Origin of the sequence: Amycolatopsis iheyensis, from assembly GCF_024703995.1 — a bacterium.
GTDB lineage: Bacteria > Actinomycetota > Actinomycetes > Mycobacteriales > Pseudonocardiaceae > Amycolatopsis > Amycolatopsis iheyensis.
Genome location: NZ_JAMXQV010000016.1, coordinates 111,065 through 224,308 on the forward strand (window position 1 = coordinate 111,065; position 113,244 = coordinate 224,308).

Sequence of the window (113,244 nt, forward strand, 5' to 3'; positions counted from 1 at the left end):
GCAGGGCCTCGTTGCGCGTCACCCGGGTGGGCTCGACCTCGACCAGCCAGTGGCGCAGCTCCGCTTGGCCGGCTTCGGTGATCGCGTACTCCTTGCGGCCCCGCGGGCCTTCGGCGTGGACGCGGATCAGGCCCGCCGACTCCAGCTTGCCGAGCTCGCCGTAGAGCTGGCTCTGCGTGGCCGCCCAGACGTTGGACATCGCCTGCTCGAAGCGTTTCAGCAGGTCGTAGCCGCTCATCGGGCGTTCTTCCAGCAGGCCGAGGACGGCGTGGCGCAAGCTCATGCCCCCAGTCTGACATTCCACTCTTGACATGTCCATCCAGAAGCTTCTAGTTTCGACATGTCAAAGTTGGAATGTGGGGAGAACCGGCATGAACTACCTGAAGAGCTTCCTTCCGTGGATCGCGTTCGCCGTGGTCGCGACGCAGTTCGACTGGCGCTGGTCCGGCCTGACCGGGCTGGTCATCTCGGCCGCGCTCCTGGTCGTGGCCCGCCGGGAAGGCCGCAAGGCCGACGCGCTGATCATCGAGTGGAGCGCGCTCGCCTTCTTCCTGCTGCTCACGGCCACGGCGTTCGCCTTCCCCGCGTCGCCGCTCAAGACCTACACCGGCGCGCTGACCGACGCCTGGCTGGCGCTCACCGCCTGGGGTTCCCTCGCCATCGGCAAGCCGTTCACCCTCGGCATCGCCCGCACCATGACGCCGCCGGAGCTGTGGGCCAACCCGGTCTTCAAGCGCGTCAACGTCGTCATCACGCTCGTGTGGGCCGCGAGCTTCACCGTCACCGGCCTCGCCGGCATCGCGCTGCTGAACTTCGCCCCGCACGCGACGGCCGCGCTGATCACGCTCAAGGTCCTCGGCTTCGCCGTGCCCGTCGCCTTCACCATCCGCTACCCGCGCATCGTGCGCGCCCGAGCCGAAAAGGCCTCCTGACATGACCACCAGCGACTTCCACCTGACCGGCGCCTACGCCCCGGTCCACGACGAGCTGACCGCGTTCGACCTGCCCGTCACCGGCGCGCTGCCGCCCGAGCTGACCGGCTGGTACCTGCGCAACGGCCCGAACCCGCGCGAGGACAGCAAGCACTGGTTCACCGGCGACGGCATGGTCCACGGCGTCCGGCTCGAAAACGGCCGCGCCGCCTGGTACCGCAACCGCTGGGTGCGCACCGACAGCTTCGCCGACCCGGATCTCGAGCTGTACAACGAAGACGGCACGCGCAACCTCCACGCGAGCGTCGCCAACACGCACGTGGTCAACCACGCCGGGCGCACGCTCGCGCTCGTCGAGTCGTCGCTGCCGTACGAGATCACGACGGACCTCGAAACCGTCGGCGCCTACGACTTCGACGGCGAGCTCGCCGATTCGATGACCGCGCACCCGAAGATCTGCCCGGCGACCGGGGAGCTGCACTTCTTCGGCTACGGCAGCATCACCGCGCCGCACGTGAGCTACTACCGCGCCGACGCCGCCGGGAAGCTCGTCGTCAAGCAGCCGATCGACGTCCCGGGGCTGACGATGATGCACGACTTCGCGCTCACCGCCGAGCACGCCGTCTTCTACGACCTGCCGGTCGTGTTCGACCGGGAGTCGGTCGGCCGGGGCATGCCCTACGCCTGGGACGCGAGCTACGGCGCCCGGCTCGGCGTGCTGCGCCGCGACCGGCCCGAAGCCGGCGTGCGCTGGCTGGCGATCGAACCCTGCTACGTCTTCCACACGCTCAACGCGTTCGACACCCCGGACGGCCGGATCGTCGTGCACGTCCTGCGCTACGACCACCAGTGGTGGGCCGGCCACGAGGACCCGCCGGCGGCACTGTGGCGCTGGACGATCGACCTCGCGGCCGGCACGGTCACCGAGGACCGGCTCGACGACCGCCCGGGCGAGTTCCCCCGCATCGACGACCGGCTCGCCGGCTCCGACGCGCGCTTCGGGCACGTCACGGGTCACGGCGTCCTGCGCCGCTACGACCTGCACGCGGGCACCGCCACCGAGCACGTTTTCGGCGAGGGGCGCACCCCGGGTGAGGCGGTGTTCGTCCCGGCGGAGCACGGCGAAGGCTGGCTGCTCGCCTACGTCCACGACGCGGCGGAGGACCGCAGCGACCTGGTCGTGCTCGACGCCGGGAACGTCGGCGCCGCCCCGGTCGCCACGGTCCACCTCCCGCAGCGCGTCCCCGCGGGCTTCCACGGGAACTGGCTACCGGACGCGTGAGCGCTTCTTCGGCTCCGGCCGCTCCTGCCGGACGCCGTCGACGAAGACGTCGACCCGCTCGTCCAGGAACGCCACCAAGCCGGCGACGCGGGTGCCCTCCGGCAGCGGCACCGGGTAGCTCCAGGCGAGGTCCGGGTGCCCGGCCACGTCGAAGTGGTCGGCGGCGCCCTTGTACGGGCAGTGCGTCACGACGCCGATCTTCTCGAGCAGGTCCATCCGGACGTCGACGCGCGGCAGGTAGTAGCGGGTCGGCAGCCCGGTCTCGAACAGCAGGTGCGGGCGCACGGTGTCGGCGACGGTGACGCCGTCGACCTCGATCCGGATGTGCCGCGAGCTCGGCAGGATGTCGACGCGGACGCCGGGGTCGCGTGGATGCGTGTAGATCTGCTCGTCTTCTTCGAACCAGTCGAACGGGGCGAAGTCGAACCGGACGTGCCCCCGCAGCTCTTCGATCGGCGAATCCGGGTATTCCAGCGCGGCGTCCACCGCCTCCGCTCCACCACCCTTTATCGTCGACAGAACACCTTCTCCGCGGCTGGGCGAGTGCGACGTCCGGCCGGAGGGGGCGAGAACACCGCTCACGTCCGCGCGCGGGATGTAGTACGTGGGGTAGTAGGGAACTTCCCACACCAGAAGGGGGTGCACCGTGTCCGCGACGACCTGCCCGCCGAGGAACAGCCGCACCCGTTTCGCGCCTTGTGCCACGCGGACGCGGCCGCGTACCGGAGTGCTCATGCCCCGGTCAACGGGTCCCGGACACGGCGTATTCCGGCGGAACCGGCGTCCGGGCGGCTAGCGTGGCAGGGAGCATGAACACGACAGGAGGCGGGCACGGGTGGCCGGCGTAGCAGTTCCAACGGTCGGGACCCCCGCCGGGATGCGCAAGATCAACCAGCGGGCGGTGCTCGACCTGCTGCGCCGCAGCGGCGCGGCGACCCGGCCGCAGGTGGCGAAGGAGACCGGGCTGTCGAAGCCGACGGTCAGCCAGGCGCTGCTCGCGCTGGAAGCCGCGGGGCTCGCCCGGCCCACCGGGCAGACGTCCACCGGCACCGGCCGCTCGGCCGTGCTGTACGAGGCCGACCCGACCGCGGGCTACGTGCTGGGTGTCGACATCGGCCGCGAGCACATCCGCGTCGCGGTGGCGGACCTCGGCGCCGCGATCGTGGCGCGCCGCGACGAGCGCAACACGGCGCGCTCCGGCGCGGCGCTGGTCACCGCGGTCGGCAAGATCGCCGGTGACGCCGTCGCCGAGGCGGGCCTGACGGCTTCCGACATCGTTGTCCGCGTGGTCGGCTCCCCCGGCGTCGCCGACCCGGAGAAGCGCTGCTTCCGGCACGCGCCGAACCTGCCCGGCTGGGGCCGGGCCGGGCTGATCGACGACCTCGAGGCGGCGCTGGGCCCGGACCTGATGGTGGAGAACGACGCGAACCTCACCGCCGTCGGCGAAGGCGAAAGCGGCGCGGCGCGCGGTGCGGCGGTGTTCGGCTGCATCACGATCGGCACGGGCGTCGGCATGGGCATGATGGTCGACGGCCGGGTGTTCCGCGGCGCGACGGGCGCGGCGGGCGAGATCGGCTACCTCCCGTACGGCCGCACGCGCTCGTCGGCCGACGACGGCGCCCCACCCGCCCGCGGCCACCTGGAGGAGGCGACGGCGGCCCAGTCGGTGGTCCGCGGCGCCCGCGAACTGGGCCTGGGCACGGCGAAGTCGGCCCGCGAGGTGTTCCGCCTGGCCCGCGACGGCGACGAGCTGGCCCGCCGGGCGCTGGAAGCGGAAGCCGATCGCCTGGCGTACACGGTGGCCTCGGTGGCGGCGGTGATCGACCCGGAGCTGATCGTCCTGGGCGGCGGCATGGGCGCGGCGGCGGACCTGCTGCTGGAGCCGATCGACCGCGCGTTGCGGGGGTTCACGCCGTTGGTGCCGAAGGTGGTCCAAGGCGAGCTGGGCGAGGACGCGGTGCTGACCGGCGCGATCAGCGTCGGCCTGCGGGCGGCCGAAGGCCTGGTCTTCGACCGCCGGGTGGGTGCCGCCTAAGCCGGTGCTTCGCCGAGCAGCCGGGCGCCGAGCGGGGTCACGAAGTGGACGACGCGCTGCCGGTCGCGGTGGCTCACGATGAGGTGCCCGGCCCGCAGGACGGCGGTGTGCTTGGACACCGCGGGCGCGGAAAGACCGAGCCGGTCGCCGAGCCGGGTCGAGCTGGAGCCCGGGTGCCGGTCGATCGCCCGCAGCACGCTCGCCCGGGTGCGGCCGATCAGGTCGGCGAGCGCGCCCGGCGCGACCGGGAGGTCCTGCCACCCGAGGACCGCCTCGGCCGGGTAGGTGATCGTCGGCGACCCCACGCCGACCAGGAAGTCCGGCGTCCGCGCGAACACCGACGGGATCAGCCGGAGCCCGCGGCCGCCGAGCTCGACGTCGCCGTCCGGCGCGCCGGGCAGCGTGCACGACAGCGTCGGCGCCCGCCAGCGCAGGTCCGGGTGCAGGCCGGCGAGGAGCCGCTCGACCCCGCCCTCCGCCAGGGCCGCCGAGCGGCGCCGCACGTCGGCCCGCAGGTGCTCGGTGATCGTGGGCCACACCGGGGCGATCGCGGCGGCGTGGTAGCCGCGGTACTCCTCGACGATCCGGCCGAGGACGTCCTGGTCCCCGGCGGCGAAGGACCGGCCCCACGCCGGGAGCCGGCCCTGCCGTTCGAGGTACTGCGCGGGGCGCAGCAGGCGAGACCGCGGGGTGCTCCGCACGCGGTCCCAGGCGTCGTCGAGCCGCGGCTCGGTGCCGCACAGGAACGCCGGCCACAGCCCCGAGGGGCCGACGAGCTGCCGCAACATCGGCAGCGGCGTGCGCACCCGTGCCGTCGCCAGCGCCCGCCAGGGTTCGAACGACGGGCCGCCCCCGCGGCGCAGCAGCAGTTCCAGGCTGAACGCGGCTTCCAGGAGCGGCGCCGGTTCGACCACCAGCCGGGTCCTGGCCAGATCGGCCGCCGTGAAATGAACGCGCAGCATGAACTCCCCTCCCCCGGGCAAGTTTTCCCCAGGGAGAAAGGTTGTGGAAGAGCCGGCGGGCGGTATTCGAAGATTGTTTCGCGCGAATCTTTTGTTTCGGATCACCGTTCTTGGGAGGAGAACCATGTCGTTCACCGCGAAACGCCTGCTCGTCACCGCCGCGGCGGCCGTTCTGTCGTTCGCCGGGGTCGCCCTGGCGCCCGCGACCGCTTCGGCGGCGCCGCTCAACCCCTGCGCTCACCCGGGCTGGATCGAGGACTTCCCGACCGAGGGATACCTCACCGGCGAGCCCACCAACATCCGCTCCGGCCCCTACCTGGACTGCGCGGTCAACAAGGTCGGCCACGCGGGCGACTACGCGATCTACATGTGCTGGCGAGAAGGCAGCACCTACGGCGGCACGAACCGCTGGACGTTCGTCTACAGCAGCGGCTCACGGGGCTGGGTGACCAACAGCCTCCTGGCGTACGGCGGCAGTCCCTACCACTGCTAGGCGGGGAGCGGCGGGGCGCGGACACCCGCGCCCCGGTTCCCGGCTAAGCCGCGCGCCAGGCCTCGCCGCCCGTCGAGATCCGCCAGGGCGTCAGCTCCAGCACCGTGATCTTGGGGTCCCGGCAGTCCTCGCCGCCCAGGATCTTCGGGTCGTAGCCCAGTGGCTCCGAGGTCGAGGCGAACAAGTCCCAGAGGTTCTTCCGCGACTGTTCGTCGTCCCGCAGCTCCGCCCGGCACTCCGCCACCGCGACTTCGTGCGCGGGGTCCCAGTACGAGCACGACACGTACGGCGACGCCGCCAGGTGCGCCAGCTTCAGCGGTGTCGGCCGGGTGAACAGCCGGCCGGTCAGGCCTTCCGGGCCGTGCTCCCAGATCGGGTGCACCACCCGCGACCGCGGGCGGCCCCGGCGGTCGACGGTCACCAGCGTGCACCACACGACCCGGTGCGCCACACGCACGAACGCTTCGGCCAGCTCGCCCGGTACTCTGCTAGATTCCACAACCATGGTTGTGCATCCTACGCCGGACGGCCTGGACTTGTCACTCACCAGCCTCTTCGCGGGCTGGGCGATGACGGACGAAGTCCAGCGGCGGCTCACCGAACGCGGCTTCGGCGACCTGAGGTTCAACGATGGTGTCGTGATCCAGCACGTCCTCGCCGCGCCGCTGTCTATCACCGCGCTGGCCGAGCGGATGGGCGTGACCCAGCAGGCGGCGTCGAAGGCCGTCGCGGACCTCGAACGGCGGGGGTTGCTGCGCCGCGAGCCCGACCCCGCCGACGCGCGCACGAAACTGCTGCACCTCACCGGCCACGCGCGCGACGCCGTCGAAGCGACCCGGACGCTGCGAGCGGACCTTCAGGCGGAACTCGTGGCGGAGTACGGAAAAGCCCGCGTCGACGACGCCCGGGCCCTGCTGGCGTCGGTCATCGGCCGCCTCGGCGGCGGGGACGCGATCCGCGCACGGCGAGTCCGGCCGCCGCACTGAATTACCCGATTACCCGCGACGTAATCGACACCGCCGCGAGAATCGGGGGATGAGCGAAACGAACCGCGAGATCGTCGTCGGCTGCCTGGAGAACCTGTTCACGCACAAGGACTTCGACGCCGCCAAAGCCGCACTGCACCCGGACTTCGTCACCCACAGCCCCGGCCTCCCCAACGGCCGCGACGCCTTCGCCGCCGCCGTCGAAAACTCCCCGCTCGCCGGGGCGAGCGCCGAGATCCGGCACGTCGTCGCCGAGGACGACCTCGTCGTGGTGCACCTGCACGTCGCCGGCACCGCCGTCGTCGACATCCTGCGGGTCGAAGACGGCCTGCTCGTCGAACACTGGGACGTCAAGCAGCCCCTGGGCGCGTGATCACGCAGGTCCCCGACGCCGTGGCCAGCAGCTTGCCCTCGGCGTCGCGGATCTCCCCTTCGGCGAACGCGATGCGCGAACCCTCCTTCACCACGCGCCCGGTCGCGCGGATCTCACCGCGGCCGGCGTGGATCGCGCGCAGGTAGCTCACCTTCAGCTCCACCGACGAGTAGCCGACGCCGGCCGGCAGCGTCGTGTGCACCGCGCAGCCGACCACCGAGTCCAGCATCGTGGCCGCCACGCCGCCGTGGACCATCCCGATCGGGTTGTACAGCGACTCGTCCGGCTCGGCGACCGCGACGACCTCGCCGTGGCCGATGCGCTCCCAGCGCAGCCCGAAGTGCGCGGCGATCGGCGGGCCGGGAACGCGCCCTTCAGCGACGGCGGTCAGGTAGTCGAACCCCGACATGGTGGCGCCGAGCCGGGCCGTCGCCAGGGGGTCCTGCCACGTGATGGTCTTCGAACGGACCTGCGCTTCGACGTCGGTCATCCCGGCTCCTTGATTATGACAACTGTCTTAACCGCAGCCTCGCCCGCGGGCCCCGGCGCCGTCAAGCACGGCGTGACCGAGGCCACCGGTGGTCCGCCCGCGACGTGGATGGAATCATCCGGGGGTGGACATCGACCCCGGCCGCAAGCTGATCGACCCGGAACGCGTGGCCGCGGCGGTCGACGGGCTGGGCGACCGCGCCGTCATCGACGAGTGGGCCCAGCGCTTCTCGGTGGTCGCCGACCCGTCGCGGCTCGCGCTGCTCGTCTCGATCCACTACGCCCGCGAGATCAGCGTCACCGACCTCGCCGCGGTCACCGGCATGACCGACACCGCGGTTTCGCAGGCCCTGCGGCTGCTGCGGGCACACGGACTGGTGACCACGCAACGCACCGGCCGGGTGGTCCGGTACCGGCTCGCCGACGCCACGGTGCACGAACTCATCCATCGGGTGCGCCCGCACCCCCAACAGCCCGCGAACGAAGGCCAGGACAGGTAACCTCCGGCGCATGACGGGATTGCCCGAGACCATCACCGCCTGCCTGTTCGACCTCGACGGAGTGCTCACCGGCACGGCAGTTCTGCACCGCGAAGCCTGGAAACGGACTTTCGACGAGTTTCTTCGCGCCCGCGACGGCGCCGGCTTCCGCGAGTTCACCGACCAGGACTACGCGACCTATGTGGACGGCCGCCCGCGCGCCGACGGCGTGCGGGAGTTCCTGAAGTCGCGCGAGATCGAACTGCCCGAAGGCACGCCGGACGACCCCGCCGACGCCCCGACCGTCAACGGCGTCGGCAACCGCAAGAACGACCTCGTCCTGAAGATCATCGACGAACGCGGCGTGAGCCCCTACCCCGGCTCGATCCGCTACCTCGAGGCGGTCAAGGCCGCGGGGCTGCGGATCGCCGTCGTGACGTCGTCGGCCAACGGTGCCAAGGTCCTCGACGCCGGCGACCTCAGCAAGTACGTCGAAGCACGCGTCGACGGCCTCGTGATCCGCGAGCGGCACCTGAAGGGCAAGCCCGCGCCGGACTCGTTCCTGGCCGGCGCCGAAGCGCTCGGCGTCGAGCCCGCGCACGCGGCCGTCTTCGAGGATGCGCAATCCGGCGTCCAAGCCGGGAAAGCGGGTCATTTCGGTTACGTGGTGGGCGTCAACCGCGCCGACCAGGCCGCCGAGCTCACGGCCCACGGGGCCGACATCGTGGTCGACGACCTCGCCGACCTGCTGGAGGATCGATGACCGAAGAAGAACCCCACGGCTACGAGTGCTCGCCGTGGGAGCTGCGCTGGCGCGGCATGGACGTCGACGCCCTGCAGCGCACCGAATCGGCGTTCGCGGTGTCGAACGGCCACATCGGGCTGCGCGGCACGCTCGAAGAGGCCGAGCCGCGCGGGCTGCCCGGCACGTACCTCAACGGGTTCTACGAGCAGCACGAGCTCCCGTACGCCGAAGCGGGCTACGGCTACCCCGAAGAGGGCCAGACCGTCGTCAACGTGACCGACGGCAAGATCATCCGACTGCTGGTCGAGGACGAGCCGCTCGACATGCGCTACGGCGCGGCCACCAAGCACGACCGGGTGCTCGACTTCCGCAAGGGCACCCTGTGCCGCAGCACCGAATGGTCGTCGCCGACCGGCCGGCGCGTGCGCGTGCGCACCGAGCGGCTGGTGTCCTTCACCCAGCGCGCGATCGCCGCCATCCGGTACGAGGTCGAGCCGCTCGACGAGGACCTGCAGCTGGTCGTCCAGTCCGACCTGCTGGCCAACGAGCCGATCGAGTCCGACACCAGCGACCCGCGGGTGGCCGCGGCACTGGAGTCGCCGCTGGTCGGCGAGTTCCACCGCGCCACCGAGTACAACGCCGTGCTGGTGCACCAGACCCGCCGCTCCGGGCTGCGGATGGCCGCGGCGATGGACCACAAGATCGAGGTGGACGACGGGATCCGCGCCCGCATCCACTCCGAAGAAGACCTCGCCCGGCTCACCGTCGCCGTCGACGTGCCCAAGGGCGGGCGGCTGCGCATCACCAAGTTCCTCGCCTACGGCTGGTCCGCGCAGCGTTCGGTGCCCGCCCTGCGGTCGCAGGTCGAGGCCGCGCTCGCGGGCGCGCGCCAGACCGGCTGGAAGGGCCTGGTGACCGAGCAGCGCCAGTTCCTCGACGACTTCTGGGCCACCTCGGACATCGAGATCGAGGGCGATCCCGAGCTGCAGCAAGCGGTCCGCTTCGCGTTGTTCCACCTCCTGCAGGCCGGGGCCCGCGGTGAAAGCCGGGCGATCGCGGGCAAGGGGCTGACCGGCCCCGGCTACGATGGGCACGCCTTCTGGGACACCGAATCCTTCGTCCTGCCGGTGCTCACCTACACGATGCCGGACGCGGCACGCGACGCCCTGCGCTGGCGGCACTCCACAATGGACAAAGCGAAGGAACGCGCGCACCAGCTGGGCCTGCGGGGCGCGGCGTTCCCCTGGCGGTCGATCAACGGCGCCGAGTGCTCGGCGTACTGGCCGGCCGGCACGGCGGCGTTCCACGTCAGCGCCGACATCGCCGACGCCGTACTGCGCTACCTCAATGCCACCGGCGACGACGAGTTCGAGCGCGACTACGGCGCCGAGCTGCTGCTGGAGACCGCCCGGCTGTGGGCGTCATTGGGCCACCACGACCGGCACGGCGCGTTCCGCATCGACGGCGTCACCGGGCCGGACGAGTATTCGGCGGTGGCGGACAACAACGTCTACACCAACCTGATGGCGCGCCGGAACCTCCTGGCCGCGGCGCAGTCGTGCGAGCGGCACCCGGACGTGGCGGCGCGGTTCGGCGTCGACGCCGTCGAGCTGGACTCGTGGCGCGCGGCCGCCGCGGCGATGTTCCTGCCTTACGACACCGAGCTCGGCGTGCACCCGCAGTCCGAGGGCTTCCTCGACCACGACGAGTGGGACTACGAGCACACCGACCTCGCGCACTACCCGCTGCTGCTGCACTTCCCGTACTTCGACCTGTACCGCAAGCAGGTCGTGAAGCAGGCGGACCTGGTGCTGGCGCTGTACCTGTGCGGCGACTCCTTCAGCCCGGAGGAGAAGGCGCGCAACTTCGCCTACTACGAGGCGAGGACCGTGCGCGACTCCTCGCTTTCGGCGGGCACGCAGGCGGTCGTCGCGGCCGAGGTGGGCCACCTCGAGCTGGCCTACGACTACCTCGCCGAGGCGGCGCTGACCGACCTGCACGACGTGCACAACAACGTGCGCAACGGCCTGCACATGGCGTCGCTGGCCGGGGCCTGGCAGGGTGCCGTGGCCGGCTTCGGCGGCCTCCGCGACCACGGCGGCACGCTGTCGTTCGCGCCGCGGCTGCCACCGCAGCTGGACCGGATCACCTTCCGCCTGATGTTCCGCGGCACCCGGTTCCAGGTCGAGATCGACCGCGACCAGGCGACCTACCACGTGCTGGACGGCGAGCCGCTGGAGCTGCTGCACCACGGCGAGCGCGTCACGGTCACCGCCGAGCCCCAGCGGTTCGCGACGCCGAAGATCGACGCGGGCGACCCGCCGAAGCAGCCGCCGGGCCGGGCGCCCCTGCGGCGTGACTCGGAAATGGTGCGTCAGTACGCCGAACCGACCATCCCGATCACTGAGGAAGGTCGCTGACGGCGTCCCGTCCGGGTGGGGCCGGGACGTCCTCGGTCCCGCCCGGGCTCACGTCCGGGTCGGGGGCGGTGGGCACGTCGTGGGTCAGCTGACCGGGGGTCGGCAGCTTCGGGAGCTCTTCGTCTTCGTCGTCACCGAGGCCGTGGATGCGCTGCTGCTCGCTCATGTCTTCCGGGATACCCGGTTTTCCGGGCCGCGACCAGGGGGTCAGGCCGCCGCGGACCGGGCCGCGGCGGCTTTCGCCTTGTCCTGCAGGGTGAGCAGCAGGCCGTCGCGGGTCGACCACGGGCAGATCGACACCTTGCCGCCCGCCACCGTGAGCAGCGCTTCGGCCACGATCGCGCCGGCGAGGGCCTGGTGGGCGCGGCTGCGGGAGATCCCCGGCAGCTCCGCCCGCTTCGACGGCGGCAGCGCGGCGAGGCGCGGGATCCAGGCCCGCAGGTCCTCGAGCCGCAGCTCGCGGCACTTGCCCGGGCGGGCGCCCGACAGCCGCGCGAGCTGCTGAAGCACCTTCGAGCAGCCGACCAGCCGCGGGTCTTCGACGTCCGTGGCCCCGAGCGTGGTCGTGACGACTTCGAGCGCGTGCGTGCGCAACGCCTTGATCTGCTTCTTCGACACGCGTTCGGAGGGCAGCCAGTCCCGCGTCATCGAGCGGGCGCCCAGCGGCAGCGAGCGGGCGAACGTGGCCGTTTCGCCGCAGCCGGCGGCCAGTTCGAGGGTGCCGCCGCCGATGTCGAGCACGAGCAGCGGGCCAGCAGCCGCGCCGTACCAGCGCCGGGCGCCGACGTAGGTCAGCTCGGCCTCGCGCCGGCCGGACAGGAACTGCAGCTCGACACCGGTTTCGCCGGCCACGTGCGCGACGATCTGCGCCGCGTTGGCGGCGTCGCGAATGGAAGACGTCGCCAGCGGGTACACACCGTTCACGCCGTGGTGGTAGGCGGTCGACATGCCCGCGGCGACCGCGGCCGTGACGGCGGCGATTCCGCGGTCGGAGAGGCGGCCCTGGCCGTCGAGCTCGCGGTCGAGACGCAGGCGCGTCTGGTGGTTCAGCAGCGGCTCGCGGGGCGAGCCGCTCACCGGCACCACGACCAGGCGGGCGCTGAACGACCCGACGTCCAGCACGCCCACCGCGGGCTCTTCGATTTTTCGCACAGCTCGGCGCACCTCACTTCCGCCCGGTGAATATCCCCAGTTCGTCGGGTTGAAACCACCTATCTTGGCCCAGATCACGCCGGACCGCCGGTCTTTGACGCGGTCGAGGCACTCCGGACGTGCCGTTTGACGCGAAGGTCACAGTGGGATAACCCGTTCGAGTGAATAAGCTTAGCACTGGACACGATTCGGTAACGCTCGCGGGCGTTGCGCGATTAATCGGACATCGAAACCGGTGCGGAGCAGGGGAAAGTGCGCGAACGACCCGAGCGGAAAGCCGAGCTCGTGCGGCCGGCTTTCGTCGTGCTCGCGGTCGTCGCCGGGCTGGGGTGCGTGCTGCTCGGGGTGACGTCGGTGTTCGGCCCGGTCGCCCCGGCCGCCCCGGGCGCGGACCGGCCGGCCACGATCGGCGCCGGCACCCTCCCCGCGGCGCTGCTGATCCCCGCGCTGGACCTGACCGTGGACCACGTCGTCGACCTCGGCCACCTCGGCGGCCGCCGGGAGCAGCCCGGCACCGCCGGCGGCGTGGGCTGGTTCGCCGACGGCCCGGCGCCCGGCGCACCCGGGGTGGCCGTGCTGTCGGGGCACTCGGGGTTCGGCTGGGCCAACGGCGCGTTCGCCCACCTCGGCCGGCTGAAGCCGGGCGCGGCGGTCATCGTCCGCGACGAGTACGGCCACGAGTCCCGGTTCACGGTCCGCAAGACCGAGCAGTTCCCGGCGGACGAGCCCGACAGCACGCTCGTCGCCCCGGACGGCGCGGGTCCCGAGCTGCGCTTGATCACGAGCGACGGGACCCACGACACCGCGGGGATGAACGGCGTGCGGCTCGCGGTGTACGCGACGCCGGCCTGAGCCTCAGCCGATCAGCTCACGCAGCCGCGACACCGCCGCCACCCGCGCTTCGCGACCGGGCAGCAGGGGGTTGACCACCATCGTCGTCGCGCCCGCCTCCCGGAACGCCGCCAGGCGCTCCTTCACGTAGCCCGCCGGTCCGACCAGGGAGATCGCGCGCAGCAGCTCCACCGGGACCGCCGCCGCGGCCTCTTCCTTCTTGCCGTCCAGGTACAGGTCCTGGATCAGCTTCGCCTCGGCCTCGTAGCCGTAGCGGCGGGCGAGGTCGTTGTAGAAGTTCTTGCCGCGCGCGCCCATGCCGCCGATGTACAGCGCGAGGACCGGGCGCAGGTGATCCAGCAGCGGCTCGACGTCGTCGCCGATGGCCAGGGCCACCGTGACGTAGGTGTCCAGCTCACCCAGCGCCGGGTCGCGCTTGGCCTTGCCCGCGGCCAGGGACTCGCCCCAGACGTCGTTCGCCTTCTCCGGGTGGAAGAAGATCGGCTGCCAGCCCTCGGCGATTTCCGCGGTGAGCGCGACGTTCTTGGGCCCGAGCGAGGCCAGCAGCACCGGGATCCGCTCGCGCACCGGGTGGTTGATCAGCTTCAGCGGCTTGCCGAGGCCGGTGCCCTGCTCCGGCGGCAGCGGGATCGTGTAGTGCTTGCCCTCGTGCACCACGCGCTCGCGTCGCCACACCTGCCGGCAGACGTCGACGATCTCGCGGGTGCGGCCCAGCGGCGCGTCGTACTTCACGCCGTGGAAGCCCTCGATGACCTGCGGGCCGGACGCGCCGAGGCCGAGGATGAACCGCCCGTCGGAGACGAAGTCGAGCCCGGCCGCGGTCATCGCGGTCAGCGTCGGCGTGCGGGTGTAGATCTGGAAGATCCCGGACGCCAGTTCGACGCGCTCGGTCTTGGCCGCGAGGTAGCCGAGCTGGCTGACCGCGTCGAAGGAGTACGCCTCCGGCACGAAGGCGACGTCGAGGCCCACCTTCTCCAGCTCGACGATGTCCGCGACGCTGTCGGCGAAGCCTCCGGCGTAGTTGATCGCGGTCCCGATCCGCATGGCCACCTCCGTTGGTGCTGAGCAAGCGCTTAGTCGCGGATCCTAACGGCCCGCCGCTACCCCCGCCCGGGGATGTGTGAGCCGCCACTCACCGGCCGGTCAGGGTGCGGACCACCAGCTCCGCCGACGCGCCCGCACCCAGCGTCGTCCCGGCGTAGCGGACGTCGGCGCCGAGGGTGCCGGCCGGCGGATCGTCCCGGACGGTGATCCAGACCGTGACCATCAGCAGCCAGCGGACCACCAGGTAGACGAACAGCAGCACACCAACCAGCGTCCCGAAGGCGGCGACCGCGGGCGAGCGGCCCAGCAGGTGCAGGTAGAGCCCACCGGCCTGCTGGAGCGCGGCGAGGCCGACGGCGGCGGCCCCGGCCGGGCGCAGCGTCGAGCGAAGCGGCAGCGGCCGGCGCGGCAGCCGGGCCAGGCACCAGGCGATGACCAGCCAGTTCGCGGCGAGGCCGAGCAGCAGGGAGCCCGCGACGAGCACGAAGTGCGCGAACCCGCCGGTCAGCCCGGTCAGCTCGAGCAGCCACGTCCCGGCCGCGCCGGTGAGCGCCGCCAGGCCGAAGGACACGGCCATCGCGAGCCCGGCGCCGACGAGCACCAGCAGGTCGGCGAGGATCCCGCGGATCAGGGGCCGCGCGGTCCGCTCCTGGCCGAGCATCGCGCTCACGGCGTCGCGGACGTTGCTGATCCAGCTCCAGCCCGAGTACGCGGCGACGGCCAGGGCGAGCAGCCCGATCCGGCCGCGTTCGCCGACGACGGTGTGCACGATGTCCTCGACCCGCCCGGCGATCTCGGGCGGCAGCGCGCCGCCGATGACCTTGTCGAGCTCGGTCGCGAGCAACCGGTCACCGGCCAGCACGAACCCGGCCACCGAGACGGCGACCATCACCAGCGGGACGAGGGCGAGCAGGCTGAAGAAGGTGACCGCGGCCGCGTAGTGGTCGCCGTCGCGTTCGCGGTAGCGGGTCAGGGTCGCGCCGACCCGCTTCAGCCGCCGCCACGATCGTCGCTCCGCCCTCATCGCACCGACCCTCTCATCCACGTGTGTCCTGCGCAGTCCGGACACCGAGGACGGGGGATCGTCACGGCCTAGCCGGGCACCACCGCGGCGCGGACCTCGCCGAAGCCGATCCGCGTGCCGCCCGGGCCGGGAGCGCTCGCGCTGATCGCCACCTCGTCGCCGTCCTCCAGGAACGTGCGGGTCAGACCACCCGGCAGCGCAAACGGTTCCCGGCCGCCCCACGACAGTTCCAGCAGCGAGCCGCGCTGGTCGCGTTCCGGGCCGGTCACCGTGCCCGAGGCGAACAGGTCGCCGGTGCGCAGGCTCGCGCCGTTGACCGTCAGGTGCGCCAGCTGCTGCGGGGCCGTCCAGTACTGGGTCGCGAACGGCGGGCTCGACACCAGGTGGCCGTTGAGGCGGATCTCGAGGGTGAGGTCCAGCCCCCACTTTTCGCTGGTGCGCAGGTAGTCCAGCGGCACGGGATCCTGCCGCGGGCCCGCCACGCGGGCGTGTTCGAGCGCGGCGAGCGGGACGATCCACGGCGACACCGACGTCGCGAACGACTTGCCGAGGAACGGGCCCAGCGGCTGGGACTCCCACGCCTGGAGGTCCCGCGCCGACCAGTCGTTGACCAGGCAGACGCCGAAGACGTGCGCCGCGAAGTCCTCAGTGGACACTGCCGTGCCCGGTGTGGACGGCACGCCGACGACGAACCCGACCTCCGCCTCGATGTCCAGCCGCCGCGAGGGACCGAACGTGGGGGCGTCGGCACCTCGGGGCTTGCGCTGCCCGTGCGGGCGGACGACCGGTGTGCCGGACGCGACGACCGTGCCGGCGCGGCCGTGGTAGGCGATGGGCAGGTGCTTCCAGTTCGGCGGCAGCTCGGTCGCGTCGGGCCGGAAGATCGCGCCGGCGTTGAGGGCGTGCTGTTCGCTGGAGTAGAAGTCGACGTAGTCGGCGACGTCGAAGGCCAGGTGCGTGGTCACCTCGGCGAGCGGGACGAGGTGCGGGCGCAGCTGGTCGGCGTAGCGCGGTTCGGTCAGCCACTCGCGGACGGACTCGCGGACCTCGCGCCAGGTCGGCGGCCCGGCGGCCAGCAGCGGGTTGAGCACCCCGCCGGTGAGCAGCGGCGCGAACGCGGCGGCGGTCCCGGCCGCCGCCGCGGTCAGGTCGAGGACCTGGTCGCCGACCGGCACGCCCACCCGGCGTTCGGGCGCGCCGGCCACCGAGAACACGCCGTAGGGCAGGTTGTCCAGGCCGAACGGGGTGTTCTCGGGAAGGTCGAGCCAGGTCACGTGTGCTCCTCGTGGTGGTGGTGGTGGATCGGTCCGAGCCGGCTCGAACCGATCGTGTTCGCGGCCGGCCGGTCCACGGCACCGGCCGCCGCACTCGGCGACCGGGAACAGCTTCCGCCACGCCCGCCCACCTCGCCGCCGGACCCGGAGCCCGGCGCGCCTCGCGTGGGCAGGGCCCGGTCCGAGCCGGCTCGGACCGGGCCTTCCGTGATCAGCCGGTCGACACGCGTGATCGGGGAGCCGACACGATGTTCATTCGTTCGCCGTGCGGGTCGCCACCCAGTCCGCGACCACGTCGGCCAGGACCGGCAGGGGCAGGGTTCCGCTGCCCAGCACCGTGTCGTGGAACTCGCGGATGTCGAACCGCTCGCCCAGTGCCGCCTCGGCCTCGGCGCGCAGCCGCTCGATCTCCAGGCGGCCCACCATGTAGCTCAGGGCCTGGCCCGGGAGCGCGGCGTAGCGGTCGATCTCCGCCTCGATCTCGATCCGGGCCATCGGGGTGTGCTCGACGAAGTAGTCGACCGCCTGCTGCCGGCTCCAGCCCAGCGCGTGCAGGCCCGTGTCCACCACCAGCCGCGCCGCCCGCATCGAGTCCTGGGTCAGCAGGCCCAGGCGGGAGACGTCGTCCGAGTACAGGTCCATCTCGTCGGCGAGCCGCTCCGCGTACAGGCCCCAGCCCTCGGCGTAGGCGTTGAACATCGCGATCCGCCGCAGCAGCGGGACACCGGTCAGCGCCTGCGCGAGCGAAAGCTGGAAGTGGTGCCCCGGCACGGCTTCGTGGAACGCGACCGACTCGCTCAGCGTCCGCTGCCGCTGGTCGGCCTCGTTGGTGTTGGCGTAGTAGGTGCCCGGCCGCGAACCGTCGAGGGAGGCGTCGATGTAGTACGCGATCGACCCGCTTTCGGCCTCCGCCGGCGGCACCGGGGCGACCTGGCACCGCGCCTCGGGAACGCGGAGGAACCATTGCGGCGCCACGGCTTCCGCGCGGGCGATGGCCGCCCGGGCGGAGTCCAGCAGCTCGTCGCCGTCGCGCCAGCGCAGGGCCGGGTCGGTGCGGATCCGCTCGAAGATCTCCGGCAGCTCGTCGGTGCCGAACTCCCGCAGCCCGACCTTGCGGAACTCCCCCGCGAGCCGGTCGATGACCGCCAGCCCGGTCTCGTGCAGCTCCTGCGCGGACCGCTCGGTCGTCGTCTCGGCGCGGATCAGCGCCGCGTACCGCGCCGGCCCGTCGGGCAGGTCGCCGATGCCGGGCGACGTCTCCGGCCGCCCGACCGGCACGACCTCGTCGGCGAGGAAGTCCCGGTACCGCGCGTACGCCGGCCGCACGACCTCGGCCAGCAGCCGGTCGCGCTCGGCTTCCAGGCCGTGGACCGGCACCTTCAGCGGGTCGCCGTCCGGGTCGGCGAGGTAGCGCTCGACGTAGCCGACGCCGATGCGCGCCAGGAACTCCGGCGGCGTGCGGCCCTCGGCGAGCGCGCCCCGCTGCCGCTCGATCACCTGGTCCAGGTACGTGCCGATCGCCCCCAGCCGGCTCAGGTAGCCGCGGGCCTTGGCCTCGTCGTCGAGCACCGTCTGCGGCAGCTCCATCAGCAGCCGCAGGGCCGGCGCGTCCAGCCCGTCGCTGACCGCGATGTCGGACCGGCCCGAGTCGAGCAGGTCGATCAGCGTCTGCGCCTGCCAGATCACGACGTCGCGCGTGACGCGGCCGGCCGGCGCCGGCACGTCGAGCGCCCGCGCCCGCGCGATGAGCGCGGTGAACCCGGCCCGGTGCCGCGCGGCCGCCTCGGCGCTCTGGTCGCCGAGCCGGTCGTGCGTGCCCGGCAGGCCGTAGAGCGACGGCAGCAACGGCTCGGCCTCGAACATCAGCTCCAGGCACTCGTCGGCCAGCTTGTCCGGCGTGTCATTCCGCCCCGCCACCCAGTCGGCGACGACCTTCGCCAGCGCGGACAGCGGCAGCATGCCGTGCCCCAGCACGACTTCGTGGAACTCGCGGATGTCGAACGCCTCGCCCAGCGCCGCCTCGGCTTCGGCACGCAGGCGCTGGATTTCCAGCCGCCCCACCATGTAGCCGAGGGCCTGCCCGGGCCAGCCGGCGTACCGGTCGATCTCCGCCTCGATCTCCAGCCGCGCCATCGGCGTGTGCTCGACGAGGTAGTCGATCGCCCGCTGCCGGCTCCAGCCCAGCGCGTGCATCCCGGTGTCGACGACCAGCCGGCCCGCCCGCATGGAGTCCTGGGTCAGCATGCCCAGCCGCGAGACGTCGTCGGCGTACAGGCCCATCTCGTCGGCCAGCCGCTCGGCGTAGAGCCCCCAGCCCTCGGCGTAGGCGTTGAACATCCCGATCCGGCGCAGCAGCGGGAGGTCGCGCAGCTCCTGGGCCAGGCTGAGCTGGAAGTGGTGCCCCGGCACGGCTTCGTGGAACGCGATCGCCTCGCTGGTGAACTTCGGGCGCTTCTCGGCCTCGTGCGTGTTGGCGTAGTAGGTGCCAGGCCGGGAGCCGTCGAGCGACGGCTGGAGGTAGTAGGCGATCGTGCCGCTCGCCGCGTCGGCCTCCGGCACCGGCGCGACCTGGCACTTCTCCGCCGGGATGCGCGAGAACCACTGCGGCGCCACGGCTTCCGCGCGGGCGATGGCGTCCCTGGCCGCCGACAGCAGCTCCTCGCCATCGCGCCAGCGCAACGCCGGATCGGTGCGCAGGCGCTCGAAGATCTCCGCGAGGTCGCCGGTGCCGAACACCCGCTGCCCCAGCTCGCGGTACTCCCCCGCGAGCTTCTCGATCAGCGCCAGCCCGGTGTCGTGCAGGTCCTGGGCCGTGCGCTCGGTGGTCGTCTCCGCGCGGATCAGCGCGGCGTAGCGCTCGGCGCCGCCCGGCACGTGGCCGATGCCGGGTGCGGTGTCCGGCCGCCCGGCGGGTTCGACCTCCGCGCGCAGGAAGTCGCGATACCGGGCATACGCCGGGTGGACGACCTCGGCGAGCAGCCGGTCCCGCTCGGCTTCGAAGCCCTCGACCTCGACCTTCGTGCCCACCTTCAGCGGGTCGCTGTCCGGCGAGGCGAGGTAGCGCTCGACGTACTCGATGCCGACGCGGGCGAGGTACGCCGGCGGCACGAGCCCTTCGGCCAGGCTTTCGCGCTGCCGCTCGACCAGCGTGCCGAGGAAGGTCTCGATCGCCGCGAGGCGGGCGAGGTAGCCGCGGGCCTTCTTCTCGTCGTCCAGCTGGTAGTAGGGCAGGTACAGCAGCAGACCCAGCGCCGGGGCGGTCAGCCCGTCGCTGACCGCGATGTCGGCGCTGCGCGCGCCGAGCCGGTCGGCCTCCACCTCCGCGGAGGCGATCACCACCTCGCGCGTCACGGCCTCTTCCGGCGTCAGGTCCTCGGTGGCCAGCGCCCGCGCGCGGGCCGCGAGCGCGCGGTACGCGGCCAGGAAACGCTCCTGGGCCGCCCGGGTCTGGTCACCCAGCCGGTCGTGGTCGCCCGGCAGGCCGAGCACTGAGGGGTGCAGCGGCTCCTGCTCGAAGGTCAGCTCGACGAGCTCGGCCGCCAGGCCGTTCGCGGTGTCGCCGTGCCCGGCCACCCACTCGTCGACGACCGAGGCGAGCACCGACAGCGGCAGCGCACCCCCGGCCAGCACGACGTCGTGGAACGCGCGGACGTCGAACCGGGAGCCGAGCCGCTCTTCGGCGTGGGCGCGCAGCCGCTGGATCTCCAGCCGCCCCACCATGTACGCCAGCGCCTGGCCCGGCCACGCGATGTAGCGGTCGATCTCCGACTCGACCTCGACGCGCGCCTCCGGCGTGTGCTCGAGCAGGTAGTCGACCGCCTGCTGCCGGCTCCAGCCCAGCGCGTGCAGCCCCGTGTCGACGACGAGCCGGGCCGCCCGCATCGAGTCGCCGGTCAGCATGCCGAGCCGCGCGACGTCGTCGGAGTACAGCCCCATTTCGTCGGCGAGGCGCTCGCTGTAGAGCCCCCACCCTTCGATGTAGGCGGTGAAGCTGCCGATGCGGCGCACGAGCGGCAGCTCGGTGAGGAGCTGGGCGGTGCTGAGCTGGAAGTGGTGCCCGGGCACGGCTTCGTGGAACGCGGTGGACTCCGCGGTGTGCCGGAACCGCTCGCCGGCTTCGTGGGTGTTCGCGAAGTAGATGCCGGGCCGGGAGCCATCGGCGGCCGGGCGCAGGTAGTACGCAGCGGGCGAGCCGGGCGCGACCTCTTCGGGAACCGGCTCGACGCTGCACTGCTGCGCCGGGACGCTGCCGAACCAGCCCGGGGCCTCGGCGGCGGCCCGGGCGACGGCCGTGCGGGCGGTCTCCAGGAGCTCCTCACCGCTGCTCCAGCGCAGGGCCGGGTCGGTGCGCAGCCGCTCGAAGATCTCCGCCAGGTCGTCGGTGCCGAACACCTTCAGCCCGAGCTCGCGGTACTCGGCCGCGAGCCCGTCGATGACGTCGAGGCCGGTCTGGTGCAGCTGCGCCGGGGTGAGCTCGGTGGTCGTGTGGACGCGCGCGAGCCGCGCATACGTCTCCTCGCCACCCGGCAGCCACTTGAGGCCGGGCCGGTCGGCGGGCCGCCCGTGCGGTTTCACCTCGGTGGCCAGGAACTCGCGGTACTCGGCGAAGGCCGGGCGGACGACCTCGGCCAGCAGCTCGTCACGCCGGCGCTCGAACTCCTCGTCCGGGGCCGGCTGGCGGCGCAGCGGGTCGGTGGCCGGGTCGGCGAGGTAGCGGTCGAGGTGCGCCACCGCGGCGTCGACCAGGTGAGCCACCGGGATGAGCCCGGCGGCGATGCCTTCGGTGTGCCGCCCCGCGGCCTGGCGCAGGTACTCCGGGATCGCGGCGAGCCGCCCGAGCTGGGCTTCCGCGGCCTCGCCCGGCGTCACCGTGGTCATCGGCAGGGCCATCAGCAGCCCGGCCGCGGGCCCGATGGACAGGTCGGTGACGGTGAACTCGCCCGTGCGGGCGTCGATCACCGCGATGCGGTTCTCGGCCGTGGTGATCAGGACTTCGCGCGTGACCCGGTCCTCGGCCGAGAGCTCCTCGGCGGCCAGCCCGCGGGCGCGCTCGAGGAACGCCGCGAGCCGGGCGCGGAACGCCTGCTCGGCCGCACCGGACAGATCCGGCAGGCCGGGCTCGGCCGGCCGCACGCCCAGCAGCGCGGGCGTCAGCGGATCGGCGGCGAACAACGCTTCGACGAACTCGTCGGCGAGTTCGGTGACCGCGGTCATGGGCAGGACCCCCAGCTTCGGTGATGATGTACTGCTGCCGCCGACCCTAACCGAGAGCACCGACAAGATCGGTGCGCCGTTCGCCGGGGGCGGACGGCCTTCGGCGCGAGCGGATCGGCGAGGCGGTAGCGTTCACCGAGTGGCTGTGACCGATCCCGTGGACATCCGCCTGCTCGCCGCGCTCGCCGACCTCGGCAAGGCCGCGGTCCACGAGCTCGCGGCCAAGGTCGGCATGGACCCCCGCGAGGTCGCCTACCGGCTGGTCGCCCTCTCCGGCAGCGGTCTCCCGCTGCTCGTCGGCGTCGAAAGCGACCCCAACGGCCTGCGCGCGGCCATCGCCGGCGCGCCACCGTCGTGGGCGAACCGGCCACCGCAGGCCCCGCCGTCGCAGCCGGTGCCCCAGCAGCCCGGCCCGCCGATGCCGCCGCCGGTCCAGGGCCCGCCGTCCGGCCCGCACAACGTGCAGGGCGTGCCTTCGGGGCCGTACAACGTCCAGGGCGCGCCTTCGGGTCCCTACCACGTGCAAGGCGCGCCCTCGGGGCCGTACAACGTCCAGGGCACGCCGTCCGGCCGGTACGCGGGCCCGCCCCCGCGGACACCTCAGTCGCCTCAGCCGCCCCAGCCGCCGCGCGCGCCCCAGCCGTTCACGCCGCCGGTGCCGCTCGACCCGGCCGTGAGCACGTGGGGCCTGCCGCAGACGGCGTCGTGGGCGCGCGGCGACGAAACCGCCAAGCCCGCCGGGCCGCCCGGGGGCAAGCAGGGCAGGCTCGGCCAGGTCATGGAGACCCAGGGCCTGGAGGGCGAGCAGCTTTCGGTGCAGCTGCTGGAGGTCCAGGACCCGGCGGACTACCTGTTCAGCGCGGCCGGCTACCGCCTCGAAGAGGGCGAGCGCGCGGTGGTCGTGCACACCGAGATCACCAACCGCGGCGCCATCCCGTTCGCCTCGCTGCCGGACAACTACCTCGAGCTGCTCGCCACCGACGGCAAGGCCATCGGCAAGGCCCCGGTTTCGCTGACTTCGCGGCCGCCGCACAAGATCGGCGTCAACCCGGGCGAAACCCTGGGCGGCCACACGGTGTACGTCCTGCCGGACGCCACGCGCGTGGTCTCGGTCCGCTGGAGCCCGCGGCCGGAGCCCGACGAGCGCACGCTGACCTGGTCGATCGAGGACTAGTAGCTCTCGTCGCGCAGGATCTCGAGGGCCTTGGCCAAGTCGTCCGGGTACTCGGACTCGAACTCGACCCAGCGCCCGTCCGCGGGGTGCGCGAACGCGAGCGTCTTCGCGTGCAGCCACTGCCGGCTCAGCCCGAGGTGCCGGGCGAGGACCGGGTCCGCGCCGTAGGTCAGGTCGCCGACGCAGGGGTGCCGCAACGCGGAGAAGTGGACGCGGATCTGGTGCGTCCGCCCGGTTTCGAGCTTGATGTGCGCCAGCGACGCCGCCCGGAACGCCTCGACGACCTCGTAGTGCGTGACGCTCGGCCGGCCGCCCTGGACGACCGCGAACTTGTAGTCGTGGCGCGGGTGGCGGTCGATGGGCGCGTCGATGGTGCCGCGCGTCGGGTCCGGGTGGCCCTGGACGATCGCGTGGTAGCCCTTGTCGACCGTGCGTTCCTTGAACGCGCGCTTCAGGACCGTGTACGCGTGCTCGCTCTTGGCCACCACCATCACGCCGGTCGTGCCCGCGTCGAGCCGGTGCACCACGCCCTGGCGCTCGGCCGCGCCCGACGTCGCGATGCGCAGCCCGGCCGCGGCGAGGCCGCCGACCACCGTGGGCCCGGTCCAGCCCGGGCTCGGGTGCACGGCGACGCCGACCGGCTTCGAGATCACGACGATGTCGTCGTCGTCGTGGAGGATCTTCATGCCCTCGACCGGCTCGGCGACGACCTCGACCGGGTTCGCCGGCTCCGGCAGGGTGATCTCCAGGAGGCCACCGCCGGACAGCCGGTCGGACTTGCCGGCGGGCCGGCCGTCGAGCAGCACGTCGCCGGACTCGGCGAGCTCGGCGACGACCGTGCGCGACAGCCCCAGCAGCTTGGCGAGGCCGGCGTCGACCCGCATCCCGTCGAGCCCGTCGGGCACCGGGAGCATCCGCGAGCTCACGCCTGCTCCTCCGGCTTCTCGAGCGCTTCGGCCTTTTTCTTGTCCTTGGTCGACGTGCCGTCGTAGTCCTTGCCCAGCAGCGACAGCAGCACGATCAGGGCGCCACCGACACAGATCGCCGAGTCGGCGATGTTGAAGATCGCGAAGCCCTTGCCGTTCGGGGCGAACGCGGAGATGAAGTCGACGACGTGCCCCTGCAGCCCGCCGGGCGCGCGGAAGATCCGGTCGGTCAGGTTGCCGAGCGCGCCGGCCAGGACCAGGCCGAGGCCGATCGCCCAGCCGATCGAGCGCAGCCGCCGCGACAGCCAGATGATCGCGATGACGACGGCCAGCGCGACGAGCGCGAGCACCCACGTCATGCCGGTGGCCATCGAGAACGCGGCGCCCGGGTTGCGGATCACCTGCAGGTAGATGAGCCCGCCGAGGATCTTCTGCGGCTCCTTGCCCTCCAGGTTCGCGGCGACCAGGTTCTTCGTCACCAGGTCGATCGCCCAGAACACGGCGGCCACGGCGAACACCCAGGCCACCCGCCGTTTCGGCAGGGGCTTCGCCGGCTCCTCCGCCGGCGTCTCCTGCACGCTTTCGGGCGGCACCTCGGCGGCGGCGACCTCGGCTTCGGTGTCGGGTTCGGAGTGGCTGGGCTCGGTGCTCACCGGTCCATTGTCCACGGCGCTGGTCAGGGCGTGTCGGCCCCGTCCGGGCGAGGCCGCAGCAGCACGCCGAACGCGGCCGCGAACAGCAGCCCCGCCGCCACGAGCGCACCGGCCACGGGCGGCAGGAACACCACGGTGACCAGCGGGAACAGCACGGCGACGGCCGCCAGGAACCGGCTGCGCTCGTACCCGGCCAGCAGCAGGAGCCCGAGGGTCGCGATCAGCGGGCCGCGGACGTCGCCGTCGAGACGGAGCTGCAGGAGCCCGCCGAGGTCGAGCACCGGCACCGCGAGCAGCGCCCCGCAGGTGCCGAGCAGGAACCGGCCGGTGCGCGGGGGCGTGCCCGCGCGGCGCAGGCCGGACCAGTACCAGCCGGCCACGGCGAGGACGACGCACGCGAGCGCGACCGGCCAGCCGAGCGTCGCGGGCGCCACGGAGCCCGCGCCACCCACGCTGATCGCCACCGCGTGCAGTTCGCCGTCCGGCGGGTAGCCGGTGCCTTCGACCGGGGTGGTGCGCGGTGGCAGCTCGACCGCCACCATCACCAGGAGGGCGAACCCCAGCGCCGCCAACGGGAGCCAGGACCGCCGTGGGCCGCCCGTCACGACGGGGTCCCGGGCGCTCGGCGAAGCAGGACCCCGAACGCCGTGACGAGCAGGACGATCGCCGACAGCAGCACGCCCACCAGGTCGGCCGAGAGCACCACCGCGATGAGCGCGAACCCGGCCGCGACGGCCAAGACGAGCTTGCTGCGCTCGTACGCCGCGAGCACCAGCAGGCCGAGCGTGGCCAGCAGCGGGCCGCGCAACCCGTCGTCTAGGCGGAACTGCCACGACCCGACCAGGTCGAGCAGCGGCACCGCGATGAGCGCGCCGAGCGTCCCGAGGACGAACCGTCCGGGGTGGGCCGGCCGCAGCGCGAACGTGTACCAGATCGCCGTGCCGATCAGCACCACGCCGAGCGCGACCTGCCAGACCACTCCGGTGGGCAGGTCGTACCCCAGGGAGTAGAAGGTGTCCTGGCTGAGGAACTGCGCCTGGCTGTACACCTGCGCTCCGGGCGCCACCACCGGGCGGAGGAGGAGGTTCGCACTCTCGGCTTGGGCCTCGCTACGGCGGGCCAGCAGCTGCGCCGCCACGATGCCGACCTGCGCGAACCCCAGCAGCGCCAACGGAAACCAGAACCTCGGCCCTCTCCCCATCGGCCCAGGTTAGCGCTCAGCAGAAGGGCGGCAGCTCACGCGGGTCGCCGACCGGCGCCCAGCGGCCGTTCACCTTCGCGTACTCCCAGCGCGCGCCACACGCGACGATCCGGCGCAGCGCCAGCACCACGCGGTCGACGTGCTCTTCGGTGCTGCCCAGCCCGAGGCTGACGCGGACCGCCTGCTGCCCGGCGCCGCCGGTGCGGGCGATGAGGCGCTTGGCCGCGATGTGGGCGCAGAAGGCGCCGTCGCGCACGCCGATGCCGTACTCGGCCGAGAGCACCGCGGCGAGCCAGCCCGGGTCGAAACCGTCGACGACGAAGCTGACCGTGCCGACGCGGTCGACCGGGGCGTCGAACAGCCGCAGCTCGGCGCAGCCGGGGATGCCTTCGAGGCCCTTGCGCAGCCGGGTGAGCAGGGCCTGTTCGTGGTTTTCGATCGCGGCCCAGTTCCCGGCGAGGGTCTCGCACGCGACACCGAGCGCGTACACGCCGACGGTGTTGGGTGAGCCGGCTTCGTGCCGCTCGGGGCCGTCGTTCCAGACCACCGCGTCCTCGGTGACGAGCTTGGTCGCGCCGCCGCCCGCGAGGTAGGGCCGCGCGGCGCGCAGCCAGTCGGCGCGGCCGATCAGCGCGCCCGCGCCGAAGGGCGCGTACAGCTTGTGACCGGACACGGCGACGTAGTCGACGTCCAGCTCCCGGATCGAGATCCGGCGGTGCGGGGCGAGCTGGGCGGCGTCGAGGGCGACGCGGGCGCCGTGCCGGCGCGCCACGGCCGCGATCTCGGCCACCGGGAGGAGCTCACCGGTCACATTGGACGCTCCGGTGACGACGACCAACCGCGGTCCCGGCGGGGCGTCCGCGAGCGCTTCGTCCACAGCGGACACTGCTTCGAGGCGGGTGCGCGGGGTCGGGACGCGGCGGACGTTCGGCCCCTGCCAAGGCAGCAGCGCGGCGTGGTGCTCGGTGTCGAAGACGATCACCGTGGTGTGCCGCGGCAGGCTGCGGGCGAGCAGGTTGAAGGAGTCGGTGGTGTTGCGGGTGAACACGACCGTGTCGGTCCGCCGCGCGTCGACGAACCGGCGCAGGACGTCGCGGGTGCGTTCGTAGAGCTTGGTGGAGACCTGCGAGGCGAAGCCCGCGCCGCGGTGGACGCTGGCGTACCAGGGCAGGAACTCGTCGACCTTGGCGCGGACGGCGTCGAGGCAGGGGGCGCTCGCCGCGTGGTCGAGGTTGGCGTAGCCGACCGATTCGCCGGTGACGAGCGGGACGCGCAGCGAGGCGCCGGCGACGGCCGGGATGGCCTGCGGGGCAACGGTTTCGACCGGGACGGCGAACGCGGCCGGCGTGGTGGTCGTGCTGGTGCGGTCGATGGCGAGAGTCATCGGTGCCTCCTCGGCAGTCCGGGGGACCCCCGGCGAGGGGCCCGCGCTTGCCCGTCGCACGACGCGACCGGCCCGGTCTTCACCCGGGGCACCCCACCGCGGAAGGAGGGTTGCCGGCCAGCAAGCCGGGGCTACGCGCTGGCACTCATGACCTGAGCCAGAAGGTAACCGAGAACGCGCCCGGCAGCCAACCCCCGCCTCACATTCTGAGACGCCGCTCACACACCGTGACGCTCAGAGCTTCGCGCGGAAGCGCCCCGGCAGCTGCGTCACGGCGTTGTCCGCGAGGTGCGTCGCGGTGCCCGAGTACTGCTCGGCGCCCGCGGTGAAGCGCCAGCCCCCGATGGTCTTGCCGTCGACGGGCTCGCCGTGGGCGGCCGCGACGGTGGTGGAGACCTCGGCGAACGACTTGCCGTCCCAGTTCGCCGCCGGGGCGTCCGGCAGGGTCCAGAGCGTGAAGTGGACGTGGGCGCCGGTGCTGCTGCCCCCGCACGGCAGCGCGTTGCCGGTCGAGCCGAGCTCGGCCCCGGCCTCGACGTGCTCACCGTCGGTGACCTTGATGCCCTCCATGTGGTAGTACCCGGTCCGCCAGCCGCCGGCGTGGTCGATGGTCACCCAGTCGCCGCCGGCGCAGTGCTGCAGGTGGACGGTGCCGGCCAGCGGCGCGCGCACGGTGCGGTCGGCCGGGCTGAGGTCGATGGCGTTCTTGACGCCGGTGCTGCCGTCGTCGGAGTGGATGCCGGCCGAGTAGACCTGCTGCCCCGCCTTGAACGGCAGGGTCAGCGCCGGGAACGGGGCGAGTTCGGCGGTCGCGGCCGGGGCGGAGACCAGGCCGAGGACGGTCGCGACCGTGGCGGTCAGCACCGCCCCGCGAATACGAAGTTTCGTCACCGTGCGTACTCCTTTGGCCTAACACTCACCCATTCGAACTAACTGGATCGAGCGCACAGTAGGCCAAAGGTTGGATCATCGGGAAGATCTTGACGGGTAAAGCTCACCCTCGCGGAAAAAGATCACCAGGTCAGCGAGAAAACCGGACAACGACCGGACAAAGTCATCTGATCGGTCACGACCAGGTCGCGACCACGAACGGGTTAACGCCCGGACTCGCCCTTCCAGCGGGCCAGGCGGCCGGCGCGGTCGACCGCGCGGATCCGGCGCTCGACGGCGTCGCGGACGGCGCTGGTCGTGACCACCAGCAGCTGGTCGTGCTCCTGGAGCCGGCTGGTCTTCTGCGGGGTGAAGCCGGCGCCGTCGCGCACGACCAGGCTGACCGTCGCGCCGATCGGCAGCCGCAGCTCCGACAGGTACACGCCGTGCAGCTTCGAGCCGGGCTGGATCCGCACCTGCAGCAGCTCGGCGCCCAGCTCGTCCAGCGGCGCGGAGTCGACCTCGATCTCGTGGGCCTCGGACTTCTTGGCCAGCCCGAGCCAGCGCGCGAGCGGCCCGAGCGTCGCGCCCTGCAGCAGCGTCAGCACGATGACCAGCACGAACACCGCGTCGACCAGCCGTTGCGCGCCGGGCACGCCCTCCGACAACGGGATCATCGCGAGCACGATCGGCACCGCGCCGCGCAGCCCGGCCCACGACAGGAACGCCTGTTCCCGCCACGGCAGCCGGAAGGGCAGCATCGACAGCACGACCGAGATCGGCCGGGCCAGCAGGAGCACGACCGCGCCCGCGACCAGCCCCGGCACGAGCGTCTCGAGCAGGCGGCCCGGCGAGGCGAACAGGCCGAGCAGCACGAACAGCCCGATCTGCGCGAGCCAGCCGAGTCCCTCGGCGAACGACAGCGTGTCGGAGCGGTGCGGCAGCCGCGAGTTGCCCAGCACCAGCGCGGCGACGTAGGTGGCGAGCAGCCCGGACGCGTGCAGCAGCTGCCCGGACGAGTACGCGACGACGCAGACGGCGACGGTCGCGAGCGGGTACAGGCCGGTCGCCGGCAGTGCGGCCCGGCGCAGCGCGATCCCGCCGAGCCAGCCGAAGGCGAGGCCGACCGCCAGGCCCGCCGCGAGCTCGTAGACCACCAGCAGCGGCAGGGACCAGTCCACAGTGGTGCCTTCGGCCAGCACCACGACGGCGATGTAGGCCGGCGCGTCGTTGATCCCGGACTCGAGCTCGAGCGCGCCGACGAGCCGTTTGCCGACGCCGGCGCCGCGCAGCACCGAGAACACCGCCGCCGCGTCGGTCGAGGCGAGCACCGCGCCCCACAGGAGGGCGAACTGCCAGTCGAGGCCGAGCAGGAAGTGCAGCGCCGCGCCGGTGACCGCGATGCTGACCACGACGGCCACTGTGGACAGAGCGATTCCCCGGCCCAGCGCGGGTTTCACCGCCGACCACCGGGTCGTCAGCCCGCCTTCGGCGAGGATCATCACGAGTGCGGCGAGGCCGAGGGACTGGGTCAGCTGGGGGTTGTCGAAGCGGATGCCGAAGCCGGCTTCGCCCAGCAAGACGCCGATCCCGAGGTAGAGCAGCAGCGACGGGAGCCCGAGCCGGATCGACACGCGCACGGCGAGCACGGAGGCCAGCAGCACGACACCGCCGACGCCGAGCAGCACGGGAAGCTGGTCCATGCCGCCTCCCTCCCGAGTGCCGTGGGGCCCTCAGAATAGTGAAGCGGGTGGGTTAACTCGTTCGTGTACCGCTGCGTCGAACCGGACACGCGGTGTGTTAAGAGCCACTCAGCGCGTCGAGATCGACACCGAGCGCCGCGAAGGGCTTGGCGGCGGCCGGAAGCACCTTCACCGCGCGGTGGCCGTCGCGGCCGACCCAGCCGGCCTCGACCGCCCGGTCGAGCAGCGCCGCGGGCACCGCCCCGGCGAGGTGGTCGCGGCGCTCCGTCCAATCCAGACAGTCGCGCAGCAGCGGCCGCCGCCCGGCGGCGACCGGCACGCCGAGCTCGGCCAGCACCTCGCGGCCGCGGCCGGTGAGCGTCAGGCCGTCGGCGGTGGCGACCAGCCCGGTGGCGAGCATGCCGTCGCGGACGGCGACACCGAGCACGCCGGCGAGGTGGTCGTAACAGGTCCGCGCGAACCCGAGCCGCCGCACCCGCAGCGACGACGTCAGCCCGCTCGGCGGCCGGTGTTCGGCGTGCTGGGCCAGGTGCTCGATCAGCTCGGCCACGCGCGGGTCGGCGATCCGGACGTAGCTGGCCCGGCCCTGCTTGACCCGCGCGACGAACCCGGCGTCGACCAGGCGGGTGACGTGCTCACTGGCCGTGGAGAGCGCGATGCCCGCCGCCTTGGCGAGTTCGCCGACGGTCCAGGCCCGCCCGTCGAGCAGGGCGAGGCACATGGTGGCCCGGCTCGGGTCGGCGAGCACCGCGGCGACCTCGGCGAGCGCGATCGTCTCCATGCCCCCACGCTACGACGCCCACGCTTCGCCCACGACCGAACCCAAGCGGCACTTTCGTAGGGAAAGTGCCGCCTCGGGCGTCAGAGGGCCTTCAGGAACTTGGCTGCCAAGGTCACTGCGGGGCCCGAGTCGTTGGAGTTCTCCAGGACCACCGCGAACGCCACGGTGCCGCGGTAGCCGACGAACCAGCCGGTGGCGTTGGAGCCGTCGCCGAACTGGGCCGTGCCGGTCTTGCCGAACACCTGGCCCGCGCCCGCCGCGGCCCGGCCGGTGCCGCTCGTGACCACCGCGCGCATCATCGTGCGGAGCGGGCCCAGCACCGACGCCGGCGGCGGCGTGTAGCCCTTAACCACCTGCGTTTCGACGTCGTGCCACAGCCGCGGGGTGATCGCCTTGCCGGACGCCACCGTCGCGGCCATCAGCGCGCCGCCGAGGCAGCTGGCCTGGATGCGGCCCTGGCCGAAACCGTCCTCGACCTGCTCGTCCTTGCTCACCGCCGGCTCGACCTTGCCCAGCTCGGTGTCGAGCCCCGGGATCTCGTAGTCGGCGTTGAGGCCGAGCTCGTTCGCCGCCTTCACCAGCCCGTCGGCCGGCAGCGCCAGCGCGAGCTGCCCGAACGTCGTGTTGCACGAGCGCGCGAACGCCGTCTGCAGGTTCGTCGCGCCCAGCTCGAAGCCCTCGTTCTTGACCGTGCGCGTGCCGATCGTCGCGACGCCGGGGCAGTCGACCGGCGACGTCGCGGTGAGGCCGCTCTGCTGGATCGCGGCGACCGAAGTCGCGATCTTGAACGACGAACCCGGCTCGTACAGGCCGTTGAGCGCCTTCGGCGAGTCCCCGGCGGCCGCGTTCTGCGCGACGGCGAGGATGTCCCCCGACCCCGTGTCGAGGGCGACCATCATGGCCGACCCCTGGTAGCCGTTCACCGCGGCCTGCGCGGCGTTCTGCGCGGCCAGGCTCAGGCTCGACGTCAGCGGTTTCCCGTCGCCGCTGCCCGGCGCCCCGAACAACGTCTCCAGGTCGCCGCCGGTGGAGTTGCGCCGCACGACGGCGAACCCACTGCCCTTCGCGGCCGTGACCTGGCCGGCGAGCGCGGACCGCAGCAGCGGCGCGGGGTCCCCGCCCGCGGGGTGGACTCCGCCGGCGCCGTTGACCAGCAGCGGCTTGCCGTCCCGGTCCACGACGGCGGTGGTGTCCGCGACCGCGGTGCTGACCGCCAGCCGCTGGTCCGCTTCGAGCTTGGGGTGCACCAGCGCCGGCGTCCAGTGCACGAGCCACTTGCCGTCGGCCAGGGTCAGCTCGAACGGCACGTCGTAGGTCCAGTCCCCCGGCTTCAGCGCCCACGACAGGGTGAAGGTCCCGCTGGTCCGCTTGGCCCCGGCGGGGGTCGGCTGGAGCACGGTCAGCTTGGCCACGACCGACCGCGGGCTCAACGCGTTCCGCGCGTCCCGCAGTGCCACCGCGGCCGCCGGCGCGGCGTCGGTCAGCGTGGCCGCCGCGTCCGGGTTGTTCTCGGCCACGTCCTGCAGGTACTCGGTGATCGCCGAGCGCGGGTCGATCGCGCCGGGACTCTCGACTTCGGTGGCCCCGGCTTCCGCTTCGGGCGTCGAACCGCCGTTCAGCGCGAAGAACGCCATCACCACGACCACGACGACCAGCAGCGCGCCGCCGATCAGGATGCCCCGTCTCTTGGCCGGACTCATTCCCGCGTACCCCTCCCCCAAGGAACGCCACCGCCCGTGGGTGGCCAGGCGATCTTACTGGCCACCCACGTCAGACGGTCACGCTTTGGCGACCGAAACGGTCACCTTCGTGCCGTCGCCGACCGAACCGGCGAAGCCCTCGGGGGCCGGGCCGTAGGTCACCGACGTCGCGAGCGTCTCCGACGCCAGGAACTTCTCGTGCGTCCGAGCCGCTTCGACGACCTCGGCCGGCCCGTCGACGGTCAGCGCGATCCGGTCCGCGACGTCGAGCCCGGCGTCGCGGCGTGCCTGCTGCACGACCCGGATCAGGTCGCGGACCAGGCCCTCGGCCGCCAGCTCCGGGGTCACCTCGGTGTCGATGAGGACCAGCCCGGACCCGCCGGGCAGCTCACCCGCCGCGCCGCCGCCCTTGGCGACCAGCCGGCGCTCGAACTCGCCTTCCCGTAGCGCGATCCCGGCCGCGACCACGACGTCGCCCTGCAGCGACCAGTCGCCCGCCTTGACGGCCTTGATCACGGTCTGGACGTCCTTGCCCAGGCGCGGCCCGGCGGCGCGGGCGTTCACCGCGACCTCGAACCCGCCGTGCGCGGCGACGTCGGTGGTCAGCTCGACCGCCTTGACGTTCACCTCGTCGCGCAGGATGTCGGCGAAGGGCGTCAGCGACTCGGCGTCGCCGGCCGCCACGACCAGCGACGAGAGCGGCAGCCGCACGCGCAGCTTGTTGGCCTTGCGCAGCGAAAGCGCGGTCGACGCCACCTGCCGCACCCGGTCCATCGCGGTGACCAGGGCCGCGTCCGCGGGCAGGTCGTTCGCGTTCGGCCAGTCGCTCAGGTGCACCGAGCGACCGCCGGTGAGCCCGCGCCAGACGACCTCGGTGGTCAGCGGCAGCAACGGCGCCGTCACCCGCGACGTCACCTCCAGCACGGTGTGCAGCGTGTCGATCGCGTCCTGGTCGCCGGCCCAGAAGCGGTCGCGCGAACGGCGCACGTACCAGTTCGTCAGGACCTCCAGGAAGTCCCGCACGGTCTGGCACGCGCCCGCGACGTCGTAGCTGTCCATCGCGTACTCGACGTCGGTGACCAGCTCGTGCGTCTTCGCCAGCACGTACCGGTCGAGCACGTTCGGCGAATCCGTGCGCCACTGGCCTGCCACGCCTTCGGCGTTCGCGTACAGCGCGAGGAAGTAGTACGAGTTCCACAGCGGCAGCACGGCCTGGCGGACGGCGTCGCGGATGCCCTTGTCGGTGACGACCAGGTTGCCGCCGCGCAGGATCGGGCTCGCCATGAGGTACCAGCGCATGGCGTCGGAGCCGTCGCGCTCGAAGACCTCGTTGACGTCCGGGTAGTTGCGCAGCGACTTGGACATCTTCGCGCCGTCGGAGCCCAGCACGATGCCGTGCGCGACGCAGGCGCGGAACGCCGGCCGGTCGAACAACGCCGTCGCGAGCACGTGCAGCAGGTAGAACCAGCCGCGGGTCTGCCCGATGTACTCGACGATGAAGTCGCTCGGGTAGTGGTGCTCGAACCACTCGGCGTTCTCGAACGGGTAGTGCACCTGGGCATACGGCATCGAGCCCGAGTCGAACCAGACGTCGAGGACGTCCGGCACGCGGCGCATCGTCGACTGGCCCGTCGGGTCGTCCGGGTTCGGCCGGGTCAGCTCGTCGATGTAGGGCCGGTGCAGGTTGTCCAGCCGCACGCCGAAGTCCGCCTCCAGCTCGTCGAGCGAGCCGTAGACGTCGGTGCGCGGGTACTCCGGGTTGTCGGACTGCCACACCGGGATCGGCGTGCCGAAGTACCGGTTGCGGGAGATCGACCAGTCGATGGCGTTCTCGAGCCACTTCCCGAACTGGCCGTCCTTGACGTTGTCCGGGTACCAGGTGATCTGCTGGTTCAGCTCGACCATCCGGTCCTTGAACTGCGTCACCGCCACGAACCACGACGAGACCGCGCGGTAGATCAGCGGGTTCCGGCAGCGCCAGCAGTGCGGGTAGCTGTGGTCGTAGGTCTCGTGCCGCAGCAGCACAGCGCCCTGCTGCGCCGCGGAACCCGTGCCGTTCTTGAGGTCCCGCACGATGTTCGGGTTGGCGTCGAAGACCTGCTGGCCCTCGTAGTCCGGCACGGTCGCGTCGAACTTGCCGTGCGCGTCGACCGGCGTGACCGGCGGGATGCCGGCGGCGTCGGTGACCACCTTGTCGTCGGCGCCGTAGGCCGGGGCGATGTGCACGATCCCGGTGCCGTCGTCGGTGGTGACGTAGTCGGCGGCGAGCACCTGGTGCGCGTTCTCGGTGCCGGTGAAGTACGGGAACGGCGGCGCGTAACGGGTTCCGAGCAGCTGGGTGCCGGTGTAGCGCGCGACGACCGCCGGCTCTTCGCCGAGTTCACGCTCGTACGCGGCCACGCGCGCTTCGGCGAGCAGGAACCGCTTGCCATCGCTCTCGACGACGACGTAGTCCACCTCGGGGTGCACGGCGGTCGCGAGGTTCGACGGCAGCGTCCACGGCGTCGTCGTCCAGATCAGCAGATACGTGCCGTCGAGCTCGTTGTCGTTGCCCTGCAACCGGAAGCCGACCGTGACGGCCGGGTCCTGGCGGTTGCGGTAGACGTCGGCGTCCATGCCCAGCTCATGGTTGGACAGCGGCGTCGCGTCGCGCCAGCAGTAGGGCAGGACGCGGTAGCCCTCGTACACGAGTCCCTTGTCCCACAGGCGTTTGAACGCCCACAGCACCGACTCCATGTACGTGACGTCGAGCGTCTTGTAGTCGTTGTCGAAGTCGACCCAGCGCGCCTGGCGCGTGACGTACTCGCGCCACTCGTCGGTGTAGCGCAGCACGGACTCCTGCGAAGCCGCGTTGAACTTCGCGATGCCCATCTCTTCGATCTCGGACGTCTCGGTGATGCCGAGCTGGCGCATCGCCTCGAGCTCGGCGGGCAGGCCGTGGGTGTCCCAGCCGAAGCGGCGCTCGACCTTGCGGCCCTTCATCGTCTGGTAGCGCGGCACCAGGTCCTTCACGTACCCGGTGAGGAGGTGGCCGTAGTGCGGCAGGCCGTTGGCGAACGGCGGGCCGTCGTAGAAGACGTACTCGTTGTCGCCGTGCTCGCCGGCCGGGCGGGCGTCGATGGTCGCCTGGAACGTCCGGTCGCTCTCCCAGTAGGCGAGGACCTGCTTCTCCAGCGCGGGGAAGGACGGCTGCGAGGGAACTCCTGCGCCGTCGTCCAGATTGGCCTGGGGGTACATCCGGGTGCTCCTCGGTTCGTCGCTCTCGTACGGACGACCGGCTCCCGGTCACCCACACGGGGACGAAACGCCTTCCGGCGCACCGCGGTACCACCCCGCTTGCCCGCTCGCACGGGCCGCTTCGTTGACGGCTGTCACGGGCCGCACCCGTCCGGTTCTACTGCGAGCGGTGAAGCTCGGTTCTTCCGGAGGCTCCCCGGTGATGGCCGGATCGACGCCTTGCTGACTCCAGGTTAACCGGCCCGCGCAACCGGGTTGTCACGAGGGGCTCGTACCCCGGTGAGCGTCACGCCGATCGCGACCAGCCACAGCGCGCTCGCGATCAGACCGGTCTCGTGGAGGTCGCCGGCGCCGAGCACCGCCACCCCGAGCGCGCCGCCGGCCTGGCGGGCGGTGTTGTTGACGCCGCCGGCCACCCCCGCGCGCCCGGGCGGGACGCCGGCGACCGCGGCCGTCACCACCGCCGTCGTCAGCAGGCCCATCCCCACGCCGAGCCCCAGCAGCGTCGGCAGCAGCGCCGGGTAGCCGCTGTTTTCGCCGACCAGCAGCAGGTTCAGCATGCCGAGCGCGCCGATGGCCAGCCCGGCGACCATCAACGGCCGCGGCCCGAACCGGCCGGTCAGCCGGCCGGCGACCGGCGCCAGCGCCGCGAGCGGGACGAACAACGGCAGCACTTCGAGCCCCGCGCGCAGCGGCCCGTCGTGCCGCACACCCTGCAGGTACAGCGTGAGCACGAGGATCGTGCCGATGCCGACGAAGTTCATCGCCGCCGCGACGAAGTTCGCCGCCGCCGTCCGCCGGGCGATGGCCGGTGGCAGCATCGGGTGCGCCGAGCCGCGTTCGACGAAGACGAACGCGCCCAGCAGAACCACCGCCGCCACCCCGGCGACGACACTCCCGCCGATGACCGCGTAGACCCCGGCGCCGAGCGCGGGCGCGGCCGTCGCGATGCCGGCGACGTCGATCCGGCCCGGCCCGCGGTCGCCGCGCGGGAGGAGCCGCCGGGTCGCGACGGCCGCCGCCAGCACGATCGGGACGTTGAGCCAGAACACCGGCCGCCAGCCCGCCGCGGCGACGATCGCGCCGCCGAGGACCGGGCCCGCCGCCAGCGCCAGCGCCGACACCCCGGCCCAGATCCCGAGCGCCCGGGCGCGCTCGGCGCGTCCCGGGTAGGCGTTCGTGATCACCGCGAGGGTGCCCGGCAGCAGCAGCGCGGCACCCAGGCCCTGGCCGGCCCGCGCGGCGACGAGCCACGGTGCCGACCCGGCGAGCCCGCAGGCGGCCGATGCCGCGCCGAAGAGCGTGAAGCCCGCGACGACGACCCGGCGATGTCCGAAGCGGTCACCGAGCGCGCCGCCGGTGAGCAGGAACGCCGCCAGGACGACCGTGTAGCCGTCGACCACCCACTGCAGCGAGGCGAGGTCGGTGCCCATGCTGGGCAGGGCGACGTTGACGACCGTGACGTCCAGCTGCACCAGGAACATCCCGGCGCACATGGTGAACAGGAGCATGTCCCCAGTGGACCGCGGGAACGCTTCCGTCGCGGTGGAAGTGTGCCGGGGGCATCCTGGAGGCATGGAAGGCGACGCCGACATCGCGCGCACGGCCGCGCTGTTCGCCGACCCGGCGCGGGTCCGGGTGCTGCTGGCGCTGGCCGACGGCCGGGCGCTGGCGGCGTCCGTGCTGGCCGCCGAAGCCCGGTTGTCCGCCCAGGGCGTCAGCGCGCACCTGGCGAAGCTGCGGGCGGCGGGGCTGGTGGTGGCCGAGAAGTCCGGGCGGCACCGGTTCTACCGGCTGGCCGGGCCGGACCCCGCGGAGCTGCTGGAGACGCTGGCGCGGTTCTCCCCGGCCCAGCCGGTGACGTCGTTGAAGGAGGGCACGCGCGCGGAGGCGTTGCGCACGGCCCGGACGTGTTACGACCACCTCGCGGGCCGGCTCGGGGTGGCGGTGACGGCGGCGTTGCTTTCGCGGGGTGCGCTGGCCGGGGCGTCGGACACGCTGCGCCGGCCCGGCGACCGGATTTCGGCTCCGCTGCGCGAACACCCGTACACGCTGGGTCCTTCGGCGGCTTCGGTCTTCGACGCGCTGGGTGTGGACCTCGACGCGGTCGCCGCCGGCCGACGGCCGCTGCTGAAGTTCTGTTTGGACTGGAGTGAGCAACGCCACCACTTGGCGGGCGCCTTGGGCGCGGCGGTGGCGACACGGTTCGTGGACGCCGGCTGGGTGCGACGCCGGGGCGAGGCCCAGCGGGCGTTGCGCCTCACCCCGGAAGGCGCGCGGGCGCTGGCAGCCCGGCTCGGCCTGGCGGACCTCGCCGCTTAGCGGTGGGCGGCCACCAGCGTCGCGTCGGGGTTGCAGCGGTCGCACGGGGTGAAGCCGAGCTGGCGGGCTTCGCCGACGCCGATCGGGATGCGCTCGCGGCTGCCCAGCCAGACGCACGTCGTCAGGTGGTAGCGGGGGTGTTCGTCGACCACCACGACCTCGTCTTCGAGGTCGGCCAAGACCGCGATGTCGGCCTCGGACGTCTTTTCCTCGCCCGGGTCGGACTGCTCTTCCGCCGCCGGGGGCTCGGGGGTGTCAGCCGGGTCGCCGAGGTCACCCGCGGCCGGGATCAGCGTCGTCTGCTCTTCGTCGGGCTCGGGCGCGGCTGCGGCTGCGGCCGGGGCCTCGGTGGCGGCGGAAGCTGGTTCCTCGGCAGGCACGTCTTCGGCCGGAGCCGCCTCGGGCTCGGCCGCCGGTGCCGCGCTGCGGCGACGCCGGCGCAGCCAGTCGGCGACCAGGATCAGCCCGGCGAGCACCGAGAGGCCGATGGAAACCCACGCCCACAGCGAAGAAGCGGTGATGAGCGCGGTGACGAGCAACCCCAGAGCCGCCAGTACCAGTACCAGCACGATGTAGAGCACGCTGAATTACAGCACGAACGCCTCAAGATCGGCGGCCGACCCGCCCACGTGCGGTGCCGGATCGACTCCGAACCGTGGCCCACCCCACCGGCGGTGCCGGCGGGGTGGGCCCGGGGAAGGAAACTGGCCGGTCCGAAGAATCAGCCGGCCTCGGCGCGCGGGCCGAACGAGTAGCCCTGGCCGCCGCTCGTCGAACCGGACGACTGCCCGGAGTTCGAGGACGCCGACGCCGGGGCCGCGGAGCCGCGGTCGTCGAGCTCGCGCAGCTGGGACTCGAGGAACCCGCGCAGTCGCGTGCGGTACTCCCGCTCGATCGTGCGCAGCTCTTCGATCTTCTTGCCCAGCCCGCCCTTCTCGGCGTTGAGGCTGTTCATCGTCTCGGTGTACTTCCGCTGCGACTCGCGCTCCAGCGTCGTCGCCTTGTCGCGCGCCTGGCGCTCCAGCGTCTCGGCTCGCGTCCGCGCGTCGTTCAGCATCGTGTCGACGCGCGTGCGCGCCTCGTTGACCATCGAGTCGGACTTCGCCCGGGCGTCCGAGAGCAGCTGCTCGGACTTGGTGCGGGCCTCGGCCAGCATCCCGTCGGACTCGGTCTTCGCCTCGGCGGTCAGCCGGTCGGCCATCTCCTGGGCGAGGCCCAGGACCTTGGCGGCCTGCACGTTCGGCTCGGTGCTGTCGCCGACCATCGAGTGCGCCTGGGTCTGCTCCATGGCGGACTGCGGCGGCGGCACCGGCGCGAGGCGGCGCGACGGCTCTTCACGCATCGGGGGCGCGCCGACGTTCGCCTTGGCGTTCTCGAGCTCGCCACGAGTCGACTCGAGCTCGGCGTCGAGCTGCTCCATCTGCTGGCGCAGCTCGTTGTTGTCCTCGATCAAGCGGGCCAGCTCGGTCTCCACCAGGTCGAGGAACGCGTCCACCTCGTCCTCGTTGTAGCCCCTCTTGCCGATGGGCGGCTTGCTGAACGCGACGTTGTGCACGTCAGCGGGGGTCAACGACATCAGATCACCTCACGCACTCCATGGCCTGCAGGTCCCTCCAAGTTCTTCCCCGATCAACTTGGAGTCGCCAGCTGCATCGCGAAGAACACAACCAGCAGCAGAACCATAATCGACAAGTCCAGTCCCACGCCGCCGATTCGAACCATCGGAATGATTCGTCTGAACAGGCGAACCGGCGGGTCCGTCACTGTGTAGATGGTCTCGAGCGTCACCGCAACCCCCCCGGCCGGATGCCACTCACGAGCGAAGGTCCGGACGAGTTCGATCACGATCCGCGCCGTCAGCAGCAGCCAAAAGGCGAACAGCACGTACCAGACGACCAGCCACACAGCTTCCACGTACCTACTCTAACCATGCGCCTCCGTCGAAGACGCTGTTGAGGGGGTCGACGCGGCATCGGGTCGACAAAATCACGTCTGCTTGCGCTCAGCGGTAACCGCGACTTCAGCCGCGCAGGAACAATCCGCCCTCGGCAATCCGTCGGCGGTCTTCCGCGGTGACGTCCACATCGGGCGGTGAGAGAAGGAACACCTTGTTGGTGACCTTGTCCATCGACCCGCGCAGCGCGAACGCGAGCCCGGCGGCGAAGTCCACGAGCCGCTTGGCGTCCGCGTTCTCCATCTCGGTGAGGTTGATGATCACCGGGATGCCCTCGCGGTAGTGCTCCCCGATCGCCCGTGCCTCCACGTAGCTGGTCGGGTGCAGCGTGGTGATCCGGCTCAGCGGGTCCCGCACCGGCGGCCGGACCGGCTCGGTGACCGGACGCAGGCGCGCCACGGGCTCCGGCTGCCGGTCGACCGCGAGCGCGCCGTGGACGGCGGGCTCGGACGCGGCCACGGAGCGTGACCGGCTGCGGCTGACGGGCTCGTCGTACGTGTCGTCGACGTCGCGGTACCGTGAGCGGGACGAGCGCGGCGCCGGCTCCTCGTAAGAGTCGTAGTCGTCGTCGTAGCCACGGCGGTAGTCCTCCTCGACGTCGTAACCGTCCTCGTCCGCGGGCACCATCCCGAAGTAGGCCTTCAGCTTCTGCAGCGCGCTCATGCCTCTCCCTAGCCCTAGCCGCTCCCGCACCGACTCATGTTCCACGCCGTCAGTGCCCCGTACGGACGACCACTAAACGTGACCGCGCACGGGCTCCCTACGGCGAGGCTAAACCGCGTCCACCGAGCAACGCGGTTCCGACACGCACACAGGTGGAGCCGTGCGTGATCGCCTGCTCGAGATCATGGCTCATCCCGGCGGAGACGTCTGCGGCATTCGGGTGATCTTTGCGGAGGGCCTCACCCGCGCGAGCGAGGCGTTCGAAGGCGGCCGCGGGGTCGGCGCCGAGCGGCGCGACGGCCATCAGGCCACGAAGCCGCAGTTCACCCGTGTGAGTGACGTGCGCGGCGAGTGCGCCCAGCTCGTCGAGGGGGCAGCCGCCGCGTCCGGGGTCGTCGTCGAGGCTGGCCTGGATCAGCACGTCGAGGGGTTCGTCACGTATCTGCTCGTCGCGAGCCGCACGCACCGCCTTCGCGAGCGCGTCGGCGAGCCGGGCCGAATCGAGGGACTGGACTTCGTGTGCCCAGCCGACCACCGACCGTGCCTTGTTCCGCTGGAGCCGGCCGACCATGTGCCAGCGCAGCCCGGGAACTTCGGCGGCTTTCGGGCCGGCCTCCTGGTCGCGGTTCTCGCCGACGTCGGTGACGCCGAGCTCGGCGAGCAACGCGGCGTCGGACGCCGGGAAGGTCTTGGTGATCGCGATCAGCTTGACCTCGTCCCGGGCGCGCCCCGCGGCCCGGCAGGCGGCGTCGATCCGCGCTTCGACCTCGGCGAGGTTCGCGGCCAGCTCGGCCTTGCGATCGGTGCTCATGCCTCGATCCAGGTGATGCCCGCGATCCGCCCGGTGGTCCCGTCGCGGCGGTAGCTGAAGAGTGTCTTGTCCTCGTTGGTGCAGCGCGGGTCGACGCCGATCTTGCCGACGCCCAGGTCCGCCAGCTGCTGCCACAGCCCCGCGCGCAGGTCGAGGCCCGGCGTGCCCGTGCGGGTCTTGCAGGCACTCCCGGGCACGTGCTTCTCGACGTCGGCGGCCATGGCGGCCGGCACCTCGTAGCAGTCACCGCAGATGGCCGGGCCGAGCAGCGCTTCGATCCGCCCGACCTCGGCGCCCGCCTCTCGCATGGCCTCGACCGCGGCCGGCACGACGCCGACGCGCGTGCCGACCCGGCCGGCGTGCACCGCCGAGACCACCCCTGCCTCGGCGTCGGCCAGCAGGATCGGGACGCAGTCGGCGACCAGCACCACGAGCGCGACGCCCGGGGTCGCGGTCACCAGCGCGTCGGTCGCCTCGGCCGCGCGGGTCTCCGAGCCGTCGACGACGGTCGCCGTGCGGCCGTGGACCTGCTCCATCCAGGCCAGCTTGTCCTCGGCCAGGCCCAGTTCGGCGGCGAGGCGCTTGCGGTTGGCGAAGACGTTCCCCTCGTCGTCGCCGACGTGGTCACCCAGGTTGAACGTGTCGTACGGCGGCCGCGACGCGCCGCCCGCCCTGGTCGTGACCACTCGCCTGACTCGCATGCCTTCATCCTCCCAAACACCGGCGACGGCCCCGGACCCAAGCGCCCCAATGTGGCCTTGGTTGCGTCTCACGCACCGAAGGCCACATTGGGTGCGTCTGACGCACCGAAGGCCACATTGGGGCGCTGGCCACCCGTCAACAAGCCGGCCTCCCAAACGCAGTGAAGGCCACCGCCTGCCGACTCTGGTCAGCGGGCGATGGCCTCCAGTGTGGTGTCTCTAGCGCCGCATGAACGGCGGGACGTCGACCTCGTCGTCGGACGGGTCGTCGTGCACCGGCATCGCGCGGCCCGGCAGGCTGCCCTGCGTCGCGTTGGAGCCGATCGGCGAGTAGCCGCGTGAACCGCCGCCGGGCTGCGGGAGCCCGCCGGACGGCTGGCCGCCGGTCGCCGAGGGCAGCGGCGAGTGCGACCGCGGCGGCGCCACCGGGTAGCCGGAGCCGCTCGCCGACGGCACCGGGGTGGCGCCCGACGGCGGCGTCGGCGGGTTCGAGACCTGCCCGGCCGAAGCCGACGCGGTGGTGCCCGGCTGCCGTGAGCCGAACGACGGCGGGTCGAGCTTCTTGTGGGTCGGCGCGCCCGCGTCGAACCCGGCCGCGATCACCGTGACGCGGACCTCGTCGCCGAGGGAGTCGTCGATGATCGTGCCGAAGATGATGTTGGCGTCCGGGTGCGCGGACTCCTGCACCAGCGACGCGGCCTCGTTGATCTCGAACAGGCCCAGGTCGGAGCCGCCCGCGATGGACAGCAGCGCGCCGTGCGCCCCATCCATGGACGCCTCCAGCAGCGGCGAGTTGATCGCCTTCTCCGCGGCCTGGATGGCCCGGCCCTCTCCCCTGGCCGACCCGATGCCCATCAGCGCGGAGCCCGCGCCGGACATGACGCTCTTGACGTCGGCGAAGTCGAGGTTGATCAGGCCCGGCGTGGTGATCAGGTCGGTGATGCCCTGGACACCGGACAGCAGCACCTCGTCCGCGGAGCGGAACGCGTCCATCAGCGAGACGCCGATGTCGCCGAGCTGCAGCAGCCGGTCGTTCGGGATCACGATCAGCGTGTCGCACTCGTTGCGCAGCTGCTGGATGCCGTCCTCGGCCTGCTTGCCGCGGCGCTTGCCCTCGAAGGTGAACGGGCGGGTCACGACGCCGATGGTCAGCGCGCCCAGCTTGCGGGCGATCTGCGCCACGACCGGGGCGCCACCGGTGCCGGTGCCGCCGCCTTCGCCGGCCGTCACGAACACCATGTCGGCGCCCTTGATGACCTCTTCGATCTCTTCGCGGTGGTCTTCGGCGGCCTTCTGGCCGACCTCGGGGGCGGCGCCCGCGCCGAGGCCGCGGGTCAGTTCACGGCCGATGTCGAGCTTGACGTCGGCGTCGGACATGAGCAGTGCCTGGGCGTCGGTGTTCACCGCGATGAACTCGACACCCTTGAGGCCGACCTCGATCATGCGGTTCACGGCGTTCACGCCGCCACCGCCGATGCCGACCACCTTGATCACCGCAAGGTAGTTGTGCGGGGGCGTCATCGAAGTCCGCCTTCCTGATCGTTGTGCCCGTACAGCCCGCCGGCGGGTGATCGACTCTCAACCTCAACCCCAGATCGAGAGTTATGTCAACTGCCGACGTTAGGCAGGACGGTAGGCACCAGGCAGGCTCTAATCCAGTAGGCACGCCGTGTGTCGCAAAGGTGTTTTGCCACAACACGTTCGAGCGCGCAAGAGCGGGGAGCCGAGATCACCGGCCCGGCCCCGTCTGCTATGGCGCTCCACTCAGGCCGGCGCGGGCATGCTCATGAGCACGTTCGTGGGCGCCCCGCTGGGCGATCCCCCGGCCTGCTCGACGCTCACCGCGAGCTGGTCCACCGCCCCGACGCCGTCGGCGACGACCAGGCCACCGTCGGCCGTCGAAGCGATCACCCCGGCCGAGCGCGGCGCGGCGCGGCCGGTGATCAGCCAGGCCTCGTAGACCTTCCCACCCGGCTGCACCGGCAGCCCGGCGTCCATCACCATGACGCGGTTCAGCGACTTCGACGCGATGACCGTCACGCCGCCGCCGATCGGCGCGTCACCGTGCACGGTCTTGGCGTCGGGGGCCGCGAGCAGCGCCGCCACCGGGGCGTAGCGCTCCTTCGCCTGGTCGAGCTGGGACTGCGCGCTTTGGAGCTGCTGCTGCTGGGTCAGCGCGATGCCGCCGAACACGCCACCCGCGGCGAGCCCGACGACGGCCGCCGCGGCCGCCACGACGACCGCCCAGCGCGGGGCGCGCGCCGACCGGCGGGGCCGTTCGTGCGCGCCGGGCCGCGTCCGCGGCGGCAGCTGACGGGTGGCGTGCATGGCCGCCATGACGCGGTCCTTGAACTCCGGCGGTGGTTCCTCGGCCATCGCCGCGCCCAGCCGGGCCGCGGTCGCGCGCAGCTCGGCGACCTCCTGCGCGCAGGAGTCGCACTGCTCGAGGTGGCGGGCGAACTCCGCGCGCTCGATGTCGGAGACCGCGTCGAGGGCGAAGGCGCCGGCCAGGGTGTGCATCTCGGGCGTGCTCAAGCGGTCACCCCCAGGCAGTCCCGCAGGCGGATCAGCCCGTCCCGCAGCCGCGTCTTGATGGTTCCTTGCGGCGTCGACAGCACTTCGGCCACCTCGCGATACGTATAGCCCTGGTAGTAGGCGAGCAGCACGGACTCGCGCTGCAGATCGGTCAGGAAGGACAGGCACCGGCGCACCTGGGAGCGTTCCAGGCGCGCGGTGACGGATTCGGCGACCTCGTCGAACGGGCGGCCGCGGGCGGCTTCGAAGGTCGCTTTCTGCTCCCGCTCGGTGCTCGCGCGCGCCGAGCGGACGCGGTCGACGGCGCGGCGGTGCGCCAGCGTCATCGCCCAGTTCAAGGCCGAGCCGCGCTCGGGCGCGTACCGCGTCGCGGTGCGCCACAGCTCGACGAGCACCTCCTGGGCGACCTCTTCGGACTGCGCCGCGTCCCGCACGATCCGCCGCACCAGCCCGAAGATCGGCCCGGCGAGCTGGTCGTAGAGCAGTTCGAAAGCCCGCTCGTCACCCTTCGCGACGCGCACCATCAGCTCCTCCGCCGTCGGGCCGGCCGGGACTTCGGCGGGCACCGGCGCCAGGGGGCGCGGGCGGGCCTGATCATCCATGCAGCTGTCCTCCGGCGTTCTGCGGGGTGCGCGCGATGACCGGCGCCTTGCGCAGCCACAGAGCGACGCCGTGGCGGCGGATCAGCGCGGACACCCGCTGCGGGAGCAGCGGCCGGGCCAGGACGAGCCGGGCCAGCCACCGCGGGTCCACCGGGCGGCGAACACCCCGCAGCGTAGCGACCAACGGCGTCGCGTTCCCGCGCCGCAACGCCACCGTGAGGTCGAGCAACGCTTCCGGGTGGGGCAGGCGCATCCGGTACTCGCCGTCCATCTCCTGGAACGGCGAGACGTAGAACTCCTTGGCCGCGCGGGCGAGCCCGGCTTCGTCGGGGCGCAGCAGGTAGGCGTGCCGGCCGCCGTAGGTGTTGTGCACCTCGGCGACGACGCACTCGAGGCGGCCGTCGGGGCCGTGGCACCAGTACACGCTGATCGGGTTGAACACGTACCCGAGCACGCGCGCGGCGGCCAGCATGACGACCTTCCCGCCGCGCAGGTCGACGTCGCGTTCGGCGAGCCAGGCGTCGAGCTTCTCCCGGATCCCGCGCGGGTCGGTCGCGACGAAGTGGTCGCGGCGGTCGAACCGCGCGAACGGCCGCAGCCAGAACGGCAGCTCCGGCGGCGCGTCCAGGTCCACCAGCCACAGGTACACGCGGTGCGCGAAGGAGTGCGGCGGGTCGATCCGCCGCACGTGCGCGACCGTGGCGTCGTAGAGCGCGTTCGTCACCAAGTCACTCCGAGGCTTTCGGCGGCGCGGGCACCCGAGGAGCAGCCGTCTTCGTGGAAACCCCAGCCGTGGTAAGCACCGGCGTAGGCCAGGACGCCGTCGTTCAGCTCGGGCAGCCGTCGTTGCGCCGCAACGGATTCCGGGGTGTAGACCGGGTGCTCGTAGCGCATCTTGGCGACCAGCGCCGCCTTGCCGGTGTGCTCACCCGGGTTGAGCGTGACGACGTACCCGGTCGGCTCGTCGAGGCGCATCAGGCGGTTCATGTCGTAGCTGACCTGGACCGCGCCGGTCGGCGCGCCGCACACCGGGGCGCGGTAGTTCCAGCCCGCGCGCGCGTCGGCCAGCGACGGCAGCACGCTCGTGTCGGTGTGCAGCCAGGCTTCGTTGGCCGAGTAGCGGAACGCGCCGAGCACTTCGCGTTCGGCCGCGGTCGGGTTGGCCAGCAGCGACAGCGCCTGGTCGGCGTGCGTGGCGATGACGACCTTGTCGACGCGGTGCGGGGTGTCGGCGTCGTCGCGGACCTCGACGCCGCGCGCGGTCCGCAGCACCGACCGCACCGGCGTGGACAGGTGCACCGCGGTGAGCTGCTTGGCCGCGCGTTCGACGTATTCGCGGGACCCGCCGACGACGGTCCGCCAGGCCGGCGAGTTCTTGACGCTCAGCATCCCGTGGTTGCGGAGGAACTCGAACAGGTAGCGCGCCGGGTAGCGCAGCGTGTCGCTGCGGTCGGCCGACCAGACCGTCGAGACCAGCGGCAGCATGAAGTGGTCGGTGAAGTAGCGGGTGTACCCGCCGATGGCGAGGAACGCGCCGAGCGTGACGTCACCGGCGTCCTTCGCGTCCAGCAGCCGCTTGGCGTGCCGGTGGAACTTCTTCACCTCGGCCAGCATCCGCAGGTAGCGGGGCCGCGCGAGGTTGCCGCGCTGGGCGAACAACCCGGGCAGCCCCTTCGCGCCGGCGTACTGCAGGCCACAGCCGTCGCACCGGATGCTCATCGACATCTCGGTGTCGCGGGTGTGCACGCCGAGCTCCGCGAACAGCTTCAGCAGCGTCGGGTAGGTGCGCTCGTTGTGGACGATGAAGCCCGAGTCCACGCCGATGGTGCCGCCGTGGGCGCTGGGCACGTCGTGGGTGTGCGCGTGCCCGCCGAGCCGGTCGTCGGACTCGAAGAGCAGGACCTCGTGCTTGCGTTGCAGCAGGTATGCCGCGGTCAGCCCGGCCACCCCGCTGCCGATGACGGCGATGCGTTCTCCCGTGATCTCCACACCGGTACTTCGCCGCCGGGCCGGGTGTGGATTGGATGAGCGTGGCACCAATCCACCACGCAGGAGAGAGCGAATCCCGGACATGCCGAACAGCACCGCGCACCGCCTCGCCTCGTTCGCCGAAAAGCTCCTCGGCGGGCAGCTCCCCGTCGGCCTCCGGACCTGGGACGGAACCCGCGTCGGCCCAGTGGACGCGCCCACCGTGGTGCTGCGCAACCGCCGCGCCCTGCGCCGCCTGCTCTACGCGCCGGGTGAGCTGGGTCTCGCCCGCGCCTACGTCACCGGTGACCTGGACGTCGAGGGTGATCTCGCCGACGGCTTCCGCCGGATCTGGGCCCTCACCCGCGCGGGTGAGCTCAATCGAGTGAAGATCGGCCCGCGTGACTGGGTGGAAGCCGCCAAGCTCGCCGCGGCGCTCGGCGTCGTCGGGCTCCCGCCGAAGCCGCCCGCGGAGGAGGCCCGGCTGACCGGGAAACTGCACAGCCTGCTGCGCGACAAGTCCGCGATCGCCCACCACTACGACCTGAGCAACGCCTTCTACCAGCTGCTCATGGACGAGTCGATGGCCTACTCCAGCGCGTACTTCACCGCCGAGTCGCAGAGCCTGGAGCAGGCGCAGCACGACAAGCTGGAGATGATCTGCCGCAAGCTGGGGCTGCGCCCGGGCATGCGGCTGCTCGACATCGGCTGCGGCTGGGGCTCGCTGCTGGTCCACGCGGCCAAGCACCACGGCGTGCACGCCGTCGGCATCACGCTCTCGGCCGAGCAGCTGCAGCACATCCGCGGCCGGCTCGCCCAGCACGACCTCGAAGACCGCGTCGAGGTCCGTCGCCAGGACTACCGCGAGCTGCCGGACGCCCCGTTCGACGCGGTGGCGTCGATCGAGATGGGCGAGCACGTCGGCGAGGTGAACTACCCCACCTACACCGCGACGCTGCACAAGATGGTCAAGCCGGGCGGGCGGGTGCTGATCCAGCAGATGTCGCGCGGGAACGTCGCGCCCGGCGGCGGCGCGTTCATCGAGCGGTACATCGCGCCGGACATGACCATGCGCCCGGTCGGCCGGACGGTCGACCACCTCGAAACCGCGGGCCTCGAAGTGCGGGACGTGCACGCCATGCGCGAGCACTACGTGTGGACGGTGCGAGCCTGGGCCGACACCCTGGAGGAGAACTGGGCCGACGTCGTCGCGCTCATCGGGGAGACGGGCGCGCGGGTCTGGCGGCTGTACCTGGTGGGCGGGGCGCTGGCGTTCGAGGAGAACCGGATGGGTGTGGACCAGATCCTGAGCGTGCGACCGCACGCCGACGGCACGAGCGGCCTGCCGGCGACGCGGGAGTGGCTCTGATGGCGCTGGGCACGACACTGCTCTTCACCGCGGCCGTCACGCTCGTGGCGGTCGTGGTGACCTTCGGGATCGCGCGGGCCCGCAAGCGCTACGACACGGTGGACACGTTCTGGGGCACGGGCTTCGCGATCGTCGCGCTGGCCGCGTTCCCCTTCGGCGACGGGCCGCTGGCGTTGCGCCTGGTGGTGCTCGCCCTGACCGCCGTCTGGGGTGTGCGGCTCTCGCTGCACCTGCACCTGCGCAACCACAAGCTGCCCGAGGACCCGCGGTACGCGCGGATGCGTCAGGAGCCGCTGCGGATCTTCACGCGGGTGTACCTGTTCCAGGGCCTGGTGCTGTACTTCGTCTCCCTTCCGGTGCAGTTCGCCATGTACGGCACGGGAATCGGCGTGCTCGGCTGGCTCGGTGTCGTGGTGTGGCTGATCGGGTTCGCGTTCGAGACGATCGGCGACGACCAGCTGCGCCGGTTCAAGGCCGACCCGGCGAACAAGGGCAAGGTGCTCGACACGGGGCTGTGGCGCTACACGCGGCACCCGAACTACTTCGGCGACGCGTGCGTGTGGTGGGGCCTCTACCTGCTGGCCTGCTCGACGTGGCCGGGCGCGTTGACGATCCTCTCTCCCGTGGCGATGACGTTCACCCTGGCTCGCGGCACGGGGAAACCGATGCTGGAGAAGGGGATGGCGCGCACCCGCCCGGCGTACGCGCACTACGTCGAGCGGACCAGCGGCTTCTTCCCGTTGCCGCCCAAGAAGGTCACTCCCCGGTGACGCCGTCGGTCAGCTCGCGCAGCAGGTCGAGGTGGCCGACGTGCCGGGCGGTCTCCTCGATCATGTGCGTGAGCACCCAGCGGACGTTGAACGTCTCGTCCTTGTGCGTGACCTGCTCGTCGAAGTCGCGGGCGGCGACGATTTCGCGGCTGCGCTCGCACTGCTTCGCGTAGTCGGCGAGCAGGTTTTCGAGCGTGGTGCCGGGTGGGATCCGGAACTCCGCGTCCGGGTCCTGCTCGAGCTTCGCCTCCCAGGTGTTCTCTTCGCCGTCGACGACGACGGCGAACCAGAACCACTCGTTCAGCGTGAGGTGGGCGACCAGGCCGGCGATGGTCGTCAGCTCGCTGGGGACGTGCTTTTCGCGCGCTTGCGCTTCGGTGAGCCCGCCGGCCTTCCACGCGACGGTGGCGCGGTGGTGGTCGAGCATGCTCGTGAGGATCTCGCGCTCGCCGCCGGTGAGCGGAGCCTCGGGTCGTTCGGGTCGTTCGGTCATGACCGGAACTCTGCCAGAGGGGTACGACAGGTTCGTCCGGTCAGGCGGCGCCCGGCTGCCCGCCGGCCCCCGGCGAACCACAACGCACGAGCACGAACCGGCACACTTTCCGGCCGCCGGCGTTCCGTTCCGCCCAAGCGGCGACCACCAGGTAGTCGCCGTCGTCGCGGTAGGCGCGCGTCAGGAGGGGATAGCGGGCCCCGAGGTAGCTGCCCTTCCGGACGATCCGCACCGGCCGCTTCGCCAGCCAGCTGGTGCGCAACGCGGCATTGCCCGGCGAATCGAACGACTGGTCGGCGACCTGCCTGCCGCCTTCCCGCCCGTCTTGTCCGGTGTAGACGACGAAGTCCAGCCCGGGACCGGGGCCGAGCACTATCGACTCGGCGCCCAGCCACGCGTTCCCGACCACCCCCGGCCGCGGCGCCCGGTGGACGAACACGACTTGGACGCGCGACGAGGCGCCCGCGGTCACCGGCCGGGAACCCGCCTTCCCGGCGCGTCGCAAGCGCCGCCGAAGCTGCGAGAGCCGGGCCCCGACCCCTTCGAACAAGGCCGTCTCCAGCTGGGCAGCCACCCAGATCGGGCGCTTGACGTAGGGCAGGCCGTAGAGCTCGGCGACGAGCTCACGCCGTCGAGGGTGCCCACGCGGATAGACGAGCACGATCAGCCGGAGGCAGAATCCCGGCGCGAAGCCGAACAAGCCCACCGCCGCCACCAGCTCGGGCCACATCCCGGCGAGGTCGAGCAGCTCGGTCATCAGGCGAACCGCCCGATCAGCCCGGTGAACCGCGCGTCCCGGCGAGCGGCCTCGAGCAGGGCGCCCAGCTCGGCAGAGCCCTTGGCGGTCAGCTCGTAGTACCGCCTCGGCGGGCGCTTCTGCTCCCGCGTGGCGGCCGGATCCTCCCATCCGTCGGTCAGCCAGCCCTCGTCGAGCATCCGCGTCAGCATCGGGTAGAGGACACCGGAACGGACCCCGGCGCGCCGCGACAGGTCGTAGCCCCATTGCCGCGAGGACGGCTGCGCCATGAGCGCGGCTGCCACCTGGATCAGCGAATGCGTCTTACGCATAGCTCTTAATCTACATAGATAGATCTGGCGGCACAACCGAAATACCTTGCGCACGATGTAATCGTGGGCTAGGTTTGCGGACGTGCCGGACGAATTCCTCTTGGACGAGCAAGCTTGCTTCGCGCTCTACGCGGCGTCGCGCGCGGTGACGGACACGTACCGTCCCCTGCTGGGCGAGCTCGGCCTGACCTACCCGCAGTACCTCGTGCTGCTGGTGCTGTGGGAGTCCGACCGCCGGCCGGTCAAGGAGATCGGCGAGGCGCTGCACCTGGACTACGGCACGCTTTCCCCGCTGCTCAAACGACTCGAGGCCAACGGGCTGGTGACCCGGGCACGCCTGCCCGAGGACGAACGCACCGTGGTGATCAGCCTGACCGAGGAGGGCCGGGCGGTGCGCACGCGCGCCGCGGGCGTCCCCTCGGCCATCGGCTGCGCACTGGGCCTCGACGACACCGCGCGGCGGCAGCTGATCGAAACCCTGAGGCGGCTGACGGCGTCGGCCGCCGCCTACTCATCTGGAGGCTCTGATGCCCAGCCGTGACGCGACCACCCACTGGGTCGGCGGACTGCAGAACGGGAAGGGCGAGGTCACCCTGGACTCGTCCAACGCCGGCACGTTCTCCGTGTCGTTCCCGACCCGCGCCGGCAACCCGGACGGCCAGACCAGCCCGGAGGAGCTCATCGCGGCGGCGCACTCGTCGTGCCTGGCGATGAACCTGTCCGGCGTGCTGGAGGCCCAGAAGCTGACGGCGGACTCGATCGACGTGAGCGCGGAGGTGACCCTCGGCCCGGCGGCCGGCGGCGGCTTCGAAATCAGCGGCATCGCGATCACGCTGCGCGCGTCCATCGAGGGCGTGACAGCGGAGCAGTTCGCGGAGTACGCGGAGACGGCGGAGAAGACGTGCCCGGTGTCGAAGGCCCTCGCGGGCACGACGATCACCCTGGACGCCGCTCTCACCTGACCCGGCCCCAAGCGCCCCAATGTGGCCTTGGTTGCGTCTGACGCACCGAAGGCCACATTGGGGCGCTAGCCCCGCGCCGTCGCCTTGGCTCGATAAGTCGACTTCTTCGCCTGGTTCCCGCAAGTCTCCATCGAGCACCACCGCCGCGTGCCCGGCCGTGACGTGTCCAGGAACAACGCGCCGCACCGCTCGCCCGCGCAGTGGCGGACCCTGGCGAACTCCGGCGACGTCACCAGCTCCAGCGCGTCCCGCGCCAGCAACGCGAGCATCGCGGCCGCCGGATCCGCCGCCTGCCAACGCAATTCGCCCGACGGGGTCAACGAAGGTGACGGCACCGGAAGCGCCGCGAACCGGTTCAGCCGCTGCCGTTCCGGAGCCCGCACCGAGCCGGTGAGCAGCGCGTGGATCGCTTCGCGCGCCACCCTCGCGTCGTCCGCCGAGGCGGGGCGGACCGGCGACGGGAACGGGCCGAACGCGTCGATCCACGCGCCCCACGCCGCCGCGTCCGGGAGCTCCTCCACCGCCGCCGGCGTCCCGCGGTAGCGCAGCGTGCGAACGAAGTCGAGGCACAGCCGGCCGGCGCCCGAGCGGAATCTGTCCGTCATCCGGATCACAGTACGCCGGAACCGCTTTGACTGGTACCGTCGGGAACCGATCAAACCGGTTCCAGGGGGCACGATGACGGACACGAAACAGGACGCGCCGCCGAGCTGGCTCGTGCTGCTGCTGGCCGTCTCATGTGGACTGACGGTCGCCAACCTCTACTACGCCCAGCCGCTTCTCACCGAGCTGAGGCACACCTTCGGCGTCGGCGAGGCCGCCGCCGGCGGGGTCGTCACCGCCACCCAGATCGGCTACGCCGCGGGCATGCTGCTGCTCGTCCCGCTCGGCGACCGGCTCGAGAACCGCGGTCTCGTCGCCACATTGCTCGCGCTCGCCTGCGCGAGCCTGGTCGCCACCGGCGTCGCACCCGGGTTCGCCGTGCTGCTGATCGCGTCCCTGGTCGCCGGGGCGGCGTCGGTGGTCGTGCAGATCCTCATCCCGTTCGCCGCCGACATCTCCCCCGACGCCATCCGCGGCCGGATCGTCGGGCGCGTCGTGAGCGGGCTGCTGTTCGGCATCCTGCTCTCCCGGGTGGTCGCCAGCCTGCTGGCCGAAGTGACCAGCTGGCGCGTGGTGTTCCTGATCTCGGCGGCGGCGATGGCCGCGCTGGCCGTCGTCCTGCGGTTCAGCCTGCCGCGGCGCGCGCCCAAGACCGACGTCCACTACGGACAGCTGCTGCGCTCGACCCTGGCCATGTGGACGAAGCATCCCGCGTTGCGCCACCGAGCGCTGTACCAGTCGGCGATGTTCGGCGCGTTCAGCGCGTTCTGGACGACGATCGCGTTCGTGCTGACGGCCCCGCCGTTCAACTACAGCCAGCTGGGCGTGGGCCTGTTCGCACTGGCCGGGGCGGCGGGCGCCGCGGTGGCGCCGCTGGCCGGGCGGTGGTCGGACCACGGCCACGGCCGGCAGCTCACCGCGGGCGCCTTCGCGCTCTGCGCCGCCGCGTTCGCGCTCGCCGGGTTCGGCGCGCACAGCGTCGTCCTGCTGGCGATCGCGGCGATCGCGATCGACATGGCCGTCCAGGCGACGCTGGTGACGGGCCAGCACGTGATCTACCAGCTCGACCCGTCGGCCCGCGCCCGGGTGAACAGCATCTACCTGGGCACGTTCTTCGTGGGCGGCGCGATCGGCTCCCAGGCCGGTTCGATCGCCTACCACCTCGGCGGCTGGACGGCGGTGGTCGTGTTCGCCGGGGTGCTCCCGCTGCTCGGCCTGGCCGGCATGACCCGCACCGAGGTCTAGCCGAAGACCGCCCGGTTCCGCTCGGCCCATTCGGCGTACGTCGTTCCCTTGCGGCCCAGTAGGTCCTCGACCACGCCGGTCGGGGTTTGCGGGTGCCGCAGGGTTTCCTCGAAGCCGTCCAGCATCCAGTCGACGGCTTGCTCCGGGACGCCGTAGCCGATCCACTGCGCGCGCTGTTCGCTTCGAGTCAGCTCGCGGAACCGGATTTCCCTGCCCAGCACCGCCTCCAGCGTCGTGACCTGTCCGCGCACGCTGATCGCTTCCGGTCCACTGAGGACGTACGTCCGGCCGACGTGCCCTTCGGTGGTCAGCACCCGCGCCGCCACCGCCGCGATGTCGCCCAGGTCGATCGGGGTCTGCGTCGCGTCGCCGTAGGCCACGGCGACCTCGCCCGCGCGGACCATGGGCGCCCAGTCGAGCGTGTTGTTCATGAAGACGCCGGGCCGCAGGAAGGTCCAGGCGAAACCGGCTTCCTTCACCGCTGCTTCCACGGCGCCGTACTCGTTGCCGCTGGAGCCTTCGTGCTCGTCGCCGACGCTGCTGCCCGACAACGCGACGACCCGCTTGATGCCCGCTTCGGTCGCGAGTTCGCAGAACCGCTGGACGGTCCGCGCCATCGGGGCCAGGTACACCGCCTCGACCCCGTCCAGCGGCAGGGTCGACGGCCGCGCGAGCGACCCGACGACCACTTCGGCCTCCGGCGGAAGTTTCGCGCGCCCAGGGTCGACCGTCAGTGCTCGCACCGGGGCTCCCAGGGCCAGTAGCTCGTCGACCACCAGCCGGCCCACGCTGCCGGTCGCGCCGGTCACCAAGATCGTCATGACACCCTCCTCGTATCCGTATGCCGTACGATATAGTACGGCATACGGGAAGTCGGGCGCACGTAAATCAGCGGGAGAGGACGGGCGGCGTCGGGCAGGATGAGCCGATGAGTGCCCAGCGGTTCCGTGACCCCTTGGTCCGGGTGGAGCGGTTCGCCGGCTGCCGCTGTGGCTCCAGGCCGACTGCCGCCGCAAGGTCCTGTGGGCCTACAACACCGACCACCTCGACCGGATCCCCGGCACCATGAGCATGGTGGAGCGGCTCCCGGCCTGGCTGAAGTCGGCCAAGAACCGGGACGAGGTCCTTCGAGTCATCCGCCGCCTGCGGACGTCCCTGCCGTGACTCAGGAAATGGTCGGCAGCTCCGGCGCCGCGACGTCGTAGACCTTGCCGTCCTGGGTGAGCAGCGCCGCGAGCACCTTGGCCTTCCGGTCCGTCTGCTCCGCCGTCCCCCAGCGGACGATCTTCCCGCTCGACAACGTGAACTCCACGCTCGCCGGGGTTTTCGCCGTTGCCGTCGTGACCTGCTTCAGCAGCTGCTCCGGGATCACGCCCAGGACCGCCGTCACCGCGCGGGTCACCGGGTCGTCCGCCGAGACCTTCGGCAGCTTGAGCTCCGGCAGGCCCGCCGGCCGCGCGGGCACCGTCTTGAACACGACGCCGCCGCCGTCGACCAGGTGGACTCCGTCGCCGCCCGGGCCGCTGTCGAAGAACGCGATCGCCGTTCGCTCCGTCACCGTGATCTCCACCGTGCTCGGCCACGAACGCGACACCTCGACCGTCGCGATGCCCGGCATCGCCGCCACCCGGTCGCGGATCTCGTCGGTGCTCAACCGCAGCATCGGCTTGTCCATCGGGACCGCCGCCACCGCGCGGATCTGGTCCGCCGTCACCGTTCGCGAACCGCTGACCGCGACCTCCTGCGCCCCCAGCATCGAGCTGAAGAACAGCAGGTACACCAAGGCGATCACGGTCAGCAGCGACAGCAGCGCCACCCAGCGGCGGCGGATTTCGGCGCGCCGGTTGGGTCGTTTGCGCGGTGACGGACGCGCCGCCGCACGCGTGCGGCGGCGCTCCTCTTCCGACCGCCGCCCCCGCCGTTCCCGGGCCAGGGCGGCGCGATCCGGTGTCTCCTCGTCGGAGGACGGACGGCGGCGTTCCCTGGTCGGACTCATGGCGTCAGCGCTTGTCCAGCTCGGCGAGGATCTCCGGGCCCAGCTGCGTCACGTCCCCGGCGCCCATGGTGACGAGCAGGTCGCCCGCGCGCACCAGCCCGGCCGCCAGCCCGGCCGCGACGTCGAACGCCGGCTCGTAGTGCACCGGCACCGTGACGCGGTCCGCGATCAACGCGCCCGTGACGCCCGGCTCCGGCTCTTCCCGTGCGCCGTAGACGTCCAGCACGACGACCTCGTCCGCCAGCGACAACGCCGCCGCGAACTCGGAAGAGAACATCTTCGTGCGCGAGTACAGGTGCGGCTGGAACACGACGACGACCCGGCCGTCGCCGGCCGCGGTCCGCACCGCGCGCAGCTGCGCGGCCACCTCGGTCGGGTGGTGGGCGTAGTCGTCGTAGACGCGGACGTCGCCCGCCCGGCCCTTGAACTCGAAGCGCCGCCGGACGCCGCCGAACGCGGCCAGCCCGTCGGCCAGCTCGGCCGCCGGCGCGCCCAGCTCGATCCCGGCCAGCAGCGCCGCGACCGCGTTCAACGCCATGTGCTCACCCGGCACCGCGACCCGCACCGACAGCTCCGAGCCGTCCAGCGACAGCCGCACCACGCCGCCGTCGGGCGCCGGGGTGTAGTCCAAGATCCGCGCGTCGGTGGCCGTGCGGCCGTACCGGCGCACCCGGACGCCCAGCTCGGCGGCCTGGTCACCCAGCTCGTTCGCCGCGGCGTCGTCACCGCAGACGATCAGCAGCCCGCCCGGCACGATCCGGCCCACGAAGTCGGCGAAGACCTTCGTGTAGGCCTCGGCCGTGCCGTGGTGGTCCAGGTGATCCGGCTCGACGTTCGTCACGACCGCGACCGACGGCGAATACGTCAGGAACGAGCCGTCGCTCTCGTCGGCCTCGGCGACGAAGATGCCGCCCTCGCCGTGATGGGCGTTGGCGCCGGACTCGTTGAGGTCGCCGCCGATGGCGAACGACGGGTCGAGCCGGCAGTGCTGCAGCGCCACCGTCAGCATCGACGTCGTCGACGTCTTGCCGTGCGTCCCCGCGATGCAGGCGACGCGGTGGCCTTCCATCAGCCCGGCCAGCGCCTGGGCCCGGTGCAGCACCGGGATCCCGGCGGCGCGCGCCGCGACCAGCTCCGAGTTCGTCTCCTTGATCGCCGTCGAGACCACGACCGCCGACGGCGGCTGGGAAAGCGCGGCGATGTTCGAGGCGTTCTGGCCGACGAACAGCTCGGCGCCCTGCGCGCGCAGCGACAGCAGCGCGCGCGACTCCTTCGCGTCCGAACCCGACACGAAAGCCCCGCGCGCCAGCAGGATCCGCGCGATGCCGGACATGCCGGCCCCGCCGATCCCGATCAGGTGCGCCCGGCGCAGCTCCTCAGGCAGGTCAAGCACCGGCGGCCTCCAAAACAATCCGGGCGAGGGTCTCGTCGGCCTCGCGGTGGCCCATGCCGGCCGCCGCCGCGCTCATCTTCGCGACGCGGTCGGCGTCGGTGACCAGCGGGACGACCAGCTCGGCGACCTTGGCCGGGCTCAGGTCGGCGTCTTCGACCATCAGGGCGGCGCCGGCGTCGACGGCGGGCCGGCCGTTGGAGGCCTGCTCGCCGTTGCCGATCGGCAGCGGGACGAACACCGCGGGCAGCCCGACCGAGGTCACCTCGGCGACGGTCATCGCGCCCGACCGGCAGATCGCGACGTCGGCGGCGGCGTAGGCCAGGTCCATCCGCTCCAGGTACGGCACCGGCACGTACGCCGGCTTGCCCGGGAACTCCTGCACGACCAGCGTGTTCTTGGGGCCGTGCGCGTGCAGCACGCCGACGCCGGCGTCGGCGAGGTCCTTCGCCGCGCCGGACACCGCGGCGTTGATCGACTGCGCGCCCTGTGAGCCGCCGAAGACCAGGAGCGTCGGCGCGTCCGGGTCGAGCCCGAAGTGCTCGCGGGCCTCGGCACGGAGCCCGGCGCGGTCCAGCGACGTGATCGAGCGCCGCAGCGGGATCCCGATGACCTCGGCCTTCGGCAGCGGGGTGCCCGGGACGGCGACCGCGACGCGCGCCGCGAACCGCGCGCCGACCTTGTTCGCCAGGCCCGCCGACTTGTTGGCCTCGTGCACGACGATCGGGACGCGCCCGCGCGCGGCCAGGTACGCCGGCAGGGCCACATAACCGCCGAAGCCGACGACGACGTCCGCGCCGACCCGGTCCAGCACCTCACGGGTCTTGCGCACCGAGTCCCGCACCTTCAGCGGCAGCCGGAGCAGCTCCGGCGTCGGCTTGCGCGGCAGCGGGACCGGCGGGATCAGCTCCAGGTCGTAACCGCGGGCCGGGACGAGCTTGTTCTCCAGGCCGCGCTCGGTGCCCAGCGCCACGACCGTCGCGTCCGGGCGCAGCCGCTTGACGGCGTCGGCCAGGGCGAGGGCGGGTTCGATGTGTCCTGCGGTGCCACCTCCGGCGACCACGACCACGGGCGCCTTGCCCGCGGCGGACCGCTCGGTTCCCTTGACGGGCTTGCTCACCAATGACCTCTCCGGTTCGCGGTACTCCGGGTACCACGGCTGGCTGTTGTCCGCGCGGCCCCGCCGCGAGACGTGGCCGTGCTCGTCCGTGCCGCGCTGCGGCGCACCGGTTCGCGGACCGACCTGCGTCGTTCCTGCGCCGGGGCGGGCCGGGCCGCACGGGGCGCCGGCCTGGCCGCCTTCGCCCCGGTGCGCGCCGCCCCCTTGCGGGTGGCGGGCGGGCGGTACGGATCGGGCGCGGGCAGCCGCAGCAGGCGTCCGAATTTACCCGGCCCCTGTGTGCGCAGTGCGGCCACCGCCTCCGGTTCGTGCCGGGCGGCGTTCGCGAGCACGCCCATGATGAGCATGGTGATCACCAGGGAGGTGCCGCCGTAGGAGATCAGCGGCAACGTGACGCCGGTGACCGGCAGCAGGCCGACGACGTAGCCGATGTTGATGCCGGCCTGCGCCACGAGGAACACCGTCAGCGTGCCGGAGACGATCCGGATCCACGGGTCGATGTTGCGGGTGGCGATCCGCAGGCCCACGATCGCGACCCCGGCGAACAGCGCGAGCACGACGACGCAGCCGATCAGCCCGAGCTCCTCGCCGATCAGGGCGAAGATGAAGTCGTTCTGCACGTTCGGCAGGTAGCCCCAGTTGGACGCGCCCTGGCCGAGCCCCTTGCCGAGGAAGCCGCCGTCGGCGAGCGCGAGCTTGGCCTGGTTGGCTTGGAAGCCCTCGGCGCTGGTGTCGGCGTCCGGCGACAGGAACGACATGACGCGCTGGAGCCGGTAGGGCGCGATCAGGGCGAGCACGAGCACGCCGGCCAGGCCGCCCGCGAGGATCACGCCGAACAGCCGTTTCGGGGCGCCGGCGAACCACAGCAGGGCCAGCAGGACGACGGCCAGGGTGACTGTGCCGCCGAGGTCGGGCTGCAGCATGACCAGGGCGAACATCAGCAGCGCGATGGGCACCACCGGCACCAGCAGGTGCCGCCACTGGTGGATCACGTTGTACTTGATCACCAGGATGTGCGCGCCCCAGAAGGCCAGGGCCACCTTCGCGGCCTCGACCGGCTGGAAGGTGAAGTCGCCGAGCCGGAACCAGCCCTGCGAGCCGTTGACCGTCGAGCCGAGCGGGGTCAGCACCAGCACCAGCAGGCCGAGGGAGATCACCGTGGCGGTGGCCGACATCGCGCGGATCCGCTCCAGCTTGACCCGCAGGCCCAGCCAGAACACGACCGAGCCGATCGCGACGAACACGAGGTGCTTGGTGAACAGCGAGTACACGCCGCTGCCGGTCTTCGGGTCGTAGGAGGCGACCGACGACGCCGAGAGCACCATGACGACGCCGATGACGGTGAGCACGCCGGTGAGGGCGAGCACGAGGTGGAACGACGCGAGCGGGCGCGAAAGCCACGCGGTCAGCGCGGTGCGGAAGGCGACGAAACCGCTCTCCTTGCGCTCGCGGCGCGGCCGCTTCGGCGGTGTCTTCGGCTTGGGTTCAGTGACCGTCACTCGGCTCCCCCGCTGCGTCGTCGCGGAGGACGTGCACCGCCGCGGCGAACGCGTCGCCGCGTGCGCCGTAGTTCGGGAACATGTCCAACGACGCCGCGGCGGGTGCGAGCAGCACCACGTCACCTGGCCGGGCCATCGCGCTGGCCGCACTCACCGCCGCAGTCATGGGTTCATCGTCACCCGGACGGAGGCTGTTCACCGGGACATCCGGCGCGTGTCGCGCAACAGCGGCGGCGATCACGGGTGAATCGACACCGAGTAGCACAACTCCGCGGAGGCGGCCACCGATGCTGCGGACGAGTTCGTCGACCGAGGCGCCCTTGAGCTGGCCCCCGGCGATCCACACGATGCTTTCGTGGGCCCGCAGCGACCCGGCGGCCGCGTGCGGGTTGGTCGCCTTCGAGTCGTTGACGTACCGGACGCCGGCGACCTCGGCCACCTCGACGGCCCGGTGCGGGGCGGGCTGGTACTCGCGCAGCCCCTTGAGGACGGCCTCCGGCGAGACGCCGTGCGCGCGGGCCAGCGCGGCCGCGGCGAGGGCGTTCGAGACGTTGTGGGGACCGGCCGGGCGGACGTCCGACAGGGTCGCGAGCTCTTCGGCGCTGGTCGCCGGGTCGGCGACGAACGCGCGGTCGACCAGCAGGTCTTCGACGATCCCCAGCTCACCGGCCCGCGGCGTGTCGAGCTGGAACCCGACGCGGCGGGCGCCCTCGGCCGCGTGCTCTTCGGCGATCCGGGTGGACCAGTCGTCGTCGGCGTTGTGCACCGCGACCTTGGCGTGCGTGTACACGCGGCCCTTCGCCGCGGCGTACTCGTCCATCGAGCCGTGCCAGTCGATGTGATCCTCGGCGAGGTTGAGCACCACCGCCGCGTCCGGGGCCAGCGTCGAGGACCAGTGCAGCTGGAAGCTCGACAGCTCGACGGCCAGCACGTCGTAGCCGGCGCGGACCGCGTCGAGCGCCGCGTAGCCGATGTTCCCGCAGGCCACGGCGTTGCTGCCGGCGGCCTTGAGGATCGACTCCAGCATGCCGACGGTGGTCGTCTTGCCGTTGGTGCCGGTGACCACCAGCCACGACGGCGGGTGCTCACGCAGCTGCCCGACCCGCCAGGCCAGTTCGACGTCGCCGATCACCTCGACACCCGCCTCGGCCGCGGCCACCTGCAGCGGCGACGTCGGCCGCCAGCCGGGGCTCGTGACGACCAGGACGGCGTCTTCCGGCGGTTCGGTCAGGCCCGGCACCAGCTCCGCGCCGAGGCCGTCCAGCTCGGCCAGGCGTTCGGCGTTGCCGTCGGTGACCGTGACGCGCGCGCCGAGGTCGACCAGCGCGGGCACGATCGACTTGCCGGTGACCCCGGCCCCCGCGACGAGAACGTGACGACCGGAGATCTCCACGGTCAGCCCCCGAAGCCGAGCTGCTCGCTGTAGAACAGGCCCAGGCCGAACATGCAGCAGATCGCCGAGAGCAGCCAGAACCGGATGATGACCGTGGTTTCCGCCCACCCGGCGAGCTCGAAGTGGTGGTGGAAGGGCGCCATCCGGAACAGCCTTCGCCGCGTTGTCCGGAACACCGCGATCTGCGCGACCACCGAGATCATCTCGACCATGAACAGGCCGCCGATGACGATGGCGAGCAGCTCGGTGCGGGTGGTCATCGACAGGCCGGCGACCAGGCCGCCGAGGGCCAGCGAGCCGGTGTCGCCCATGAAGATCTTGGCCGGGGCCGCGTTCCACCAGAGGAACCCGACGCAGGCGCCGGTGGCCGCGGCGGCGACCACCGCCAGGTCGAGCGGGTCGCGGACGTCGTAGCAGGCCTGCGCCGGGCCGTTGGCGCAGTTGAGCCGCTCCTGCCAGAACGCGATGACGACGTAGGTCGCCAGCACCATCGCCGCCGAGCCGCCGGCCAGGCCGTCGAGGCCGTCGGTGAAGTTCACCGCGTTCGACCAGCCGGAGATCACGATGTAGCAGAAGATCACGAAGAACACCGCGGGGAAGGTGATCAGCGCGAGGTCGCGGACGTAGGACAGGCTCTGCGACGCCGGCGTGATGCCGCGGGCGTCGGCGAAGTTCAGCGCCAGCACCGCGAACGCGACCGTGACCACCAGCTGGCCGACCAGCTTCGCGGTCTTGTTCAGCCCCAGGTTGCGCTGCTTGCGGATCTTGATGAAGTCGTCGAGGAACCCGACGATCCCCAGGCCCACGGCGAGCATCAGGACGAGCAGCCCGGAGGCCGTCGGCGCGCCGCTGCGGGAGTTGAACATCCAGTTGATCAAGTGCGCGGCGAAGTACCCGATGACCATCGCGATGATGATCGCGACACCACCCATGGTCGGGGTACCGCGCTTGGACTTGTGTCCCTGCGGGCCTTCTTCACGGATCTCCTGGCCGAAGCCCTGCCGGGAGAAGACCCGGATCAGGTAGGGCGTCAGCATGATGGAGACCAGCAGGCCCGCCGCGGCCGCGATCAGGATGCTGATCACGCGTCACCACCGTTCGAGCGATTCTCGGAGTTGTCGGTTTCCCGGGGTTCGAGCAGGGCCTCGGCGACCCGCCAGAGACCGGCGGCCTTCGAGGCCTTGACCAGCACCACGTCCCCGGGACGGAGCTGATCATGCAGCAGGGCGGTGGCGGCCTCGACGTCGGGTACCAGAGTGGATTCCTCGCCCCAGGAGCCTTCCTGGAACGCGCCCTGGTGCATGGCCGCCGCCTCGGGCCCGATCACGACGAGCTTGGCGATGTTGAGCCGGACGACCAGGCGGCCGATCTCGTCGTGGGCGGTGACCGCGTCCGCGCCGAGCTCGCCCATCACGCCGAGCACGGCCCAGGACCGGCGGCCGGTCTCCCGCGTCATCGCGGCGAGGGCCTTGAGGCCGGCCCGCATCGACTCGGGGTTGGCGTTGAAGGAGTCGTTGAGGATCGTCACGCCGTCTTCGCGGGTGACGACCTCCATGCGGCGCGCGGAGCGCCGTTCGAGCCCGGAGAGGCGCTGGGCGATCTCCTCGGTCGTCGCGCCCAGCTCCAGGGCCACCGCGGCGGCCGAGAGCGCGTTGCCGACGTGGTGCTCGCCGTGCAGCGGCAGCTGGACGTCGGCCGCGCCGGCCGGGGTGACCAGCCGGAAGGACGCGCGGGCCTCGTCGTCGAGGGTGATGTTCTCCGCGCGGATCTGCGCCGAGGGGCTTTCGCCGACGTACACCACGCGGGCCTTCGTGCGGCTCGCCATGGCGCTGACCAGCGGGTCGTCGGCGTTGAGGATCGCGACGCCGTCCTCGGGCAGGGCCTCGACCAGCTCGCCCTTGGTCTTCGCGATGCCCTCGCGGGAGCCGAACTCGCCGACGTGCGCGCTGCCGACGTTGAGCACCACGCCGATCTTCGGCGGCGCGATCTCCGCGAGGTGGGCGATGTGCCCGGGCCCGCGCGCGGACAGCTCCAGCACCAGGTGCCGGGTCTGCGCGTCGGCCCGCAGGGCGGTCCAGGGGTGGCCCAGCTCGTTGTTGAACGAGCCCGGCGGCGCCACCGTCGGGCCGAGCGGCTCCAGGAGCTGCGCGATGACGTCCTTCGTCGAAGTCTTGCCCGACGAGCCGGTGACGCCGACGACGGTCAGGGTGCCCTCGGCCAGGCGCTGCACGACGAACCGGGCGAGCTTGGCCAGCGCGGCCAGCACCGCGGCGCCGGAGCCGTCCTTGTCGCCGGTCAGCGCGACCGACCGCTCGTGGGCCTCGCCGGGGGCGAGCGGCGGGACGACGATCGCGGGCGCGTCGACCTCGCGGGCGGCCAGCACGGCCACGGCGCCGGCCTCGACGGCCTGCGCCGCGAAGTCGTGGCCGTCGACCTTCTCCCCCGGCAGGGCGACGAACAGGCCGCCGGGGGTGAGCTTCCGGGTGTCGAACTCCACGCTGCCGGTCACCTGCGTGCCCGGGTCCGCGTGGTGCAGCCGGCCGCCGACGACGTCGGCGATCTCGGCCAGGCTGAGCACGATCACACACTCACCTCGAGTTTGTTGCGGATGGCCGCGGCCAGCTCGTCGCGGTCGGAGAACGGGTGCACGACGCCGCCGGCCTCCTGGCCGGACTCGTGCCCCTTGCCGGCGAGGAAGACGATGTCGCCCGGCCCGGCGAGCTCGACGGCGTGCGCGATGGCCTCGCGGCGGTCGCCGATCTCGACGACCTCGCCGCCCTCGGCGGGACCGACCGCGCGGGCGCCGGCGAGCATCGCGGCGCGGATGGCCGCGGGGTCCTCGGAGCGGGGGTTGTCGTCGGTGACGATCAGGACGTCGCTGCGGCGGGCCGCCGCCTCGCCCATCATCGGGCGCTTCGCGGTGTCGCGGTCGCCGCCGCAGCCGAGCACGGTGATGATCCGGCCCTCGGCGCGGGCCCGCAGCGCGTCCAGGCCCTGCGAGACCGCGGCCGGCTTGTGCGCGTAGTCGACGACGGCGGTGAACGCCTGGCCGACGTAGACCCGCTCCATCCGGCCCGGCACCTGCACGTCGGCGAGCCCGGCGACGATGTGCTCCAGGCTCACGCCCGCGGTGCTCAGGATCGCGGCGGCCAGCACGGCGTTGGCGACGTTGAACTCGCCGGGCAGCGGGATCTTCGCCCGCGCGCTCTCGCCTTCCGGGCCCTGCAGCGTGAAGGTCTGCTCGCCGTGCGGGGTGGCTTCGAGGCCGGTGGCCTTCCACGCGGCGTCGGTGCCCGGGTCCGTGGTGACCGTGATCGTCTGCGGGGTGAGCAGCGCCTGCCCCCACGCGCTGTCGACCACGACGACCTCGCTGGTCGAGCGGCCGTCGAACAGCAGCGACTTCGCGGCGAAGTACTCCTGCATGTCCTTGTGGAAGTCCAGGTGGTCCTGGGAGAGGTTGGTGAACGCGCCGACCGCGAACCGGGTGCCGTTGACCCGGCCCAGCGCGAGCGCGTGGCTGGAGACCTCCATCGGCACGTGCGTGACGCCGCGCTCCAGCATCACCGCGAGCAGCGCCTGCAGGTCCGGCGCCTCGGGCGTGGTGAACCCGCTGACCAGGCGTTCACCGGCGATCCGGGTCTCCACGGTGCCGATCAGGCCGGTGGTCAGGCCCGCGGCCTGCAGCCCGGCGTCGACCAGGTAGGACGTCGTGGTCTTGCCGGCGGTCCCGGTGACGCCCAGGACGGCCAGCCGCAGCGACGGCTCGCCGTAGATCCAGGCGGCGATCTCGCCGAGGGCGGCACGCGGGTCGGTGTGCACGAGGATCGGGACGCCGGCGTCGCGCAGCGCGGGCCGCTCGGCGCCCTCGGCGTCGGTGAGGACCGCGACGGCGCCGGCGGCGATCGCCTGGTCGCTGAAGTCGGCGCCGTGCGCGCGGGCGCCGGGCAGGGCCGCGAAGAGGTCCCCGGGCAGCACGTGCTGGGCCCGCAGCGTCGTGCCGGTGACGGTCAGCTCGGCGGCGTCGGGCGAGTCGGCGATCAGGCGCGCGTCCGCCCGGGCGAGCAGGGTCGCCAGCGGGACCGGGTCGATGCGCGCCGGGCGCGGCGGCGCGGGGACCGCTTTCACCGGGCTTTCCGGCACCTGGGAACGGGACGTGGACTCGGACACGGCCAAGAGGCTACCGGCGGCCGTTCGGGGGCTCGTCACGCGGTACGGCGATTGCGCGCGGCTGAGGGACATGTGCTAGGTGGCTCGTCGCTCCCCGTTGCGGCGCAAGGACTTCCCGGGTGCTCCGGACCGAAGTGGACGCTGGACACGCGAAAGCCCCCTCACACCGGTGAGGGGGCTTTGACGCACAGTGCCTATTGCACGATGAGCGGGACTTCCGGCGACGGCCCGTCCGACAGCGGGATCTGGTACCGCTGCGTCAGGTACGAAGCGATGCTGTGGAACAGCGGTGCGGCGGAGTGCCCGACCGGCAGCGTCGTGTCCGGCGCGTCCAGCCGGATGCCGACGACGAACCGCGGGTGGTCGGCGGGCAGGATGCCGGCGAAGGTGATGTTGTACAGGTGGTCGCTGTAGGCCTTCGTCCGCGGGTCGACCTGCTGGCCGGTGCCCGTCTTGCCGGAGATCTGGTAGCCCTCCACCGCCGCCGTCGGCGCGGTGCCCTTCTGCAGGCCCTTGCCGTTCTGCGCGACCGCGCGCATCATGTCGCGCACCGTCTTGGCCGTCTGCGGGCTGACCACCTGGACGCTCTTCGGGGCCGGCTCGGGCACCGTGGTCCCGTCCGGGTTGACCTTCGCCTTGACGATCCGGGGTTCGACGCGCAGGCCGTCGTTCGCGATCGCCTGGTACATCCCGGCCATCTGCAGCACGGTCATCGACAGGCCCTGCCCGATCGGCAGGTTGCCGAAGGTGGTCGCCGACCACTGGCTGCGCGCCGGCACGACGCCCGCGCTCTCGCCGGGCAGGCCGACGCCGGTGCGCTGGCCGAGCCCGAACCGCTTCAGCAGCTCCGAGTAGTGCTCCTCCCCGATCTTCTGGGCCAGCAGCAGCGTGCCGATGTTGGACGACTTCGCGAAGATCCCGGCGGTGGTGAACGTCTGCGTGCCGTGGGTCCAGGCGTCGTGCACGGTCTTGTCCGCGACCTGCAGCGAACCGGGCACCTGCACCGTCGACTCCGGCGTCGCGATGCCTTCGTCGATCGCGCCGGTGGCGGTGACGACCTTGTTGACCGACCCGGGCTCGAACGGCGTGGTGACCGCCGGGTTGTTCAGGTCGTCGGCGGTCCAGGTCGTCTGGTCGTTCGGGTCGAAGGTCTTGTCGTTGGCCAGCGCGTAGACCTCGCCGGTCTTGCTGTCCATGACGACGGCCTGCCCGCCCTTGGCGTGCGACTGCTGGACGTAGTCCGACAGCTGCCGCTGCACCTCGTACTGCAGGTCGGAGTCGACGGTGAGCTCGAGGTCCGAGCCGGGCACGGCGGCCTGCAGGTCGCGCTCGGTGCCCGGGATGACGACGTTGTCGCTGCCGTTCTTGGTGTTGACCAGCATCCGGCCCGGGGTGCCCGCCAGGTCGTTGTCGCGGACGAGCTCGAGCCCGATGAGGCCGTGCAGGTTGTGCTTGGACACGTCCGGGTCGTCGGAGCGCCAGTTCGCGGCGCCGACGATGTTCGCGGCCAGGCTGCCACCCGGGTACTCGCGCAGCGCGCGCTTCTCGACACCGATCCACGCGAAGTGCTTGACGATGTCGGCGGCGACCGACGGCTCGACGTTGTTCACCAGGTAGGTGAAGGACGCCTGCTTGTGGAACAGGTCGAGCAGCTGCTGCTCGCCGATCACGTTCGGCAGCTTGCCGGCGATGTACTTCGCGGCTTCGGCGGTCTCGGTGTCGAACGTCCGCTTCGTGCCGGGGTTCTTCGCGGCGAAGTCGGTCATGCTCTTGCGCAAGGCCTTGAGGTTCACCGAGAGCGTGCGCACCTCGACGCTGAACGCGAGCTTGGCGCCGTTGCGGTCCACAATGGACCCGCGCTGGGCCGGGATGTCGATGGTCTGGGTGCGCTGCCGCTCGGCCGCGGCCGAGAGCGCCGCGGCGTCGAACCACTGCACCTGCACCAGTTTCACGCCCGCGACGAGCAGCACGGCGACCAGCAGCAGCCGCACGACCGAGAACCGGCCGCGGTTGCCGCCGTTGCCCCGGCGCGCGGCCGCGCTGCGCGTCCCGGCGGCGTAGGTCCGCCGGGCGCTCCCGGCGCGCGAACGACCCTGGCCCCGGCTCGAAGCCATCACTGGCCGCCTCCGGGCTGCTGCTGCTCTTCGGCGGGCACCGCGGGCTGGTCGCCCTCGATCGGGGCGCCCTGCTGCGACTGCGTGCCCGCGGCGGGCGCGGCCGGCGGCGCGACGGGCACCGCCGGCGTGTCCGGCTTCGCCTTCTTGGGCTCGCCGACGAGCGAGGTCTTGCCGTCCGGGCCGACGACGATGCGCGCCGGGTCGTCCCCGGGCACCATGCCGAGCTGCTGGGCCGCGGGGGCCAGCGACGCGGGCGATTCCGCCTTCGCGACGTCGCGCTGCAGCTGCTCCTTGGTCTCGGCCAGGTTCGCGTTGGTCGTGCGCAGCTGCTCGAGCCGGTAGGAGTCGGCGATCGCCTGCGTGGTCAGCCACAGCGTGGTGGCCACGCCGACGGCCAGCAGCGCCATCATCATCAGCACGAACGACGCCCGCGACTTCGGCAGCAGGAGCTTCAGCTTCAGCTTCGGCGTGGGTTCGCCGGGCTCGGCCTTCTTCGGCGCCGGGCGCGGCTCGCGCTCCTTGAGCAGGTCGGCACGCTGGGCGCGGCGCGCGTAGGCGCGTTCGGCCGCGCTGGTGCGCCCCCGCGACGCGCGGCGCGGCGCGGTCTTGCCCGGCTCGAGGGTCTGCGGGTCCGGCTCGACGGTGGTCGAGGCATCGGCGCGGCCCCGCGTCGCCGGCGCGGCGCGGCGGCGGGACTTCGTGGGAGCGGTCATCGCGGCTCTCCGATCCTCTCTGCGGCCCGCAACCGCACCGAAGCGGCGCGCGGGTTGTGTTCGATCTCCTCTTCGCCGGCCTTCTCGGACCCGCGGGTCAGGAGCTTCAGCTCCGGCCCGTGGCCCGGCAGCTCGACCGGCAGCCCCTCCGGCGTGCGGGACTTCGCCAGCTCGGCCAGCGCCTGCTTGACGAGCCGGTCTTCCAGCGACTGGTAGGACTCGACGACGATGCGGCCGCCGACGGGCAGGGCGCCCAGCGCGGCGGGCATCGCCCGGCGCAGGACCTCCAGCTCGCCGTTGACCTCGATCCGCAACGCCTGGAACGTGCGCTTGGCCGGGTGCCCGCCGGTGCGCCGGCTGGCCGCCGGGACGGCGTCGTAGAGCAGCTCGACCAGGCGTCCGCTCATGGTGAACGGCTCCTTCTCGCGCTCGTTGACGACGGCACGGACGATCCGCTGCGCGAAGCGTTCTTCGCCGTAGTCGCGCAGGATCCGGATCAGCTCGCCGGGCGCGTAGGTGTTGAGCACGTCGGCGGCGGTGAACCCGGTGGTCGGGTCCATCCGCATGTCGAGCGGCGCGTCCTTGGCGTAGGCGAACCCGCGCTCGGCGCGGTCCAGCTGCATCGACGAGACGCCGAGGTCGAAGAGGATGCCGTCGGCCTTGGTGAGGTTCAGCCCTTCGAGCGCTTCGGGGAGTCCGTCGTAGACCGTGTGCACGAAGTCGACGCGGTCGCCGTGGCGGGCCAGGCGTTCGGCGGACTTCTCGAGCGCGGCGGGATCGCGGTCCAGGGCGACCAGGTGCAGTCGCGGGAAGGCTTCGAGGAGGGCGTCGGAATGCCCGCCGAGGCCGACGGTCGCGTCCACGAGAACCGCGTCGCGGTCGGCGAACACGGGGGTGAACAGCTCGACGATGCGGCCGAGCAGCACCGGGACGTGCTCGGGTGCCGTCATGTTCCCTCCCCCCTTTCTCGGTGGCTCGGGGGGAAATATGGCGGATGCCGTCAGGTCCCTGTCCGCCCGCTTGCTGACCTGGTACCGGGGAAGGTGCACCAGGGCCATTTGAGCGGACAGAGGCCTCACGGCATCCGGGTGGGCGCGCCCCGGCGTGCGGACGGCGAACCTCTTCGTCCCCCGACGACGAAGGTGCACCGCGGCCACACGCCTAGAAGACGCCCGGCAGTACTTCCTCTCGAGCCTTCGCGTAGCTGTCTTCGTGTTCCTCCAGGTAGCCCTGCCACGCTTGGGCGTCCCAGATCTCCAGCCTGGTGATCGCCCCGATCACCACGCATTCCTTGCTGAGCCCCGCGTAGCGGCGGAGCTCGGGCGCGATGCTGATGCGCCCCTGGCCGTCCGGCCGTTGTTCGTCCGTGCCCGCGAACAGGTAGCGCTGGTAGGCCCGGACGGCCTCGTTGGTGAACGGGGCCTCGGCGACCTTGCGCGCCATCTGCTCGAACTCGGCGCGGGGGAAGACGAAGAGGCAGTGGTCCTGCCCCTTGGTAAGCATCAGCCCACCCGCCAAGGCGTCACGGAACTTCGCGGGCAGCGCGAGCCGCCCTTTGTCGTCCAGCTTCGGGGTGTGGGTGCCGAGGAACACGGCCTCCACCTCCCTACCGCCTGAGGTGGTAAACCACCACGGACGGCTCCGGGGCTTCCCTTCCGCCCCACTGGCCACCACCGTACCCCACTTTTCACCACAGTCAACGCGTGAAAAGCCCGGCTCACTCCGTCGTGTGCTTTGTTTGCGCAGGTCAGCAGGGTGGGGGTCGGTGGGGGGTGTGGTGGGGGACGGTGGCCAAGATCCCCCGCGCCGGGGGCCGGAGCAACCTCAGCTGTTCCCCAGACGTCCGCATAACGGCCGCGAGAACCCCACAAACCCCCGAGTGGAGCCGAGCGCGAACCCCGGTGGGGCCAAGTGGGGCCCCCAGGTGGGTCGGAGTGGGGACCGGGGTGGAGCAAAGTGGAGACACCCGCGTGACGAGCGGGGCATCACCCGTGATCCGACAGGCATCACCCGTGATCCAGCGGGCATCACCCGTGACCCGACGGGCATCACCGTGATGCCTCTCCAATCACACGTGATGCCCCTTCAATCACGCGTGATGCCTTTCCAAGCACGCGCGGCGAGTCAGTCCGGGGGGTTGAGCAGGGCTGTGATGTGGGTGGCCAGGCGGGTGCTGTTCACCGGTGTCACGTTCACCCAGTCCTCGCCGCCGCGGCCCGGGGTTTTCGTCGCGCAGTACGCGCCGACGTCCGTGTCGAACCACGTCAGGCCACCCACCCTCGTGACCCGGCCCGACGGCGCGCGGCGGCTGACGCTGAACTGGCCCGCCGCGTACACCGGGCGGGCCTGGATCGCCAGCACCTCCTGCACTTGCGTGGCCGACGCCGCCGAGCGGGCGGAGCCCGGGTCCGCCAGCGCCGACGCCGACAAGCTGACGCCGTAGCCCGGGCCGGCCTCCAGCTGGGGCAGGACGTCCACCAGTGCCGTGCCCAGCTCGCCCGGGCGGATCGAGTCCAGGGCGATCGTCTGCTCGGGCTGGGTCGCCAGCACACCCCGGCGGCCGAGGGCCGCCGTCACCGCGCGGAACGGCGTCGGCGCCGTCATGTCGGCCAGCGCTTCGCACGCGACGTACACCTCGCCGGCCGCCAGGAGCTCCAGGCGCGCGGCCAGTGCGGGCTCCAGCGCCGAACCGTCGTAGAGGCCGCGTTCGGCGAGGTTCTCGTACACCGCCTTCCGCACCTCGGCGCGCTCCTGCTCCGTGCCGCCGACGCTGCGGACGCTCAGCGGCTCCGGCGGCCGGTCGTGGCCGAGGTCGGTCCAGAGGATGTCGAACGCCGACGCCGAAACCCGGATCAAGCCGGCCCCAGCGCCGGCGGGGCCGGGAACGTCTCGGCGGGCACGTGGCCGCGCAGTGCGGCGTCGCGGGTCCGCATGACGTCGATCGCCTTCTGCCGCGCGGCTTCCGCCTCGGCGCGGCGGGCCGCCATCTCGTCGGCCAGCCCCGACAGGACGAGCACGCTGCCGGACGACGCGGCGTCCCGGATCATCGACGCCGGGTCGTAGGTCACCGGCGGCGGCATGTCGGCGCGGGCCCGCGCCGCCGCGTCCGCTTGGGCGCCGACCGCCCCGGCCACCGAGGCCGACACCGACGCGGAGTGCGAAAGCCACTGCGCGGCCCGGCCCACCGCCGCCCGCGCCGCGTCGCCCGCCTCACCCCGCCAGTTCTCCTGCGAGGAGCTGATCAGCGCGGCGAGGTCGGCGGTCGACTCGTGCAGCCGCTTCGCCAGCTCCTCCCAGCGCGCCCCCGCCTCGCCCGCCGCGACCGGGTCGTTGCCGGCCTCGACTTCCGCGGCCATCGCCTCGTGGCTGTAGGACTCGTACCGCGCGGTGGGCACGGGGGGCTCGGTCACGGCGCACCTCTCTCAGGGCAGCTTGGGCTCGACCAGCCCGGCCACCGTGCCCGCGCGGCGGCACGCGAGCGGGGTGTCCGAGAAGCCGGTGTTGCTGACGTCGATCTGGACGCTGGCCGCGTCACCCACCCCGAGCAGCACCGCGCAGGTGCCGTCGGCGGCCTTCTTGTCCGCGACCTGCAGGGCCTGGTGGGTGCCGACCTTCGTCTTCGTGGCCGTCTTCCGCGCGACCTCGAGGTCGGCCAGGCTGTCGGTGTCGCTGAGGGTCACCGTGACGCCGAAGGTGCCGGGCACCGTCCAGTCGCACGCGCGGTCACCGGCGATGCTCTTGGGCTTGCCGAGCACGCTCACCCCGGCCGCCGACCGGTCCTGCGGGCCGAGCAGCGTGCAGGGGTCGAGTGCGGCCAGGCCGGTCCAGCCGGCCACCGGCGGAGGCTCGGCCGTGGCGGTGGCGTGCGCGGAAGCGTGCCCCTCGGCGGCCGGCTGGGCGGCCGGCCGCTGCCCGCACCCGGCGGCCAGCACCAGCAGCGCCGGCACCCACAGCAGTCGCATCCGCTCAGCCACCGGTGCAGTCCACTCCGTCCGCCGCGGTCTCGTCGGCGTGCTGGTACTTCGCCAGCGCCGTGCCGATCCGGTGCTTCAGCGTCTCGAGCTCCTTGCCGAACGCGGTCAGCTGCTGCACGGCCGAGCCGCGGCCGCCGATGCCGTACTCCGCCATGAACTTGCCGATCTCCCCCGCGTACCCGCCGCCGAGCGGCACGGTCCGGCCGAGCACCTTGGCCTCGCGGACCATCTCGCCGACGACGTCCTGCAGGGCGCCGAGCTTCGCGTAGGCGTCGGTGGCCAGCTCGGGCGCGACCGCGAACCCTCGGACGTCGTACGGTGGTTGCGCTCGCACCTCGCTCATGAGCGGTTACGCCTCTCCGTAACGGGACGATCTCGATCCGCAGCATACGACAGAACAGCGGGTCAGCGGGAGCACCCAGAATCGGGTGACAACACACCCGTTCGGGGTATCGTCCCTGCTTGCGCAGTGTCATCGACCGTCGTGCCGTGCGTGATTCCCCCGGCTTCGCGGGGTTCCGCCCCCTGGTTCGCCCGGGTTTGACACACTGGATGGAAGGCTGTCGCTGCGCACGGACAGCAGCGAGGGGCCGTCGGGCCCGGCGGTGCGCACAGTGCGCGCGGCCATGCGCCACCAGGAGGTCGAGTGACGTCGAGAATCCAGTCTGCGGCGCCCGGATCGGGCGAGCAGGCATCCGGGCGACCGCCTTATCCGGCGGAGTCCCCGGGCAACGGCCGCGCCCCCGGCCGCCCGGCGAGAGTGTCGCTGGACGAACTGCACGAGACCGCGCGGCGGATCGCCGCCAACGTGGAGCGGGTGCTGGTCGGCAAGCCCGACGTCATCCGGATCGCCCTGGTCACGCTCCTGGCCGAAGGCCACCTCCTGGTCGAAGACGTGCCCGGCGTCGGCAAGACGTCGCTGGCCAAGGCGCTGGCGCGGTCCATCGACTGCACGGTCAGCCGCATCCAGTTCACCCCGGACCTGCTGCCGAGCGACGTCACCGGCGTCTCGATCTACAACCGGCAGAGCGGTGACTTCGAGTTCCGCCCCGGCCCGGTGTTCGCGAACATCGTGGTGGGCGACGAGATCAACCGCGCCTCGCCGAAGACGCAGTCGGCGCTGCTGGAGTGCATGGAAGAGCACCAGGTCACCGTCGACACCTCGACCTACCACCTCGACGAGCCGTTCATGGTGATCGCCACCCAGAACCCGATCGAGATGGAAGGCACCTACGCGCTGCCCGAGGCCCAGCGCGACCGCTTCACCGCGCGGGTCTCCATCGGCTACCCCGACCAGCAGGCCGAGCTGGCCATGGTCGACGAGCACGCCGGTCACAACCCCCTCGAAGACCTGCAGCCGGTCTCCGACGGCGAGACCGTGCACCGGCTGATCGAGACGGTCCGCGGGGTGCACATCGCGCCGGAGGTCCGCCGCTACGCCGTCGACCTCGTCGCGGCCACCCGCGGCGTCCCCGAGATCCGGCTCGGCGCGTCCCCGCGCGCGACGCTGCACCTCGTCCGCGCCGCGCGGGCGCAGGCGGCGCTGTCGGGCCGCGACTACGTCGTGCCGGACGACCTGCACACGATCGCGGTGCCGGTGCTGGCCCACCGGCTGGTCCTGACCACCGAAGCCCACGCGGCACGCCGGTCGGCGACCGACGTCGTGCGAGCCGTGCTGCACCGCGTGCCGGTGCCGCAGGGCTCCCGCCCCTAGTCCCACCGGCGAAGGGGGAATCGGCATGCTGCGTGCCCTGTCCGGCCTGACCACCCGCGGCCGCTGCCTGCTGGCCGCGGGGATCGCGGCCGCGGTGTGCTCGTTCGTGCTCAACGAACGCGACCTGCTGCGCGTCGCGGTGTTCGTCGTGGCGCTGCCGCTGCTGGTCGCCGCGTTCATCTCGGCGACCCGGCTGCGCATCGGCGCCACCCGCGCGCTGCACCCCCAGCGGGTCGCGGTGGGCGGCAACGGCGAAGTGCAGCTGGAGCTGTGGCGCAGCGGCCGGCTGCCGGCCGGCGAGATCCTCCTCGAGGACGGCGTGCCGTACGCGCTGGGTTCGCGGCCGCGGTTCGTCGTCGAGCGGCTCCCGCACGACCGCCGCGTCGCGCTGCGCTACCCGCTGCAGCCGGTATTGCGCGGGATCCAGCAGGTCGGGCCGCTGCGCGCGACCATCACCGACCCGTTCGGGCTGTGCGAGTTCGAGCGCGAGCTGATCGGCCACTCGCGGCTGGTCGTCGTGCCGCGGGTGGTGGCGCTGTGGGGCCTGCCCAGCGGCGCGGGGATCGGCGTCGGCGACGACGGCACGGTCCGCTTGCACGCCGGGCAGGGCGAGGCCGACGTGATCGTCCGCCAGTACCGCCAGGGCGACGACCTGCGCAAGGTGCACTGGCGCTCCACCGCCCGCCGCGACGAGATCATGGTCCGCGTCGAGGAACGGCCGTGGCGCGGCGGCACCACGGTGCTGCTCGACCACCGGGCCGCCGCCCACCACGGCGCCGGCCCCGCCGCCAGCCTCGAGTGGGCGGTCTCCTTCGCCGCTTCGGCCGCGCTGCACCTGCGCCGCTCCGGGCACCGCGTCAAGCTGGTGACCGAGCACGGCGTCACGCTCGCGGACACCCCGGGCGACGGCGGCGACCACTACGACCACGTGGTGCTCGACGCGCTGGCCGCGCTGCAGCCGGCGCACCAGCGCGACATCACGCTCGCCAGCGACCCCGCCGACGGCCAGGAGCTGATCGCCATCCTCGGCACGATCAGCACCGAAGCCGTCCACGAGCTCGCCCAGTTCCGCCCGCGGGGCATCCGCAGCCTGGCCGTCCTGCTCGACACGCCGACCTGGTCGGCGGGGGTGAGCGCGCCGGAGCAGCGGGCCGCGGCCACGGAGGACTCGGCGGCGCTGCTGCGCGCGTCCGGCTGGGGCGTGGTGATCGCCGGGCCCGGCTCGCCGATGCCCCAGGTGTGGGCGGAGCTGTGCCGGAGCGGCGCCCGCCGCGGCACGCTGATCGGCGGTCCGCGATGAGCTGCACGCACCAGCACGCCGGACAGCCGCCGGCGATGACCGCCCGGCGCTCCTTCTCCCCGATCGGTGGTCCGCGATGAGCACCGCCGCCCCGCCCCGGCCGTCCGGTTCCCCGGCGAGCCGGCCACGGCGCCCCGCGTCCCAGCACCCCCTGTCCGCCTGGCGCGGCAGCCTGCTCGCGCCGGCCGCCGCCGGGGTCGCCACGCTCTGCGCGGCCACCTCGGTCACCAGCGTCGTCTCCGGGCTGGCCTGGTTCGGCTACCTCTTCGTCGCCGTGCTGCTGATCGCCGCCACCGGGCTCGCGCTGCGGTCGCTGCAGGTGCCGACCGTGCTGGTCGGCCTGGGCCAGCTGCTCGTGCTGCTCTTCCTGATCACCGGCGCGTTCACCACGCACGGGATCCTGCAGGTCATCCCCGGCCCGGAAGCCTTCGGCGAAATCGGGAACACGCTTTCGGCCGCCGCCGAACAGATCCGGGTGGGGCTGCCGCCCGTCGAGGGCAGCCAGCCGATCCTCTGCCTCGTCACGATCCTGATCGGCCTGGTCGCCGTCCTCGTCGACACGCTGACCGTGGCCGCCGCGGCGCCCGCCGCGACCGGGCTGGTGCTGCTCTGCGTCTACGCCGTGCCGGCCGCGTTGAGCGAAGAAATGCTGCCGTGGTGGACGTTCCTGCTCGGCGGCGCCGCGTTCGCGGGCCTGCTGGCCGTCGACGGCAACCACCGGCACCGGCGCTGGCGGACCCGCGAGGCGCCCGGGCGCAGCGGCAAGCCGGCCGTGCTGTCCGCGCCGGTCGCGGTCGTGGCCGCGGCGATCGTGCTCGGCCTCTTCGGCGGGGCGATCACCTGGGTCGGCACGGTCGGGCGGATCCCGTTCGGCAACGGCGGCGACGGCCCGGGCGCGGGCGCCGGCGGGTTCGGCATCCAGCCGTTCACCGAGCTGCGCGGCATGCTCGACCAGGGGTCCAACCGCGAGCTGTTCAAGGTCCGCGGCCTCGGCACCGACCGTCGGCTGCTGCGTGCGCTGACGCTGGACACCTACTACCCCAACAAGGGCTGGGGCCTGCACGACGAGGGCCGCTCGCAGCAGGGCGTCCAGGTCGGGCCGCAGCTGCCGCCCGCCCCGGGCGACGACGGCAGCGGCGCGGCCCGGCGGATCGACGTCGAGCCGACGAGCTGGCGCGACAACTGGCTGCCGGTCTTCGGCGCGCCGCGGGTCATCGACGGCGCGGGCACCGGCTACCTGTACGACCAGGTGAGCGGCACGGTCTTCACCACGCGCAGCGAAAACCCGCCGTCGTACACCGAATACGCGTCGCTGAAGGAGCCCACGGCCCAGGAGCTGCGGGTGACGTCGCGGGTCGACGACCTGCCGCCGCGCTACACGCAGATCGACCGGGTCGACGACCGCGTCCGCGCGAAGACGCAGCAGCTGATCGCCAACGAGTCCAACGACTTCGACCGGGCGTCGGCGATCTGGCGCTACTTCACGGCGCAGAACGGGTTCGTCTACGACACGAAGACCGCGCCGGCGAACGACGCCGACGCGCTCGCCGACTTCATCCTCAACGGCAAGCGCGGCTTCTGCGAGCAGTTCGCGTCCGCGATGGCGGTGATGCTGCGGGTGGCGGGCATCCCGTCGCGGGTGGCGATCGGGTTCACCCCGGGCACCCAGGTGAACGACTACCTGTCGATCAGCAGCCAGGACGCGCACGCGTGGGTCGAGGCGTACTTCGGCGAGAAGGGCTGGGTGACGTTCGACCCGACCCCGCTGTCCGACGGCCGCGGCATCACCCCGCCGTACCTGCAGGCCGGCTCCCAGGACGGCAACCAGCCGGACGACACGCAGGTGGCGCCGAGCACGGTCCAGTCGAGTGCGGCGCCGACCGGCGCCCCGCGCGACACCGAGCAGAATTCGCAGGCCCAGGGCCCGCAAGCGACCGAAGCGGGCGCGCCGGGCTGGCTGTGGGTGCTCGTCTGGGTGCTGATCACGCTCGCCGTGCTGGCAACCTTCCAGGTTCTGGTGGCGACGGTCCTCTACCGAAGACGACCCGAAGCCCAGCCGGAGAGCATGCCGGCGCTGACCGGGTTCCGGGCGGTGCTGAAGAACTGGATGCCGCTGATCACCACGGTGTTGTGGGTGGCGGTGCTGGGTGCGCTTTCGTGGCTGCTGGTGTGGTGGTTCAGCTTGATCGTGGTGCTGCTGCTGGCCGGCCTGCTGGGCCCGTCGGCGGCCCGCGACGTCCGGCGGCGGCGCCGGCTGCAGGAGATCGTCGGGCAGCGGCCGGGCGCGGCGGACGCGGCGTGGTCGGAGCTGCGGGCGGAGTGCGCGGACCGCGGGCTGCCGATCCCGCCGAGCGACACGATCCGGGTGGCGGGCCAGAAGCTGGCGGCGAAGCACCACCTGGACGACGAGGGCCGCGACGGCCTCCGCACGGTCATCGGCGTGGTGGAGCGGTCGTGGTACGGCGAGGACGGCAGGCCCGACCCGACGCTGCCTTCGGCGTTCGACCACGTGCGGCGGAGCCTGCACCGCAACGCGCCGCTGTCCTGGAAGGGCCGGCTGTTCCCGCGCTCGCTGTTCCGCAACCGCGACTGAGGCTCGCCCCCTGGGGCCGAGCACACAAGAAGATCCGCGTCTCGCCCGAGGGCGGGACGCGGATCTCGTGGTCTCGCGGCGCTACTGTTCCTCGAAACGCTGGCGGAAGCGCTCCTCCATCCGCTGGGTGAAGGAGCTGCGGCGGCCGGATTGCTTGCCACCGCCGCCGCGGGAGCCCGATCCACCGCCCTTGCCGTCCGCTTCGGCGCCGTGCCGAATCGATGTGACGGCCAACATGACCCCGAAGAACATCACGAGGAACCCGAGCACGCTGATCAGCGGGATGTCGGCCACCCGGAACTGCGGTACCACCACGCCCAGCACCAGCAGGGCCACGCCCACTACGAACAGGGCGATGCCCTGAATACGCCGTCGGCGAGCGGGGCGACGCAACCGGGTGCCACGCACCGTGGATGCGAACTTGGGGTCCTCGGCATAGAGCTCGCGCTCGATCTGATCGAGCAGCCGCTGCTCATGCTCGGAGAGTGGCATCTTTCCTCCTCCGGCACAGCTGTCGCGGGCGCCGGGCCGCGCAACGTTCTGGACCCAACAGCCAACCCCAGGCGGGGTGGCACTGTCCAGGATACGAGGCCCGCGCCCGGACGACTACCCGATCCCGCATCCAGAAGGGATCGAATTGGGCTGAATCCTTCCGGATCGGGGTCGCGGGCGGTCATCGTAGCCGTCGGTAACCAATTCACGGCCTCGGCGGCGGTGTGGGGGAGGTTGACGGCGGGCAGGATCACCGAGGGTATGCGGACTGGTGGGGCGGGCGTGTGGTGGCCGCGGGGAGGGTGATGAACGAGTCACCTGCGCCGGGCGGGGGCGGGCGCCGGGGGCATGGGCCCGCACTCGGCTCGGCTCAGGTCCGGCAGCGAGCAGCCGGGCTTGCCTCGCCGGGCCCGCGAGAAAGCGGTTGCGCGAGCATCCTCGCAGGGGCCGGAGTCTGCTGAGCCCTCGACGACGGGCTGCCCGGCCATCGCCGAGAGAGCAACGCGCGCCTCACCGACCCCCGGCTCACCCCGGCCCTCCGCCCCGCGGCCCTCCCGAACTCACCGCCCCCTCACTCCTTCCGCGGCCCCAGCAGCGAAGCCGGCCGCACGGCCGCAGACCCGAAATTCGAGCGGGCCACGTCCGCCGCCACCTCCGCGTCGCGCCACCTCGGCGCCGGTGAGTCGAACACCAGCTGCTCGCCCGCCTCGCCCGTGTCCAGACCCTCGACCCGCACCCCGATCAGCCGCACCGCCCCCGTCGGCGCGTGCTCGGCCAGCAGCGCCACCGCCACCGCGTGGATCTCGCGGGCCACGTCCGTCGCCGAGACCAGCGTGCGGGCGCGGGTGATCGTGCGGAAGTCCGCGAACCGCACCTTGATCGACACCGTCCGCCCGCGCACCCCGCGCTCCCGCAGCGTCGCGCCCACCCGGTTCGCCAGCCGCAGCAGCTCCAGGCCCAGCTCGGCGCGGGAATGGCGGTCCACGTCGAACGTGTGCTCCGCGCCGATCGACTTCTCCGGCGAGTCGACCACCACCGAGCGCTCGTCCACGCCGTGCGCGAGGCGGTACAGGTGCTCGCCCACCGCCACGCCCAGCGACTTCTTCAGCCGCTCCGGCGGGAACGCCGCGACGTCGGCGATCGTGTCGAGACCCAGCCGCCGCAGCTGTTCCTCCGTGCGCGCGCCGACGCCCCACAGCGCCGACACCGGCAGCGGGTGCAGGAACGCCAGGGTCTCCGCCGCCGGCACGACGACCATCCCGTCCGGCTTCGCCATGCCCGAGGCCAGCTTCGCGACGAACTTGACCTTCGCCACCCCGACCGAGCAGGTGATCCCGTGCTCCGCCGCGACCCGCGCGCGGATCTCCGCCCCCAGCGCGGCCGGCGTGGCACCGAGCCGCCGCAGAGCCCCGCTGACGTCCAGGAAGGCCTCGTCGAGGCTCAGTGGTTCGACCAGCGGCGTCAGCTCGCGGAAGATGCCCATCACGCCGCGGGAGACCTCGCTGTAGAGCCCGCCCGTCGGCGGGATGTTGATCAGGTGCGGGCACAGCCGCTTCGCCGTCGAAAACGGCATCGCCGAGCGCACGCCGAACTTCCGCGCCGGGTAGTTGGCCGCGGCCACCACCGCGCGCGGCCCGCCGCCGGACACGACCACCGGCCGGTCCGCCAGCTCGGGCCGGGTCCGCAGCTCGACCGACACGAAGAACGCGTCCATGTCGACGTGCAGCAGCCCGCAGCCGGTGTCGTCCGGCAGCGGTTCCCCCGGCCGGACCCGGAACCGGCCCATGCCTCCTGGCAGCTCAGCGTTTCGCCCCACGGCCCGGACGCTACCGGCCACCACCGACAGTTTCGGTTCGAGCGGCAGCGCGACGGCCGAAACCCGCCGGAAGGGTCAGGCGAGCCGCGCGACCGCGTGCAGCCGGCCGGCGATGTCCCGCAGCACCGGCGACTCCGCCGCCGCCCGCTCGAACTCCGCCAGCTCGTCTTCGCGGACGTCCCCGCCGACCAGGTCCGCGATCACCCGGTCCCCTTGCACCAGCGTGACGTCCAGGCCCGCGGCCTCCAGCTCGGCCCGCAGGCCGGCCGCGGAGTACCGGCGTAGCACCGTGTCGCCGGCCACGATCCCGTCCGCGCTTTCGAGCAGCTGCCGGGCCTCGCCGACCCGGCCCGACAACGCGCGGTTCAGCACCGCCGCGTGCCGGTTCGCGACCAGCACCGACACCGCGCCACCCGGCGCGACCGCCGCGGCCAGCGCGGCCAGCACCGCGGCCGGGTCGTCGACGATCTCCAGCAGGCCGTGCGCCAGCACCAGGTCGGCCGAGCCGGCCTCGACGTAGCGGCCGAGCGCGTCGGAGTCGTCCGCGACCACCGTGATCAGGTCGGAAACGCCCTCTTCCTCGGCTCGGCGCTGCAGCGTGGCCAGGGCGTTCGGGCTCGGCTCGACGACCGTCACCCGGCAGCCCGCCGCCGCGAACGGCACGGCCCAGCCACCGCTGCCGCCACCCACGTCGACGACGAGGGGGTGCTCGGCGCCCCGGGCGCGCGCGGCCTTCAGCTCGGCCTCGAGCACCCGGCGAACGGCGCCCGAACCCCGGGCGGCCACGGTCTCCGTCTTCATGCCGCACAGGGTAGTGCCCGCCCCCGCCCGCCTCCCCGGCTCCTCCCTTCGAGTGAACGCCCCTTGCCTGACGGCGCGCCGCGCGCGCACCCGTAGGCTGGACGACGTGCACACGGTCGCCGTACTCAGCCTCAAGGGAGGCGTCGGCAAGACGACGGTCGCTCTCGGTATCGCGTCCGCCGCCCTGCGTAGGGGCACCCGGGCGCTGGTGGTCGACCTGGACCCGCAGGGCAACGCCACCACCTCGCTCGACCCGCCCTACACCGACGCCACCCTCGCGGACGTGCTCGAAACCCCCACCCGGGCGATGCTGGAGCGAGCCATCGCGCCGAGCGTCTGGAGCGAGGACGTCGACGTCCTCGTCGGCGCCGAAGAGCTGGAGCTGCTCAACGACCCGGACGCCGATCCGCAGCGGCTGGCGAACTTCTCCCGCGCGCTCGACGAGCTCGACCGCGAGCCGTTGCGCGAAACACCGTACGAGCTGGTGATCCTGGACTGCCCGCCGTCGCTGGGCCGGCTGACGAAGTCGGCGCTGGTGGCCGCGGACAGCGCGTTGATCGTCACCGAGCCCACGATCTACGCCGTCGCCGGCGCGAACCGGGCCCTGGAAGCGATCGAGAAGATCCGCAAGGAGCTCAACCCGGACCTGCGCCCGATCGGCGTCCTGGTGAACAAGCTGCGCGTGCGGTCCTACGAGCACCAGTTCCGGATCGCCGAGCTGCGCGACAACTTCGGCTCACTGGTGATGCCGACGGCGATCACCGACCGGCTGGCGGTGCAGCAGGCCCAGGGCGCGTGCAGCCCGATCCACGAGTGGCACTCCCCCGGCGCGCAGGAGATCGCGCTGACGTTCAACATGGTGCTGGCGAAGATCCTGCGCTCCACCCGGGCGGGCCGGCACCGCGTCGCGGGTGAGGACCCCGAGGGCCCGGACTGGCCCGAAGGTCCCGCACCGGAGACACCCGAGGCCCCGGCCGAGGTGTCCGAAACCACCGGATGAGCCGTGCCCGAAGGTGACACCGTCTACCTCGTCGCCCGGCGCCTGGAGAAGGCATTGGCGGGGAAGACGCTGCTGCGCGGCGAGTTCCGCGTGCCGCAACTGGCCACTGTGGACCTCGCCGGGCGCGAAGTGCTCAGCGTCGGCACCGTCGGCAAGCACTTGTTCATGCGCTTCTCCGGCGACCTGACGCTGCACTCGCACCTGATGATGGACGGCATGTGGGACGTCAACGTCCGCGGCGGGCGGTGGCACCTGCCGGCGCACTACGCGCGGGTGATCCTGACCGCGGCCGACGTCCAGGTGATCGGGTTCCGCGTGCACGACCTCAAACTCGTGGCCACGGCGAAGGAACACGACCTCGTCGCCCACCTGGGTCCCGACCTGCTCGATCCGGAGTGGACGGACGAGCACGCCGAGCGCGCGGTCGCGAACCTGACCGCCGACCCGGCGCGCGAGCTGGGACTCGCCCTGCTGGACCAGCGCGTGCTGGCCGGCGTCGGCAACCTCTACAAGTGCGAGATCGCCTTCCTGCTCGGCGTCACCCCGTGGACCCCGGTGTCCGAAGTGGACGCCGCGCAGGCGGTCGCGCTGGCCCGCAAGCTGCTGACGACCAACATCCGGGCCGGGACCTTCGCCCAGAGCACCACCGGTCACGTCAACCGCACCCGGAAGAACTGGGTGTACGAGCGCACCCGCTTCGGCTGCTTCCGCTGCGGCGGCAAGGTCCAGGTCCGCCAGCAGGGCCACGACGTCCAGCGGCGGCCGACGTGGTTCTGCCCGAAGGACCAGACAGGTCCCTACCCACCGCAGTAGGCTGCACCCCGTGACGTCGTTCAAGCTCCCGCTCTACGGGGCCGACACCGAACGCGGCGACCTCGCTCCCTGAGCCGTCCGCGCCTCCCGTCACCCTTCTCGACACCCCAGGGAGCTTTGTCATGCCCGGAATCCGCGCCTTTGCGCACGCCTTGCCCAAGGTCGAACTGCACGTCCACCTCGTCGGCTCGGCGAGCCTGCCGACCGTCCTCGAACTGGCCCGGCGGCGGCCGTCGGCCGGTGTCCCCACCGACGCGCGGGAGCTCGCGGAGTTCTTCACCTTCCGCGACTTCGCCCACTTCCTCACCGGCTACCTCGCGGTCACCTCGCTCGTGCGCGACCGCCACGACATCCACACCCTGGTGGCCGGCCTGGCCGCGGATCTCGCCGCGCAGAACTGCCGCTACGCCGAAGTCACCGTGACGCCGTACAACCACCTGCTCGACGGGATGCCCGGCGACGAGCTGCTGAGCGGGCTGGAAACCGGCCGGGCCCGCGCCGCCGAGCTGGGCGTCGAACTGGCCTGGTGCTTCGACATTCCCGGCGAAAAGGGCGCCAAGGCCGGGCAGGAGACGCTCGTGTTCGCGCTGCGCGAACGCCCGGAAGGCCTGGTGTCCTTCGGGCTCGGCGGGCCGGAGCTGGGCGTCGGGCGCGCACGGTTCGAGCCGTTCTTCACCCGCGCCAGGGAAGCCGGGCTGCACAGCGTCCCGCACGCCGGCGAAACCACCGGCCCGGCCACGATCTGGTCCGCGCTGCACGACCTCGGCGCCGAGCGGATCGGCCACGGCACCAGCTGCGCCGGCGACCCGGCCCTGCTGGAACACCTTGCGGCGCACCGGATCCCGCTGGAGGTGTGCCCGACGTCGAACGTGCGCACCGGCCAGGTGCCGAGCATCGCCGCGCACCCGGTGCGGCGCATGCTCGACCACGGCGTCGTCGTCACGCTCAACACCGACGACCCGCCGATGTTCGGCGCCACGCTCACCGGCGAGTACGTCGCCGTCGCCGAAGCACTGGGCCTGTCGGCCCTCGAACTGGTGCGGCTGGCGGAGAACGCCGTCGACGCGTCCTTCCTCGACGAGCGGCGGAAGGCTCTCCTGCGGAGCGAGATCACACAAATAACGTTGCCGGACCCCGGGAACTTCGCCTAGCGTGGCAGTACACGAGAAAGGAGGTGGTCCTAAGTTGTATTCCAACAGGACTCGTGAGGTGGCTGTCCGCTAGCGGATGGCACGTGAAGGACTTTGAGCAGCGATACAACTGAGCCACCTTCGGCTCATCGCCTGCTTCACGTGATGCCTGATAGCGAATACCAGGCAGTCACCGTGCCCCCGGGGTTTCCGAGCACCAGTCCGGCTCGGGCTCGAGCGTTTGACGGCGCTTGAGAGGCACCCCGGGGGTTCCTTCATGCGCTCATTTGTGCAGGTCACGCCGTCGATCGGCGGCGAACGACCGTCCGGCGATCCAACGCCGGGATTCGACGAACGCGTTCCGCCGTTCTGTCCCCCGGACGGCTCAAGCTCGCTAGCCTGGAAGCATGCTCAGGCCCGACTACCCGGTGACCACGGAACGCTTGCTCCTGCGCCCGTTCACACCCGGTGACCTCGACGCGCTGAACTCCTTCCAGTCCCGCGCCGACGTCGCCCGCTACCTCTACTGGGGGCCGCGCAGCCGCGCCGAATCGGCCGCCGCGCTGGCGAAGCGCGTGCACAGCTCCACGCTCACGAAGGAAGGGCAGTTCCTGGCCGTGGCGGTCGAGCTGGCCGCGACCGGCCAGCTGATCGGCGACCTGAACCTCGAGTGGCTCAGCAGTGAGCACCGCCAGGGCGAGATCGGCTTCGTCTTCCACCCGGACCACCACGGCAAGGGCCTGGCCGCCGAAGCGACCACGGAGCTGCTGCGGCTGGGCTTCGAGGAGCTGGGGCTGCACCGCATCATCGGCCGCTGCGACGGCCGCAACGAAGCCTCCGCCGCGCTGATGGAACGCCTCGGGATGCGCCGGGAAGCGCACCTCAAGGAGAACGAGATCGTCAAGGGCGAGTGGACCGACGAACTCGTCTACGCGATGCTCGAAGACGAGTGGAAGGACCGCGGCTAGTGGCCGCCTTCACTCCGAGGTGACGCTCGGGTAGCGGCTTCCGGGCGATTTGGCAGCATGGGGGCGTGTTCTTCGACAAGATCGTCCGCCCGGCGCTGTACCGGCTGTCCTACCACGATCCCGAGCTGGTGCACGAGCGCACGGTCGCCGTCCTCGCCCGGCTCGGCAAGGCCGCGCCCGCGCTGGGCGGGGCGCTGCGCGTCGACGATCCGGTGACGGTGCTGGGCCTGCGGTTCCCCAACCGCGTCGGCCTCGCCGCGGGCATGGACAAGAACGGCCGGGCGCTGCCCGCGTGGGCCGCGCTCGGCTTCGGTTTCGTCGAGGTCGGCACGGTGACGCGGCTCGCGCAGCCGGGCAACCCGAAGCCGCGGCTGTTCAGCCTCCCCGCCAGCGACGCGGTGATCAACCGCATGGGCTTCAACAACGACGGCGCGGAAGCCCTCGCGGCCAAGCTCGCCCGCGACGGCAAACCCGGCGTCCCGCTGGGGATCAGCATCGGCAAGTCGAAACTCACCCCGCTCGAAGACGCCGTCGAGGACTACCGGTTCTCGCTGCGGGCGCTGTACCCGTACGCCGACTACTTCGCGATCAACGTCAGCTCACCGAACACGCCCGGGCTGCGGCAGCTGCAGGACCGCGCCGCGCTCGCCGAGCTGCTCGGTGAGCTGCGCACGACCTCCGCCGAGCTCGCCGGGTCGGGCACGCCGACGCCGCTGCTGGTGAAGGTCGCGCCCGACCTGACCGAAGACGCGCTGGCCGAGCTGCTGGACGTCGCGCTCGAGCACGGCGTCGCCGGCATCATCGCCACGAACACCACGCTCTCCCGCGACGGCATCGCGCCCGCGGAAAGCGGCCTGGCCGGGCAGGGGGGAGGCCTGTCCGGCCGGCCACTGACCACCCGCGCGGCGGAGGTCGTGCGGTTCGTGCACGACCACACCGGCGGGAGCTTGCCGATCATCGGCGTCGGCGGCGTCCTCGGCCCGGACGACGCCCTTCGCCTGGTGGACGCCGGCGCGTCGCTCGTGCAGCTCTACACGGGCTTCGCGCTGCACGGGCCGGGCCTGGTGCGCCGGGTCAGCCGGGGCCTCGCAACCCGGCGGTCGAGGTGAACCGGACGTACCCGCGCCACGACTCGTAGCGGTCCAGACCGGTGCCGTTCGCGGCCGGGTCGCACCGGACGGCCAGCGGCCGCGTGCCGTCGTCCAGCTCGACGCGGTCGAGCACGAACGGCCGCGCCAGCGTGGCGGCGAACGCCTCGAACGCGGCCGGGGACAGCCGCCAGCGTTCGCCGTCGAGGACGTGGCCGCCGTCGTCGAGCACGCCCGGCTGCGGGGGTTCGGTGTCCAGCAGCACCATCCGGTAGCTCTCGGTGGTCCGGACCGGTCCGGTGAACCGCGCGCCGAGCCCGGTGAGCGCCGCGTTGAGCGGCTGGCCGCGCAGGTGGGCGCCGAACACGACGACGTCCTCGCCCGGCTCGGGGTAGGGCGTCATGGGCTCGTCCGTGCACACGGTCGCGAGGTCCAGACCGATCTGGTCCTCGAACGCGCGGGTCAGGAAGGTGACGCCGAACGGGCGGCGGTCACCCGGCAGCACCGGCACGGTGACCGAGGCCAGGTCGAGCCGGTCCGCGAACGCCGTGCCGGCGGCCAGGCGGTGGTGCACCCCGGCCGGGTCGGCGAGCGCCTCGGCCAGCTCCGGGTGGTCCGGCACGGTCGGCACGAGGAGCGCGTCGAAGCCGTCGATCGCCGGCTCGTCGACGGGTTCGAGGATCGCGCCCGTGGCCGTGAGCCGCTTGACGACGAGTTCGAACGCCAGTGCCGCGGCGTCGCTCAGGGCGAGGTTGCGCGGGTAGGCGATCCGCGGGTGCTCGCCGGCGCCGAGGCGGACGTCTTCGGGCCAGGGGCGCGTCGAGGAGACGCCGTCAGGGCCGGTCATCAGCGCAAGCGCTTGCCGCCCGGCGACCAGGCCGGTCGTGTACACGGAAATGCCGTCGCCGGAGCGGACGCCGGTCATCGGCAGCAGGCCGCGGGTCGGCTTCAGCGCGACGACGGCGTTCAGCGCCGCCGGGACCGCGCCCGCGGTGCTCAACGCGAGGTCCACGATGCCGAGCGCGACGGCCACCGCCGCGCCGCGGCCGCCGGTCTTGGCGTGGTCCCAGGCCGAGGCCACGGTGGCGCACCCGGTCTTGCCCAGCACGACGGCGCCGGCGGCGGTCAGCCGCGCGACGAGCGTGGCGCTCGCTTCCGGCACGGAGCGGCCGGACGGCTGCCCGGCGACGTCGACCAGCTCCGGGACGGCGAAGACGGTGCCGGCCAGCGGCAGGGTCTCCCCCGCCTGGACGCGGTCGTCGACGGCCTTCGCGTCGACGAGGACGTCTTCGACGGCGCGGAGGGTGGACCAGAGTTCGGGGCGGTGGGCCTCGGTGAGGCGTTCGAAGGCCGAGATGACGCGCTGCGAGGCGGTGGGCGGGGTCGGCGGAGTCGGATCCGGGTCCGGCGGGAGCGTGTTCACGGGGCGTCCTTTCCTCGGCGGTCGAGAAAGTCCACTGTGTACGGTCGGCGCCGGCGAACCTCAGTCCACGGCTGGCCTCCCGGCGAGTGACACCTCTACATGCATGACAGAAACGTTAGTTCGCGGACGTTTCCGTAGCGATCAGTTTCCGATTACGCGCATGTTTCGGCACCGACAGGTGAACAGGCGGCGACGCCGGGGTGAAACGCACGATCACGCACACCGGGTGACGAAGTCCGGAAACCGCCGGATCCGGCACCCGAACGGCCGAGTTTGAAATCCCAACGGCCCAGCGAAGCCGGAATCCGCGTGATGGAGGGGTCAACTCACGTGTTTGGAGAGTCGACACGCGTGATCAGAGGGTCGACACGCCGCCGCGGGGCCGGTTTGCCGTGTCGACGCTTCAATCACGCGTGTCGGCTGTCCAATCACGCGTGTCGACCCTTCGATCACGGTCAGGAGAGTTCGCGGAGTGCCATGGCGAGGCCGGCCAGGCGGTCGGTCGCGTCGGTGAGGGCCTGTTTGGACGTGACCAGGCCGTCGCTCGACGCCGCCACCGTGTGGCCTGCCGCCGCGACCAGGCCGCGGAAGCCTTCGAGGCCGTCTTCGAGCTGTTCGCGCAGCTTGCCGACCGCCGCGTCCAGGGCCGCCTGCTCGCGGGCCGGGGCGGAGTTGCGGCCGCGCTCGATCGCCTGGATGCGTCCGGCGAGGCCGCGCAGCGCCGCCGCGGCTTCGGTCGCCGTCTGCCGGGCGTCCGCGACGGACACTTCGGACACCGGGGTCGTGCCCACCGACGACGGCACCGAGAGCTGACGCAGCAGCTCGGACAGCGACGCCTCGCACTCGGTCAGCCGCTCCATCGGCTCGCGCGCGGCGGAGCCGGCGGGCGGCAACGGCGGCGGGCCGGCCGGGGCGGCCGGGGCGGCCGGGATCGGGGTGCGCTTGAGCTCCCGCAGCTTGAGGCCACTGCGGACGCCGAACGTGCCGAACACGACAGCGCCGGCGAAGGCCATGATCGCCTGCGGCATCATCGCGGCGCCGGTGGCACTCATCCAGCCCAGCCCGGCGGCGACGGCGAGCACGCCGCACAGCACGGTCAGCAGGATCCACAACGTCATCGCGCGCGACGCCCGGCGCTTGCGGCGCTCGAGCTTCGCGGCCGGGTGGTTCCAGCGATCCCACTTGGCGCGGGCCTCGGCGAAGGCCGGGACCTGGTTCGCCATCGACGACCAGGTCGCCGTCATGTCGGGCCGGCGCACCGGCGGCCGCTGCAGCGGGTTCGGCCGGGACCGCGGGGGTGGGGCGGTCTTCCCGCCGGCCTGCTCGGCCGGCGGGAAGTACTTCTGCACCTTCTGGAGCTTCTCCTGGGCGCGCACGGCGTAGTCAGGCAGCTTCTCGATGTGCTTCTCCAGCTTCGCACCGAACTCGCCGAAGTCGCGTCGTCTGCCCTGCTGCCCCATGCTCGCCCCCTTCGAACGGCGTCCGGCGTCAGGCCGGGTTCTTGCCCTGCTCCGCCTGCACGCGTGCCTGGATCTCGCGCTGGATGTCGGCCGAGCTGCTGGCCGGCTTCTGCGCTGCCGCCTTGCCGCCGTCGGTGACCTGCGCGACCGACTCGCCGCGCATGGACGAGCGGATCTGCTCGAGCCGCGAGTGGCCGGCCAGCTGCGTGGTGGAGGCCTGGACCTCCATCATGCGCCCCTGGACCGAGTTCTGGGCGAGCTCGGCCTGGCCCAGCGCCGTGGTGTAGCGCTTCTCGATCTTGTCGCGGACCTCTTCCAGCGACGGCGTGTTGCCCGGCGCGGCCAGCTGGCTCATCTGGTTGAGCGAAGCGGAGACCTGCTCCTGCATCTTCGCCTGCTCCAGCTGCGAGAGCAGCTTGGTGCGCTCGGCCAGCTTCTGCTGCAGCATCTGCGAGTTGCGCTCGACGGCCTGCTTCGCCTGGGCCGCGGCCTGCAGCGACTGGTCGTGCAGCGTCTTGAGGTCCTCGATGTTCTGCTCGGCCGTGACGAGCTGCGTCGCGAAGCTCTCCGCGGCGTTCTCGAACTCGACGGCCTTCTGCTCGTCACCCTTGTTGCGGGCTTCGTCCGCGAGGACGAGCGCCTGCCGGGTCGAGGCCTGCAGCTTCTCGACGTCGCCGAGCTGCCGGTTGAGCTTCATCTCCAGCTGACGCTGGTTGCCGATCACGGAGGCGGCCTGCTGCGTCAGCGCCTGGTGGTTGCGCTGCGCCTCCTCGATGGCCTGCTGGATCTGTACCTTCGGGTCGGCGTGCTCGTCGATCTTCGACGAGAACGCCGCCATCATGTACTTCCAGAACTTCACGAACGGGTTGGCCATCTCCTCCGCCTGCCTTCTTGCGTCCCACGGGCCTAGGTACTCGGGGTGTGGGGCGTCGCTCCCCTGCATGTGCAACGCACCGACCCCGGCGTCGGGTTCCATCGTGTCAGGTCGGCCACGTCCGTTCCAGGCGACCCGGCCGAATTCAGGGATCGCCCTGATCACCCCGAGTAGGCAACGCGAACGGCCCCGGGCGGGTTGCCCGGGGCCGTCGTCGTTTCCAACCTGCGATCAAGCCGCGATCGTCGAGGCCAGCTTCGGCTGCCCGATCGTCGTCCGCAATGTCGTGTTCATCCTCGGCGCCGGGGAAACCCGCAGGTCGGCGAGGTCGTTGCCGATCAGCTCCGACATCAGGCGGCCGCCTTCGATGCCGGCCGCCGAGGCTTCGGCGCCGCGCTCGGGCACCTTCTCCCGGGGCGCGCCTTCCACGATCCGCTCGTCGACCGGGGCGACCTCGACGTTGTCGAGGGCCGAAACGTCCGCCGCCACGTTGTGCAGCAGTTCGCCGAGCGGAAGGTCCAGGGCCTGGCAGATGGACGCGAGCAGCTCGCTCGACGCCTCCTTCTGGCCTCGCTCCACCTCCGAGAGGTAGCCGAGGCTGACCCTGGCGGCGCGGGAGATGTCGCGCAGCGTACGACGCTGGTTGGTGCGGGCATGACGGAGCCGATCACCGATCGCCTCACGCAACAGCACGGTCATCACGCGCCTCCCTTCCGAACAAGTACCCCCTACGTTACCCAGAGCGGTGCCCCGGGCGCAGGAGTTGGCGTGCCCGTACGCCAAGGGCGAACGCCCGATTCAGCCCAGATGTTCCCCGAGCAGGGCAAACGCCGCCCGGACCGATTCGGTCCTGATCAAGTCCCGATCGCCGCTCAAGGCCAGCGTACGGACTGTGCGTGTTCCCGGCCCGACGAGCCCGACGTGCACCGTTCCGGGCGCAACACCGTCCTGAGCCGACGGCCCGGCCACCCCGGTGAGCCCGAGGCCCCACGTCGCCCCGCACCGGTCGCGGGCGCCCTCGGCCAGCTGCGCGGCCACCTCCGGGTGCACGGCGCCGTGCTCGGCCAGCAGTTCGGCGTCGACCCCGGCCAGCGCGGTCTTCAGCTCGGTGGCGTAGACGACCAGCCCGCCACGCAGGACCGCGCTCGCGCCCGGCACCCGCGCCAGCGTCGCGCAGACCAGCCCGGCGGTCAGCGACTCGGCCGCGGCGACGGTCTCACCCCGCGCGGCCAGCGCCTTGACCAGTGCTTTCTCGTCCACCCTCAGGCTCCGGTGACGCGGCGGCCGGCCGCGCGCAGCCGGATGGCCCGGACCAGGTAGTCCACGCCGGTGACGACCGTCAGCACCAGGGCCAGGCCCATCAGCGCCCAGCGGACCGGGTCCGCGCCGGCCGGCAGCGGCAGCAGGTACGCCACGATCGCGGCGATCTGGGCCATCGTCTTGGCCTTGCCGCCGCGGCTGGCCGGGATCACGCCGTGCCGGATCACCCAGAACCGCAGCAGCGTGACGCCGATCTCGCGGACCGCGATGACGATCGTGACCCACCAGCCCAGCTCGCCGAGCACGCTGAGCCCGACGAGCGCGGCGCCGGTGAGCGCCTTGTCCGCGATCGGGTCGGCGATCTTGCCGAAGTCGGTGATCAGGCCGTACTTGCGGGCCACCCAGCCGTCGAGCTGGTCGGTGGCCGAGGCGACGGCGAACAGGCCGGTCGCGATCGCCCGCCAGGTCGTGTCGTGGCCGTCGCCGACGAACAGCGCCACGACGAACAGCGGCACCAGGACCAGCCGGGACAGCGTCAGCAGGTTCGCGACGTTGAGCGTGGGGACCGGCGTGGCGACCGGGACCTGGGCGGGGCCTTCGTGGGCCGTGCCCTCGTCGGCGGCGTCGCTGGGGAGCGCACTCACCGGTCGGCGTCCGGCACCGCGCGGACGATCAGGTCGACGCCCGCCGAGTCCACGACCTCGCAGCGCAGGAAGTCGCCCACCTCGGCCTTCTCCGGCGCGTCGAGGATGACGCACTCGCCGTCGACCTCCGGCGCCTGGTGCGCGGCGCGGCCGGTGAGCTCACCGTCGTCGTCCAGCTCGACGAGCACGTCGACGAAGGTGCCGATCCGGTCTTCGGCGCGCTGCGCGGTCAGCTCCTCGACCAGCGCCGAGATCCGCGTGACGCGCTTGGCCACCTCTTCGGCGTCCAGCTTGCCCTCGAAGGTCTCGGCCTCCGTGCCGTCCTCGTCCGAGTAGCCGAAGACGCCGACGGCGTCGAGGCGCGCGCCGGTCAGGAAGCGTTCCAGCTCGCTCAGGTCGTGCTCGGTCTCGCCGGGGAAGCCGACGATGACGTTGGTGCGGATGCCGGCCTCGGGCGCGTACTCGCGGATCTGCTCGCACAGCGCCAGGAACGAGTCGGTCGAGCCGAAGCGGCGCATCCGGCGCAGCACCTGCTCGCTGGAGTGCTGGAAGGACAGGTCGAAGTACTCGGCGACTCCCGGCGTGGTCGAGATGGCCTTGACCAGCTGCGGGCGCGTCTCGGCCGGCTGCAGGTAGGAGACGCGGACGCGCTCGATCCCGTCGATCTCGGCCAGCCGCGGCAGCAGCCGCTCCAGCGCGGTGGCGCCGTCGCGGCCGAAGTCCTTGCCGTAGGACGTCGAGTTCTCGCTGACCAGGAACAGCTCCTTGACGCCGTGTTCGGCCAGCCACATCGCCTCGGCGACGATCTCGTCCGGCTGCCGCGAGACGAAGGAGCCGCGGAACGACGGGATGGCGCAGAACGAGCAGCGCCGGTCGCAGCCGGAGGCGATCTTCAGCGCGGCCACCGGCGAGTCGTCGAGGCGCGTGCGCAGCACTCGCGGGCCCCAGCCGTGCTGCGCGTGACCCGGGACCTCGACGCTCTCGGCCGCGGCGGGCCGCTGGACCGGGCTGATCGGCAGCAGCTTGCGGCGGTCGCCCGGCGTGTGCGAGGCGACCTTGCGGCCCGCGACGACGTCGTCGAGCCGGTCGGAAAGCTCGGCGTAGTGGTCGAAGCCCAGCACGGCGTCGGCTTCGGGGAGGCTGTCGGCGAGCTCGTGGCCGTAGCGCTCGGCCATGCAGCCGACCGCGACGACCTTCTTGCCCGTGTCCGAGGCCGCCAGCAGGGTGTCGACCGAGTCCTTTTTGGCCGACTCGACGAAGCCGCAGGTGTTGACCACCACGACGTCGGAGTCCTCGGGATCGGCCGCCAGCTCCCAGCCGCCGGCCGCCAGCCGGCCCGCCAGCTCCTCCGAGTCGACCTCGTTGCGGGCGCAGCCCAGGGTCAGCAGGGAGACACGTCGAGTGGCGGCGGAGTCCGTGGTGGGAGAAGGCACGACGTTCAGGGTAGCCGCCGGTCCCCCGGGAGCCGACGACGGCGTAGCCCGGTAGTGACGACGTCCCTTCCAGACGATGTGGCAGTGTTGACGATCGTGCCGTCCGACTCGCCCGCCGTCCGACTCGCGCGGATCGCCGACATCCGCAAGATCAAGGCCCTGGTCGACTCGGATGCCGGTCGCGTCCTGCTGGAGAAGGACCTGGTCACGCTGTACGAGGCGGTCCAGGAGTTCTGGGTCGCCGAGGTCGGCGGCGAGGTCGTCGGGGCGGCGGCGCTGCACGTGCTGTGGGAGGACATCGCCGAGCTGCGGACCGTGGTGGTCGACAAGGCCGTGCGCGGCCAGGGTGTCGGGCGTGTGCTCGTCGCGCGGCTGGTCGAGGAGGCCCGTGAGCTGGGTCTCCGGCGGCTGTTCGTGCTGACCTTCGAGACGAGCTTCTTCCAGGGCCACGGTTTCGTGGAGATCCAGGGCACCCCGGTGTCGCACGAGGTGTACGAGGAGATGCGGCGCTCGCACGACACCGGTGTCGCGGAGTTCCTGGACCTGCCCTACGTCAAGCCGAACACGCTCGGCAACTCGCGGATGCTGCTCGAGCTCTGAGTCAACCCCTGTCACCTGGGGAATTCACGCCCATCACCCCAACTTCGCGAGAAATTTTCCAGAACCCTTCTTTCGGGCGGTGACGTGCGCCACCCGAACCCGGAAGCTGATCAGGCACTCGTCCACCTGATCGCAAGGAACACCACGATGCGCACGACACTGCGGAACCTGGGGGCCACCGTGGCGGTGGCCGCGACTGTCGGCGGAGGCGTCCTGGCGGGCGCCGGCACCGCGGCGGCCGTCGACATCCCGACAGTCACCGACCAGTACCTCTTTTCGACGTCCCTGTCCGGCTTCGAGTCGATCCGGAACCAGGCGCCCTACAACGGCCAGCTCGACTGGTCGTCGGACGGTTGCTCCTGGTCCCCGGACACCCCGTTCGGCTGGCAGTTCCTCCCGGGCTGCCACCGCCACGACTTCGGCTACCGCAACTACAAGAAGCAGGGCCGGTTCAGCGAGGCGAACCGGCTGAAGATCGACGACAACCTGTACTCGGACCTGAAGAGCGTCTGCGGGTCGAACGTGGCCTGCAAGGGCGCGGCCTGGACGTACTACGAGGCGGTCCGCAAGTTCGGCGGCTGAGCCCGCACCCCTGGCCCGGGTCCGCCCGGGCCAGGATGGGGGCATGGAGATCGATCACCTGCTCAGCACGACCCGCGCGGTGCGCCGCAAGCTGGACCTCGACCGGCCGGTCGAGCCGGCCGTCCTGGAGGAGTGCCTGAACCTCGCCCTGCAGGCCCCGACCCCCGGCAACGTCCAGGCCTGGCGCTGGCTCGTGGTGCGCGACCAGGGCGTCAAGGACCGCCTCGGCGTGCTGTTCCGCGAGGTCGGCGAGGCCTACCTGGCGGGCAAGGCCGACGCCGACCCGCGGGCGCTGGCCTCCGGACGGCACCTGATCGACGTGATCGAGCGGGTCCCGGTGTTCGTGATCCCGGTCCTGGCGGGCCGCCCGGCCGGCGACAACTCCACCGACGCGGCCTTCTACGGCGGCATCTTCCCCGCGGTGTGGAACTTCCAGCTGGCCCTGCGCTCCCGCGGACTGGGGTCGACGCTCACGACGTACCACCTCGCGCGGGAGGCCGAGGCCGCCGAGATCCTCGGGATCCCCGAGGGCTTCACGCAGGCCGGGCTGCTGCCGGTGGCGTACACGACCGTGCCCGACTTCAAGCCGGCCTCGCGTGTCCCGCTGGCCGAAGTCGCCTACCTCGACAGCTGGGGCACGCCGCTCAGCTGATCCGGACGGTGGCCTCGCCGCCGTCCTCGCTCACCGACACCAGCTCGACCCGGCTGGCCGCGAACGTCGTCGCCTGCGGGCCGGTGCGCGGACCGCTGTGCAGCTCGGCCGTGGTGCTCTCACCGCGGCCGGGCTCGCTCAGCAGGAACGCCAGCGTCGCCTCGCCCTGCCAGACGCACGTCATGTTCGGGCGGCACCGGGAGTCCGACACCACGCGCGTGTAGCGGATCGTCAGGTCCTTGCCCTGGATCGCGGCCTCGTGCCCGAGGCGCAGGGTGACGTCGCCGGTCGGCGCGGTGCTGACCGTCGACGGCGACGCGGGGCGGGCCGGGGCCGGCACCCCCGAGGCGACCGAGCTCCCGGCGCCCACCGCGACGACGGCGACGGCGAACAGTCCGGCTGCGATGCGCTGCAGGTCCATGTGCTCAGGACGGAACGGGCCCGGCGGCGGGTTGCACTACTCGTCGTCCGGATCCGACGGCCCCGGGTCGCCGCCGCGGATCATGAACAGGACGCCCTCCAGCTCTTCGGGCTTGATCAGCACGTCTCGCGCCTTCGACCCCTCCGACGGGCCCACGATGCCCCGGCTTTCCAGCAGGTCCATCAAGCGCCCGGCCTTGGCGAACCCGACGCGCAGCTTGCGCTGCAGCATCGACGTCGAGCCGAACTGGGACGTCACGATCAGCTCGGCCGCCTGCAGCAGCACGTCCAGGTCGTCCCCGATGTCCGGGTCGATCTCCTTCTTTTCGCCGGCCTTCTGCGCGGTGACGCCGTCCTGGTAGTCCGGCTGCGCCTGCTCCTTGGCGTAGTTGACGACCGACGCGATCTCTTCGTCGCCGACGAACGCGCCCTGGATGCGGACCGGCTTGCCCGCGCCCATCGGCAGGTACAGCGCGTCACCCATACCGATGAGCTTCTCCGCGCCCGGCTGGTCGAGGATGACCCGCGAGTCGGTCAGCGACGACGTCGCGAACGCCAGCCGCGAAGGCACGTTGGTCTTGATCAGGCCGGTCACGACGTCGACCGACGGCCGCTGCGTCGCCAGGACCAGGTGGATGCCGGCGGCGCGGGCCTTCTGCGTGATCCGGACGATCGCGTCCTCGACGTCGCGCGGGGCGGTCATCATCAGGTCGGCGAGCTCGTCGACGATCGCCATGATGTACGGGTACGGCCGGTACTCGCGCTCGGAGCCCGGCGGCGCGGTGATCTCGCCGGAGCGGACCTTCTTGTTGTAGTCGTCGATGTGCCGGACCTTGTTGACCTGCATGTCCTGGTAGCGCTGCTCCATCTCCTCCACCAGCCAGGCCAGCGCGGCGGCGGCCTTCTTCGGCTGGGTGATGATGGGCGTGATCAGGTGCGGGATGCCCTCGTACGGCGTCAGCTCGACCATCTTCGGGTCGATCAGGATCATCCGGCACTCATCCGGCGTCGAGCGCGCGAGCAGCGACACCAGCATCGAGTTGACGAAGCTGGACTTACCGGAACCGGTGGAGCCCGCGACCAGCAGGTGCGGCATCTTCGTCAGGTTCGCGGTGACGAAGTGGCCTTCGATGTCCTTGCCGAGGCCGATCACCATCGGGTGGTTGTCCTTGACCGTGGACGGCGCCCGCAGGACGTCACCCAGGCGGACCATCTCGCGGTCGGAGTTCGGCACCTCGATGCCGACCGCGGACTTGCCGGGGATCGGCGCCAGCAGCCGGACGTTGTCGGTCGCGACGGCGTAGGCGATGTTCTTGGTCAGCGCGGTGATCTTCTCGACCTTCACGCCCGGGCCGAGCTCGACCTCGTACCGGGTGACCGTCGGGCCGCGGGTGAAGCCGGTGACCTGCGCGTCGACGTTGAACTGCTCCAGCACGCCGGTGATCGCCTCGATCATGGCGTCGTTGGCCTTGCTGCGGGACTTCGGCGCGTCGCCGAGCTTCAGCAGGTCGGGCGGCGGGAGCTGGTAGTCGCCTTCGACGGTCCGGGTCACCGCGAGCGGCGGTTCCGGGGCCTTCTTCGGCTTCTTCTCGGGCACCTCGGGGACCGGCTTGGGCTTGGGCGGCTTGAGCGGCGTCGGCGCCTCGGCCAGCATCGCGTCGAGGTCGAGCTGCTCGGGCTCGGCGTCGCTGGCCTGGCGGCGGCGCGACGGCTTGCGCAGCCGCGCCGACTTCGGGTCGGCGTCGGTGACCTTTTCTTCGTCGGTGGCGAAGCCGGCCTTCTGGTCGGCTTCGGCGATCTCTTCCTCGTCGAGACCCCAGTTGCGCAGCCTGGTCGGGATCTCGCGCACCGGCGTGCCGGTGAAGACGAGGACACCGAAGACCAGGGCGAGGACCAGGATCGGGACGGCCACCCAGGTGGTGACGCCCATGGTCAGCAGGCCGCCGGAGAAGGCGCCGATGACGCCGCCGGCGTACATCCGGCCGTCGTTGGTGTCCGGGAGCGCGGTGAAGATGTGCAGCATCCCGAGCACGGACAGAACGACCATGATCGTGCCGATCACCATCCGCGGCCGCGTCTCCGGGTGCGGCTCGGAGCGCATCAGCGCGACGCCGACCACGACCAGCACGAGCGGCAGCGTGACGGCCCCGGCGCCGAGGACGGTCCGGGTGGCGATCTCGACCCCGGCCCCGATCGGCCCGGCGGCCCGCCACCACACCCCGACCGCGGCGACGATGGCCAGGGCGATCAGCCCGAGCGCGAGGCCGTCGCGCCGGTGTTCGGGTTCGAGCTCGCGGGTGCGCCCGACCGTGCGGGCGAGCGTGCCCAGGCCCTTGGCCAGCAGGTTCCAGGTGCCACGGACCCCCTTGCCGAAGATCCCGGGCGTCTTGCGACGCGCGCGGGGGGCGGGCTTGCGGGCGGCCGGCCGGGACGTCGCGGGTGTACGCGGCTTACGCGCCGCTGCCCCCTTCGCGCCGCTTCCCGTGCTTCGCTTCCTCGTCGCCGACCCAGCCATGCCTTTTACGGTAACCGGCCGTCGCCGTTCGTCCCATGCGCCACTCTCGGCCCAGGGTGAACTTCTGCCTCACACTCGCCCTTGAGCGGCCATCCGGGTGAACGCCCCACAAGGGGTTCAGGGAGCGTCCGCGACACTCGAAGCGGCCCACCCATACCCGAAGCGCCCCAATGTGGCGTTCGGTGCGTCCAACGCACCGAACGCCACATTGGGTGCGTTGAGCGCGCCCAACGCCACATTGGGGCGCTCGGGTGAACCGATCCACCCGGTGCGCATTCGGGTGAAATCGGCGTCTGCCATGCTCTGCCCCATGGTCGCGCTGCACTCGGACAACACCGCCCGCCGGGCCCCCGCCATCTGGCGGACCATGCTGAACATCGACCGCGGGCTGGTGAACCTCGTGGGGCGGCTGACCGTCTCCGGGCGGATCCCGGCGCAGCTGCGCGGCAAGCCGCTGCTGATGGCCGCGAACCACATCGGTGTGTTCGACGCGTTCGTGCTGATGGCCGCGTGCAAGCGGATCGGCATCAACCCGCGGTTCATGCTGGCCGGGGGCATCCTGGACGCCCCCGTCATCGGGCCCGCCCTGCGGGTCAGCGGCCACCTTCGGGTGGACCGCAAGCACGCCGGGACCGCCGTCGGGCAGTTCGCCGAGGCCGTCGAGGCGATGAAGACCACGCGGGAGCCAATCATCGTCTACCCGGAGGGCCGGATCAGCCACGACCCTGGCCTGTGGCCGGAGCGCGGCAAGACCGGCGCCGCCCGGCTCGCGCTGGCCGCCGGCGTGCCGGTGATCCCGATCAGCCAGTGGGGCGCGCACGAGGCCGTCTACTGGGGCACCGAGACCGTCAACGGCCCGGCCGACCTGGTCCCGCTCGCCCGCTCCGGGCTCAGCGCGCCGCTGCGCCGGCCGAAGTTCCGGGTGCACTTCGGCGACCCCGTCGACCTCGCCGACGTCGAGCCGGAGCGGCCCGGCGCCGGGGTGCGCGCGCACGCGAAGATCATGCAGGCGATCGCCGACGGCCTGATCCCGCTGCGCGCGGGCGAGCTGGACCGGCCCCGCTTCCACGACCCGACGCGGCCGACCGACACGGTCAGCCCCTGGAAGCCGAAGCTCTAGCGCACGCGTCCCGGACCTGGTGGAAGTTCGCCAGGTACTCGGTGTGCGGGCCGCGGCCCATGATCCGCAGCAGGTTCTCGTCCTCCTGCCGCAGCGACGACCACGCGTAGTTGTGGCTGCCGGTGTAGACGCGCGGCACGATGTCGTCGTCGAAGCCGCCGTCGATGAGCAGGTACTTCGAGTGCACCCGCACGCCGTCGCACTTCGTGACCTGGATGCCCGCCAGCGCGTCGAGCACCGGCCGGCTCGCCGAGCTGTACACGACGTCCACCCAGCAGCCGGCCTTGCTCAGCGCGGCGAGCTTCTGCGCGATGGCGGGCCGGGTGAACGCCCACATCGCGATCCGGACATCGGTCTGGTGCCTTGAGCCGTCGGTTTCGGTGTAACCGCAGTGCACCGAGTTCAGCGTGCTGACGATCGTGTCGGTGCCCGGGTCTTCGAACGGCTTCCCGGCGTCTTCGTGGCGCGGGAAGAAGAACGCGCGGTAGTCCGTGCCCGAGCCGGAGTCGCGGTAGTAGTCGTTGTTCCCGTCCTTGGTGTGGCGGTAGCGGCGCAGGTCCTCGAAGTACTGCCCGTAAGCGCCGTAGGTCCGCGGGTCGCTGTAGGTGAACGCGTTGTTGTACGACGCGTTCTCGTCCCAGACTCCGATGTTGGCCGAAGCCACGTACACGACGTTCGAGCGCACGCTGCCGTCGTTCAGGACCACCTTCGAGAACAACCCGAACTTGTTGTGGTTGTCGGCGTAGGCGGGCCCGTCGGACCACTGCTTGACGCGGGTGCCGATGCAGCCGCGCTGGGTCCCGGGGAACTGGTCGCCGCAGGTCACCACCCAGCTCGGCCGGGTGTCGTCGGCGCCGAGCGCGGCCTTGAGGCGGGTGTGCGGGCCGTTCCCGGCCTGCCGCTGGTCGAGGACGATCTTGACCTGCACCCCGCGGTCGTGGGCGGCGACGAAGTGGTCGACGAGGTCCGGCGCGTCCGGGCGGTCCTCGGTGTCGGGGGTGTCGAAGCCGAACACCGTCAGCCGGATCTCCTCCCCCGCCGGCACCCGGTCGATCAGCCCGGCGAGCTGGATGGCGATGGCGTTCTGCCGGGCCTCGGGGCCGGTCGGGTCGTTGAACACCGCGTGCCCGAGCACCGGGTCGGCGGTCGCCGCGGCGGCGGGCAGCGGGGCGGCCAGGGGCAGGGCCAGCGCGGCCAGGAGGGTCACCAGCTTCATCGGCCCAGCACAGCGGAGCGGCGTACAAGTTCGATACATCCCGGATCATGGGACGCGGCCCGCGCGCACCTAGAGTCGGCGGCGTGAGCACACGGATCCTCGTCGTCTACTACAGCGCCACCGGGAACACCGCCGCGCTGGCCGAGTCCCTCGCCGCGGGCGCCCGCGAAACCGGCGCCGACGTGCGGGTGCGGACCGTGCCGGAGACGGTGCCCGCCGAGGCGATCGCCACCAACCCGCGCTGGCAGGCGTGGGTCGGCTCGGGTCCGCACCACGACCTCGCCACGCTCGACGACCTCGTGTGGGCCGACGGCCTCGCGGTCGGCAGCCCGACCCGGTTCGGCGGGCCGGCCGCCCAGCTCAAGTCCTATTTGGACAGCACAGGTGGGTTGTGGGCGCAGGGGAAGCTGGCCGACAAGGTGGCGACGTCGTTCACCACCGCGTCCACACAGCACGGTGGCCTGGAGTCGACACTGCTGGCGATCAACAACGTCTTCTACCACTGGGGCGCGATCGTCGTGCCGCTCGGCTACGCGCACCCGCACCTGAAGGAGTCGGGCAACCCGTACGGCGGCTCGTTCGTGTCCCGCAAGTCGGCCGCGCCGGACGAGCTGGCCGTCGGCGCGCTGCACCTGCAGGGCCGGCGGCTGGCCACCATCACGACGCACGTCGCGACCGGGTTGAAGCAGGCCGAATAACCGCGAAAACCGTTTTGGCAGTCACGCGCCGGGGACTTACAGTCGCGCACGTGACCACCGAACTACCCGTCCTCGCGCCTCCCCGCGTCGCCCACCGCGGCCGCGGGACCACGCTCGTCCTGCTCGCGGCGCTGTTCTTCAGCACGTCGGGCACGCTGGGCAAGTCCGCGATGTCGGCCGGGTTCAGCCCGGAGCAGGTGGCCGCGATGCGGATCGGGCTGGCCGGGGCCGTGCTGCTCGCCGTCGTGGCGCTGGTGGCGCCGCGCAAGCTGCGGGTGCGCCGGAGCGAGCTGCCCGTGCTGGCCGGGTACGGCCTGCTCGGGGTGGCCGGCGTGCAGCTGCTCTACTTCGTCGCGGCCGGCCGGATCCCGGTCGGCATCGCGATCCTGCTCGAGTTCATCTCGCCGGTGCTCATCGCGCTGTGGGTGCGGTTCGTGCGGCGGCACCGGCTGCCGCGGTCGGTGTGGGGCGGCATCGCGCTGGCCATGGTCGGGTTGTCGCTGGTGGCCCAGGTCTGGCAGGGCGTCACGCTCAACGGCGTCGGGCTGCTCGCGGGGTTCGGCGCGGCGCTGTGCTCGGCCGGGTACTTCCTGCTCGGCGAGCGCGCGGTGGCCGACATCGACCCGCTGGGCCTGGTCACCTGGGGCATGGTGATCGGCGCGGTGCTGATCAGCGTGGTCGCGCCGCCCTGGACGTGGCCCGTCGAACTGCTCGACGTCGACGTCGAGTTCGGCGTCTGGCACCCGCCCGTCTGGCTGCTGATGGTGCTGCTCGTGCTGGTCGCGACGGTGCTGGCCTACGTCTGCGGGATCTCGTCGCTGCGGCACCTGCCCGCCTCGGTGGCGAGTGTGCTCGGGCTGGTCGAGCCCGTCATCACGACCGTGGCGGCCTGGGCGCTGATCGGCGAGGAGCTCACCTGGGTGCAGCTGCTCGGCTCGGCGATCCTGCTCGGCGGCGCGTTCCTCGTGCAGCGTAAGTCGGAAATCCTCACGAGCTGAGTTCTTCACGAACCGGCGTCCGGGTGCGACAATCCCGCACCATGGCGACTTCCGGTCTGCGTCCCGAACTGCGTCAGCGGCACGTCCGGATGATCGCCCTCGGCGGCATCATCGGCGCCAGCCTGTTCATCGGCAGCGGGGCGGTGATCCACACCGTCGGCCCCGCGGCCGTGCTCTCCTACGCTGTCGGCGGGCTGCTGGTCGTGCTCGTCATGCGGATGCTCGGCGAGATGGCGACGGCGTCCCCGGCCCTCGGCTCGTTCATGGAGTACGCGCGCGACTCCCTCGGTGGCTGGGCGGGCTTCACCATCGGCTGGCTGTACTGGTACTTCTGGGTCGGCGTGGTGGCGTTCGAGGCCGTCGCCGGGGCGAAGATCCTGCAGGGCTGGGTTCCCGGTGTGCCGCAATGGGTGTTCTCACTGGCGCTGATGCTGCTGCTGACCGCGACGAACCTGGCGTCGGCGCGCTCGTTCGGCGAGACGGAGTTCTGGCTGGCGTCGATCAAGGTCGCCACCATCATCGTGTTCCTGGTGCTGGGCCTGCTGTTCGTGCTCGGGCTCTGGCCGGACGCGCACTTCTCGGTGGGCAACATCGGCCTCGACGGCTTCGTCGCCAACGGCGGGTTCTCGGTGGTGCACGGCGTGGTCATCGTGATCTTCTCCTACTTCGGCGCGGAGATCGTCACGATCGCGGCGGCGGAGTCGGACCAGCCGGAGACGGCGGTCCGCAAGGCGACGTCGACGATCGTCTGGCGCGTGATCGTGTTCTACGTGGGTTCCGTGGCGCTGCTGGTGATGATCACGCCGTGGCGCGAAGTGCCGAGCGAGACGAGCCCGTTCGCGGCGGCGTTCAGCCGCTTCGGCATCCCGGCGGCGTCGACGATCGTGTCCGCGGTGGTGCTGACGGCGGCGTTGTCGGTGCTGAATTCGGGGCTGTACACGGCATCCCGGATGCTGTTCGCGCTGCGGCGGCACGGCTGGGCGCCGTCGTGGATCGCGGACACCAACCGCCGCGGCGTGCCGTGGAAAGCGATCCTGGTGTCCACTTCGGTCGGTTACGTGGCGGTGGTGATGAGCTACGTGTCGCCGGACAAGATCTTCTACTTCATCATCAACTCGGCGGGCGCGGTGGCGTTGTTCGTGTACGCCATCATCTGCGGCTCGCAGCTGCGCATGCGGCGCCGGTTGGAAGCGGAAGCGCCGGAGAAGCTGAAGCTGCGGATGTGGGGCTACCCGTGGCTGAGCTGGCTGACGCTGGCGCTGACGCTCATCGTGGTGGCGTCGATGCTGTTCGTGGACTCAGACGCGCGGGCGCAGCTGTACCTGAGCTTGATCAGCCTCGCGGTGATCCTGGCGGTCTACGCCCTCATCCGCCGCCGCACTTCGCGTGACGCAACGGTCGACACGCGTGATTGAAGGGTCGACACGCGTGATCGAACGGACGACACGGCGCTGCTGGGCCGTGTCGTCCCCCCAATCACGCGTGTCGACTCCCTGATCACGCGAGTCGACCCTCTGATCACCTCGGAGCCCGCGCTCAGCCGCCGGCGATCCGGCTCAGCGCCGCGAAAAACACGTCCGTGATCTTCGCCGGGTCCGGGGCCACGAAGGCCTGGCCACCCGTCGCCGCGGTCAGCTGGTCGAGTTCCGGCTTGTCCGCGTCCGGGCCGACACCCACGCCGATCAACGGAATCGGGCGGCGGGGGTCCTGCAGCTTCGCCAGCTCCGCCAGCAGGTCCGCGCGGGAGATGCCGCGCGGGTCCTCGTTGCGGCCGTCGGTCATCACGATCACCAGGTTGAGCCGGCCGGGCTCCCACTCGCGCCGCGCGGTGCGGTAGGTGTCGAGAATGCTGTCGTACAACCCGGTTCCGCCGTCCGGTGTGGCCTTCAGCCGGCCGAGCCGGTCGAGCGCGCCGCCGGCCAGGTGCTGGGCCACCGGCGCCATCGGCAGGATCTCGCGGTAGTCCTTGTCGCCGTCGAGGCGGGTCGAGAAGGCCAGTATCCGCAGCTGCGTCGCCGGCTTGAACAGGTGCAGCGCCTTCGCCGTGGCCTGGGTCGTCAGCTGCATGCGGTTCAGCCCGGTGCCCGGCACCTGCGCGTTCATCGACCCGGAGACGTCGAGCAGCACCTGCACCCGCGCGCTCAGGTTGATCCCGGCCCACTGGTTGAGCAGCTCGTCGACCGCGGGGACGCCGGGCAGGATCGCGGTCCGGATGCCCTCCGGCGCGACGCGCGGGTCGTCCTCGTGCTCGCGCAGGGCCTGCCCGCCGGCCGCGCGCAGGCCGGTCTTGGCGATCGCGTCGACCCCCGGGTCCCCGAGCACGGCCTCCCGCAGCGCGTCGACGATCGGCCGTTGCCGCGGGGAGATCCCGGCCAGCTCCGCGAAGGGATAGTCCAAAGTGGGCACCGCCGTCGAGTAGACGGCGACGAGCGGCGCGCTCGCGTCCTCGATGTTGTGGCGCAGCAAGGAGTTCTCCGACGCGGGGAACGCCGTCACGGCGGCCGTGCCGCCGCTGCCGCTCGAGCCCGGCAGCCGCGCGATCAGGTCGGTCTCGTCGCCGAGGGTGTTGGCCGAGAAACGCCGCAGCAGCGCGACGTACGCGCCCGCGGGCTCGGCGGCCGTCTTGACGCTCTCCTTCAGCCCGAGCAGCGCCGAGACGCCGACGGGATCGCGCGCCGGATCGGGCATCCCCGGGACGACGCCGGGCGCGCCGAGGACTTCGGCCCAGGTCGGCTCGTGCTCGGGCCAGCCGATGCCCTTGGCGACGTCCGCGGCGACGGCGAGCACGACCGGCGAGCTGGCGACCGACGCCCCGCTCTCGGGGACGTCGGCGGCGCCGAGCTGGTGGGCGCGGCGCAGTGCGAGCGTGGAGTCGGGCACCCAGACCTGCGGCCGCGGGCTGCCGTCGGAAATGGCGAGCCGCTCGCCGGCCTCGGTCGCCTCCCGGGTCTGGACCTCGACGGAGCCGCACGGCAGGTCCAGCCCCCGCGCGACGAGCGAGAGCGCGGGCGCGATGTCGGCGGAGGCGGTGACGAGCACGTTCTCCGGCTGCACGCAGTCCGGCTTCGCGCTGACGACGGAGACGGTCACCCAGGCGGCGGCCCCGAGCACCAGGACGAGCCCGGTCGCGACGGCGGGCACGAGCAGCCGCCGTCTTCCGTCCGAGTGACGTCCCATGCGGCGCGGCCTCTCTGCGCGAGACGAGGTGCGACCAAGGTTAGCCCGCGGCAAACCACCGGCACGTGCTCCAGACGGCGTAAGTACCCCAGGCGACCGGAAGCGACGACGGTGTGCCCTCCCCGTAGTCCCTTAAGGGCGACCTCATCCTCAGGAAGGACAAACCCCGTCCCCCAGCGGGATGTCCGGCACCACCAAGCCGGAAACACTTACCCCGTGAACCCCACCCGCGCCGAACAACGCCGAGCCCGCCGAGCCCTGCTCCGCCAGCTCATCACCATCGCAGTCGCCCTGCTGATGGCCAAATGCGGAACGCCCCCGCCAAGAGAGCGGGGGCGTTCCGAAAAGAACCTCAGACCGGGATGACCGTCGGCACGATCATCGGGCGGCGACGATAAGTGTCCGCGACCCACCGACCCACCACCCGGCGCACCGCCTGGGCGATCCGGTGCGTGTCCGTGATGCCCTCGGCCTCCGTACGCGCCAGCTCCATCTCCACCAGCGGCACCACCGCGGCCAGGGCCTTCGGGTCGTCCGAGAAGCCGCGGCCGGCTACCGTCGGGCTGCTCACCGCTCGGCCCGTGCTCGAGTCCACCGCCACGTTGATCGCGATGAAGCCGCCTTCGCCGAGGACCAGGCGGTCCGACAGGGTCGACTCGCCCACGTCGCCCACCGACAGGCCGTCCACGTACACGTGACCCACCTCGACGCGGCCCGTGCGGGAGGCCTTGCCGTCGATCAGGTCGACCACCACGCCGTCCTCCGCGATGACCACGTTCTCCGGGGCCACGCCCGTGCGGACCGCCAGCTCGCCGTTCGCGCGCAGGTGCTTCCACTCGCCGTGGACCGGCATCACGTTGCTCGGGCGGACCGCGTTGTACAGGTACAGCAGCTCGCCCGCCGACGCGTGGCCCGACACGTGGACCTTCGCGTTGCCCTGGTGGACGACGTTCGCGCCCAGCCGGGTCAGGCCGTTGACCACGCCGAACACCGCTGTCTCGTTGCCCGGGACCATCGAGCTGGACAGCACGACCGTGTCGCCCTCGCGGATCGAGATCTGGCGGTGCTCGCCGCGGGCCATGCGCGAGAGCGCCGAGAGCGGCTCGCCCTGCGAGCCCGTCGAGACGAACAGGACCTTGCTCTCCGGCAGGGTGCTGGCCTGGTCGAGGTCGACGAGCAGGCCGTCCGGCACGTTCAGCAGGCCCAGGTCGGCCGCGATCCCCATGTTGCGGACCATCGACCGGCCGACGAACGCGATCCGCCTGCCGTGCCGCTGCGCCGCGTCGAGCACCTGCTGGACGCGGTGCACGTGGCTGGCGAAGCAGGCCACGATCACGCGCTGGTCGACCTTGCGGACGACGTCGTCGATCACCGACCCGATGTCGCGCTCCGGCGTCACGAACCCGGGGACCTCGGCGTTGGTCGAGTCGACGCAGAACAGGTCCACGCCCTCGTCGCCGAGCCGGGAGAAGCCGGCCAGGTCGGTGAGGCGGCCGTCGAGCGGGAGCTGGTCCAGCTTGATGTCGCCGGTGTGCAGCACCACGCCGGCCGGCGTGCGGATGGCGACCGCCAGCGCGTCCGGGATGGAGTGGTTGACCGCGAAGAACTCGAGGTTGAACGCGCCGACGTCGCGGCGCTCGCCCTCGCGGACCTGGATCAGGTTCGGCCGCTGCCGGTGCTCCTTGGCCTTGGCCGCGAGCAGGGCGTTCGTGAACTTCGAGCCGTAGATCGGCAGGTCCGGCCGCAGGCGCAGGAGGAACGGGACGGCGCCGATGTGGTCCTCGTGCCCGTGGGTGAGCAGCAGGCCGTCGATGTCGTCGAGGCGGTCCTCGATCGCCCGGAAGTCGGGCAGGATCAGGTCGACGCCGGGCTGGTCGTCCTCGGGGAAGAGCACCCCGCAGTCGACGATGAGGAGCCGGCCGCCGTACTCGAAGACGGTCATGTTGCGCCCGACCTCGCCGATGCCGCCCAGCGCGACGACGCGCAGAGCCCCATCGGGGAGTTTGGGCGGGGCGTTGGTGGGGCCTGGACCGGCGGGAAGTGAGCTCACCGAGGCAGGGTCCCAACGCTGGTGTGCGAGGTCGGCGCCGTGTAGGCGGCCCTCGAGTCTGCTTGTGCCACCCGCTCACCATGCCAGTCTTGTGCCGCCGTGTCGCCCAGCGGCACGCCGCCCTGGGTGAGATCGGCGGCGATCAGGGCCGTCTGGTCGGCGGTCGGCGCGACGATCGGCAGCCGCGGCTGCCCCACGTCGATGCCGCGCAGCCGCAGCGCCGCCTTGCTGAACGCGACCCCGCCGACCCGCGACATCGCGCGCAGCACCGGCAGCATCGCGCGGTGGTTGGTGCGCGCGGTGGAGGTGTCGTCGTTCTCGTAGGCGTCGATCATCGCCCGGATCCGGCCCGCGACGACGTGACCGATCACACTCACCACGCCGGTGCCGCCGACGGAGATCCAGGGCAGGTTCAGCCCGTCGTCGCCCGAGTAGTAGGCGAGGTGGGTGTTCGCGATGACCTCGGAGCCGGCGATCAGGTCGCCCTTGGCGTCCTTGACCGCGACGATCCGCGCGTGCTCGGCCAGCCGCAGCAGCGTGTCGACCTCGATGGGCACCACCGAGCGCGGCGGGATGTCGTAGAGCATCACCGGCAGCCCGGTGCTGTCCGCCACCGTCGTGAAGTGCGCGAACAGCCCGGCCTGGCTGGGCCGCGAGTAGTACGGGGTGACGACCAGCAGGCCGTGCGCGCCGGCCGCTTCGGCCTGCTTCGCCTGCTCGACGCTGTGCGCGGTGTTGTTGGTGCCCGCGCCGGCCACGATGGTCGCGCGGTCGCCGACGGCCTCGACCACGGCGCGGATGAGGTCCTGCTTCTCCGCGTCGCTCGTGGTCGGGCTCTCGCCGGTGGTGCCGTTGACGACGAGGCCGTCGTTCCCCAGATCCACGAGGTGCTCGGCCAGCTCCTGCGCCCGCTTCAGGTCCAGCGCGCCCTCGGCGTCGAACGGCGTGACCATCGCGGTGAGCACGCGCCCGAACGGGCGTCCGGGTGCTGCGGTAGGTGGGTTGGACATGCCCCAGACGGTACCCCGTCGCGCCCGCGAAAACCGCGCCGACCTGGTCACGCCCGCCGAAGTGCGGAGGATTTCCGCGTGGCCGCCGCTCGTCGCGGAACTTCTACTTGACCTTGGTCACGATCGGCGCCGTGATGGGCCCGTTGTCGGCCCGGGCGAGCAGGCAGTAGTAGTCGCGCGCCGGCGTGTCACCACTCTCGACCGGCTTGCGGTCCCACTCGCCCTGGGTCGGGATGAGCGCGCGGTAGGTCAGGTCCGGCCGCTGCGTGTCGGGCACGACCGCCGACCGGAACGCGGTGGCGCAGGCCGCCTCCGCGCTCGCCTGGATCGAGGCCTGCCCCGGGTAGGCCGCCACCTTCACGTCGTCGGAGTTCCAGTTCTCGACCGAGAGGATGGCGCCGATCTCGTAGACCTCGACGGTGTGGCTGCGGGCGCAGTCGATGTTGTTGTCGTCCTTGCTGATGATCCCGCCGTCCTGGATGGTCGGGTTGTAGCAGCGGTAGTAGTCGCTGATGTCGACACGCAGCTGGCCGTTGACGCCGTAGGTCATGGTCGGCTGCTTCTGGGCGTCCGGGGTGGGGGTCTCGAAGGCCTTGCCGGCGAAGAACCCGCCGACCAACGCGCCGATGACGGCCACCGCGGCGAGCGAGAGCCACAACGCTCGGAGGTTCTTCTTCGGCGGCTGGGCCGCGAGCCGGGTCATCGGCTGGACCATCGCGGTGCCGCCCGGCGGCGTGGGCCGCATGCCCTGCGCCGTGGTCAGGAGGTTCTGCGCCTGCGCCGCGGTGAGCCGGGCGTCGGGGTTGGCCACGAGCAGGCCGAGGATCGCCGCGGCGAGCGGGCCGTGGCCGCGCGTCAGGTACGGGATCTCGGTCATGATCGCGTGCAGCGTCGCGGCCGTGGTCGCGCGCTCGAACGGGAGCGTGCCTTCGACCGCGAAGAACAACGTCGCGCCGAGGGACCACAGGTCGGACGCGGGCAGCGCTTCGCGGCCTTCGACGCGCTCGGGCGCCATGAACGCGGGCGAGCCGACGATCATGCCGCTCGTGGTCAGGCGCGGGTCGTCGACGGCGTGGGCGATGCCGAAGTCGGTGAGCTTCACGCGGCCGTCCGGCGCGACCAGGATGTTCGCCGGCTTGACGTCGCGGTGCACGATCCCGGCGGCGTGCGCGGCCTGCAGCGCGGCCAGCACCCGCTCCCCCAGCTGGGCGGCCTGCGCGGCCGGCATCGGACCCCGCTGGCGCACCAGGTCGGCCAGCGACGGCGCCTCGACGAGCTCCATCACGATGAACGTGGTGCCGCCGTCGGTGACGACGTCGTAGACGGTGACGACGGCCGGGTCGTTGAGCCGTCCGCCGGTGCGCACCTCGCGCAGCGCGCGCTCGGAGAACACGGCTGCGGACTCGGCGTCGGGCAGCCGCAGCTCCTTGACCGCGACCTGGCGGCCGATGACCTGGTCCTGCGCCCGCCACACGACACCCATGCCGCCCCGGCCGAGCTCGCCGAGCAGCGCGTAACGGCCCGCGACAACCCGCTGACCAGGCGTGGCGGGCGCCTGCGGTGGATACGGCCGGGTCTGTTCGTCGGTCACGGTGCTCCTTCGGGCGGCGTCGCGCAGGATGCTAATCGGACGCCGCGGGCGGGGCCGGAGGTTCCCCGGAAATCAGCGCGGCTCGCCCCGGTACGGGATCCAGCGGTAACCCGGCGCGAACGCGCTGTACTCGGGACGCTCCCCGGTGGCCAGCCAGATGTCGTCGCTGACCACGAGACCGTCGAACACCGTCAGGTCGTCTTCGGCCAGGAGCTGGTCGTGGGTGCGGAACCGCTCGGCGCCGGCCCCGGCGAGGGCGAAGCGGTACACCGGCGGCGCGGTCCGCAGCAGCCAGTAGAGCCGGCGCCCGGCCGCCGTCACCGCCGCGGCGTCCGCGCCGGTCAGCCCCTCGGGAACCACACCGCACCACCACGCGGCCCCGTGCGCGAAGACGCGCGAAGGCCACCCGTCGAAGTGCTGCGCGAGATCCCGGGCGTGGTTCTCGCGCTCTCCGCATTCCGCGTTGAGGGCGAACACCCGGATCACGTTACGGCGTCGCCGCTCAGCCGGTGACGGTGAGGTAGATGAGAACCACGTTCAACGCGATGATGATCGCCGCGATCACCGAGGCCGCGGCCGTCGTCAGGCGGCGGTTGGCGTCCGCGCCCATCAGGTCGCGGTCGGCCGTCAGCCGGATCAGCGGCACCAGCGCGAACGGGATCCCGAACGACAGCACCACCTGCGAGACGACCAGCGCGGCACTCGGATCGGTGCCGAGGGCGAGCACCACGACCGCCGGGATGAGCGTGACGAGCCGGCGCAGCACCAGCGGGATCCGCTTGTGCAGCAGCCCCTGCATGATCATCGCGCCCGCGTACGCGCCCACCGACGTCGAGGCCAGGCCGGAGGCCAGCAGCCCGATCGCGAACAGCAGCGCGATGCCGGGCCCGAGCGCCACCGCGACCGCGCCGTGCGCGCCCTCGATGCTGTCGACGCCCTCCTGGCCCTGGAGGTTCGTCGCGGCGAGCAGCAGCATGCCGAGGTTGACCGCGCCGGCGAGCAGCATCGCCAGGCCGACGTCGGCGCGGGTGGCCCGCAGCAGGCGACGGCGGAGGGCGCCGTCCGCGCGGCCGTGGCGGTCGCGGACCAGCCCGGAGTGCAGGTAGACGGCGTGCGGCATGACGGTCGCGCCGAGCATCGCGGCGGCGATGAGGACGCTGCTCGCGCCGTCGAACTTCGGCACCAGCCCGCCGAGCGTGCCCGACGCCGAGGGCGGCTCGACGAACAGGCTGGCCAGGAAGCCGATCGCGATCACCGCGAGCAGGCCGGTGACGACCCGCTCGAACGTCCGCTGGCCACCGCGGTCCTGGACCGCCAGCAGCGTCAGCGAAACCGCGCCGGTGATCAGGCCGCCGGCGATGAGCGGCAGGTCGAACAGCAGGTTGAGGGCGATCGCGCCGCCGACGACCTCGGCCAGGTCGGTGGCGATGGCGACGACCTCGGCCTGCAGCCAGTACGCCAGCCGCGCCGGCCGGGACAGCCGCGCGCGCAGCGCCTCCGGCAGCGACATGCCGCTGACCAGGCCGAGCTTCGCCGAGAGGTACTGGACGAGCACGGCCATCAGGTTCGCCGCGACGATCACCCAGACCAGCAGGTAGCCGTAGCGGGCGCCGGCGCTGATGTTGGCGGCGACGTTCCCGGGGTCGACGTAGGCGATCGCGGCGACGAAGGCCGGCCCGAGCAGCGCCGAGCCGGTGCGCAGGCGCGACACCAGTTTCGGCCGCACCGCCTCGGTCACCGCCATGGCGCCTGCCTCTCAACCGGATGTCGGGGAACCCAAGTCAAAGTTTAGGCGTGCCGAACTTTGCTTTTCAAGGGTGACGGCGCCCACCGCCGTCCCCGGGTTACCCGGAATCCGGTCAGGGATGCGCGACGTCGTGACCGGACTGGCGCAGCGCCTTGACCGCGTGCTCGAGGTCGGTCCCGCGGACCAGGATGTGGTCGGTGTCGAAGGTCGACATGGAGAACAGCGCGACCCCGGCCGCGGCCAGCTCCGAGGCCAGCGCGGCGATGATGCCGGTGAGCGTGAACTCCAGCGGCCCGCGGACCGAGAGCAGCCGCCAGCCGTCCTCGGCCGCGGTGGCGCCGGCGGGCTCGCGGCCGGCCGGGCAGATCACCGAAAGCTCTTCCGGGGTGCGGGTCACCGAGACGAACGCGGGTTCGCCGGGCGCGAGGAGCTCCGCCGGCACCGGGGCGTCCGCCGGCAGCCGGACGACGGCGTACTCGCCGGGCCGGACATCGATCGCGAGTCGTTTCATCAGCCTTCGAAGACCTTCGGGCTCGTGGCGATCTCGGTGCCGTCCGGCAACGTCGAGATGGTGAAGTCGGCGAACACGTTCGCCGCGGCTTTCTGCAGCTGCCGCAGGCATTCCACGGCCAGCTCGCGGATCTCGATGTCGGCGTGCTCGGTCGCGTGCATCGCGACGAAGTGCCGCCACGCCCGGTAGTTGCCGGTGACGACGATCCGCGTCTCGGTCGCGTTCGGCAGCACGGCGCGCGCGGCCTGGCGGGCCTGCTTGCGCCGCAGGGTCGCGCTCGGGACGTCGGCGAACTTCTCTTCGAGCCCGGCCAGCAGCTCGGCGTAGGCGTCGGCGCTGGCCTGCGCCGCGGCGAGGAACTTCTCGTGCAGCACCGGGTCCTTCGCGATGAGGCCGGGCTCGACGATCTCGGCGTCGTGCTCCGGCACGTACCGCTGGGAAAGCTGGGAGTAGGAGAAATGGCGGTGGCGGATCAGCTCGTGGGTCACCGACCGGGAGACGCCGGTGATGTAGAAGGTCACCGTGCCGTGCTCCAGCACGGCGAGGTGGCCGACGTCGATGATGTGGTCCAGGTAGCCGGCGTTGGTCGCGGTGGCCGGGTTCGGCTTCGCCCACGACTGGTAGCAGGCGCGGCCGGCGAATTCGGCGAGCGCCTCACCGCCGTCGGCGTCGGTCGACCAGGGCACGTCCTCGGGCGGGAAGAACTCCGTCTTCGCCACCAGCTGCACCCTCGGTGACACGGTTTCGGCCACGTGCGCACTCCTTCCGCCGACTCCCTCCGGCAGCCTAACCGCGTTCGGGCGGCCACTCCCGGGGGACACGGTGACAGCACGACCGCCTTGACTGACACCATGGATGACGTCATAGTGGTGTCATGGACTTGACGCCGTACATCGCCAACCTTCGCGAGGACCTCGCGAACACGGCTGCCGCCGGGGACGAGCAGACCCGGCGAGCGGCCGCCCTGCTGTCCTCCGCGCTGGAGCCTGCCGTCCGCCTGACGCTGATGAACGCCCTCGCCGACCTCGCCGCCGAGGTCACGGCCGCCCTGCCGGGCCAGGTGGTGGACGTCCGGCTCGACGGCCGGGACGTCCGCGTGGTCGTCACCGGCGCCCCGGAAGAGCCGGCGCCGCGGGCGACACCACGTGACACCACGCCGCCACCACCGATCGACGGCGGTGACATCAGCCGCATCACGCTGCGCCTCGTCGAGCAGATCAAGGGCCAGGCCGAGCGCGCGGCACAGGCGCAGGGCGTCTCGCTGAACACGTTCGTTTCCCAGGCCGTGCAGGGGGCACTGGGGCACGGCTCGCCGGGCGCGGGCCACAAGCACCACGGCAAGGGCGACCGCTCCGGGTCGCGCCTGCACGGCTGGGTCGAAGGCTGAGGGGATCGAAGATGAGCGAAGAAGAGCAGACCACGCCGGCCGAAGAGGCCGCGGCGGAGACGCCGTCGAACGACGAGCTGGTGCGGATCGACGAGTTCGAGGCCGAGGGGCCGCTGGAGCTCGAGGTCGGCGTCACGATCGGCCGCGTGCACGTGGTCCTCGAAGGGGATTCCGGGGCGCGCGTCGAGCTGCGGCACGACCAGGGCGAGCAGCAGCCGTGGGTGGCGGGGGTCAACAGCCTGCTGTCCTGGGTCGGCGAGCGCTTCGGAGACCAGCTGGGGGTCGACCCGTCGGGGGCCAACCCGGCCGAAGCGGTGCACCAGAGCCGGATCGAGAAGCTG

At 72.2% G+C, this 113,244-nt stretch carries 109 protein-coding genes and 1 riboswitch (2 of these 110 only partly in view); of the genes, 34 read left to right on the top strand and 75 right to left on the bottom strand.

Translation table 11 applies throughout. The features are described 5' to 3' along the window. Positions 1-283, bottom strand: partial view of a PadR family transcriptional regulator gene (locus tag M8542_RS28475; protein WP_257923334.1) — the 5' portion only. Its footprint begins 230 nt before the window's first position; the window shows 283 of its 513 coding nt (coding positions 1-283); its start codon is at positions 281-283; its stop codon lies off the left edge, out of view. Between the two features lie 88 nt (positions 284-371). Between M8542_RS28475 and M8542_RS28480 the strand changes: the two genes are divergently transcribed. Then, a complete protein-coding gene (locus tag M8542_RS28480) occupies positions 372-932 on the top strand; it encodes a hypothetical protein (protein ID WP_257923335.1) in 561 nt (186 codons plus the stop codon). Position 933: 1 nt separating this feature from the next. After that, complete coding sequence (locus M8542_RS28485; protein WP_257923336.1) at positions 934-2,214, top strand: carotenoid oxygenase family protein; 1,281 nt, start codon at positions 934-936, stop codon at positions 2,212-2,214. Here the strand turns inward: M8542_RS28485 and M8542_RS28490 are convergent. Then, complete coding sequence (locus M8542_RS28490; RefSeq protein ID WP_257923337.1) at positions 2,200-2,949, bottom strand: DUF427 domain-containing protein; 750 nt, start codon at positions 2,947-2,949, stop codon at positions 2,200-2,202. The genes M8542_RS28485 and M8542_RS28490 overlap by 15 nt on opposite strands. Before the next feature lie 142 nt (positions 2,950-3,091). Here M8542_RS28490 and M8542_RS28495 point away from each other — a divergent pair, with 142 nt between their 5' ends. Then, on the top strand, positions 3,092-4,249 hold the full coding sequence (locus M8542_RS28495; RefSeq protein WP_257923338.1) for an ROK family transcriptional regulator: 1,158 nt from the start codon (positions 3,092-3,094) through the stop codon (positions 4,247-4,249). Here the strand turns inward: M8542_RS28495 and M8542_RS28500 are convergent. Then, positions 4,246-5,211, bottom strand: a complete 966-nt coding sequence (locus M8542_RS28500) for an ArsR/SmtB family transcription factor (protein WP_257923339.1) — start codon at positions 5,209-5,211, stop codon at positions 4,246-4,248. The genes M8542_RS28495 and M8542_RS28500 overlap by 4 nt on opposite strands. Positions 5,212-5,335: 124 nt before the next feature. Between M8542_RS28500 and M8542_RS28505 the strand changes: the two genes are divergently transcribed. Then, the gene (locus M8542_RS28505; protein WP_257923340.1) at positions 5,336-5,704 is read left to right on the top strand and encodes an SH3 domain-containing protein; all 369 of its coding nucleotides are present in this window, start codon (positions 5,336-5,338) and stop codon (positions 5,702-5,704) included. A gap of 43 nt (positions 5,705-5,747) precedes the next feature. On the opposite strand, the gene M8542_RS28510 is transcribed toward M8542_RS28505, so the two are convergent. Beyond that, positions 5,748-6,209, bottom strand: a complete 462-nt coding sequence (locus M8542_RS28510) for a pyridoxamine 5'-phosphate oxidase family protein (RefSeq protein WP_257923341.1) — start codon at positions 6,207-6,209, stop codon at positions 5,748-5,750. Here M8542_RS28510 and M8542_RS28515 point away from each other — a divergent pair. Both M8542_RS28515 and M8542_RS28520 read left to right on the top strand, forming a co-directional pair. Continuing rightward, entirely contained in the window at positions 6,208-6,690 is a 483-nt protein-coding gene (locus tag M8542_RS28515; RefSeq protein ID WP_257923342.1) for a MarR family winged helix-turn-helix transcriptional regulator, read from the top strand. The two genes, M8542_RS28510 and M8542_RS28515, sit on opposite strands and share 2 nt — an antisense overlap. Before the next feature lie 49 nt (positions 6,691-6,739). After that, complete coding sequence (locus tag M8542_RS28520; RefSeq protein WP_257923343.1) at positions 6,740-7,063, top strand: nuclear transport factor 2 family protein; 324 nt, start codon at positions 6,740-6,742, stop codon at positions 7,061-7,063. Here the strand turns inward: M8542_RS28520 and M8542_RS28525 are convergent. After that, a complete protein-coding gene (locus M8542_RS28525) occupies positions 7,041-7,553 on the bottom strand; it encodes a PaaI family thioesterase (protein ID WP_257923344.1) in 513 nt (170 codons plus the stop codon). The genes M8542_RS28520 and M8542_RS28525 overlap by 23 nt on opposite strands. A 130-nt stretch (positions 7,554-7,683) precedes the next feature. Here M8542_RS28525 and M8542_RS28530 point away from each other — a divergent pair, with 130 nt between their 5' ends. The 3 genes from M8542_RS28530 to M8542_RS28540 are packed head-to-tail and all read left to right on the top strand — an operon-like array spanning position 7,684 to position 11,196. Next, complete coding sequence (locus M8542_RS28530; protein WP_257923468.1) at positions 7,684-8,052, top strand: ArsR/SmtB family transcription factor; 369 nt, start codon at positions 7,684-7,686, stop codon at positions 8,050-8,052. Positions 8,053-8,062: 10 nt separating this feature from the next. After that, complete coding sequence (locus tag M8542_RS28535) at positions 8,063-8,794, top strand: HAD family hydrolase (protein WP_257923345.1); 732 nt, start codon at positions 8,063-8,065, stop codon at positions 8,792-8,794. Then, on the top strand, positions 8,791-11,196 hold the full coding sequence (locus M8542_RS28540; protein WP_257923346.1) for a glycoside hydrolase family 65 protein: 2,406 nt from the start codon (positions 8,791-8,793) through the stop codon (positions 11,194-11,196). Before M8542_RS28535 ends, M8542_RS28540 begins: the two co-directional genes overlap by 4 nt. Here the strand turns inward: M8542_RS28540 and M8542_RS28545 are convergent. Both M8542_RS28545 and M8542_RS28550 read right to left on the bottom strand, forming a co-directional pair. Continuing rightward, positions 11,177-11,362, bottom strand: coding sequence for a hypothetical protein (locus tag M8542_RS28545; RefSeq protein ID WP_257923347.1), 186 nt, complete (start codon positions 11,360-11,362; stop codon positions 11,177-11,179). The genes M8542_RS28540 and M8542_RS28545 overlap by 20 nt on opposite strands. Positions 11,363-11,403: 41 nt before the next feature. Then, complete coding sequence (locus M8542_RS28550) at positions 11,404-12,348, bottom strand: Ppx/GppA phosphatase family protein (RefSeq protein ID WP_257923348.1); 945 nt, start codon at positions 12,346-12,348, stop codon at positions 11,404-11,406. A 252-nt stretch (positions 12,349-12,600) separates the two neighbouring features. Between M8542_RS28550 and M8542_RS28555 the strand changes: the two genes are divergently transcribed. After that, a complete protein-coding gene (locus tag M8542_RS28555) occupies positions 12,601-13,200 on the top strand; it encodes a class F sortase (RefSeq protein WP_257923349.1) in 600 nt (199 codons plus the stop codon). Between the two features lie 3 nt (positions 13,201-13,203). On the opposite strand, the gene M8542_RS28560 is transcribed toward M8542_RS28555, so the two are convergent. The 4 genes from M8542_RS28560 to M8542_RS28575 all read right to left on the bottom strand — a co-directional run bounded on the left by M8542_RS28560 (position 13,204) and on the right by M8542_RS28575 (position 21,756). After that, positions 13,204-14,244: an LLM class F420-dependent oxidoreductase gene (locus M8542_RS28560; RefSeq protein WP_257923350.1), complete on the bottom strand. Its 1,041-nt coding sequence runs from the start codon at positions 14,242-14,244 to the stop codon at positions 13,204-13,206. A gap of 88 nt (positions 14,245-14,332) precedes the next feature. Then, positions 14,333-15,268 carry a YihY/virulence factor BrkB family protein gene (locus M8542_RS28565; protein WP_257923351.1) on the bottom strand — a complete coding sequence of 312 codons (936 nt, stop codon included), beginning with the start codon at positions 15,266-15,268 and terminating at the stop codon, positions 14,333-14,335. Between the two features lie 68 nt (positions 15,269-15,336). Beyond that, positions 15,337-16,542, bottom strand: a complete 1,206-nt coding sequence (fahA, locus tag M8542_RS28570) for a fumarylacetoacetase (RefSeq protein WP_257923352.1) — start codon at positions 16,540-16,542, stop codon at positions 15,337-15,339. A gap of 252 nt (positions 16,543-16,794) precedes the next feature. Next, entirely contained in the window at positions 16,795-21,756 is a 4,962-nt protein-coding gene (locus M8542_RS28575) for a DUF885 domain-containing protein (protein ID WP_257923353.1), read from the bottom strand. 139 nt (positions 21,757-21,895) lie between these two features. On the opposite strand from M8542_RS28575, the gene M8542_RS28580 reads away from it, so the two are divergent. Next, positions 21,896-22,930, top strand: coding sequence for an Lrp/AsnC family transcriptional regulator (locus M8542_RS28580; protein ID WP_257923354.1), 1,035 nt, complete (start codon positions 21,896-21,898; stop codon positions 22,928-22,930). Here M8542_RS28580 and M8542_RS28585 read toward each other — a convergent pair. The 11 genes from M8542_RS28585 to M8542_RS28635 form a co-directional block, all read right to left on the bottom strand. Then, on the bottom strand, positions 22,927-23,856 hold the full coding sequence (locus M8542_RS28585) for an RluA family pseudouridine synthase (RefSeq protein ID WP_257923355.1): 930 nt from the start codon (positions 23,854-23,856) through the stop codon (positions 22,927-22,929). The two genes, M8542_RS28580 and M8542_RS28585, sit on opposite strands and share 4 nt — an antisense overlap. Beyond that, complete coding sequence (gene lspA / locus M8542_RS28590; protein WP_443642450.1) at positions 23,853-24,434, bottom strand: signal peptidase II; 582 nt, start codon at positions 24,432-24,434, stop codon at positions 23,853-23,855. Before lspA ends, M8542_RS28585 begins: the two co-directional genes overlap by 4 nt. A gap of 98 nt (positions 24,435-24,532) precedes the next feature. Next, positions 24,533-25,114: a hypothetical protein gene (locus tag M8542_RS28595; RefSeq protein WP_257923357.1), complete on the bottom strand. Its 582-nt coding sequence runs from the start codon at positions 25,112-25,114 to the stop codon at positions 24,533-24,535. Further along, a complete protein-coding gene (locus M8542_RS28600) occupies positions 25,111-25,710 on the bottom strand; it encodes a hypothetical protein (protein WP_257923358.1) in 600 nt (199 codons plus the stop codon). The genes M8542_RS28595 and M8542_RS28600 overlap by 4 nt, the downstream gene beginning before the upstream one ends. A gap of 16 nt (positions 25,711-25,726) precedes the next feature. Continuing rightward, positions 25,727-27,094 carry an aminotransferase class V-fold PLP-dependent enzyme gene (locus M8542_RS28605; protein WP_257923359.1) on the bottom strand — a complete coding sequence of 456 codons (1,368 nt, stop codon included), beginning with the start codon at positions 27,092-27,094 and terminating at the stop codon, positions 25,727-25,729. Between the two features lie 38 nt (positions 27,095-27,132). Further along, a riboswitch (SAM riboswitch) is annotated at positions 27,133-27,247 on the bottom strand. Positions 27,248-27,328: 81 nt separating this feature from the next. Beyond that, positions 27,329-27,985, bottom strand: a complete 657-nt coding sequence (locus M8542_RS28610; RefSeq protein WP_257923360.1) for a M23 family metallopeptidase — start codon at positions 27,983-27,985, stop codon at positions 27,329-27,331. Positions 27,986-28,188: 203 nt separating this feature from the next. Next, positions 28,189-29,667 carry a potassium/proton antiporter gene (locus tag M8542_RS28615; protein ID WP_257923361.1) on the bottom strand — a complete coding sequence of 493 codons (1,479 nt, stop codon included), beginning with the start codon at positions 29,665-29,667 and terminating at the stop codon, positions 28,189-28,191. 97 nt (positions 29,668-29,764) lie between these two features. After that, positions 29,765-30,448 (bottom strand): ArsR/SmtB family transcription factor, encoded by a 684-nt coding sequence (locus tag M8542_RS28620; protein ID WP_257923362.1) that lies wholly within the window; start codon positions 30,446-30,448, stop codon positions 29,765-29,767. A gap of 80 nt (positions 30,449-30,528) precedes the next feature. Then, positions 30,529-32,148: a penicillin-binding transpeptidase domain-containing protein gene (locus M8542_RS28625; protein ID WP_257923363.1), complete on the bottom strand. Its 1,620-nt coding sequence runs from the start codon at positions 32,146-32,148 to the stop codon at positions 30,529-30,531. Between the two features lie 78 nt (positions 32,149-32,226). After that, positions 32,227-35,385, bottom strand: a complete 3,159-nt coding sequence (gene ileS, locus M8542_RS28630) for an isoleucine--tRNA ligase (RefSeq protein WP_257923364.1) — start codon at positions 35,383-35,385, stop codon at positions 32,227-32,229. 233 nt (positions 35,386-35,618) lie between these two features. Continuing rightward, on the bottom strand, positions 35,619-36,896 hold the full coding sequence (locus M8542_RS28635; RefSeq protein ID WP_257923365.1) for an MFS transporter: 1,278 nt from the start codon (positions 36,894-36,896) through the stop codon (positions 35,619-35,621). A 64-nt stretch (positions 36,897-36,960) separates the two neighbouring features. Between M8542_RS28635 and M8542_RS28640 the strand changes: the two genes are divergently transcribed. Then, on the top strand, positions 36,961-37,707 hold the full coding sequence (locus tag M8542_RS28640; RefSeq protein WP_257923366.1) for an ArsR/SmtB family transcription factor: 747 nt from the start codon (positions 36,961-36,963) through the stop codon (positions 37,705-37,707). On the opposite strand, the gene M8542_RS28645 is transcribed toward M8542_RS28640, so the two are convergent. The 11 genes from M8542_RS28645 to M8542_RS28695 all read right to left on the bottom strand — a co-directional run bounded on the left by M8542_RS28645 (position 37,704) and on the right by M8542_RS28695 (position 46,962). Then, positions 37,704-38,288, bottom strand: coding sequence for a hypothetical protein (locus tag M8542_RS28645; protein WP_257923367.1), 585 nt, complete (start codon positions 38,286-38,288; stop codon positions 37,704-37,706). The two genes, M8542_RS28640 and M8542_RS28645, sit on opposite strands and share 4 nt — an antisense overlap. Before the next feature lie 140 nt (positions 38,289-38,428). Then, a complete protein-coding gene (gene wag31, locus M8542_RS28650) occupies positions 38,429-39,283 on the bottom strand; it encodes a DivIVA-like cell division protein Wag31 (protein WP_257923368.1) in 855 nt (284 codons plus the stop codon). A gap of 53 nt (positions 39,284-39,336) precedes the next feature. Then, positions 39,337-39,612 carry a YggT family protein gene (locus tag M8542_RS28655; protein WP_072477845.1) on the bottom strand — a complete coding sequence of 92 codons (276 nt, stop codon included), beginning with the start codon at positions 39,610-39,612 and terminating at the stop codon, positions 39,337-39,339. A 115-nt stretch (positions 39,613-39,727) separates the two neighbouring features. After that, positions 39,728-40,324, bottom strand: a complete 597-nt coding sequence (locus tag M8542_RS28660; protein WP_257923369.1) for a cell division protein SepF — start codon at positions 40,322-40,324, stop codon at positions 39,728-39,730. A 97-nt stretch (positions 40,325-40,421) separates the two neighbouring features. After that, a complete protein-coding gene (locus M8542_RS28665; RefSeq protein WP_257923370.1) occupies positions 40,422-41,135 on the bottom strand; it encodes a YggS family pyridoxal phosphate-dependent enzyme in 714 nt (237 codons plus the stop codon). Continuing rightward, complete coding sequence (gene pgeF / locus M8542_RS28670; RefSeq protein ID WP_257923371.1) at positions 41,132-41,836, bottom strand: peptidoglycan editing factor PgeF; 705 nt, start codon at positions 41,834-41,836, stop codon at positions 41,132-41,134. Before pgeF ends, M8542_RS28665 begins: the two co-directional genes overlap by 4 nt. Before the next feature lie 219 nt (positions 41,837-42,055). Continuing rightward, the gene (gene ftsZ, locus M8542_RS28675; RefSeq protein WP_257923372.1) at positions 42,056-43,357 is read right to left on the bottom strand and encodes a cell division protein FtsZ; all 1,302 of its coding nucleotides are present in this window, start codon (positions 43,355-43,357) and stop codon (positions 42,056-42,058) included. 243 nt (positions 43,358-43,600) lie between these two features. Next, positions 43,601-44,371 (bottom strand): anti-sigma factor, encoded by a 771-nt coding sequence (locus M8542_RS28680; protein WP_257923373.1) that lies wholly within the window; start codon positions 44,369-44,371, stop codon positions 43,601-43,603. Beyond that, positions 44,368-44,973 carry an ECF RNA polymerase sigma factor SigK gene (sigK, locus tag M8542_RS28685; RefSeq protein WP_257923374.1) on the bottom strand — a complete coding sequence of 202 codons (606 nt, stop codon included), beginning with the start codon at positions 44,971-44,973 and terminating at the stop codon, positions 44,368-44,370. Before sigK ends, M8542_RS28680 begins: the two co-directional genes overlap by 4 nt. Continuing rightward, positions 44,966-45,700, bottom strand: a complete 735-nt coding sequence (locus M8542_RS28690; RefSeq protein WP_257923375.1) for a DUF1365 domain-containing protein — start codon at positions 45,698-45,700, stop codon at positions 44,966-44,968. Before M8542_RS28690 ends, sigK begins: the two co-directional genes overlap by 8 nt. Continuing rightward, complete coding sequence (locus M8542_RS28695) at positions 45,694-46,962, bottom strand: NAD(P)/FAD-dependent oxidoreductase (RefSeq protein ID WP_257923376.1); 1,269 nt, start codon at positions 46,960-46,962, stop codon at positions 45,694-45,696. The genes M8542_RS28690 and M8542_RS28695 overlap by 7 nt, the downstream gene beginning before the upstream one ends. An 82-nt stretch (positions 46,963-47,044) precedes the next feature. Between M8542_RS28695 and M8542_RS28700 the strand changes: the two genes are divergently transcribed. Both M8542_RS28700 and M8542_RS28705 read left to right on the top strand, forming a co-directional pair. Beyond that, positions 47,045-48,310 carry an SAM-dependent methyltransferase gene (locus M8542_RS28700; protein WP_257923377.1) on the top strand — a complete coding sequence of 422 codons (1,266 nt, stop codon included), beginning with the start codon at positions 47,045-47,047 and terminating at the stop codon, positions 48,308-48,310. Further along, on the top strand, positions 48,310-49,080 hold the full coding sequence (locus M8542_RS28705; protein WP_257923378.1) for a DUF1295 domain-containing protein: 771 nt from the start codon (positions 48,310-48,312) through the stop codon (positions 49,078-49,080). The genes M8542_RS28700 and M8542_RS28705 overlap by 1 nt, the downstream gene beginning before the upstream one ends. On the opposite strand, the gene M8542_RS28710 is transcribed toward M8542_RS28705, so the two are convergent. Genes M8542_RS28710 through M8542_RS28720 form a run of 3 tightly spaced genes read right to left on the bottom strand, consistent with a single transcriptional unit; the run spans position 49,067 to position 50,641 of the window. Next, complete coding sequence (locus M8542_RS28710; protein ID WP_257923379.1) at positions 49,067-49,573, bottom strand: DinB family protein; 507 nt, start codon at positions 49,571-49,573, stop codon at positions 49,067-49,069. The genes M8542_RS28705 and M8542_RS28710 overlap by 14 nt on opposite strands. 40 nt (positions 49,574-49,613) lie before the next feature. Continuing rightward, entirely contained in the window at positions 49,614-50,330 is a 717-nt protein-coding gene (locus M8542_RS28715; protein ID WP_257923380.1) for a YDG/SRA domain-containing protein, read from the bottom strand. After that, the gene (locus M8542_RS28720; RefSeq protein WP_257923381.1) at positions 50,330-50,641 is read right to left on the bottom strand and encodes a PadR family transcriptional regulator; all 312 of its coding nucleotides are present in this window, start codon (positions 50,639-50,641) and stop codon (positions 50,330-50,332) included. The genes M8542_RS28715 and M8542_RS28720 overlap by 1 nt, the downstream gene beginning before the upstream one ends. Before the next feature lie 82 nt (positions 50,642-50,723). On the opposite strand from M8542_RS28720, the gene M8542_RS28725 reads away from it, so the two are divergent. Further along, complete coding sequence (locus tag M8542_RS28725; protein WP_257923382.1) at positions 50,724-51,182, top strand: MarR family winged helix-turn-helix transcriptional regulator; 459 nt, start codon at positions 50,724-50,726, stop codon at positions 51,180-51,182. Beyond that, positions 51,169-51,603 (top strand): OsmC family peroxiredoxin, encoded by a 435-nt coding sequence (locus M8542_RS28730; RefSeq protein WP_257923383.1) that lies wholly within the window; start codon positions 51,169-51,171, stop codon positions 51,601-51,603. Before M8542_RS28725 ends, M8542_RS28730 begins: the two co-directional genes overlap by 14 nt. A gap of 65 nt (positions 51,604-51,668) precedes the next feature. Here the strand turns inward: M8542_RS28730 and M8542_RS28735 are convergent, their stop codons facing one another. Then, the gene (locus M8542_RS28735) at positions 51,669-52,208 is read right to left on the bottom strand and encodes a CGNR zinc finger domain-containing protein (RefSeq protein WP_257923384.1); all 540 of its coding nucleotides are present in this window, start codon (positions 52,206-52,208) and stop codon (positions 51,669-51,671) included. Between the two features lie 73 nt (positions 52,209-52,281). On the opposite strand from M8542_RS28735, the gene M8542_RS28740 reads away from it, so the two are divergent. Further along, positions 52,282-53,451 carry an MFS transporter gene (locus M8542_RS28740; protein WP_257923385.1) on the top strand — a complete coding sequence of 390 codons (1,170 nt, stop codon included), beginning with the start codon at positions 52,282-52,284 and terminating at the stop codon, positions 53,449-53,451. Here M8542_RS28740 and M8542_RS28745 read toward each other — a convergent pair. The 17 genes from M8542_RS28745 to M8542_RS28825 all read right to left on the bottom strand — a co-directional run bounded on the left by M8542_RS28745 (position 53,448) and on the right by M8542_RS28825 (position 72,163). After that, positions 53,448-54,272 (bottom strand): NAD(P)H-binding protein, encoded by an 825-nt coding sequence (locus M8542_RS28745; protein WP_257923386.1) that lies wholly within the window; start codon positions 54,270-54,272, stop codon positions 53,448-53,450. The genes M8542_RS28740 and M8542_RS28745 overlap by 4 nt on opposite strands. A 344-nt stretch (positions 54,273-54,616) precedes the next feature. After that, the gene (locus M8542_RS28750) at positions 54,617-55,447 is read right to left on the bottom strand and encodes a cell division protein FtsQ/DivIB (RefSeq protein WP_257923387.1); all 831 of its coding nucleotides are present in this window, start codon (positions 55,445-55,447) and stop codon (positions 54,617-54,619) included. 4 nt (positions 55,448-55,451) lie between these two features. After that, on the bottom strand, positions 55,452-56,840 hold the full coding sequence (murC, locus tag M8542_RS28755; RefSeq protein WP_257923388.1) for a UDP-N-acetylmuramate--L-alanine ligase: 1,389 nt from the start codon (positions 56,838-56,840) through the stop codon (positions 55,452-55,454). After that, complete coding sequence (gene murG / locus M8542_RS28760) at positions 56,833-57,957, bottom strand: undecaprenyldiphospho-muramoylpentapeptide beta-N-acetylglucosaminyltransferase (protein ID WP_257923389.1); 1,125 nt, start codon at positions 57,955-57,957, stop codon at positions 56,833-56,835. Before murG ends, murC begins: the two co-directional genes overlap by 8 nt. After that, a complete protein-coding gene (gene ftsW / locus M8542_RS28765) occupies positions 57,954-59,456 on the bottom strand; it encodes a putative lipid II flippase FtsW (RefSeq protein WP_257923390.1) in 1,503 nt (500 codons plus the stop codon). The genes murG and ftsW overlap by 4 nt, the downstream gene beginning before the upstream one ends. After that, the gene (murD, locus tag M8542_RS28770; RefSeq protein ID WP_257923391.1) at positions 59,443-60,849 is read right to left on the bottom strand and encodes a UDP-N-acetylmuramoyl-L-alanine--D-glutamate ligase; all 1,407 of its coding nucleotides are present in this window, start codon (positions 60,847-60,849) and stop codon (positions 59,443-59,445) included. The genes ftsW and murD overlap by 14 nt, the downstream gene beginning before the upstream one ends. 2 nt (positions 60,850-60,851) lie before the next feature. After that, complete coding sequence (gene mraY / locus M8542_RS28775; RefSeq protein ID WP_257923392.1) at positions 60,852-61,934, bottom strand: phospho-N-acetylmuramoyl-pentapeptide-transferase; 1,083 nt, start codon at positions 61,932-61,934, stop codon at positions 60,852-60,854. Beyond that, positions 61,931-63,433: a UDP-N-acetylmuramoyl-tripeptide--D-alanyl-D-alanine ligase gene (locus M8542_RS28780; RefSeq protein WP_257923393.1), complete on the bottom strand. Its 1,503-nt coding sequence runs from the start codon at positions 63,431-63,433 to the stop codon at positions 61,931-61,933. Before M8542_RS28780 ends, mraY begins: the two co-directional genes overlap by 4 nt. Next, a complete protein-coding gene (locus M8542_RS28785; RefSeq protein WP_257923469.1) occupies positions 63,430-64,974 on the bottom strand; it encodes a UDP-N-acetylmuramoyl-L-alanyl-D-glutamate--2,6-diaminopimelate ligase in 1,545 nt (514 codons plus the stop codon). The genes M8542_RS28780 and M8542_RS28785 overlap by 4 nt, the downstream gene beginning before the upstream one ends. A gap of 236 nt (positions 64,975-65,210) precedes the next feature. Beyond that, positions 65,211-67,130 (bottom strand): peptidoglycan D,D-transpeptidase FtsI family protein, encoded by a 1,920-nt coding sequence (locus M8542_RS28790; RefSeq protein ID WP_257923394.1) that lies wholly within the window; start codon positions 67,128-67,130, stop codon positions 65,211-65,213. Next, entirely contained in the window at positions 67,130-67,846 is a 717-nt protein-coding gene (gene ftsL / locus M8542_RS28795; RefSeq protein ID WP_257923395.1) for a cell division protein FtsL, read from the bottom strand. Before ftsL ends, M8542_RS28790 begins: the two co-directional genes overlap by 1 nt. Further along, a complete protein-coding gene (gene rsmH / locus M8542_RS28800; RefSeq protein ID WP_257923396.1) occupies positions 67,843-68,796 on the bottom strand; it encodes a 16S rRNA (cytosine(1402)-N(4))-methyltransferase RsmH in 954 nt (317 codons plus the stop codon). The genes ftsL and rsmH overlap by 4 nt, the downstream gene beginning before the upstream one ends. A gap of 211 nt (positions 68,797-69,007) precedes the next feature. Continuing rightward, positions 69,008-69,439, bottom strand: a complete 432-nt coding sequence (gene mraZ, locus M8542_RS28805; RefSeq protein ID WP_086670270.1) for a division/cell wall cluster transcriptional repressor MraZ — start codon at positions 69,437-69,439, stop codon at positions 69,008-69,010. A 531-nt stretch (positions 69,440-69,970) separates the two neighbouring features. Then, positions 69,971-70,702: an ESX secretion-associated protein EspG gene (locus tag M8542_RS28810; RefSeq protein ID WP_257923397.1), complete on the bottom strand. Its 732-nt coding sequence runs from the start codon at positions 70,700-70,702 to the stop codon at positions 69,971-69,973. Beyond that, a complete protein-coding gene (locus tag M8542_RS28815; RefSeq protein WP_257923398.1) occupies positions 70,699-71,256 on the bottom strand; it encodes a PPE domain-containing protein in 558 nt (185 codons plus the stop codon). Before M8542_RS28815 ends, M8542_RS28810 begins: the two co-directional genes overlap by 4 nt. A gap of 12 nt (positions 71,257-71,268) precedes the next feature. After that, positions 71,269-71,820: a DUF3558 domain-containing protein gene (locus M8542_RS28820; protein ID WP_443642424.1), complete on the bottom strand. Its 552-nt coding sequence runs from the start codon at positions 71,818-71,820 to the stop codon at positions 71,269-71,271. Further along, positions 71,813-72,163, bottom strand: coding sequence for a hypothetical protein (locus M8542_RS28825; protein ID WP_257923399.1), 351 nt, complete (start codon positions 72,161-72,163; stop codon positions 71,813-71,815). Before M8542_RS28825 ends, M8542_RS28820 begins: the two co-directional genes overlap by 8 nt. Before the next feature lie 303 nt (positions 72,164-72,466). Here M8542_RS28825 and M8542_RS28830 point away from each other — a divergent pair, with 303 nt between their 5' ends. The 3 genes from M8542_RS28830 (at position 72,467) to M8542_RS28840 (ending at position 77,427) form a co-directional block, all read left to right on the top strand. Continuing rightward, a complete protein-coding gene (locus M8542_RS28830) occupies positions 72,467-73,534 on the top strand; it encodes an AAA family ATPase (protein ID WP_257923400.1) in 1,068 nt (355 codons plus the stop codon). 25 nt (positions 73,535-73,559) lie between these two features. Next, positions 73,560-74,834, top strand: a complete 1,275-nt coding sequence (locus M8542_RS28835; protein WP_257923401.1) for a DUF58 domain-containing protein — start codon at positions 73,560-73,562, stop codon at positions 74,832-74,834. Positions 74,835-74,910: 76 nt separating this feature from the next. After that, complete coding sequence (locus M8542_RS28840) at positions 74,911-77,427, top strand: transglutaminase TgpA family protein (protein ID WP_257923402.1); 2,517 nt, start codon at positions 74,911-74,913, stop codon at positions 77,425-77,427. An 81-nt stretch (positions 77,428-77,508) separates the two neighbouring features. Here M8542_RS28840 and M8542_RS28845 read toward each other — a convergent pair whose 3' ends face one another. The 3 genes from M8542_RS28845 to M8542_RS28855 all read right to left on the bottom strand — a co-directional run bounded on the left by M8542_RS28845 (position 77,509) and on the right by M8542_RS28855 (position 80,536). Further along, on the bottom strand, positions 77,509-77,919 hold the full coding sequence (locus M8542_RS28845) for an SCO2097 family morphological protein (RefSeq protein ID WP_257923403.1): 411 nt from the start codon (positions 77,917-77,919) through the stop codon (positions 77,509-77,511). 571 nt (positions 77,920-78,490) lie between these two features. After that, positions 78,491-79,705 carry a DNA polymerase IV gene (gene dinB / locus M8542_RS28850; protein WP_257923471.1) on the bottom strand — a complete coding sequence of 405 codons (1,215 nt, stop codon included), beginning with the start codon at positions 79,703-79,705 and terminating at the stop codon, positions 78,491-78,493. Between the two features lie 105 nt (positions 79,706-79,810). After that, entirely contained in the window at positions 79,811-80,536 is a 726-nt protein-coding gene (locus M8542_RS28855; RefSeq protein ID WP_257923404.1) for a methyltransferase domain-containing protein, read from the bottom strand. A gap of 106 nt (positions 80,537-80,642) precedes the next feature. Between M8542_RS28855 and M8542_RS28860 the strand changes: the two genes are divergently transcribed. The 5 genes from M8542_RS28860 to M8542_RS28880 all read left to right on the top strand — a co-directional run bounded on the left by M8542_RS28860 (position 80,643) and on the right by M8542_RS28880 (position 85,556). Beyond that, positions 80,643-81,536: a ParA family protein gene (locus tag M8542_RS28860; protein WP_257923405.1), complete on the top strand. Its 894-nt coding sequence runs from the start codon at positions 80,643-80,645 to the stop codon at positions 81,534-81,536. A 3-nt stretch (positions 81,537-81,539) separates the two neighbouring features. Beyond that, on the top strand, positions 81,540-82,349 hold the full coding sequence (locus M8542_RS28865) for a DNA-formamidopyrimidine glycosylase family protein (RefSeq protein WP_257923406.1): 810 nt from the start codon (positions 81,540-81,542) through the stop codon (positions 82,347-82,349). A 122-nt stretch (positions 82,350-82,471) separates the two neighbouring features. Continuing rightward, a complete protein-coding gene (add, locus tag M8542_RS28870; protein ID WP_257923407.1) occupies positions 82,472-83,500 on the top strand; it encodes an adenosine deaminase in 1,029 nt (342 codons plus the stop codon). Positions 83,501-83,886: 386 nt separating this feature from the next. Next, positions 83,887-84,447, top strand: a complete 561-nt coding sequence (locus M8542_RS28875) for a GNAT family N-acetyltransferase (RefSeq protein WP_257923408.1) — start codon at positions 83,887-83,889, stop codon at positions 84,445-84,447. A gap of 65 nt (positions 84,448-84,512) precedes the next feature. Next, entirely contained in the window at positions 84,513-85,556 is a 1,044-nt protein-coding gene (locus M8542_RS28880) for a quinone-dependent dihydroorotate dehydrogenase (RefSeq protein WP_257923409.1), read from the top strand. On the opposite strand, the gene M8542_RS28885 is transcribed toward M8542_RS28880, so the two are convergent. The 7 genes from M8542_RS28885 to rimO all read right to left on the bottom strand — a co-directional run bounded on the left by M8542_RS28885 (position 85,522) and on the right by rimO (position 92,629). Continuing rightward, a complete protein-coding gene (locus M8542_RS28885) occupies positions 85,522-86,958 on the bottom strand; it encodes an allophanate hydrolase-related protein (protein ID WP_257923410.1) in 1,437 nt (478 codons plus the stop codon). The two genes, M8542_RS28880 and M8542_RS28885, sit on opposite strands and share 35 nt — an antisense overlap. 455 nt (positions 86,959-87,413) lie before the next feature. After that, positions 87,414-88,418, bottom strand: a complete 1,005-nt coding sequence (gene pspM, locus M8542_RS28890; protein WP_257923411.1) for a phage shock envelope stress response protein PspM — start codon at positions 88,416-88,418, stop codon at positions 87,414-87,416. Between the two features lie 28 nt (positions 88,419-88,446). Continuing rightward, positions 88,447-89,292, bottom strand: coding sequence for a PspA/IM30 family protein (locus tag M8542_RS28895; RefSeq protein WP_257923412.1), 846 nt, complete (start codon positions 89,290-89,292; stop codon positions 88,447-88,449). A 231-nt stretch (positions 89,293-89,523) separates the two neighbouring features. Next, complete coding sequence (locus tag M8542_RS28900; RefSeq protein WP_257923413.1) at positions 89,524-89,991, bottom strand: helix-turn-helix domain-containing protein; 468 nt, start codon at positions 89,989-89,991, stop codon at positions 89,524-89,526. Between the two features lie 99 nt (positions 89,992-90,090). Further along, on the bottom strand, positions 90,091-90,552 hold the full coding sequence (locus M8542_RS28905; protein WP_257923414.1) for a CinA family protein: 462 nt from the start codon (positions 90,550-90,552) through the stop codon (positions 90,091-90,093). A 2-nt stretch (positions 90,553-90,554) separates the two neighbouring features. Next, positions 90,555-91,196, bottom strand: a complete 642-nt coding sequence (pgsA, locus tag M8542_RS28910) for a CDP-diacylglycerol--glycerol-3-phosphate 3-phosphatidyltransferase (RefSeq protein WP_257923415.1) — start codon at positions 91,194-91,196, stop codon at positions 90,555-90,557. Further along, positions 91,193-92,629, bottom strand: a complete 1,437-nt coding sequence (rimO, locus tag M8542_RS28915; protein ID WP_257923416.1) for a 30S ribosomal protein S12 methylthiotransferase RimO — start codon at positions 92,627-92,629, stop codon at positions 91,193-91,195. Before rimO ends, pgsA begins: the two co-directional genes overlap by 4 nt. 87 nt (positions 92,630-92,716) lie before the next feature. Between rimO and M8542_RS28920 the strand changes: the two genes are divergently transcribed. From M8542_RS28920 to M8542_RS28930, 3 genes are all read left to right on the top strand, one after another. Next, positions 92,717-93,229: an amino-acid N-acetyltransferase gene (locus tag M8542_RS28920; protein ID WP_276587244.1), complete on the top strand. Its 513-nt coding sequence runs from the start codon at positions 92,717-92,719 to the stop codon at positions 93,227-93,229. A 147-nt stretch (positions 93,230-93,376) separates the two neighbouring features. Beyond that, positions 93,377-93,811, top strand: a complete 435-nt coding sequence (locus M8542_RS28925) for a phospholipase (RefSeq protein ID WP_257923417.1) — start codon at positions 93,377-93,379, stop codon at positions 93,809-93,811. Positions 93,812-93,854: 43 nt separating this feature from the next. Then, on the top strand, positions 93,855-94,463 hold the full coding sequence (locus M8542_RS28930) for a nitroreductase family protein (RefSeq protein WP_257923418.1): 609 nt from the start codon (positions 93,855-93,857) through the stop codon (positions 94,461-94,463). Here the strand turns inward: M8542_RS28930 and M8542_RS28935 are convergent. Next, positions 94,456-94,884: a hypothetical protein gene (locus tag M8542_RS28935; RefSeq protein WP_257923419.1), complete on the bottom strand. Its 429-nt coding sequence runs from the start codon at positions 94,882-94,884 to the stop codon at positions 94,456-94,458. The two genes, M8542_RS28930 and M8542_RS28935, sit on opposite strands and share 8 nt — an antisense overlap. Positions 94,885-94,920: 36 nt before the next feature. Beyond that, positions 94,921-97,398 (bottom strand): DNA translocase FtsK, encoded by a 2,478-nt coding sequence (locus tag M8542_RS28940; RefSeq protein WP_257923420.1) that lies wholly within the window; start codon positions 97,396-97,398, stop codon positions 94,921-94,923. Between the two features lie 310 nt (positions 97,399-97,708). Between M8542_RS28940 and M8542_RS28945 the strand changes: the two genes are divergently transcribed. Then, positions 97,709-98,518, top strand: a complete 810-nt coding sequence (locus M8542_RS28945; protein ID WP_257923421.1) for a lysophospholipid acyltransferase family protein — start codon at positions 97,709-97,711, stop codon at positions 98,516-98,518. Here the strand turns inward: M8542_RS28945 and M8542_RS28950 are convergent. After that, a complete protein-coding gene (locus M8542_RS28950; RefSeq protein WP_257923422.1) occupies positions 98,493-99,734 on the bottom strand; it encodes a phospholipase D-like domain-containing protein in 1,242 nt (413 codons plus the stop codon). The genes M8542_RS28945 and M8542_RS28950 overlap by 26 nt on opposite strands. Positions 99,735-99,817: 83 nt before the next feature. Here M8542_RS28950 and wrbA point away from each other — a divergent pair, with 83 nt between their 5' ends. From wrbA to M8542_RS28965, 3 genes are read left to right on the top strand one after another with little or no spacing between them, the layout of a single operon-like run. Further along, positions 99,818-100,432 (top strand): NAD(P)H:quinone oxidoreductase, encoded by a 615-nt coding sequence (gene wrbA / locus M8542_RS28955; RefSeq protein ID WP_257923423.1) that lies wholly within the window; start codon positions 99,818-99,820, stop codon positions 100,430-100,432. Positions 100,433-100,482: 50 nt separating this feature from the next. Then, positions 100,483-101,430, top strand: coding sequence for an EamA family transporter (locus tag M8542_RS28960; RefSeq protein ID WP_257923424.1), 948 nt, complete (start codon positions 100,483-100,485; stop codon positions 101,428-101,430). A 41-nt stretch (positions 101,431-101,471) separates the two neighbouring features. After that, positions 101,472-102,845 (top strand): amino acid permease, encoded by a 1,374-nt coding sequence (locus M8542_RS28965; protein ID WP_257923425.1) that lies wholly within the window; start codon positions 101,472-101,474, stop codon positions 102,843-102,845. A gap of 121 nt (positions 102,846-102,966) precedes the next feature. Here M8542_RS28965 and M8542_RS28970 read toward each other — a convergent pair whose 3' ends face one another. From M8542_RS28970 to thyX, 8 genes are all read right to left on the bottom strand, one after another. Continuing rightward, the gene (locus tag M8542_RS28970) at positions 102,967-104,607 is read right to left on the bottom strand and encodes a substrate-binding domain-containing protein (protein ID WP_257923426.1); all 1,641 of its coding nucleotides are present in this window, start codon (positions 104,605-104,607) and stop codon (positions 102,967-102,969) included. Between the two features lie 352 nt (positions 104,608-104,959). Continuing rightward, a complete protein-coding gene (locus M8542_RS28975; RefSeq protein WP_257923427.1) occupies positions 104,960-106,657 on the bottom strand; it encodes a ribonuclease J in 1,698 nt (565 codons plus the stop codon). Then, on the bottom strand, positions 106,654-107,667 hold the full coding sequence (gene dapA / locus M8542_RS28980; protein WP_257923428.1) for a 4-hydroxy-tetrahydrodipicolinate synthase: 1,014 nt from the start codon (positions 107,665-107,667) through the stop codon (positions 106,654-106,656). Before dapA ends, M8542_RS28975 begins: the two co-directional genes overlap by 4 nt. A gap of 103 nt (positions 107,668-107,770) precedes the next feature. Further along, entirely contained in the window at positions 107,771-109,258 is a 1,488-nt protein-coding gene (locus M8542_RS28985; RefSeq protein ID WP_257923429.1) for a serine/threonine-protein kinase, read from the bottom strand. A gap of 72 nt (positions 109,259-109,330) precedes the next feature. Further along, positions 109,331-109,735, bottom strand: a complete 405-nt coding sequence (locus M8542_RS28990; protein ID WP_257923430.1) for a hypothetical protein — start codon at positions 109,733-109,735, stop codon at positions 109,331-109,333. A gap of 25 nt (positions 109,736-109,760) precedes the next feature. Then, positions 109,761-111,002, bottom strand: coding sequence for an Nramp family divalent metal transporter (locus M8542_RS28995; protein ID WP_257923431.1), 1,242 nt, complete (start codon positions 111,000-111,002; stop codon positions 109,761-109,763). A 115-nt stretch (positions 111,003-111,117) separates the two neighbouring features. Continuing rightward, a complete protein-coding gene (locus M8542_RS29000) occupies positions 111,118-111,516 on the bottom strand; it encodes an ACT domain-containing protein (protein WP_257923432.1) in 399 nt (132 codons plus the stop codon). Beyond that, positions 111,516-112,268 (bottom strand): FAD-dependent thymidylate synthase, encoded by a 753-nt coding sequence (gene thyX, locus M8542_RS29005; RefSeq protein WP_257923433.1) that lies wholly within the window; start codon positions 112,266-112,268, stop codon positions 111,516-111,518. Before thyX ends, M8542_RS29000 begins: the two co-directional genes overlap by 1 nt. Positions 112,269-112,390: 122 nt before the next feature. Here thyX and M8542_RS29010 point away from each other — a divergent pair, with 122 nt between their 5' ends. Beyond that, entirely contained in the window at positions 112,391-112,903 is a 513-nt protein-coding gene (locus M8542_RS29010) for a toxin-antitoxin system HicB family antitoxin (protein ID WP_257923434.1), read from the top strand. An 11-nt stretch (positions 112,904-112,914) separates the two neighbouring features. Next, positions 112,915-113,244, top strand: partial view of a DUF4097 family beta strand repeat-containing protein gene (locus tag M8542_RS29015; protein ID WP_257923435.1) — the 5' portion only. The gene runs 618 nt beyond the window's last position; only the first 330 of its 948 coding nucleotides appear in the window; the start codon lies at positions 112,915-112,917; its stop codon lies beyond the right edge, outside the window.

Coding starts and splice junctions, on each gene's coding strand:
- M8542_RS28710 (WP_257923379.1), bottom strand. CDS start 49,573: ATGACCGAACGACCCGAACGACCCGAGGCTCCGCTCACCGGCGGCGAG.
- M8542_RS28635 (WP_257923365.1), bottom strand. CDS start 36,896: ATGCTCCTGTTCACCATGTGCGCCGGGATGTTCCTGGTGCAGCTGGAC.
- M8542_RS28535 (WP_257923345.1), top strand. CDS start 8,063: ATGACGGGATTGCCCGAGACCATCACCGCCTGCCTGTTCGACCTCGAC.
- M8542_RS28940 (WP_257923420.1), bottom strand. CDS start 97,398: ATGGCTGGGTCGGCGACGAGGAAGCGAAGCACGGGAAGCGGCGCGAAG.
- M8542_RS28485 (WP_257923336.1), top strand. CDS start 934: ATGACCACCAGCGACTTCCACCTGACCGGCGCCTACGCCCCGGTCCAC.
- M8542_RS28625 (WP_257923363.1), bottom strand. CDS start 32,148: ATGAGTCCGGCCAAGAGACGGGGCATCCTGATCGGCGGCGCGCTGCTG.
- M8542_RS28565 (WP_257923351.1), bottom strand. CDS start 15,268: ATGAGGGCGGAGCGACGATCGTGGCGGCGGCTGAAGCGGGTCGGCGCG.
- M8542_RS28740 (WP_257923385.1), top strand. CDS start 52,282: ATGACGGACACGAAACAGGACGCGCCGCCGAGCTGGCTCGTGCTGCTG.
- M8542_RS28525 (WP_257923344.1), bottom strand. CDS start 7,553: ATGACCGACGTCGAAGCGCAGGTCCGTTCGAAGACCATCACGTGGCAG.
- M8542_RS28605 (WP_257923359.1), bottom strand. CDS start 27,094: ATGACTCTCGCCATCGACCGCACCAGCACGACCACCACGCCGGCCGCG.
- ileS (WP_257923364.1), bottom strand. CDS start 35,385: ATGTACCCCCAGGCCAATCTGGACGACGGCGCAGGAGTTCCCTCGCAG.
- M8542_RS28875 (WP_257923408.1), top strand. CDS start 83,887: ATGCTCAGGCCCGACTACCCGGTGACCACGGAACGCTTGCTCCTGCGC.
- M8542_RS28730 (WP_257923383.1), top strand. CDS start 51,169: ATGCCCAGCCGTGACGCGACCACCCACTGGGTCGGCGGACTGCAGAAC.
- M8542_RS28790 (WP_257923394.1), bottom strand. CDS start 67,130: ATGGCTTCGAGCCGGGGCCAGGGTCGTTCGCGCGCCGGGAGCGCCCGG.
- M8542_RS29000 (WP_257923432.1), bottom strand. CDS start 111,516: ATGAAACGACTCGCGATCGATGTCCGGCCCGGCGAGTACGCCGTCGTC.
- M8542_RS28720 (WP_257923381.1), bottom strand. CDS start 50,641: ATGCGTAAGACGCATTCGCTGATCCAGGTGGCAGCCGCGCTCATGGCG.
- M8542_RS28900 (WP_257923413.1), bottom strand. CDS start 89,991: ATGACCGTGCTGTTGCGTGAGGCGATCGGTGATCGGCTCCGTCATGCC.
- ftsL (WP_257923395.1), bottom strand. CDS start 67,846: ATGACCGCTCCCACGAAGTCCCGCCGCCGCGCCGCGCCGGCGACGCGG.
- M8542_RS28835 (WP_257923401.1), top strand. CDS start 73,560: ATGCTGCGTGCCCTGTCCGGCCTGACCACCCGCGGCCGCTGCCTGCTG.
- pgeF (WP_257923371.1), bottom strand. CDS start 41,836: ATGCGAGTCAGGCGAGTGGTCACGACCAGGGCGGGCGGCGCGTCGCGG.
- M8542_RS28855 (WP_257923404.1), bottom strand. CDS start 80,536: ATGAAGACGGAGACCGTGGCCGCCCGGGGTTCGGGCGCCGTTCGCCGG.
- pspM (WP_257923411.1), bottom strand. CDS start 88,418: ATGGGGCAGCAGGGCAGACGACGCGACTTCGGCGAGTTCGGTGCGAAG.
- M8542_RS28700 (WP_257923377.1), top strand. CDS start 47,045: ATGCCGAACAGCACCGCGCACCGCCTCGCCTCGTTCGCCGAAAAGCTC.
- M8542_RS28665 (WP_257923370.1), bottom strand. CDS start 41,135: ATGAGCACCGATCGCAAGGCCGAGCTGGCCGCGAACCTCGCCGAGGTC.
- M8542_RS28945 (WP_257923421.1), top strand. CDS start 97,709: ATGGTCGCGCTGCACTCGGACAACACCGCCCGCCGGGCCCCCGCCATC.
- M8542_RS28750 (WP_257923387.1), bottom strand. CDS start 55,447: ATGAGTCCGACCAGGGAACGCCGCCGTCCGTCCTCCGACGAGGAGACA.
- M8542_RS28545 (WP_257923347.1), bottom strand. CDS start 11,362: ATGAGCGAGCAGCAGCGCATCCACGGCCTCGGTGACGACGAAGACGAA.
- M8542_RS28515 (WP_257923342.1), top strand. CDS start 6,208: ATGGTTGTGCATCCTACGCCGGACGGCCTGGACTTGTCACTCACCAGC.
- M8542_RS28620 (WP_257923362.1), bottom strand. CDS start 30,448: ATGGAGACGATCGCGCTCGCCGAGGTCGCCGCGGTGCTCGCCGACCCG.
- M8542_RS28935 (WP_257923419.1), bottom strand. CDS start 94,884: ATGGACCTGCAGCGCATCGCAGCCGGACTGTTCGCCGTCGCCGTCGTC.
- M8542_RS28615 (WP_257923361.1), bottom strand. CDS start 29,667: ATGGACCAGCTTCCCGTGCTGCTCGGCGTCGGCGGTGTCGTGCTGCTG.
- M8542_RS28505 (WP_257923340.1), top strand. CDS start 5,336: ATGTCGTTCACCGCGAAACGCCTGCTCGTCACCGCCGCGGCGGCCGTT.
- M8542_RS28895 (WP_257923412.1), bottom strand. CDS start 89,292: ATGGCCAACCCGTTCGTGAAGTTCTGGAAGTACATGATGGCGGCGTTC.
- M8542_RS28640 (WP_257923366.1), top strand. CDS start 36,961: ATGGAAGGCGACGCCGACATCGCGCGCACGGCCGCGCTGTTCGCCGAC.
- M8542_RS28965 (WP_257923425.1), top strand. CDS start 101,472: ATGGCGACTTCCGGTCTGCGTCCCGAACTGCGTCAGCGGCACGTCCGG.
- wag31 (WP_257923368.1), bottom strand. CDS start 39,283: ATGTCGTTGACCCCCGCTGACGTGCACAACGTCGCGTTCAGCAAGCCG.
- M8542_RS28950 (WP_257923422.1), bottom strand. CDS start 99,734: ATGAAGCTGGTGACCCTCCTGGCCGCGCTGGCCCTGCCCCTGGCCGCC.
- M8542_RS28995 (WP_257923431.1), bottom strand. CDS start 111,002: ATGGCGGTGACCGAGGCGGTGCGGCCGAAACTGGTGTCGCGCCTGCGC.
- M8542_RS28840 (WP_257923402.1), top strand. CDS start 74,911: ATGAGCACCGCCGCCCCGCCCCGGCCGTCCGGTTCCCCGGCGAGCCGG.
- M8542_RS28480 (WP_257923335.1), top strand. CDS start 372: ATGAACTACCTGAAGAGCTTCCTTCCGTGGATCGCGTTCGCCGTGGTC.
- M8542_RS28925 (WP_257923417.1), top strand. CDS start 93,377: ATGCGCACGACACTGCGGAACCTGGGGGCCACCGTGGCGGTGGCCGCG.
- M8542_RS28660 (WP_257923369.1), bottom strand. CDS start 40,324: ATGAGCGCGCTGCAGAAGCTGAAGGCCTACTTCGGGATGGTGCCCGCG.
- M8542_RS28575 (WP_257923353.1), bottom strand. CDS start 21,756: ATGACCGCGGTCACCGAACTCGCCGACGAGTTCGTCGAAGCGTTGTTC.
- M8542_RS28970 (WP_257923426.1), bottom strand. CDS start 104,607: ATGGGACGTCACTCGGACGGAAGACGGCGGCTGCTCGTGCCCGCCGTC.
- dinB (WP_257923471.1), bottom strand. CDS start 79,705: ATGGGCCGGTTCCGGGTCCGGCCGGGGGAACCGCTGCCGGACGACACC.
- add (WP_257923407.1), top strand. CDS start 82,472: ATGCCCGGAATCCGCGCCTTTGCGCACGCCTTGCCCAAGGTCGAACTG.
- M8542_RS28745 (WP_257923386.1), bottom strand. CDS start 54,272: ATGACGATCTTGGTGACCGGCGCGACCGGCAGCGTGGGCCGGCTGGTG.
- M8542_RS28735 (WP_257923384.1), bottom strand. CDS start 52,208: ATGACGGACAGATTCCGCTCGGGCGCCGGCCGGCTGTGCCTCGACTTC.
- sigK (WP_257923374.1), bottom strand. CDS start 44,973: ATGGATGATCAGGCCCGCCCGCGCCCCCTGGCGCCGGTGCCCGCCGAA.
- ftsZ (WP_257923372.1), bottom strand. CDS start 43,357: ATGACGCCCCCGCACAACTACCTTGCGGTGATCAAGGTGGTCGGCATC.
- M8542_RS28930 (WP_257923418.1), top strand. CDS start 93,855: ATGGAGATCGATCACCTGCTCAGCACGACCCGCGCGGTGCGCCGCAAG.
- M8542_RS29010 (WP_257923434.1), top strand. CDS start 112,391: ATGGACTTGACGCCGTACATCGCCAACCTTCGCGAGGACCTCGCGAAC.
- M8542_RS28705 (WP_257923378.1), top strand. CDS start 48,310: ATGGCGCTGGGCACGACACTGCTCTTCACCGCGGCCGTCACGCTCGTG.
- M8542_RS28510 (WP_257923341.1), bottom strand. CDS start 6,209: ATGGTTGTGGAATCTAGCAGAGTACCGGGCGAGCTGGCCGAAGCGTTC.
- M8542_RS28600 (WP_257923358.1), bottom strand. CDS start 25,710: ATGGGGAGAGGGCCGAGGTTCTGGTTTCCGTTGGCGCTGCTGGGGTTC.
- M8542_RS28715 (WP_257923380.1), bottom strand. CDS start 50,330: ATGACCGAGCTGCTCGACCTCGCCGGGATGTGGCCCGAGCTGGTGGCG.
- M8542_RS28500 (WP_257923339.1), bottom strand. CDS start 5,211: ATGCTGCGCGTTCATTTCACGGCGGCCGATCTGGCCAGGACCCGGCTG.
- rsmH (WP_257923396.1), bottom strand. CDS start 68,796: ATGACGGCACCCGAGCACGTCCCGGTGCTGCTCGGCCGCATCGTCGAG.
- dapA (WP_257923428.1), bottom strand. CDS start 107,667: ATGTCCAACCCACCTACCGCAGCACCCGGACGCCCGTTCGGGCGCGTG.
- M8542_RS28490 (WP_257923337.1), bottom strand. CDS start 2,949: ATGAGCACTCCGGTACGCGGCCGCGTCCGCGTGGCACAAGGCGCGAAA.
- M8542_RS28520 (WP_257923343.1), top strand. CDS start 6,740: ATGAGCGAAACGAACCGCGAGATCGTCGTCGGCTGCCTGGAGAACCTG.
- M8542_RS28495 (WP_257923338.1), top strand. CDS start 3,092: ATGCGCAAGATCAACCAGCGGGCGGTGCTCGACCTGCTGCGCCGCAGC.
- M8542_RS28845 (WP_257923403.1), bottom strand. CDS start 77,919: ATGCCACTCTCCGAGCATGAGCAGCGGCTGCTCGATCAGATCGAGCGC.
- M8542_RS28540 (WP_257923346.1), top strand. CDS start 8,791: ATGACCGAAGAAGAACCCCACGGCTACGAGTGCTCGCCGTGGGAGCTG.
- M8542_RS28560 (WP_257923350.1), bottom strand. CDS start 14,244: ATGCGGATCGGGACCGCGATCAACTACGCCGGAGGCTTCGCCGACAGC.
- M8542_RS28825 (WP_257923399.1), bottom strand. CDS start 72,163: ATGAGCGAGGTGCGAGCGCAACCACCGTACGACGTCCGAGGGTTCGCG.